This window comes from Aurantimonas sp. (genome assembly GCF_964217435.1).
Taxonomy (GTDB): Bacteria; Pseudomonadota; Alphaproteobacteria; order Rhizobiales; family Rhizobiaceae; genus Aurantimonas; species Aurantimonas coralicida.
On sequence record NZ_CAXPJM010000022.1, the window covers coordinates 114,399 to 220,010 of the forward strand.

Annotated in this window: 99 protein-coding genes, 1 tRNA gene and 1 pseudogene (1 of these 101 cut by a window edge); 40 read left to right on the forward strand and 61 right to left on the reverse strand. The window is 67.4% G+C overall.

Annotated elements, in window-relative coordinates; translation table 11 throughout:
- Nucleotides 1-108, reverse strand: the 5' portion of a protein-coding gene (locus ACEQX1_RS09800; RefSeq protein ID WP_024351596.1) for a Flp family type IVb pilin. It extends 78 nt beyond the left edge of the window; the window shows 108 of its 186 coding nt (coding positions 1-108); its start codon is at nt 106-108; the stop codon falls past the left edge of the window.
- Between the two features lie 240 nt (nt 109-348).
- Between ACEQX1_RS09800 and ACEQX1_RS09805 the strand changes: the two genes are divergently transcribed.
- From ACEQX1_RS09805 to ACEQX1_RS09825, 5 genes are all read left to right on the forward strand, one after another.
- Complete coding sequence (locus tag ACEQX1_RS09805) at nt 349-813, forward strand: pilus assembly protein N-terminal domain-containing protein (RefSeq protein WP_244495462.1); 465 nt, start codon at nt 349-351, stop codon at nt 811-813.
- A gap of 148 nt (nt 814-961) precedes the next feature.
- Nucleotides 962-2,155, forward strand: a complete 1,194-nt coding sequence (locus ACEQX1_RS09810) for a phosphopentomutase (RefSeq protein WP_370194684.1) — start codon at nt 962-964, stop codon at nt 2,153-2,155.
- A 53-nt stretch (nt 2,156-2,208) separates the two neighbouring features.
- The gene (locus ACEQX1_RS09815) at nt 2,209-3,204 is read left to right on the forward strand and encodes an adenosine deaminase (protein ID WP_370194683.1); all 996 of its coding nucleotides are present in this window, start codon (nt 2,209-2,211) and stop codon (nt 3,202-3,204) included.
- 33 nt (nt 3,205-3,237) lie between these two features.
- Nucleotides 3,238-3,867, forward strand: coding sequence for a uracil phosphoribosyltransferase (gene upp / locus ACEQX1_RS09820; protein ID WP_009208086.1), 630 nt, complete (start codon nt 3,238-3,240; stop codon nt 3,865-3,867).
- Nucleotides 3,868-4,003: 136 nt separating this feature from the next.
- Entirely contained in the window at nt 4,004-4,540 is a 537-nt protein-coding gene (locus ACEQX1_RS09825; protein ID WP_370196781.1) for a TIGR02281 family clan AA aspartic protease, read from the forward strand.
- A gap of 16 nt (nt 4,541-4,556) precedes the next feature.
- On the opposite strand, the gene deoA is transcribed toward ACEQX1_RS09825, so the two are convergent.
- From deoA to ACEQX1_RS09865, 8 genes are read right to left on the reverse strand one after another with little or no spacing between them, the layout of a single operon-like run.
- A complete protein-coding gene (gene deoA, locus ACEQX1_RS09830; protein ID WP_370196782.1) occupies nt 4,557-5,876 on the reverse strand; it encodes a thymidine phosphorylase in 1,320 nt (439 codons plus the stop codon).
- On the reverse strand, nt 5,876-6,637 hold the full coding sequence (gene deoC, locus ACEQX1_RS09835; protein WP_370194667.1) for a deoxyribose-phosphate aldolase: 762 nt from the start codon (nt 6,635-6,637) through the stop codon (nt 5,876-5,878). The genes deoA and deoC overlap by 1 nt, the downstream gene beginning before the upstream one ends.
- A complete protein-coding gene (locus ACEQX1_RS09840; protein WP_370196783.1) occupies nt 6,630-7,436 on the reverse strand; it encodes a purine-nucleoside phosphorylase in 807 nt (268 codons plus the stop codon). The genes deoC and ACEQX1_RS09840 overlap by 8 nt, the downstream gene beginning before the upstream one ends.
- Complete coding sequence (locus tag ACEQX1_RS09845) at nt 7,433-7,828, reverse strand: cytidine deaminase (protein WP_323133097.1); 396 nt, start codon at nt 7,826-7,828, stop codon at nt 7,433-7,435. The genes ACEQX1_RS09840 and ACEQX1_RS09845 overlap by 4 nt, the downstream gene beginning before the upstream one ends.
- Before the next feature lie 2 nt (nt 7,829-7,830).
- Nucleotides 7,831-8,799 carry an ABC transporter permease gene (locus ACEQX1_RS09850; RefSeq protein ID WP_024351587.1) on the reverse strand — a complete coding sequence of 323 codons (969 nt, stop codon included), beginning with the start codon at nt 8,797-8,799 and terminating at the stop codon, nt 7,831-7,833.
- Nucleotides 8,799-9,941 (reverse strand): ABC transporter permease, encoded by a 1,143-nt coding sequence (locus tag ACEQX1_RS09855; RefSeq protein ID WP_370196784.1) that lies wholly within the window; start codon nt 9,939-9,941, stop codon nt 8,799-8,801. The genes ACEQX1_RS09850 and ACEQX1_RS09855 overlap by 1 nt, the downstream gene beginning before the upstream one ends.
- Nucleotides 9,942-9,948: 7 nt before the next feature.
- Nucleotides 9,949-10,386, reverse strand: a complete 438-nt coding sequence (locus ACEQX1_RS09860; RefSeq protein ID WP_370194662.1) for a VOC family protein — start codon at nt 10,384-10,386, stop codon at nt 9,949-9,951.
- A complete protein-coding gene (locus ACEQX1_RS09865; protein ID WP_370196785.1) occupies nt 10,383-11,915 on the reverse strand; it encodes an ABC transporter ATP-binding protein in 1,533 nt (510 codons plus the stop codon). Before ACEQX1_RS09865 ends, ACEQX1_RS09860 begins: the two co-directional genes overlap by 4 nt.
- 159 nt (nt 11,916-12,074) lie before the next feature.
- On the opposite strand from ACEQX1_RS09865, the gene ACEQX1_RS09870 reads away from it, so the two are divergent.
- Both ACEQX1_RS09870 and ACEQX1_RS09875 read left to right on the forward strand, forming a co-directional pair.
- Complete coding sequence (locus ACEQX1_RS09870) at nt 12,075-12,527, forward strand: acyl-CoA thioesterase (protein WP_370194659.1); 453 nt, start codon at nt 12,075-12,077, stop codon at nt 12,525-12,527.
- The gene (locus ACEQX1_RS09875) at nt 12,524-12,745 is read left to right on the forward strand and encodes a SlyX family protein (protein ID WP_024351583.1); all 222 of its coding nucleotides are present in this window, start codon (nt 12,524-12,526) and stop codon (nt 12,743-12,745) included. The genes ACEQX1_RS09870 and ACEQX1_RS09875 overlap by 4 nt, the downstream gene beginning before the upstream one ends.
- 19 nt (nt 12,746-12,764) lie before the next feature.
- On the opposite strand, the gene ACEQX1_RS09880 is transcribed toward ACEQX1_RS09875, so the two are convergent.
- The 4 genes from ACEQX1_RS09880 to ACEQX1_RS09895 all read right to left on the reverse strand — a co-directional run bounded on the left by ACEQX1_RS09880 (nt 12,765) and on the right by ACEQX1_RS09895 (nt 16,185).
- Nucleotides 12,765-13,706, reverse strand: coding sequence for a nucleoside hydrolase (locus tag ACEQX1_RS09880; RefSeq protein ID WP_370194658.1), 942 nt, complete (start codon nt 13,704-13,706; stop codon nt 12,765-12,767).
- A 143-nt stretch (nt 13,707-13,849) separates the two neighbouring features.
- Nucleotides 13,850-14,845 carry a BMP family protein gene (locus ACEQX1_RS09885; RefSeq protein WP_370196786.1) on the reverse strand — a complete coding sequence of 332 codons (996 nt, stop codon included), beginning with the start codon at nt 14,843-14,845 and terminating at the stop codon, nt 13,850-13,852.
- 340 nt (nt 14,846-15,185) lie between these two features.
- On the reverse strand, nt 15,186-15,857 hold the full coding sequence (gene msrA / locus ACEQX1_RS09890; protein ID WP_228239964.1) for a peptide-methionine (S)-S-oxide reductase MsrA: 672 nt from the start codon (nt 15,855-15,857) through the stop codon (nt 15,186-15,188).
- A gap of 34 nt (nt 15,858-15,891) precedes the next feature.
- Nucleotides 15,892-16,185 (reverse strand): hypothetical protein, encoded by a 294-nt coding sequence (locus ACEQX1_RS09895; protein ID WP_228239965.1) that lies wholly within the window; start codon nt 16,183-16,185, stop codon nt 15,892-15,894.
- A gap of 349 nt (nt 16,186-16,534) precedes the next feature.
- Here ACEQX1_RS09895 and ACEQX1_RS09900 point away from each other — a divergent pair.
- Nucleotides 16,535-16,624, forward strand: a tRNA-Ser gene (locus ACEQX1_RS09900).
- A gap of 109 nt (nt 16,625-16,733) precedes the next feature.
- Here ACEQX1_RS09900 and ACEQX1_RS09905 read toward each other — a convergent pair.
- The 6 genes from ACEQX1_RS09905 to ACEQX1_RS09930 form a co-directional block, all read right to left on the reverse strand.
- A complete protein-coding gene (locus ACEQX1_RS09905; RefSeq protein ID WP_370194656.1) occupies nt 16,734-17,036 on the reverse strand; it encodes a hypothetical protein in 303 nt (100 codons plus the stop codon).
- A 128-nt stretch (nt 17,037-17,164) separates the two neighbouring features.
- Complete coding sequence (locus tag ACEQX1_RS09910; protein WP_370196787.1) at nt 17,165-17,551, reverse strand: hypothetical protein; 387 nt, start codon at nt 17,549-17,551, stop codon at nt 17,165-17,167.
- 186 nt (nt 17,552-17,737) lie between these two features.
- Nucleotides 17,738-18,748, reverse strand: coding sequence for a sensor histidine kinase (locus ACEQX1_RS09915; protein ID WP_370194655.1), 1,011 nt, complete (start codon nt 18,746-18,748; stop codon nt 17,738-17,740).
- 316 nt (nt 18,749-19,064) lie between these two features.
- Nucleotides 19,065-19,805, reverse strand: coding sequence for a Crp/Fnr family transcriptional regulator (locus ACEQX1_RS09920; RefSeq protein WP_370194654.1), 741 nt, complete (start codon nt 19,803-19,805; stop codon nt 19,065-19,067).
- 209 nt (nt 19,806-20,014) lie between these two features.
- A complete protein-coding gene (locus ACEQX1_RS09925) occupies nt 20,015-20,410 on the reverse strand; it encodes a response regulator (RefSeq protein WP_370194652.1) in 396 nt (131 codons plus the stop codon).
- A complete protein-coding gene (locus ACEQX1_RS09930) occupies nt 20,407-23,919 on the reverse strand; it encodes a chemotaxis protein CheB (RefSeq protein WP_370194650.1) in 3,513 nt (1,170 codons plus the stop codon). The genes ACEQX1_RS09925 and ACEQX1_RS09930 overlap by 4 nt, the downstream gene beginning before the upstream one ends.
- Nucleotides 23,920-24,376: 457 nt before the next feature.
- Between ACEQX1_RS09930 and ACEQX1_RS09935 the strand changes: the two genes are divergently transcribed.
- A complete protein-coding gene (locus ACEQX1_RS09935; RefSeq protein WP_370196788.1) occupies nt 24,377-25,237 on the forward strand; it encodes a DUF6692 family protein in 861 nt (286 codons plus the stop codon).
- Nucleotides 25,238-25,305: 68 nt separating this feature from the next.
- Here the strand turns inward: ACEQX1_RS09935 and ACEQX1_RS09940 are convergent, their stop codons facing one another.
- From ACEQX1_RS09940 to ACEQX1_RS09970, 7 genes are all read right to left on the reverse strand, one after another.
- On the reverse strand, nt 25,306-25,674 hold the full coding sequence (locus ACEQX1_RS09940) for a cytochrome c family protein (protein ID WP_370196789.1): 369 nt from the start codon (nt 25,672-25,674) through the stop codon (nt 25,306-25,308).
- Nucleotides 25,674-26,123, reverse strand: a complete 450-nt coding sequence (locus ACEQX1_RS09945) for a hypothetical protein (protein ID WP_370194647.1) — start codon at nt 26,121-26,123, stop codon at nt 25,674-25,676. Before ACEQX1_RS09945 ends, ACEQX1_RS09940 begins: the two co-directional genes overlap by 1 nt.
- Before the next feature lie 4 nt (nt 26,124-26,127).
- Complete coding sequence (locus tag ACEQX1_RS09950; RefSeq protein WP_370194645.1) at nt 26,128-26,745, reverse strand: heme-copper oxidase subunit III; 618 nt, start codon at nt 26,743-26,745, stop codon at nt 26,128-26,130.
- On the reverse strand, nt 26,738-28,681 hold the full coding sequence (gene ctaD, locus ACEQX1_RS09955) for a cytochrome c oxidase subunit I (RefSeq protein WP_370194644.1): 1,944 nt from the start codon (nt 28,679-28,681) through the stop codon (nt 26,738-26,740). The genes ACEQX1_RS09950 and ctaD overlap by 8 nt, the downstream gene beginning before the upstream one ends.
- 10 nt (nt 28,682-28,691) lie before the next feature.
- Nucleotides 28,692-29,783 (reverse strand): cytochrome c oxidase subunit II, encoded by a 1,092-nt coding sequence (gene coxB, locus ACEQX1_RS09960; protein ID WP_370196790.1) that lies wholly within the window; start codon nt 29,781-29,783, stop codon nt 28,692-28,694.
- A gap of 233 nt (nt 29,784-30,016) precedes the next feature.
- Entirely contained in the window at nt 30,017-30,235 is a 219-nt protein-coding gene (locus ACEQX1_RS09965) for a hypothetical protein (RefSeq protein WP_024351566.1), read from the reverse strand.
- Between the two features lie 7 nt (nt 30,236-30,242).
- A complete protein-coding gene (locus ACEQX1_RS09970; protein WP_024351565.1) occupies nt 30,243-30,494 on the reverse strand; it encodes a hypothetical protein in 252 nt (83 codons plus the stop codon).
- Between the two features lie 297 nt (nt 30,495-30,791).
- On the opposite strand from ACEQX1_RS09970, the gene ACEQX1_RS09975 reads away from it, so the two are divergent.
- The gene (locus tag ACEQX1_RS09975) at nt 30,792-32,291 is read left to right on the forward strand and encodes a phospholipase D-like domain-containing protein (protein ID WP_370196791.1); all 1,500 of its coding nucleotides are present in this window, start codon (nt 30,792-30,794) and stop codon (nt 32,289-32,291) included.
- On the opposite strand, the gene ACEQX1_RS09980 is transcribed toward ACEQX1_RS09975, so the two are convergent.
- The 3 genes and pseudogenes from ACEQX1_RS09980 to ACEQX1_RS09990 all read right to left on the reverse strand — a co-directional run.
- Nucleotides 32,278-33,237 (reverse strand): lysylphosphatidylglycerol synthase domain-containing protein, encoded by a 960-nt coding sequence (locus ACEQX1_RS09980; RefSeq protein ID WP_370194640.1) that lies wholly within the window; start codon nt 33,235-33,237, stop codon nt 32,278-32,280. The two genes, ACEQX1_RS09975 and ACEQX1_RS09980, sit on opposite strands and share 14 nt — an antisense overlap.
- Nucleotides 33,238-33,420: 183 nt before the next feature.
- The gene (locus ACEQX1_RS09985; RefSeq protein WP_370194639.1) at nt 33,421-33,816 is read right to left on the reverse strand and encodes a DUF427 domain-containing protein; all 396 of its coding nucleotides are present in this window, start codon (nt 33,814-33,816) and stop codon (nt 33,421-33,423) included.
- A gap of 544 nt (nt 33,817-34,360) precedes the next feature.
- Nucleotides 34,361-35,086: pseudogene (locus ACEQX1_RS09990) on the reverse strand (alcohol dehydrogenase catalytic domain-containing protein); the annotation flags it as partial.
- Nucleotides 35,087-35,581: 495 nt separating this feature from the next.
- On the opposite strand from ACEQX1_RS09990, the gene ACEQX1_RS09995 reads away from it, so the two are divergent.
- From ACEQX1_RS09995 to ACEQX1_RS10010, 4 genes are all read left to right on the forward strand, one after another.
- A complete protein-coding gene (locus tag ACEQX1_RS09995; protein WP_370194637.1) occupies nt 35,582-35,953 on the forward strand; it encodes a hypothetical protein in 372 nt (123 codons plus the stop codon).
- A gap of 171 nt (nt 35,954-36,124) precedes the next feature.
- Entirely contained in the window at nt 36,125-37,321 is a 1,197-nt protein-coding gene (locus ACEQX1_RS10000; RefSeq protein WP_370196792.1) for an EAL domain-containing protein, read from the forward strand.
- A 104-nt stretch (nt 37,322-37,425) separates the two neighbouring features.
- Nucleotides 37,426-40,191 carry an ATP-binding protein gene (locus ACEQX1_RS10005; RefSeq protein WP_370196793.1) on the forward strand — a complete coding sequence of 922 codons (2,766 nt, stop codon included), beginning with the start codon at nt 37,426-37,428 and terminating at the stop codon, nt 40,189-40,191.
- A gap of 150 nt (nt 40,192-40,341) precedes the next feature.
- Nucleotides 40,342-41,688, forward strand: a complete 1,347-nt coding sequence (locus ACEQX1_RS10010) for a TadE/TadG family type IV pilus assembly protein (protein ID WP_370194632.1) — start codon at nt 40,342-40,344, stop codon at nt 41,686-41,688.
- Nucleotides 41,689-41,714: 26 nt separating this feature from the next.
- Here ACEQX1_RS10010 and ACEQX1_RS10015 read toward each other — a convergent pair whose 3' ends face one another.
- The 5 genes from ACEQX1_RS10015 to ACEQX1_RS10035 all read right to left on the reverse strand — a co-directional run bounded on the left by ACEQX1_RS10015 (nt 41,715) and on the right by ACEQX1_RS10035 (nt 45,846).
- Nucleotides 41,715-42,194 (reverse strand): TspO/MBR family protein, encoded by a 480-nt coding sequence (locus ACEQX1_RS10015; protein WP_370196794.1) that lies wholly within the window; start codon nt 42,192-42,194, stop codon nt 41,715-41,717.
- A gap of 99 nt (nt 42,195-42,293) precedes the next feature.
- Nucleotides 42,294-42,785: a DUF3429 domain-containing protein gene (locus tag ACEQX1_RS10020; RefSeq protein WP_370194629.1), complete on the reverse strand. Its 492-nt coding sequence runs from the start codon at nt 42,783-42,785 to the stop codon at nt 42,294-42,296.
- Nucleotides 42,786-42,890: 105 nt separating this feature from the next.
- Nucleotides 42,891-44,171 (reverse strand): TRAP transporter large permease, encoded by a 1,281-nt coding sequence (locus tag ACEQX1_RS10025; protein ID WP_370194627.1) that lies wholly within the window; start codon nt 44,169-44,171, stop codon nt 42,891-42,893.
- 28 nt (nt 44,172-44,199) lie between these two features.
- The gene (locus tag ACEQX1_RS10030) at nt 44,200-44,781 is read right to left on the reverse strand and encodes a TRAP transporter small permease (protein WP_370194626.1); all 582 of its coding nucleotides are present in this window, start codon (nt 44,779-44,781) and stop codon (nt 44,200-44,202) included.
- Between the two features lie 66 nt (nt 44,782-44,847).
- Nucleotides 44,848-45,846 carry a TRAP transporter substrate-binding protein gene (locus ACEQX1_RS10035; protein WP_230788479.1) on the reverse strand — a complete coding sequence of 333 codons (999 nt, stop codon included), beginning with the start codon at nt 45,844-45,846 and terminating at the stop codon, nt 44,848-44,850.
- Between ACEQX1_RS10035 and ACEQX1_RS10040 the strand changes: the two genes are divergently transcribed.
- The 3 genes from ACEQX1_RS10040 to ACEQX1_RS10050 all read left to right on the forward strand — a co-directional run bounded on the left by ACEQX1_RS10040 (nt 45,782) and on the right by ACEQX1_RS10050 (nt 49,221).
- A complete protein-coding gene (locus ACEQX1_RS10040) occupies nt 45,782-46,900 on the forward strand; it encodes an NAD(P)-dependent oxidoreductase (protein ID WP_370196795.1) in 1,119 nt (372 codons plus the stop codon). The genes ACEQX1_RS10035 and ACEQX1_RS10040 overlap by 65 nt on opposite strands.
- A gap of 91 nt (nt 46,901-46,991) precedes the next feature.
- Nucleotides 46,992-47,909, forward strand: coding sequence for an amidohydrolase (locus ACEQX1_RS10045; protein WP_370194623.1), 918 nt, complete (start codon nt 46,992-46,994; stop codon nt 47,907-47,909).
- A 142-nt stretch (nt 47,910-48,051) separates the two neighbouring features.
- A complete protein-coding gene (locus ACEQX1_RS10050) occupies nt 48,052-49,221 on the forward strand; it encodes a fumarylacetoacetate hydrolase family protein (protein WP_370196796.1) in 1,170 nt (389 codons plus the stop codon).
- Nucleotides 49,222-49,318: 97 nt separating this feature from the next.
- On the opposite strand, the gene ACEQX1_RS10055 is transcribed toward ACEQX1_RS10050, so the two are convergent.
- Nucleotides 49,319-50,029, reverse strand: coding sequence for a GntR family transcriptional regulator (locus ACEQX1_RS10055; RefSeq protein WP_009208061.1), 711 nt, complete (start codon nt 50,027-50,029; stop codon nt 49,319-49,321).
- Nucleotides 50,030-50,450: 421 nt separating this feature from the next.
- Between ACEQX1_RS10055 and ACEQX1_RS10060 the strand changes: the two genes are divergently transcribed.
- Genes ACEQX1_RS10060 through ACEQX1_RS10070 form a run of 3 tightly spaced genes read left to right on the forward strand, consistent with a single transcriptional unit; the run spans nt 50,451 to nt 53,988 of the window.
- Nucleotides 50,451-51,692 (forward strand): CaiB/BaiF CoA transferase family protein, encoded by a 1,242-nt coding sequence (locus tag ACEQX1_RS10060; protein ID WP_370194619.1) that lies wholly within the window; start codon nt 50,451-50,453, stop codon nt 51,690-51,692.
- Nucleotides 51,689-52,477, forward strand: a complete 789-nt coding sequence (locus ACEQX1_RS10065; protein WP_370194617.1) for an enoyl-CoA hydratase — start codon at nt 51,689-51,691, stop codon at nt 52,475-52,477. The genes ACEQX1_RS10060 and ACEQX1_RS10065 overlap by 4 nt, the downstream gene beginning before the upstream one ends.
- Nucleotides 52,478-52,506: 29 nt before the next feature.
- On the forward strand, nt 52,507-53,988 hold the full coding sequence (locus tag ACEQX1_RS10070; RefSeq protein WP_370196797.1) for an FAD-binding oxidoreductase: 1,482 nt from the start codon (nt 52,507-52,509) through the stop codon (nt 53,986-53,988).
- Between the two features lie 30 nt (nt 53,989-54,018).
- Here the strand turns inward: ACEQX1_RS10070 and ACEQX1_RS10075 are convergent, their stop codons facing one another.
- Genes ACEQX1_RS10075 through araD form a run of 3 tightly spaced genes read right to left on the reverse strand, consistent with a single transcriptional unit; the run spans nt 54,019 to nt 57,436 of the window.
- The gene (locus tag ACEQX1_RS10075; protein ID WP_370194614.1) at nt 54,019-54,729 is read right to left on the reverse strand and encodes a ribonuclease activity regulator RraA; all 711 of its coding nucleotides are present in this window, start codon (nt 54,727-54,729) and stop codon (nt 54,019-54,021) included.
- A gap of 55 nt (nt 54,730-54,784) precedes the next feature.
- The gene (locus ACEQX1_RS10080) at nt 54,785-55,684 is read right to left on the reverse strand and encodes a dihydrodipicolinate synthase family protein (protein WP_370194612.1); all 900 of its coding nucleotides are present in this window, start codon (nt 55,682-55,684) and stop codon (nt 54,785-54,787) included.
- A gap of 9 nt (nt 55,685-55,693) precedes the next feature.
- Nucleotides 55,694-57,436 carry an L-arabinonate dehydratase gene (araD, locus tag ACEQX1_RS10085; protein ID WP_370196798.1) on the reverse strand — a complete coding sequence of 581 codons (1,743 nt, stop codon included), beginning with the start codon at nt 57,434-57,436 and terminating at the stop codon, nt 55,694-55,696.
- A gap of 303 nt (nt 57,437-57,739) precedes the next feature.
- Between araD and ACEQX1_RS10090 the strand changes: the two genes are divergently transcribed.
- Nucleotides 57,740-58,717 carry a LacI family DNA-binding transcriptional regulator gene (locus ACEQX1_RS10090; protein WP_370194611.1) on the forward strand — a complete coding sequence of 326 codons (978 nt, stop codon included), beginning with the start codon at nt 57,740-57,742 and terminating at the stop codon, nt 58,715-58,717.
- A 214-nt stretch (nt 58,718-58,931) separates the two neighbouring features.
- The gene (locus ACEQX1_RS10095; protein ID WP_370196799.1) at nt 58,932-60,446 is read left to right on the forward strand and encodes a putative bifunctional diguanylate cyclase/phosphodiesterase; all 1,515 of its coding nucleotides are present in this window, start codon (nt 58,932-58,934) and stop codon (nt 60,444-60,446) included.
- Between the two features lie 58 nt (nt 60,447-60,504).
- On the opposite strand, the gene ACEQX1_RS10100 is transcribed toward ACEQX1_RS10095, so the two are convergent.
- Entirely contained in the window at nt 60,505-60,642 is a 138-nt protein-coding gene (locus tag ACEQX1_RS10100) for a hypothetical protein (protein ID WP_155898572.1), read from the reverse strand.
- A 124-nt stretch (nt 60,643-60,766) separates the two neighbouring features.
- Between ACEQX1_RS10100 and ACEQX1_RS10105 the strand changes: the two genes are divergently transcribed.
- Entirely contained in the window at nt 60,767-61,465 is a 699-nt protein-coding gene (locus ACEQX1_RS10105; RefSeq protein WP_370194609.1) for a haloacid dehalogenase type II, read from the forward strand.
- A gap of 68 nt (nt 61,466-61,533) precedes the next feature.
- On the opposite strand, the gene ACEQX1_RS10110 is transcribed toward ACEQX1_RS10105, so the two are convergent.
- Nucleotides 61,534-62,223, reverse strand: coding sequence for a GntR family transcriptional regulator (locus tag ACEQX1_RS10110; protein WP_370194608.1), 690 nt, complete (start codon nt 62,221-62,223; stop codon nt 61,534-61,536).
- 161 nt (nt 62,224-62,384) lie between these two features.
- Here ACEQX1_RS10110 and ACEQX1_RS10115 point away from each other — a divergent pair, with 161 nt between their 5' ends.
- The 7 genes from ACEQX1_RS10115 (at nt 62,385) to ACEQX1_RS10145 (ending at nt 70,293) form a co-directional block, all read left to right on the forward strand.
- Nucleotides 62,385-63,266 carry a fumarylacetoacetate hydrolase family protein gene (locus tag ACEQX1_RS10115; RefSeq protein ID WP_370194606.1) on the forward strand — a complete coding sequence of 294 codons (882 nt, stop codon included), beginning with the start codon at nt 62,385-62,387 and terminating at the stop codon, nt 63,264-63,266.
- Between the two features lie 25 nt (nt 63,267-63,291).
- Nucleotides 63,292-64,251 (forward strand): TAXI family TRAP transporter solute-binding subunit, encoded by a 960-nt coding sequence (locus tag ACEQX1_RS10120; protein ID WP_370194605.1) that lies wholly within the window; start codon nt 63,292-63,294, stop codon nt 64,249-64,251.
- Between the two features lie 88 nt (nt 64,252-64,339).
- Nucleotides 64,340-66,253, forward strand: coding sequence for a TRAP transporter permease (locus tag ACEQX1_RS10125; RefSeq protein WP_370196800.1), 1,914 nt, complete (start codon nt 64,340-64,342; stop codon nt 66,251-66,253).
- Between the two features lie 146 nt (nt 66,254-66,399).
- The gene (locus ACEQX1_RS10130) at nt 66,400-67,779 is read left to right on the forward strand and encodes a flagellar biosynthesis protein FlgA (RefSeq protein ID WP_370194603.1); all 1,380 of its coding nucleotides are present in this window, start codon (nt 66,400-66,402) and stop codon (nt 67,777-67,779) included.
- A 187-nt stretch (nt 67,780-67,966) separates the two neighbouring features.
- A complete protein-coding gene (locus ACEQX1_RS10135; protein ID WP_370194602.1) occupies nt 67,967-68,728 on the forward strand; it encodes an amino acid ABC transporter substrate-binding protein in 762 nt (253 codons plus the stop codon).
- Nucleotides 68,729-68,857: 129 nt separating this feature from the next.
- Nucleotides 68,858-69,538: an ABC transporter permease subunit gene (locus tag ACEQX1_RS10140; RefSeq protein WP_370194601.1), complete on the forward strand. Its 681-nt coding sequence runs from the start codon at nt 68,858-68,860 to the stop codon at nt 69,536-69,538.
- The gene (locus ACEQX1_RS10145) at nt 69,535-70,293 is read left to right on the forward strand and encodes an amino acid ABC transporter ATP-binding protein (protein ID WP_370196801.1); all 759 of its coding nucleotides are present in this window, start codon (nt 69,535-69,537) and stop codon (nt 70,291-70,293) included. The genes ACEQX1_RS10140 and ACEQX1_RS10145 overlap by 4 nt, the downstream gene beginning before the upstream one ends.
- Before the next feature lie 34 nt (nt 70,294-70,327).
- Here the strand turns inward: ACEQX1_RS10145 and ACEQX1_RS10150 are convergent, their stop codons facing one another.
- The 9 genes from ACEQX1_RS10150 to ACEQX1_RS10190 form a co-directional block, all read right to left on the reverse strand.
- Complete coding sequence (locus ACEQX1_RS10150) at nt 70,328-70,903, reverse strand: trans-aconitate 2-methyltransferase (RefSeq protein ID WP_370194599.1); 576 nt, start codon at nt 70,901-70,903, stop codon at nt 70,328-70,330.
- The gene (locus ACEQX1_RS10155; RefSeq protein WP_370194598.1) at nt 70,887-71,606 is read right to left on the reverse strand and encodes a PIG-L deacetylase family protein; all 720 of its coding nucleotides are present in this window, start codon (nt 71,604-71,606) and stop codon (nt 70,887-70,889) included. Before ACEQX1_RS10155 ends, ACEQX1_RS10150 begins: the two co-directional genes overlap by 17 nt.
- Nucleotides 71,603-72,688: an acyl-CoA dehydrogenase family protein gene (locus tag ACEQX1_RS10160; protein ID WP_370194597.1), complete on the reverse strand. Its 1,086-nt coding sequence runs from the start codon at nt 72,686-72,688 to the stop codon at nt 71,603-71,605. Before ACEQX1_RS10160 ends, ACEQX1_RS10155 begins: the two co-directional genes overlap by 4 nt.
- Nucleotides 72,678-73,808 carry a glycosyltransferase family 2 protein gene (locus ACEQX1_RS10165; RefSeq protein ID WP_370194596.1) on the reverse strand — a complete coding sequence of 377 codons (1,131 nt, stop codon included), beginning with the start codon at nt 73,806-73,808 and terminating at the stop codon, nt 72,678-72,680. The genes ACEQX1_RS10160 and ACEQX1_RS10165 overlap by 11 nt, the downstream gene beginning before the upstream one ends.
- Nucleotides 73,798-75,915, reverse strand: a complete 2,118-nt coding sequence (locus tag ACEQX1_RS10170; protein ID WP_370196802.1) for a catalase — start codon at nt 75,913-75,915, stop codon at nt 73,798-73,800. The genes ACEQX1_RS10165 and ACEQX1_RS10170 overlap by 11 nt, the downstream gene beginning before the upstream one ends.
- Before the next feature lie 152 nt (nt 75,916-76,067).
- Nucleotides 76,068-76,970 (reverse strand): carbohydrate ABC transporter permease, encoded by a 903-nt coding sequence (locus ACEQX1_RS10175; protein WP_024352152.1) that lies wholly within the window; start codon nt 76,968-76,970, stop codon nt 76,068-76,070.
- Nucleotides 76,971-77,001: 31 nt separating this feature from the next.
- Complete coding sequence (locus ACEQX1_RS10180) at nt 77,002-77,934, reverse strand: carbohydrate ABC transporter permease (protein ID WP_187392301.1); 933 nt, start codon at nt 77,932-77,934, stop codon at nt 77,002-77,004.
- 122 nt (nt 77,935-78,056) lie between these two features.
- Nucleotides 78,057-79,373 (reverse strand): ABC transporter substrate-binding protein, encoded by a 1,317-nt coding sequence (locus ACEQX1_RS10185; RefSeq protein ID WP_370194594.1) that lies wholly within the window; start codon nt 79,371-79,373, stop codon nt 78,057-78,059.
- A gap of 134 nt (nt 79,374-79,507) precedes the next feature.
- The gene (locus tag ACEQX1_RS10190; protein WP_024352149.1) at nt 79,508-80,572 is read right to left on the reverse strand and encodes an ABC transporter ATP-binding protein; all 1,065 of its coding nucleotides are present in this window, start codon (nt 80,570-80,572) and stop codon (nt 79,508-79,510) included.
- A gap of 261 nt (nt 80,573-80,833) precedes the next feature.
- On the opposite strand from ACEQX1_RS10190, the gene ACEQX1_RS10195 reads away from it, so the two are divergent.
- The 5 genes from ACEQX1_RS10195 to ACEQX1_RS10215 all read left to right on the forward strand — a co-directional run bounded on the left by ACEQX1_RS10195 (nt 80,834) and on the right by ACEQX1_RS10215 (nt 86,237).
- The gene (locus tag ACEQX1_RS10195) at nt 80,834-81,874 is read left to right on the forward strand and encodes an SMP-30/gluconolactonase/LRE family protein (protein WP_370194593.1); all 1,041 of its coding nucleotides are present in this window, start codon (nt 80,834-80,836) and stop codon (nt 81,872-81,874) included.
- A gap of 356 nt (nt 81,875-82,230) precedes the next feature.
- Entirely contained in the window at nt 82,231-83,004 is a 774-nt protein-coding gene (locus tag ACEQX1_RS10200; RefSeq protein ID WP_024352147.1) for an ABC transporter ATP-binding protein, read from the forward strand.
- A gap of 9 nt (nt 83,005-83,013) precedes the next feature.
- Nucleotides 83,014-83,880, forward strand: coding sequence for an ABC transporter permease (locus ACEQX1_RS10205; protein WP_370194592.1), 867 nt, complete (start codon nt 83,014-83,016; stop codon nt 83,878-83,880).
- Between the two features lie 36 nt (nt 83,881-83,916).
- Nucleotides 83,917-84,876, forward strand: a complete 960-nt coding sequence (locus ACEQX1_RS10210; RefSeq protein WP_370194591.1) for an ABC transporter substrate-binding protein — start codon at nt 83,917-83,919, stop codon at nt 84,874-84,876.
- A 68-nt stretch (nt 84,877-84,944) separates the two neighbouring features.
- Nucleotides 84,945-86,237 carry an amidase gene (locus ACEQX1_RS10215; protein ID WP_370194590.1) on the forward strand — a complete coding sequence of 431 codons (1,293 nt, stop codon included), beginning with the start codon at nt 84,945-84,947 and terminating at the stop codon, nt 86,235-86,237.
- 53 nt (nt 86,238-86,290) lie between these two features.
- Here ACEQX1_RS10215 and ACEQX1_RS10220 read toward each other — a convergent pair whose 3' ends face one another.
- The 5 genes from ACEQX1_RS10220 to ACEQX1_RS10240 form a co-directional block, all read right to left on the reverse strand.
- Complete coding sequence (locus tag ACEQX1_RS10220; RefSeq protein WP_228240022.1) at nt 86,291-87,175, reverse strand: NAD(P)-dependent oxidoreductase; 885 nt, start codon at nt 87,173-87,175, stop codon at nt 86,291-86,293.
- A 25-nt stretch (nt 87,176-87,200) separates the two neighbouring features.
- Nucleotides 87,201-88,295, reverse strand: a complete 1,095-nt coding sequence (locus ACEQX1_RS10225; RefSeq protein ID WP_370194589.1) for an isocitrate/isopropylmalate dehydrogenase family protein — start codon at nt 88,293-88,295, stop codon at nt 87,201-87,203.
- Between the two features lie 46 nt (nt 88,296-88,341).
- Complete coding sequence (locus ACEQX1_RS10230) at nt 88,342-89,613, reverse strand: TRAP transporter large permease (protein WP_024352141.1); 1,272 nt, start codon at nt 89,611-89,613, stop codon at nt 88,342-88,344.
- Complete coding sequence (locus ACEQX1_RS10235; RefSeq protein WP_024352140.1) at nt 89,610-90,128, reverse strand: TRAP transporter small permease; 519 nt, start codon at nt 90,126-90,128, stop codon at nt 89,610-89,612. The genes ACEQX1_RS10230 and ACEQX1_RS10235 overlap by 4 nt, the downstream gene beginning before the upstream one ends.
- A 144-nt stretch (nt 90,129-90,272) precedes the next feature.
- On the reverse strand, nt 90,273-91,250 hold the full coding sequence (locus tag ACEQX1_RS10240) for a TRAP transporter substrate-binding protein (RefSeq protein ID WP_029703759.1): 978 nt from the start codon (nt 91,248-91,250) through the stop codon (nt 90,273-90,275).
- A 182-nt stretch (nt 91,251-91,432) separates the two neighbouring features.
- On the opposite strand from ACEQX1_RS10240, the gene ACEQX1_RS10245 reads away from it, so the two are divergent.
- Both ACEQX1_RS10245 and ACEQX1_RS10250 read left to right on the forward strand, forming a co-directional pair.
- Nucleotides 91,433-92,122: a GntR family transcriptional regulator gene (locus tag ACEQX1_RS10245; RefSeq protein WP_370194588.1), complete on the forward strand. Its 690-nt coding sequence runs from the start codon at nt 91,433-91,435 to the stop codon at nt 92,120-92,122.
- Nucleotides 92,123-92,201: 79 nt separating this feature from the next.
- The gene (locus tag ACEQX1_RS10250) at nt 92,202-93,662 is read left to right on the forward strand and encodes an aldehyde dehydrogenase family protein (protein WP_370196803.1); all 1,461 of its coding nucleotides are present in this window, start codon (nt 92,202-92,204) and stop codon (nt 93,660-93,662) included.
- Between the two features lie 87 nt (nt 93,663-93,749).
- Here the strand turns inward: ACEQX1_RS10250 and ACEQX1_RS10255 are convergent, their stop codons facing one another.
- The 7 genes from ACEQX1_RS10255 to urtA all read right to left on the reverse strand — a co-directional run bounded on the left by ACEQX1_RS10255 (nt 93,750) and on the right by urtA (nt 100,335).
- A complete protein-coding gene (locus ACEQX1_RS10255) occupies nt 93,750-94,091 on the reverse strand; it encodes an FmdB family zinc ribbon protein (RefSeq protein ID WP_370195259.1) in 342 nt (113 codons plus the stop codon).
- Nucleotides 94,092-94,095: 4 nt separating this feature from the next.
- Nucleotides 94,096-95,325: a formamidase gene (gene fmdA, locus ACEQX1_RS10260; protein ID WP_024352136.1), complete on the reverse strand. Its 1,230-nt coding sequence runs from the start codon at nt 95,323-95,325 to the stop codon at nt 94,096-94,098.
- A 42-nt stretch (nt 95,326-95,367) separates the two neighbouring features.
- Nucleotides 95,368-96,057, reverse strand: a complete 690-nt coding sequence (urtE, locus tag ACEQX1_RS10265; RefSeq protein ID WP_024352135.1) for an urea ABC transporter ATP-binding subunit UrtE — start codon at nt 96,055-96,057, stop codon at nt 95,368-95,370.
- Nucleotides 96,058-96,068: 11 nt separating this feature from the next.
- Complete coding sequence (gene urtD, locus ACEQX1_RS10270; protein WP_009208017.1) at nt 96,069-96,815, reverse strand: urea ABC transporter ATP-binding protein UrtD; 747 nt, start codon at nt 96,813-96,815, stop codon at nt 96,069-96,071.
- 11 nt (nt 96,816-96,826) lie between these two features.
- Nucleotides 96,827-97,975 (reverse strand): urea ABC transporter permease subunit UrtC, encoded by a 1,149-nt coding sequence (gene urtC / locus ACEQX1_RS10275; RefSeq protein WP_187392313.1) that lies wholly within the window; start codon nt 97,973-97,975, stop codon nt 96,827-96,829.
- 10 nt (nt 97,976-97,985) lie between these two features.
- Nucleotides 97,986-98,912, reverse strand: coding sequence for an urea ABC transporter permease subunit UrtB (urtB, locus tag ACEQX1_RS10280; protein ID WP_024352132.1), 927 nt, complete (start codon nt 98,910-98,912; stop codon nt 97,986-97,988).
- A 154-nt stretch (nt 98,913-99,066) separates the two neighbouring features.
- Entirely contained in the window at nt 99,067-100,335 is a 1,269-nt protein-coding gene (gene urtA, locus ACEQX1_RS10285; RefSeq protein WP_187392314.1) for an urea ABC transporter substrate-binding protein, read from the reverse strand.
- Between the two features lie 309 nt (nt 100,336-100,644).
- On the opposite strand from urtA, the gene ACEQX1_RS10290 reads away from it, so the two are divergent.
- The 3 genes from ACEQX1_RS10290 to ACEQX1_RS10300 all read left to right on the forward strand — a co-directional run.
- Nucleotides 100,645-104,028 (forward strand): ATP-binding protein, encoded by a 3,384-nt coding sequence (locus ACEQX1_RS10290; protein ID WP_370196804.1) that lies wholly within the window; start codon nt 100,645-100,647, stop codon nt 104,026-104,028.
- A complete protein-coding gene (locus ACEQX1_RS10295) occupies nt 104,025-104,924 on the forward strand; it encodes a response regulator transcription factor (RefSeq protein ID WP_024352129.1) in 900 nt (299 codons plus the stop codon). The genes ACEQX1_RS10290 and ACEQX1_RS10295 overlap by 4 nt, the downstream gene beginning before the upstream one ends.
- Before the next feature lie 182 nt (nt 104,925-105,106).
- Nucleotides 105,107-105,612, forward strand: a 506-nt coding sequence (locus tag ACEQX1_RS10300; protein WP_370196805.1) for a glutaredoxin domain-containing protein, incomplete at its 3' end; no start/stop codon positions are given.

The window sequence follows — 105,612 nt, forward strand, 5'->3', positions numbered from 1 at the left end:
CGGGAAAGCGGCGATCAGGGCGACAGCCATGATGGCGGCGATCAGGCCGTATTCGATGGCGGTCGCGCCGGACTCATCCTTGGCGAAGCGAGCGAAAAGCTTGGACATTGGGAACTCCTTGATATCCAGATACCCGTTTGAAGCAGTATCCCCGTCGACTGCCTTGTCGATCGGATTGAGCCATGTCTAAGGGTGGCCGGTTGCGATCGTCTTAAGCGGCGTGGTTTATTTTCCCTTCGCCTCTTGCGTCGAATTTTCACCTTTGCTTCACGACCGGGCTTAATCCTGCGTTTACCAAGACCGTTCTACCTAGAGTGAGGACTCCAGCAGCAGAACGGGATGAGCCACATGACCAGCACACTGCGCGCCGCACTGGCTGCGATCGCCGTTCTCGCCGCATGCGGGAATGCCGCCGCCTTCGACAGCCGCGACGTCCTGCCGGTCGAGGTGGATCACGCCCGGATCGTCCAGATCGACAACCCGGCGGCCACGGTGATCGTCGGCAACCCGGCGATCGTCGACGTGGAGGTGCTGTCCTCGAACCGCCTGGTCCTCACGGGCCGCAGCTACGGCATCACCAATCTCGTCATCCTCGACGCCAATGGCGACATCGTCATGGACCAGCAGGTCGCGGTGCAGAGCTTCGAGGACAACACGGTGCGGGTCTACCGCCAGGCCAGCCGCGTCACCTATGCCTGCGCCCCCAAATGCGAGCCGACGGTGACCATCGGCGACAATGTCGACAGCTTCGGCGAGGCCGCGCAGCAATATGCCCAGCGCCAGGGCATGGCGATGGATGCCGCCAAGCAGTAATGCCGCGCCTGCTCCTCGCGCCGCGCTATCCCACCTCCCCTGTGAAACCCTCCCGGTCCGCCTATCTGCCTGACCACACGCCGCGTCGGCCCTGGCCGGCCGCCGGCGCCTGACAGGCCGGGACTCCGGTCGCGGCAAGGAGAGAATGTTGGCGCGCGCTGTTCTGATCGTTCTCGATTCCTTCGGGATCGGCCATGCAAGGGATGCCGAAGCCTTCGGCGACGCAGGAGCCGACACGTTCGGCCACATCCTCGAACGCGCCGAAGCAGGCAAGGCCGACCGTGCCGGCCTCAGAGAGGGCCCGCTCTCCCTGCCCAACATGCGCCGCCTCGGCCTCTTCCATGCCGCGGGTCTCGACGGCAACGGATCGCCAGCCGGCATCTGGGGCTCGGCCGGCGAGGTCTCCCACGGCAAGGACACCCCGTCCGGACATTGGGAAATCGCCGGCGTGCCGGTGTCCTTCGACTGGGGCTATTTCCCCCATACCGTGCCGACCTTTCCCGCCTCCCTGATCGCGCAGATCGGCGATGACGCCGACATTGCCGGCATTCTCGGCGATTGCCACGCCTCGGGCACCACGATCATCGCCGAACTCGGCGAGGAGAGCATCGCGTCCGGCAAGCCGATCTTCTACACCTCCTCCGACAGCGTCCTGCAGATCGCCGCCCACGAGACCCATTTCGGCCTGGAGCGGCTTTACGCGCTCTGTGCGGTCGCGCGGCGGCACGTCGATCCGCTCAATATTGGCCGGGTCATCGCCCGGCCCTTCACCGGCGAGACCGCGGCGACCTTCCGGCGGACCGCCAACCGCCGCGACTATTCGGTGCCGCCGCCCGAGCCCACCATCCTCGACCGCGCCGTCGCCGCCGGCCGCCAAGTCATCGCCATCGGCAAGATCGGCGACATCTTCGCCCACCAGGGCATCTCCGAGGTGCGCAAGGGCGACGGCAACATGGCGCTGTTCGACGCCATGCTGGGCGCCGTGGACGATGCGGCCGAGGGGGACATCGTCTTCGCCAATTTCGTCGATTTCGACATGCTCTACGGCCACCGGCGCGATGTCGCCGGCTATGCCGCGGCGCTGGAAGCCTTCGACGCCCGGCTGCCCGAGCTCGAGGCGCGGCTGCGACCGGGCGATCTCGCCATCATCACCGCCGATCACGGCTGCGACCCCACCTTCCGCGGCACCGACCACACCCGCGAGAACGTGCCCGTGCTCGGCTTCGGGCCGGGCATCGCCTCCCGCGCCATCGGTCACCGCGAGACCTTCGCCGATATCGGCGAGAGCGTTGCCGCGCATCTCGGCCTGCCGGAAGGCCGCCACGGAACGAGCTTCCTGTGAAGGCCGACGCCGCCCCGGCCCTCGCCCGCGCAAGGTCCGGCGGCGCCGTCCCCATGGCCGAACTCCATTGCCACATCGAGGGCGCGGCCCGCCCGGCACTGGTGCTGGAACTGGCGGAACGCCACGGCATCGATATCGGCGGCATCGTTCGTGACGGCGCCTATGTCTGGCACGACTTCACCAGCTTCCTCGCAGCCTATGATCGCGCCTCGCTGGTCTTCCGCGATGCGGCCGACTATTGCCGCCTCGCCGAGGACCATCTGACCGGCCTTGCCCGCGCCGGTGCGGTCTACGCCGAATTCTTCATCTCGCCCGACCACGCGGCATCGGCCGGCGTGCCCGGCGAGGCCTATCTGGCCGGACTCGCCGAAGGTATCCGCCGCGCCAAGACCGCGACCGGTATCGAGGCGCGGATGATCGCCATTGGCGTCCGCCATCTGGGCCCTGACCGTGTCGAGGCCGCCGCGCGCTTTGCCGCGACCCATGCGGCGCGCGAACCGCTTCTGACCGGCTTCGGCCTTGCCGGCGACGAGCGGATCGGCACGCCCCGGGACTTCGCCCGTGCCTTCGACATCGCCCGCGACGCCGGGCTCGGCCTGACCGCCCATGCCGGCGAATTCGATGGCGCGGAGAAGGTCCGTGAGACCGTCGAGATCCTTCGAACGAGCCGCATCGGCCATGGCGTGCGCGCGGTCGAGGCGCCGGACGTGGTGCGGATGCTGGCCGACAAGGGCATCGTCCTCGAAGTCTGCCCCCACTCCAACCTCGCCCTCGGCGTCTATCCGGACGCTGCATCGCATCCGCTGCGCCCGCTGGTGGAAGCCGGCTGCCGGGTCACGCTGAACTCCGACGATCCGCCCTTTTTCGCCACCGATCTTGCAGCCGAATACGCCTTTGCCGCCTCTGCCGGCTTCGGGCCGGGCGACCGTCTCGGCTTCACCCGCAACGCCATCGAGGCCGCCTTCGTCGACGAAGCGACCCGGCAGCGTCTCCTCCAGCAACTCGTTGTCTCGGCGATCGCCCTTGGCGCGCCGTCATCGTCCGGTTAAGCAGAAGCCAAATCAGCCAGAAAGCGAGGCCCCATGGACGGCGTCACCGTGATCGACCACCCGCTGGTCCAGCACAAGCTCACCATCATGCGCAACAAGGAGACCTCGACGGCGAGCTTCCGGCGGCTCCTGCGCGAGATCTCCACGCTCCTCTGCTACGAGGTGACGCGCAATCTCGACCTGACGACGATCCGAATCGAGACGCCGATGGAGGCGATGGATTCGCCCGTGCTGGAAGGCAAGAAGCTGGTCTTTGCCTCGATCCTGCGGGCCGGCAACGGCCTTCTGGAGGGCATGCTCGACCTCGTGCCCGCCGCCCGCGTCGCCCATATCGGGCTCTACCGGGACCACGAGACGCTGCAGCCGGTCGAATATTACTTCAAGGCGCCCGAGGATCTGGAAAACCGGCTCGTCATCGTCGTCGACCCGATGCTGGCGACGGCCAATTCGGCCATCGCGGCGATCGAGAAGCTGAAGGAGCGCGGCGCGAAGAACATCCGCTTCCTCTGCCTGCTGGCGGCCCCGGAAGGCATCGAGCGGTTCCGCACGGCCCATCCGGACGTCCCGGTCTTCACCGCCTCGATCGACCGGCACCTCAACGACAAGGGCTACATCGTGCCCGGCCTCGGCGACGCCGGCGACCGGATGTACGGCACCAAATAGCCGCCATGGCAGGCCGGTCTTAACCGATCGGCAACCGCGCCGGGCGATGGCCGCCCGGCATCGCCGGCTCTTCGCCTCCGGTTAACCGGCTGCGCCCACACTGTCCGACCTAAGTCGCAACGGGTCGGACCGCCGGATGCAGAACTTCGTCATCGTCCTTGCCGTGACCTCGCTGGTCGCGCTGGCCGTGCCCTCGGCCTTCGAGCACTACCGCGCCGGCATGCTGTCCGGCCAGGTGGAGACCGTCGAACGCGCCCCCGTGGTCATCGATGCGGCGGTGGAACGCCCCGCCAGCCTGTCCGGCCGCGTCGCGCGCCTTGCCGCCGATGCCAGCGGCCATTTCCGGACCGACACGCGGATGAACGGCCGCTCCGTGCCGGTCCTGGTGGATACCGGCGCAACCTCCGTTTCCATCAACGACACCACCGCCCGCCGCCTCGGCGTCGCCCCGCAGCTCGACGAATATCGCTACACGGTGCAGACGGCCAATGGCGAGACCACCGCCGCCCTCGTCACGGTCGCGCGGATGCAGCTCGGCCCGATCGAACTGCGCGACGTCGACACGCTCGTCACCCGCGACGGCACCCTCCCCGTCGCCCTTCTCGGCATGAGCTTCCTCGGCCGCCTGTCGAAATTCGAGATCGCGAGCGATCAGCTGACGCTGAAGCAGTAGGCTTGACCCGAGGCGCTCAGCCGATGCGGTCGATGACCGCCGGGCGTGAGCCGTCTGGCCCTGCATCGCCGAAGCTGTAGGCCGCCCGCACCATCGCCGCGGCCGCCTCGGCTGCTGCCTCGTCCCGCGCATGGACCATCGCGATCGGATCGCCCTCGCCCAGCACAGTGCCGATCGGTGCGAGCTCCGTCAGGCCGACCGAATGGTCGACCGCATCCTGCGGCCGCGTGCGCCCACCGCCGAGGCCGACGACACAAAGGCCGAGCTGCCGCGCATCGACGGCCGTGACGTTTCCCTGCCCCGTCGCCACAATCGGTCGAATGACGGGGGCCCTGGGAAGATAGGCATCCATCCGCGCGACGAAATCGACAGGTCCGCCGAGCGCGGCCACCATCCGGCCGAAGATCTCCGCTGCGCGACCGTCGGCGAGGGCGGTGCGGGCCTCGGCTTCAGCAGCAACGACATCCGGCGCAAGCCCGGCCAGCACCAGCATCTCCGCCGCCAGCGCCAGCGTCACCTCCTCCAGAGCCGCGTCGCGATGCTCGCCGGTCAGGAAGCGGACGGCGTTGCGCACTTCCACCGCGTTGCCGGCGGCCGAGGCCAGCGCCTGGTCCATGCGGGTGGTCAGCGCCGTGGTCTTCAGCCCCGCCCCGTTGGCCACCTCGACGAGGCTCGTCGCCAGCGCTCTGGCGTCCGCCTCGCTGGCCATGAAGGCGCCGGAGCCGCATTTGACGTCGAGCACCAGGCCTTCGAGCCCGCCCGCCAGCTTCTTCGACAGGATCGAGGCAGTGATCAGCGGGATCGATTCCACCGTCGCCGTGACATCCCGCACGCCGTAGAAGCGCTTGTCCGCCGGGGCGAGTTGGCCGGTCTGGCCGATGATCGCGCAGCCGACCTCGCTCACGGTCCGCCGGAACGTCGCGTTGTCTGGCGTCACCGAATAGCCGGGGATCGATTCCATCTTGTCCAGCGTGCCGCCGGTATGGCCAAGCCCGCGGCCCGAGATCATCGGCACGGCCGCGCCGCAGGCGGCGACGATCGGCGCCAGCATCAGCGAGACATTGTCACCGATGCCGCCGGTCGAATGCTTGTCGATGATTGGGCGGTCGAGGCCGGACCAGTCGAGGACGTCGCCGCTGTCGCGCATCGCCTCGGTCAGCGCGACGGTCTCGTCCCGCGCCATGCCCCGGAAGAAGACGGCCATGGCAAAGGCGGCGACCTGCCCCTCGGTGACGCTGCCGTCGTCGAAGCCGGCGATGAAGGCCTTGATGGCGTCCGGATCGAGGGTCTCACCGTCCCGCTTGGCGCGGATGAACTCCTGCGGCAGGACCGCCATCAGTAGCCGGCCGCCCCGCCGGCCCGCGCCTTGCCGCCGGCCACGGCGAGAAGATCGCCGAGGACGCTGGACGCGCCCAGCCGGAAGCGCTCCGGCGTGGCCCAGCCGGGGCCGCAGATCGCCTCGGCCAGTTCGAGATAGCCGTTCGCGTCCTCGAAGGTCTTGATGCCGCCGGCCGGCTTGAAACCGACGTCGCGGCCGGAATCGGCGATCGCGCCGAGCAGCAGCCGGGCGGAGACGGGCGTCGCATTCTCGGCGACCTTGCCGGTCGAGGTCTTCAGGAAGTCGGCCCCACCGTCGAGCGCCGCCTGGCAGGCCACGCGGATCGCATCCGGGTCGCCGATCTCGCCGGTCTCCAGGATCGTTTTCAGCCGCGCCGTCCGGCACGCCGCCTTCACCTGGCGCACCTGGTTCTCGACGAAATCCGGATCGCCCGGAATCTTGCGATAGGCGATCACCAGGTCGATCTCCTCGGCACCGTCGGCGACCGCCACCCGGGTCTCGGCGAGGGTCGCGTCCAGATCCTCGCCGCCGGCCGGGAAGTTCACCACCGTCGCGATGCGGATGGCCGGCGCCAGCTTTTCGCGGGCGAAGGCGACGAATTGCGGCCAGATGCAGATCGCCGCGACCGGCCCTTCCGGCGTCGCCGCCCGGTCGCAGAGCGCCGCGACATCGGCCTCGGTGCAGTCGTCGTTGAGATTGGTCAGGTCGAGGCAGGCGATCAGTTGCCGTGCGCGGGCCTGCATGTCGGCATCAGTCATCGAAGCCTCCGTTTTCCAGCATGGCGCCGAGAATCCGCGCCAGCCGAGCGCCACCCTTCGGCGCCATGTCCTTGGTCTCCGCATGGGAGAGTTCGGCGCCGGTCATGCCGGCCCCGTAATTGGTGATCACCGAGGCGGCGACGACCCTCAGGCCGAAGAACCGCGCCAGGATGGTCTCCGGCACCGTCGACATGCCGACCGCGTCGGCGCCCAGCGTGCGCGCCATGCGGATCTCGGCGGGCGTTTCGAAGGACGGGCCGGAGAACCACATGTAGACGCCGCCGAACAGCGTCTCGCCGGCGGTCTCGGCGGCGGCGGCCAGACGCTCGCGCAGCTCGCCATCATAGGCCGCCGTCATCCCGACGAAGCGGGCGTCGGAGACTTCGCCGATCAGCGGGTTGAGCCCGGAATAATTGATGTGATCCTCGATCATCATCACCGAGCCCGGCGGCATGTCCTCGCGCACCGAGCCGGCCGAATTGGTCAGGAGCAGCCGCTCGATTCCGAGGTCGGCCATCGCCGCGATCACCGGGCGCATGACGGCCGCATCGCCGGCCTCGTAATAATGGACGCGGCCGGACAGGACGAGAATGTCGCGCCCACCGAGCCGGCCGACGACGATCTCGCCGGCATGGCCCGTCACCGCGCTCACCGGAAAGCCGGGGATCTCGGCGAAGGGGATCCGGACCGCATCCGTGATGGCATCGACCAGCAGCCCCAGTCCCGAGCCCAGCACCATCGCGGCGACCGGGCGGCGGTCGCCCAGCCGGTAGCGCAGATAATCGGCGGCCGCGCTCATGCGAGGCTCTCGGTGTCGAAGGCGCGGGGCAGGAGTTCGCCCATGGTCACGGTCTCGCGAACGCCGCCCTCGGCGTCGCACAGATGCACCTTCGTTGCCGCGTCGGCGAATTCGGCGATGCGCTGGCGGCAGCCGCCGCAGGGCGTGCACAGCGGCAGCTTCTCGGCGACCACGGCCACCTCTGCGATCCGTCCGCCGCCATCCATCACCAGATGGCCGATCGCCGTCGTCTCGGCGCACCAGCCTTCGGGAAAGCTGACGATCTCGACATTGCAGCCGGAAAAGATGCGTCCGTCCGTGGTGCGCAGGGCTGCGCCGACCGGGAATTTCGAATAGGGCGCGTGGGCGCGCCGCATCGCGGACTTCGCCAGCGCGAAGAGATCGTCCGCCATTTTTATCTTTCTTTCACATAGGGAACGCCGCCGGCCTTGGGCGGGGTGGCCTTGCCGACGAAGCCGGCCAGCAGGATCACGGTCAGGATGTAGGGCAGCGCCTGCACGAACTGCACGGAGATCTCGCCGATCAGCGGAATCTCGACGCCCTGAACGCGGATCGAGATGGCGTCGAGGAAGCCGAAGAGCAGGCAGGCCAGCATCACCGGCAGCGGCTTCCAGTTGGCAAAGATCAGCGCCGCCAGAGCGATGTAGCCCTTGCCGGCGGTCATGTCGCGGGTGAAGCCTGCGGCCTGGGCGACCGCGAGATAGGTTCCCGCAAAGCCGGTGAGGATGCCGCAGATGATCACCGCCCGGTAGCGCAGCCAGGTCACCGAGATGCCGGCCGTATCGACTGCTGCCGGGTTCTCGCCGACGGCCCGCAGACGCAGGCCGAACCGGGTGCGGAACATCACCCACCAGGTCAGCGGCACCATCAGGAAGGCGACATAGACGAGGATCGCATGGCCGGAGAGGATGTCGGCATAGATCGGGCCGATCACCGGCACGTCGGCGATGGCGGCCGCCCCCGGCAGCTCGATGGCGCCGAAGCGGCTGTCGCCGGACAGGCTCGGCGTGCGTCCGCCCTGGGCGAACCAGGCCTGGCCGAGGATGATGGTCAGGCCCGCCGCGATGAAGTTGATGGCGACGCCCGAGACGATCTGGTTGCCGCGATAGGTGATCGAGGCAAGGCCGTGGATCAGCGAGAAACCGGTCGCGGCGAGAACGCCGACCAAGAGCCCCAGCAGCGCCGAGCCCCAGACCGCCGCCGCCGAGGCCGAGGCGAAGGCGGCGATCAGCATCTTGCCTTCCAGCGAGATGTCGAAAATGCCGGAGCGTTCGGAATACAGGCCCGCCAGCGCCGCGAAGAGCAGCGGCGTGGACAGCCGGATGGTGGAATCGATGACGTTGATCCAGGCGCCGGCATCCATCAGCGGGACTCCTCGACATCGGCGCCCGCCGGCTCCGCGGTGCGGAACCGCACCCATTGATAGGCCGCACCGACGCCGGGCCGGAACATGTTCTCCATGGCCCCGGCAAACAGGATGACGAGGCCCTGGATGATGACGATCATGTCGCGCGAGATCGCCGGCATGTCGAAGGCGAGTTCCGCCCCGCCCTGGTAGAGCACGCCGAACAGGATCGCGGCGGGGATGATGCCCGCCGGGTGGCCGCGCCCCATCAGCGCGACGGCGATGCCGACGAAGCCGGCGCCGCCGGGGAAGTCGATCAGCAGCCGGTACTGGTCGCCCATCACCGGGTTCAGCGCCATCATGCCGGCGAGCCCGCCCGACACCATCATGGTCACCACGATCAGCCGCGTATGCGACATGCCGGCATAGCGCGCGGCGCGCGGCGAGAAGCCCAGCGTGCGGATCTCGTAGCCGAGCCGCGTGCGCCAGATCAGCACCCAGACGAAGAAGGCGGCGGCAAGCGCCACGAACAGCGAGACGTTGAGCGGGGCGCCGCCGAGATTGAAGCCGAACAGCGCGAACAGCTCCTTCAGCTTCGGCAGCTGCCCGCCAGCCTCGAAAGTGCCGGTGCCCGGCGACATGGTGCCGGCGGGCTTCAGCGCGCCGACGAGGAGATAGACCATCACCGCGGCGGCGATGAAGTTGAACATGATCGTGGTGATGACGATGTGGCTGCCGCGCTTGGCCTGCAGGATTGCCGGGATGAAGGCCCAGGCCGCGCCGAAGGCGCAGGACAGGGCGACGGCCAGCGGCAGGTTCAGCCACCAGGGCAGGATGCCGCCCAGCGTCAGCGCCACCGCGGCGATGCCGAGGCCGCCGATATAGGCCTGCCCCTCCCCACCGATATTGAACAGACCGCCATGGAAGGCGACCGCCACGGCGAGGCCGGTGAAGATGAAGCTGGTGGCGTAATAGAGGGTGAAGCCGATGCCCTCGCCATAGCCGAAGGCACCGCGGATCATCAGCGCCGCCGCCTCGACCGGGCTTTCGCCGACCACGAGGACGACGAGACCGGCGACGGCGAAGGCCACGACGAGATTGATCAGCGGGATCAGACCGTAGTCGATCAGCGGCGGAAGCTTGGCGTAGGGGCGGCTCATGCGGCGGTCACTCGTCGCTCGCGAGAAGGTCGAGATGACCGTCGTCGGACAGCTTGAAGAACGGATTGTGGGCATATTCCCACAGATGCCCGTCGAGATCGCGGAAATTGCCGGAGAACCCGCCCCAGAAGACTTCTGCCGGCGGCTTCACCGGCAGGGCACCGGCCGCAAGTGCCCGCTCATAGGCTTCGGAGACCGCGTCGACGGAGGCGAAATTCACCGCCAGCGCCACCGATCCGGAGCCCACCGGCAATTCGCCCTCGCCGCCATCGGCGATCATCTCGTCGCGGTTCCACAGGCCGAGGACGATCGACGCGCCGACCATGAAGGCCGTCGATTCGACGCTCTGCGGCGCCTTCGTCCAGCCCAGCGCCTCGTAGAAGGCCACGGCCCGGGCGACATCGGCGACGCCAAGCGTGACGAGGGAAATGCGCGCCGCGCTCATTCCGCCGCCTCCTGGCCCTCGATTCCCGCCATCAGCAGGCCGAGCTCGCCTTCGTTGGCATCGGGACTGCGCTCGCCGACGATGCGGCCGGCGAACATGACGAGGATGCGATCCGACAGGGCGCGGATCTCGTCGAGCTCGACCGAAACGAGCAGGATCGCCTTGCCGGCGTCGCGCATCTCGATGATGCGCCGGTGGATGAACTCGATCGCGCCGACATCGACGCCGCGGGTCGGCTGGCCGATCAACAGCACGTCCGGATCGCGCTCCATCTCGCGGGCCAGCACGATCTTCTGCTGGTTGCCGCCAGAAAAGTTCGAGGTCTTCAGCCGGCAGTCCGGCGGACGGATGTCATAGGCCTTGATCTTGGCCTCGGCGTCGCGGCGCATGGCGTCGCGGTCGAGCAGCGGCCCCTTGGCGAAGCGCGGATCGCCCTGGTAGCCGAGAATGGCGTTCTCGTTTTCCTCGAAGGGCAGGACAAGGCCCATATGGTGACGGTCCTCCGGCACATGGGCGCAGCCCATGCGGCGAATCTCGGCCGGATCGACCTCCTGCGACGGGTCGATGTCGCGCCCCAGCATGGCGATGCGGCCGCTTTCGGCCCGGCGGATACCGGCCAGCGCCTCCAGGAGCTCCGACTGACCGTTGCCCGCGACACCGGCGATGCCGACGATCTCGCCGGCCTTCACGTCGAAGGAGACGTCCTCGACCATGACGACGCCGCGCCGGTCGCGCACCGTCAGGCCCGTGACGCTCAACTTCACGTCGCGCGGCGCGGCCGGCGCCTTGTCGACGGTCAGGAGCACGCGGCGCCCGACCATCAGCTCGGCGAGTTCGGCGACATCGGTGTCGGCGGTGCGGCGCGTCGCCACCATCTCGCCCTGCCGCATCACCGAGACATTGTCGGTGATCGCCATGATCTCGCGCAGCTTGTGGGTGATCAGGATGATCGTCTTGCCCTCGTCGCGCAGCTGCCGCAGCACCGCGAAGAGATGGTCCGCCTCGGCCGGGGTCAGGACGCCGGTGGGCTCGTCGAGGATCAGGATGTCGGCGCCGCGATACAGCGCCTTGAGGATCTCGACCCGCTGCTGGCGGCCGACGGGAAGCTCCTCGACGATGGCGTCGGGATCGACGTCGAGCGAATGGTCGCGCTCCAGCCGCTTCAGCTCGGCCCGCACCCTGGCGATGCCGGAAAACAGCAGCGGCGACTGCTCGGCGCCGAGCATGACGTTCTCGACCACGGTGAAGTTCTCGACCAGCATGAAATGCTGGTGGACCATGCCGATGCCGGCCGCGATGGCGGCGTTCGGATCGGAGATGTCCACCGGTTTGCCGCCGACTTTGATGGTGCCGGAATCGGCCTGGTAGAAGCCGTAGATGATCGACATCAGCGTCGACTTGCCGGCGCCGTTCTCGCCGATGATGCCGTGGATCGTGCCACGTTCCACCGCCAGATTGATGCGCTTGTTGGCCCGCACCACGCCGAAGCTCTTGTCGATGTCGATCAGTTCGATCGCCGGATCGGGCATGCAGATTCTCTGGCCTGTCGTCGTTCGCCGGAGCTTAGAGAGCGGGGGCCGTGAATGCCAGTCCATAAGCGGCCCGCACCGCATCGCCGGATCGGGCGTTGCGTTGGCGGCACGCATACGGGATGAGTCGGCAAACGCGGACGACGGACGAGAGCGGCGATGCCGGACGACAGACAACAGGACCGACCGGGGCCGGGACGGCGCGAGGCCTACCGGGCCTTCGTGCCGTTGACGACCCGCTGGTCGGACAACGACATCTACGGCCACATGAACAATGTCGTGCACTACGCCCTGTTCGACAGCGCGGTGAATGGCTGGCTGATCGCCAACGGTCTCCTGGACATCCATCGCGGCGACCGGATCGGGCTCGTGGTGGAGACCGGCTGCCGCTACTTTGCCGAACTCGCCTTCCCCGACCCGGTCACGGCCGGCATAAGGGTGGGCCGGCTGGGCACCTCATCGGTGCGCTACGAGGTCGGGCTGTTTCGCGGCGAGGCCGACACCGCGGCGGCGGAAGGGTTCTTCGTCCATGTCTATGTCGACCGCCACACCCGCCGCCCGGCCCCGCTGGGCGACCGGCTGCGCAACAGGCTTCTGGAGCTGACCATATGAGCGAGACCGACGACGGCAACGAGAAGCGGATCGAGGATCTGGAGATCATGGCGGCCCACCAGGCCCAGATGATCGAGGACCTGTCAGAGGAACTGCAGCGGGCTTCCGCGGCGATCGAACGGATGCAGCGCAGCCTGCGCTCACTGGGCGACCGCTTCGAGGCGCTGGAGGACGTGGCGATGCCGCGCCCGGAAAACACCAAGCCGCCGCACTATTGAGTGGCGGCCCGGCCAGACGTCACGGCAGCCGGGCGATCCGCTCGGTCAGAAGCGCGAAATAGGCATCGGCATCGCCCGAACGCACCCAATGGGCGTTCTGCGGCCGGTCGGTGACGCCCCAATAGTCGCAGACGGTCATGCCGCGGGTCAGAAGGCTGCCGGTCTCGACCTCGACATTGACCGGCCGCGCCGTGAAGATGTCGGGGCGTAAGACGAAGGCGGTCACGCAGGGATCGTGCAGCGGCGCGCCCTCCCAGCCGTATTTCTCCACGTCGAAGCGCTCGGAAAAGTTCAGCATCGCCGCGACCGCAGCGCCCGAGCGATTGCCCAGATCGCCGAAGCCGGCAATCCGGGCACGCGTCGAGCGCATGAAATGGGTCACGTCGAGAGGCAGGACGGTGATCGCGGCGCCGCTGGCGAAGACGATCGCGGCGGCCTCGGGATCGACATAGATGTTGAACTCGGCCGCCGGCGTGATGTTGCCGCCCTCGAAGCAGCCGCCGCCCATCAGAACGATGTCCTTCAGCCGCGCCGCGATATCCGGCGCCTTGGTGAAGGCGACGCCGAGATTGGTCAGCGGCCCGAGCGCCATCAGGCGGATCGTCCCGGCCGGATGGGCGCGGATCGTCTCGATCAGGAAATCGACGCCATGGCCCTCGCGCGCCATGAGCGTCGGCTCCGGCAGGTCCGGCCCGTCGAGGCCGGTCTGGCCATGCACATGCTCGGCGGTGACCAGCGGGCGCAGCATCGGCCGCTCGCAGCCGGCATGGACCGGGATCTCCGGCCGGCCGGCCAGTTCCAGCAGCTTCAGCGCGTTCTTCGTGGTCAGCGACAGCGGAATGTTGCCGGCCACGGTGACGATGCCGAGAATGTCGAGCTCCTCCGGCGAGGCGAGCGCCGTCAGGATCGCGACGGCGTCGTCCTGGCCGGGATCGGTGTCGAAGATCACTTTCTGGGTCATCGTGCCTGTCCTTCGCCGTTGTCCGCGGCCCGCCGATAGCACCGCACGCCGGACGGCGAAAGCGTGCAGGTACCGAGCCCCGTGACGAAAAAGGCGCCCCGCGAACGGGACGCCTTTCGATCACGCCGCGACGAGGCGCGGGATCAGTAGGGGCAGCTGGAATCGGTGCTGTAGTCGTGCACCTCGATCTTGCCGGCGATGATGTCCTGCCGCGCCTGGTCGACGGCGGCCTTCATCTCCTCGGTAATCAGATCGGCATTGTGCTCGTCGAGGGCATAGGCGACGCCGTCATTCTCAAGGCCGAGGGTCACGATACCGGGCTTCCACTCGCCCTTCGCGGCGTCGTCGAAGGTCGTGTAGACCGCCGTGTCGACGCGCTTGACCATCGAGGTCAGGACATGGCCGGGAAACAGCATGTTCTGGTTGGAATCGACGCCGATGCCGTATTTGCCCGCATCGGCCGCCGCCTGCAGCACACCGATGCCGGTGCCGCCAGCCGCGTGGAAGACGACGTCCGCGCCCTGGTCCATCTGCGACTTGGTCAGTTCGCCGCCGCGCACCGGATCGTTCCAGGCCGCGCCGGTCGTGCCGGTCATGTTCTCCAGGACCTTGGCGTCCGCCTTCACCGACTTGACGCCGCCGGCATAGCCGCAGGCGAATTTCGAGATCAGCGGAATATCCATGCCGCCGACGAAGCCGACCGTGCCGGTCTCCGACTTCATCGCCGCCAGGATGCCGACGAGGTAGGAGCCTTCCTCTTCCTTGAAGAGGATCGACTGGACGTTCGGCGCGTCGACGACGGCGTCGATGATGGCGAACTGGGTGTCGGGATATTCCTTGGCCACCGCTTCGAGCGCCGCGGCCTGGCTGAAGCCGACCGAGATGATCGGGTTCGCGCCGTCGCGGGCGAAGCGGCGCAGCGCCTGCTCGCGCTGGGCGTCGTTGGTGATCTCGAATTCGCGATATTCGGTGCCGCTGTCGGCCTTGTACTTCTCGGCGCCGTTATAGGCGGCCTCGTTGAAGGATTTGTCGAATTTGCCGCCGAGGTCGTAGAGCAGAGCCGGGGCGAAATCGGCGGCCGAGGCCGAGGAAGCCGAAAGGAGCGTGGCGGCCAGAAGTCCGGCCAGGAACTGTTTCATGTGATCCGATCCCTGTTGCAATGGGCTGGTGGCGACAGGCCCTGGGACCCGTCTGGCTCGCGGCGCCGGCACAGCCCCGCGTCTGTCCCGAAGACTGGCATGGCCGCCGCCGGAAATCACGCGGAATCAGATCGCTTGGTGTACGCGCCGCCGCCCCGGACGGATCGCCTTCAAAGCGGCAGACGACTTCCCCGGCTGAAACATCCGCAGCGTCATCCTCGGGCTCGACCCGAGGACCCATACCAAAACGCCGGAACCGCCGCTCCGGCGACGGACCGGCCACAGCAATGCGCCAACGGCCGGCGCGCGACCGCACCCCGCCCTTCCCTGCCGTCGGCGCCTATTGCGCCGCTTCCGCCCCGAGGCCGACCGGGCAGGACACTCCGGTCCCGCCGACGCCGCAATAGCCACTCGGATTCTTCGCCAGATATTGCTGGTGATAGCCCTCGGCATAGTAGAATTCGCCGGCCGGGCGAATCTCGGTGGTGATCGTCCCCTTGTGACCGGCCCCCGTCAGCGCCTCCTGATAGGCGGCCTTCGACGCCTCGGCGGCAGCCCGCTGATCCTCCGAGGTCAGGTAGATCCCCGAGCGGTACTGGGTGCCCATGTCGTTGCCCTGGCGCATCCCCTGGGTCGGGTCGTGGCCTTCCCAGAAGGTCTTGAGCAGCGTCTCGTAGCTGATCCTGGCCGGATCGAAGACCACCAGCACCACCTCGTTGTGACCGGTCTGGCCGGTGCAGACTTCCTGGTAGGTCGGGTTCGGCGTCGTGCCGGCGGCATAGCCGGCGGCCGTCACCACCACGCCCGGCAACTGCCAGAACTTGCGCTCGACGCCCCAGAAGCAGCCCATCCCGAAGATCGCCGTCTCCAGCCCGTCGGCGAACGGGCCCTTCAGCGCCTCGCCATTGACGAAATGGGTCTCGGCCGTCTCGATCGGCGCATCGCGGCCCGGCAGCGCATCCTCGGCGCCCGGCAGCTTCATCTTCTTGGAAAACATGTCGAGAATATACATGGTCTGCTCCTAACTGTCGTTTCTGGCGGTCCGGTCAGCGCGGCGAAGGCCGGCGCCGGGACCATGGCTTGCGGCCGAGGACGAGGAAGACGAGGCCGGCAACGCCCGCCGTGATGGCCACGGACCAGCGGCCGATCTCGTGGGTCGCGGTGGCCAGCGTCGCGCTGTCCGCCGCCGGCGGCAGGCTGCTGCCGATCAGGGCCAGCGCCTCGGCGACGGTCAGAAGCCGCGCCGTCTCGGCCGCCAGGCTGCGGGCGATGTCGCCGACGGCGAACACCACGCAGACGCAGAGGAACAGCGTTCCGATCAGGCGCAGCAGCAATCGCATCGTCTCTCCCTCGCGTCTTTCGGGGGCCCGCTTCGCGCTTCCGGCGGCCCGGCCCCGTCATCTCGCCCCATCATGCCGACGGCCTGCGGCGAAGCAGCCGTGGCGGCGAGACTAGCACATTCGAAATGCCCACCGAGGATAGGTGGGGGCACTGCCGCGCCGGCACAATCGCGACCGCCAGAGGACCGCATCACGGTTTGGCGAAATCGGCTCTTGAACCGCGAAGCGTTCTGGCTATAGTCCGCGCCGTTCGAGAGGGCCGCGAACGCACTGATTTGGTGCGCTCCGGCCCGGTCGCCTTTCAGGCGTCACAGACGGCCAGACCGCCCGTTTGTAGCCTCGAACATCTGGTGAGGTGGCCGAGTGGTTGAAGGCGCACGCCTGGAACGCGTGTATACGGGAAACCGTATCGAGGGTTCGAATCCCTCTCTCACCGCCATTATCCGTCCGCCCGAGGCGTTGGCGACAAACCTCTGACAAACTTCGATATTCAGGAAACAGCGGCTTCGCAAAGCGTTCCGCACGATCATCGTGCATCCTGTTCGCGCCTAACGCGCCGGAACCTGGTGGCCGAACGCCTGCGCGGAGCCTCCATCGAATCCGTCGGATCGCGGCGGGTTCCGGACCTTTTCGAACCGGAGCGGAAGGCTGCGGCGGGAGGCTTCCTGGATGATGCCGAGCTCGATGGCGGTTTCGTCGAGCGGGTCCGGCAGGGCGTATCCGGCGAGGATGCTGGCCTTGATCTCGCCGAAGACGAGCGATCCTGCATCGTGTGCGCGTTCCACCGCTTCGCCGATGGCCTCCCTCAACGACATCTGCATCGCCCGCTCCGATTCGATCTCCTCGATCATCCCAGTCTGGCCGGTCCCGGCGAGCCGCTCGCTTAACTGGTATAAGCAGACCTTATTGTTTCGACCCGGTCGCGCGGTTTGAAAGCCTCTCAACGGCAGCGTGCTTCACGCCTTGCCGGCAGCGGCGGTCATTCGTCGGCTTCCCTTGCTTCGGCGACTGCAAGTTCCAGCCCTTCGATGAGAATGAAGACCAGGCTGGACAGCAGCCCCGCGACGAACCAGCTGGTTGCGCCCGACAGCCAGTGGCCGATCAGAGTGGTGACGCCGAGCGCCAGACCCACGGAGACAAAGTTCATCATGCGGCCAAACAGCCGGGTGCTGGTGGATTCATCGTCGGGCTGGTGGCGCAGGAACAGGAGAGCCAGCCATTCGGCGACCATGAAGGCCAGAACGGTCCCGGCAGCGCCGGCGAAGATCCGCACCGCCGAAGCGGGGGCGACGAGGTTCAGCAGCGCAAACGAGCCCGTGATGGTCGTCGAGAAGGCGAACGCCGATGAATTGTCCATCACGCTCAACCGGAGGTTCTTCAGGATCAGGCTCGATCGGCGCATCGCCTCCCCCAGCGGCTTGCAGTCGGCGATCTGCGAAACCGGTGCACCACCCGAGCCACGGCGCCGCGGTCTCCGCCATGGCCGCGGGAACAGGGACGCCCGCCGTTTTCCCGGAAGGTCCCGCGCCGCGTCGGGATCGACGCCGTTCGCCTATGCCTTGCCGAGCGGTATCGAAATCTCACATTCCATCTTGTGGCGATCAAGCCGGATCGTCGTATGGGCGTCGATCTGGTAGCCGAGGGTGCGCTTCAGAAGCTCGAAGCCGAAGCCGTCGCGGATCGTCTCCGGCAGCGGCTCGCGCAGCCCCGTCTCGGCCCATTCAAAGTCGAGCCACCGCGTTCCCTCCCGATCGTCGAGCCGCCATGTGACGCGCACCGACCCGTCGGGCGTCATCAGCGGCCCGTACTTGATGGCGTTCTGGGTGAGTTCGTGGACGGCGAGGGCCAGCGGTTCGGCGATGCGCGCCGGCAAACGGATCGGCGGTCCGTCGATGTGGACATTCTCGCCTTCGCGCAGGGCACCGGCCAGGATTTCCTCGGCGACGATCTCGACCAGCGCGACGTCGCCGGCCGGACTGCGGGCGACATAGGTCTGGATGCGGCCCAGCGCGTCAAGCCGACCCTCCAGATGGCCTGCAAAATCGGTAACGCTGGCGCTCGTTTCGCCGGTGCGCCGTACGATCGACCGGATGTTCGCCAGATTGTTGCGCACGCGGTGCTGCAGTTCCGCCAGAAGCCGGCGCTGCTCGTTCCTCAGATCCTGCAGATCGTCGACATCGGTTGCGGTGACCAGCCAGGCCGGCGCGTCGGCGCTGTCCGGATCGGCATCCGGAAGCGCAGACCCCATGATCTTGAACCACCGGTAGCTGCCGGTTCGCGCCTCGAGGATGCGGATATGGGCGGCGCGGCCCGGCTCGTCCGCAGGCACGCTCGCTGCGAGCCCGGTCTCGCGGTCCTCGGGATGAACTGCCTCGAGCCAGCCGCGCCGGCGGTCTTCCACCGGATCGAGACCGGTGTAGCTGACCCATTGCGGGCTCGCCCAGGACCATCGTCCATCCGCGGCAAAGGCCCACAGGAGCGCCGGAACCGCCTCAACGATCGTCGACTGCCAGGCCTCCCTTGCCTGTCGGGAGCGCGATTGCGAACGATCCGGCACGGCCATCAAGCTGCCCTTTCGCGTGCGGATCCGGCCCCGCTTGCGGCCGTCATGGGGACGAGGAGAGAGCCCGCCCGGGCGACACCCGTCATTCGATCCCTGACGGATCGCGATTCGGGCCATGACCTATCCGGGTCTTCAAATCTGTCTCCCGGCTCCACGAAACTCTCTCCGAAAAATGGCGGCTGGGCGTCAATTGCGTAGAACGCCCTTCGGGCGCTTGCATCAATGCGGCAGCGTTGCCCGATCACTGCGTTTTCCAGACACCAACCGCCTCCGCTCTGGTTCGGTTCAGACGATTGTCGGCATTTTCTGCGCACGGCTAGGTATTTGCCGCCAGATGGCTGCCTTCCTGATCGAGGTGCAGATAGTTCGGATTGAACATGGCGGCCTGCTGCAGACCCGGCAGATCGAGAATGCGCAGGCGGGAATCGTGCAGATGGATGAGGTTGGACCTGCGCAGATCCTGCAGCACGCGGTTGACGCTGACGGGTGTCAGGCCCGTCGCCTCGCCGAGCTCGCTCTGGGTCAGCGGAAACCGGCAGGCGCCATCGGTGACGAGCCCGACGCAATCGAGGCGCGTGTAGAGTTCGCAGATCAGATGGGCGATGCGCTCGCGCGCGTCGCGCTGCCCGACATTCATCGTCCATTCCCGCTGGACCGCCACTGTGACCAGCGTGTCCCACCACAGCGCCTGCATCACGCGGGGGCACCGGGCGATGGCGCGTTCGAAGGCATCGCGCGAGATCTCCAGCACCGTGACCGGGGTCAGCGCCGCGATCGAATGATCCATGTATTTGAGGATGAAGATGTTCAGGTCGCAGATGTCGCCGGGAACGAAGATCGACATGATCTGCCGCTTGCCGTTCTCCAAATCCTTGTAGCGGCAGGCCCATCCGTCGAGGAACAGATTGATGACCTCCGGCTTGTCACCCTCGTTGATGATCGTTTCGCGGGCCCGGTAGATGCGCTGCCGATGCTGTGCGAGCGCCTCGAGAGCGGCCCGGTCGTCCGATGCGAGCCGCGTGAAATGCTCGAGCTTGCGGATCAGCTTGTGGGGCATTTCACTCCATTCCGGGCGATCGCCTGTCGAAGAGGAGCCTTCTCCGGCGTCATGCCCGCATGGGACCGCAGCGATCGACATCGCCCAGCCCGAAAATCTATCACTCCGCTGGATGGTGGCCTCACCTTTTTCTGTAAAGCACTGTTTCCATAGGCATGACCCAAGCGGACCGATCCGCCTGCGGGAGCCGGCCGTTGCGCGCCGAAAGGCTACCGCCCCTGGCCGAACAGGTCGCGCATCAGCCTGGCGGCGTCGGTCGGCTTCTCGTAGAGCGGGACCTTGCTGTAGGATTGCGGAATGGCCCAGCGTTCATAGCCGCTCGAGAAGACATAGGGGACGTTGCGCGCGCCAAGGGCGTCGGCAAGCAGGAAGATCATCTCGCCGCGCAAATTGATGTCGAGGATCGCCGCGCTGACCACCGTCTCGGTTTCCAGGCAACGCATGGCGCCGTTCACATCGGCAAAGGGCCCCAGCACCTCGGCGCCGGACGATCGCAGGCTGCGGCTCATGTCTTCCGCAAGAAAGTACTCGTCCTCGACGAGAAGCACGCGTTTGCCGGAAAGGTCGAGCCGGCGATCACTCTGCCTGTTCGCCACCATGTTCATGGTTCGCTCCTCTCGTTACCGCCTTGCGATATCCGCCTGACCGGTAGGTCGATCGTGCATTCGACGCCATCGTCGGTCAGGCGATAGGTCGTACGCGCATCAAGCTGGAAAGGCAGAGCCTTCTCGATGAGTTCCCGGCCGAAGCCGCCGGCCGACATCGGGCTCTTGCGTTCCAGGCTCATCTCTACGCCGGTTTCGATCCATTCGAGATGCAGGAATTCCACGCCGTTCGCGTCCGTCTGCCGGCGCCACGATACGGCCAGCCGGCCGTTCCCCACCAGCGCACCGTATTTGGTCGCATTCGTGGTCAGTTCATGGATCGCCAGTGCGAAGGTCTGGAGCGTCGAGGAGCGCAGCTCGACATCCGCCGGCCCGTCCAGCACCACCCGATCGCCCAGCGTATCCGGGTCGCCGCCCTGGGCGGCCAGCTCGGCGTGGACGAGTTCCAGGAAGGTCACGCGCTGGCCGCTCTCCAGTCGCGACAACATGCCGTTGACCCGCGACAGGGCGTCGAGACGCGTGTGATATTTCGCCAGGAAGGACTGAGTGGATTCTGCCCCTTCGGCGGTCTTTTCGGCCAGCGAGCGGACCACGCCGAGAAGGTTGCGGGTGCGGTGCTGCAATTCGGCGACGAGAACCCGCTGGCGCTCCTGGAAATCCTTGCTCTCGGTGATGTCGCTGGCGATGCCGAACCACTCGGACAGCGCGCCGGACTGGTCGAAGATCGGGACGGCCCGCGCCAGCGCCCAGGCGCCGGTGCCATCGGCGCGCCGGGTCCGGTATTCGATCTCGAAGGGGGCCTGGCGGGCGACGGCCGCGGTCACCGTCTCCTCGACCTGCTGACGGTCTTCGGGCTGGATGAAGCGCGCGAACCAGTTGTCACCGCCGCTGTCGTCATCGCCAAGGCCCGCCTCGCCGGACAGTTCGCGCATGCGCGACCAGTCCGAGTTCATCCGGTACATCACCTGCGCACTGGCCTGGACGAGCGCCCGCAGCCGGCGTTCCGACTCGGCCAGCCGGCGCTCCATCTCGAGGCGCTCGGTGATGTCGACGAAGGTCATCACCGTGCCGTCGATCCGGTCCTCGATGGTGCGATAGGGGCGCACCCGCATCATGTACCAGCATCCGTTGCGGCTGCAGACCTCGCTTTCCAGCGGCGCCAGATCGCGCAGCACCTTCTTCACCTCCCGCTCGATGCCGTCATGCTCGAGCTGGTGGGTGAAGTCGGTGATCTGCCGGCCGACATCGCTCTCGGCGATGTTGAACAATGCCGCGACCGGCGGCGTGAACATCTTGATGCGCAACTGGGCGTCGAGGAAGAGTGTGCCGATCTCGGTCGCCGTGGTCAGGTTCTGCAGGTCGCTGTGCGCCGAGGAAATGCTCTGCAGCTTGACCTTCAGCTCGGCATTGACCGTCTGCAGTTCCTCGTTGATCGACTGCAGCTCCTCCTTGGAGGTTTCCAGTTCCTCGGAGGTGGACCGGTACTCCTCGTTGATGGATTGCAGTTCCTCGTTCGCCGCCCGCAGGTCCTGGATCGAGGCCTCGTGCTCGTGGCGGCTGGCGACCAGCGCCTCCTGCGCGGCCTTCAGCTCGGCATGGAGGCGGCGCATCTCGCCGGGCTCGGCAAGGGCTTCGGGATCCGGGCCCTCGTCGATCTCGGCGGCCCCCCCGTCATTGAACAGGACCAGCGTCTGCACCGGCGCGGCCGACCCGTGGGTCACGGGGATCACCGACAGGGTGATCCTGCGGATCGCCCCTTCCATGTCCACCGCCACCGGATGGGTCACCGTCGGCAGCTTCTGATCGAACGCCTTGCCGAGCGCCATCTTCAGGTCGAGGCGCAGTTCCGGGCGCACGACCGCCGAGAGCCGGCTGGTGAACGGACCGGACGAGTGCAGGATGAACCGGCCTGCCGTCGGCGACATGTGCAGGATGTTGTAGCCGGCATCGACCAGCACGCTGGGCGGCGCGAAGCGTTCAAGGGCCGAAGCGTGGGTATCGGTCGGCGTCGGCGCCCGTCCGTCGCGCGCGGCCTGCGGCTCGGCGGCCTGCGCATAGCCCGTGGCGCGATGGTCGGCCACCAGTTGCGGCAGTTCCGGCTGCATGCCGGGTGCCTTGGGCAGGCTGCGATAGATCCGCGCGTCCCGCTCGACGGTGGCGAACAGGTCCGGGCTGGAATCCGCGGTCTCGGCCGAGCCGAGGAACAGATAGCGGTTGCCCCGCAGTCCGTAGTGGAAGATCGAGCAGATCTGCTTCTGCAGCGAGCGCTCCAGATAGATCAGCAGGTTGCGGCAGGCGACGAGATCCAGCCGCAGGAAGGGCGGATCGCGCAGCACGCTGTGCGACGCGAACAGGACGCAGTCGCGGACCTCCTGGTTGACGCGGTAATGGGTGCCGTCGTCGTGGAAGTAGCGGGCGAGGCGCTCGTCGCTGACATCGGCACGGATCGAATGGGGGTAGCGGCCCTGCCGGCCCGTCGCCAAAGCGCCCTCGTCGAGATCGCTGGCGAAGATCTGGATCGGCACCTGCACCTTGCGCCGCTCCGCTTCCTCCAGCATCAGGATGGCCAGGCTGTAGGCCTCCTCGCCGGTGGCGCAGCCGGCGACCCAGGCGCGGATGCCCTCTTCCTCCAGATTGTCGAAGATCGGCGCGATGGCGCAGCGCGCGAGCGACGCGAAGGCGTCATTGTCCCGGAAGAACATGGTCACCGAGATCAGGAGGTCGCCGAACAGGTCCTGCGCCTCTTCCGGCGTGCTCTTCAGGTAGTCGGCATATTCGGCAATGCTGGTGATGCGGTTGACCTGCATGCGGCGCAGCACGCGGCGCATGACCGTCGCGCGCTTGTAGCTGGAGAAATCGTGTCCGGTCCGGGCCCGCAGGAAGGTGGTGATGCGCCGCAAATCGTTGGCCGCGCCGCCCTCGTCGAGCGAGCGAACCGCCTCCTTGCTGCGCGCGACCTCGCCGATCCGCTCCACCAGGCGGGCGATGGGGCCGACGAAATCCGCCGCGCCGGTGGCGATGGCGCTGTGCGGCATCGACGGGAAGCCCGCCTCGGCCGGCTCCTGCACGAAGACGACGCCGCCCGCCTCCTTGATCGAGCGAATGCCGATCGCACCGTCCGAGCCCGCCCCGGTCATGACCACCGCCAGACCATCGCCGCGCCCGGCCGCGATGGAGCGGAAGAACATGTCGATCGGCGCGCGATGCCCTCTGGGTTCGGTAAAGGGACGGGCGGCGATCGAATCCCCTTCGATGACCAGTTCGCGATCGGGCGAGATCACATAGACGCAGTCGGGCTTCAGGGCGGGCCCGTCATGGACCTCGTGGACCGGCATCGAGGTGCAGGCCGCCAGGATCTCGCTCAGGGCACTCGGATGGTCGGGTGCGAGATGGACGATGACCACATAGGCCAGTCCGAGATCGTCGGGAATCTGCCGGAAGAAGCTGCGCAGCGCCGAGACGCCACCTGCGGACGCCCCGATGGCGCAGACCGGCGTGAAGCGTTGCATATTGGCGCCTGAACCAGCGCTCCCGTCGGACATGAAGCCTCATCGAATCTGCGTCATTCCCCCTTGGATATACGCCACGGTTGCACATTTGACAGCGCGCGCCCGCCGGGACCGGCGTCGATCATGTGGCTGGCTTACGTTAGCGCGCGGATCGGGTCGCGAACGCAGCGCCTCGCCCGCATGGCGCTGCGGCATGACGGCCTGTTCCTGACCTTGGGTGAGTAGGCGCCTCTCGAAGTCGTGAGGAACCCGTCGCGCCGCGACCCGTTCGGCCAAAAAGCCCGCGGCAGACGAGCGTACCGCATGCCGTCCGGCCGATGCCCTGCAGGCAACAGGCGGGAGAGGCGACGAGCCAACACCGGCGGGACAAGGTGCCGCCCGTTTGCTGGTGAGGTTCGAACGGCGGCCGCATCGTCCCGTTCGTGCCCCGCAGGCCGATCAAGGAGAAGCCAGACCGATGTCCTATGTGCGATTTGGACTGATGATCCTCACCTCGACCGTGGTGATGTTCATCCTGATGTATCTCAACACCTACGCCCTGGAGCACGTGTTCTTTTCGGAGACGCGCACCTACATGGCGATCCTGATGGGCGCCACCATGGCCGTCGTCATGCTGGCCTACATGCTGGGAATGTATGCCAACAAGGCGCTGAACATCGCGATCTTCGCGGGCGCCATCGTCGTCTTCGCGCTCTCCCTGTGGCTCGTGCGCAGCCAGGTCACTGTCTCCGGGCCGAGCTACATGCAGGCGATGATCCCGCACCATTCCATCGCCATCATGACCTCCGAGCGGGCCCAGATCAGCGATCCGCGGGTGCGGAAGATGGCGGACGAGATCATCGAGGCGCAGCGGCGCGAGATCGCCGAGATGCGCTACCTCATCGCCGAGGTGTCGGACGGCAACACGGTGGATTCCATCTATCAGGACCCGCCGGCCGAGGTCGGCACGGTGGAGGACGCCCTCGGCCAGGCCCTGGTCTCGACGCTCGACCCCTCCCCGATGCCGAAGGCCGAGGCAGACGAGATCCTTGCAGCCGGATCGCGCTGCGTCTTCCACCGCAGCCGCGAGACCGATCCCATCTTCTGGGCCGCGCAGGACGGCGCCGACGGAGCCATGAAGCTGAACGGCGTCCTCGTGCCGCTGGAAGCGCAGGACCGGACGGAGACCGGCGTCGTCTACGGGGCGCCGGGCGTGTCCGTTGCCGTCCGTCCCCTGGGGGATGAGGCCGACTGGCGCTCCGATGCCGAACTGGTCTTCACGCTCGATCAGGGCCTGACGATCGGCTATCGCGGTTTCTACGGATGTGACACCGCCTGAACGGGCCGCATCGCCGGCGCCCCCGCTGACCGACCGGTTGCCGCCCGCTCCCTGCGCGGCGGCGCCGGTCACTCCAGCGTATAGAGATAGGCCGTGATGTCGCGGGCCTGCTGCTCCGTCAGTCCCATGTCGGGCATCACGCTGCCCGGTGCGACCGCCTGCGGCTCGCGCAGCCAGTGGATCATGTTGGCCGGCGTGTTGCGCAGCAACCCCGCGAGATAAAGCCGGTTGGCCATGTGGTCGAGCGGCGGGCCGACGAGACCCTCGGCCCCGTCGATGCCGGGGATGATGTGGCAGGCGCCACAACCGGCCTGGCGGATGCGAACCGCGCCGATCGCGACATCGCCGATGGCCTCGGCTCGCGAGTGCGCCGCATCGTCCCCGCAGCCGGCGAGGACGAGCGGGACGAGCATCGCCAGGCCCGCGGCGGCACGCATCACAGACCGCATAGGCTCGTCCAGAACAGCGAGACGGTGTTGAAGGCGATGGCGACGGTGAACAGCGTGCCGATCCCCACGCCCCAGAGGGCGAGGAAGCAGCTTCGCCCCTCCGCCGTGTCCAGGATGTCCCGGTGGCGACCTGAGGATTGCTGCCGGGTCCGGCGGTAGGCGAGAAGCGCCAGCGTGAGCGAAGCCAGGGCAAGGACGAGCGCCGCGAGATTCGCCGCGACGATCATCGCGCCGATTCCGTCGAGATCGACGACCGGACGTTTCGCGCCGTCGCCGCCGATGCAGGCATTGCCGGCCAGGGCGGTGGCTGCGGACAATTGCAGGGTCCAGGCGGCTGGAGCCCCGGCAATGCCGACGATGAGGCGCCAGTTCGCGACGGTGCCCGAGGCCGGCGCCGGATGTCCGATATGAAAGATCGGGCGTGTCGGTTCCGTCATCCGCTCACCTCAGATGGGGCGTGATGTAGAGGCTGAAGAAGACTGCCAGCCAGACGACATCGACGAAGTGCCAGTACAGGGCGCCGATCGCGACAGGCGCCATGCGCTGGCGGTCGAAATAGCCGAGAGCGCTCCACACGGTCAGCACGGCCAGGATGACCAGCCCGACCACGACATGGGCCAGGTGGAACCCCGTCACCGTGAAATACATCGAACCGTAGGAATGGGCGGACAGGGTGAAGGGCTTGTCGAGCCATTCCTTGACCTGCAGGCCGACGAATATCGTGCCCAGCGCAAGGCCGACCAGCAATCCCGCCACCAGCCGGCCGCGCGACCCCGTTTCGGCGCCCTTTTCCGCGAACCAGACAGCGATACTGCTGGCGATCAGGATGACCGTGCTCGGCGCCGACAGCGTGAAGGACGGCAGTTCGGCGGGATACCAGTTCGGGCCTGACTGGGTGGCCAGATAGAAATAGCTGAACAGGAGATAGGAAAAGAGGACGGCCTCGGTCGCAACGAGGGTCACCATGCCCCACCATCCCGAGGCCCGTCGGGCAATGCTGCCGACCGCCAGCGATCCGATCTGCAGGGGCGCCTGGCCTACGGGGACGGCATCACGCATGGCCCGGCTCCCGCTTCTGGCCGAGATCGGCCCGTGGCCAGAGCCAGGCAAGCAGGCCGAAGAGGATCGCCAGCCCTGCGCCGGCTGCAACCCACCACCAGTGCAGGAGAAGCGCGGCGAAGCCCAGGGTCATGGCGAGGGTCACCAGGAACGGCCAGGGATCGTCGCCGGGCACCTTCACGATCAGGTCCGGCTGGGCGTCGATCGGCGTCGTCACCAGCATCTCCTTGCCATCGTCGAGCAGCAGCCCGCGTTCGAGGGAGGAATCGCCGCGGCCTTCGTCGAGCCGGCTTTCCCACAGGGGATGCCGGCTGGCGATGACCGGCAGCACCGCGAAATTGTAGGGCGGCGGCGGCGACGAGACCGCCCATTCCAGCGTCGGCGCGTCCCATGGGTTGGCGCCGGCCGGCGCCCCGCGCCGCAGGCTGGCCATGACATTGATGAGGAGCATGGCGAAGCCGACGGCGAAGATGAAGCTGCCCACCGTGGTGACCATGTTCATCGCGCTCCAGCCGATGTCCTGCGGATAGGTGTAGATCCGGCGCGGCATGCCCAGCAGTCCGGTCCAGTGCATCGGCAGGAAGCCGAGATTGAACCCGATGAAGATGGTCCAGAAGGTCCAGCGCCCAAGGCGCTCGCCCAGCATCCGCCCGCTCATCTTGGGAAACCAGAAATGCAGCCCGCCGAGCACGCCGAACAGATTGATGCCGATCAGCACGTAATGGATGTGCGCCACGACGAAATAGGTGTCGTGCAACTGCAGATCGGCGGGCACCGACGCGGTCATCACGCCCGAGACGCCGCCGATGACGAACATGGCGATGAAGGCGGCGAAGTAGAGAAAGGCCGTCGAGACCACGATCCGGCCGGTCCAGATGGTGGCGATCCAGGCGAAGACCGCGATCGCGCTGGGAATGGTGATGATGAAGGAGGCACCGCTGAAGAACGACATCGACAGGAACGGGATGCCGGTGGTGAACATGTGGTGCACCCAGACGCCGAAGCCCAGCGCCATGGTGCTGATCGTTCCAAGCACCACGAGCGTATAGGCGACCAGGGGACGCCGACAGAACACCGGCAAAACGTCGGACGCCATGCCCATGGCGGGCAGGACGATGATGTAGACCCAGGGATGGGCGAAGATCCAGAACAAATGCTGCCACAGGAGTGGCTCGCCGCCCCCGCCGGTCTCGTAGAAATGCGTCCCGAACTGGCGGTCCATCCAGAGCAGGAAGAAGGCGAGGCTGACGGCCGGCACGGACAGGAGAATGCCCATCGAGATCGTCGTCGTTCCCCAGACCATGATCGGGATGCGGTTGATCGACATGCCGGGCGCCCGGCAGCGCAGGAAGGTGACGACGAAGTTCGCCGCGCCGACCGTCGTGGATATGCCGAGGAAGATCATGCCGAGGGCATAGAAATCCATGTTCGGGCCGGGATTGAAGTCCTTCAGCGAATAGGGCGCGTAGTTGAACCAGCCGTCATTCGGCGCCGCGCCGATCAGGAAGCTGGAATACATGAACAGGCCGGACGCCAGATACACCCAGTAGGAGAAGGCGTTCAGCCGCGGAAACGCTATGTCCCGCGAGCCGAACAAGAGCGGGAACAGATAGTTCGAGAAGCCCGACAGGATCGGCAGGGCATAGAGGAAGATCATCGTGATGCCGTGCATCGAGAACAGCTGGTCGTACTGTTCCGGGGTCACCACGCTCTGCTCGGGCCCGGCGAGCTGAATCCGCATGATCAGTGCCTCAATGCCGCCCGCGATGAGGAAGGCGAAGGCCGTGACGATGTAGCGGATGCCGATTTCCTTGTGATCGACGGTGCCGATCCAGCCCATCAGGCCGGAATCCGTCTCCCAGATCGCCTGGAGCCGGGCTTCCAGTTCCGGGGTCGCGACGCCCGCCTGCGGGATCTTCTGATGCGGCTCTGCCACAGCTCTCCCCTCAGTCCAGCGTCGCGAGATAGGTGCGGATCGCGTGCAGCTCCGGGCCCGAAATCCCCGTATCGGGCATGTGGCTGCCCGGCTTGAGCGCCTGCGGCGCGGCAATCCAGCCCGACAGATGCCCCTTCGTGTTGGGCAGCATTGCCGAGGCGATCGTCGTCCGGCTCATCAGATGGGTGAGGTCCGGCCCGACCTCGCCTGCGGACCGGGTGCCGCGCACCGCATGGCAGGCGCCGCAGCGCAGGCGAAACGCCTGCCGTCCGGCGTCCGCCAGCGAGCCAGGCGATGTCGGCTCCGCGTCCGCGGCCTGTGCATCCCACCAGGCCGTGAAGTCGTCGGGCGCGTCGACGAACATGCGCATCGCCATGTTGGTGTGCTGCTGCCCGCAATATTCGGTGCACTGGCCGCGATAGACGCCGACCCGGTCGCCCTGGATCCAGGTCTCGTTGATCTGTCCGGGAATGGCGTCGGTCTTGCCGGACAGCGCCGGAACCCAGAAGGAATGGATGACGTCGGTCGAGCGCAGCTTGATGCGCACCGGCTCCCCGAGGGGAATATGCAGTTCGTTGGCCGTCTCGAAGCTGCGTGCGGGATCGTCGGGATCGACATAGCGCGCCTCCCACCAGAATTGCTGCGCCGTCACCTCGATCGTGAAGGCCGGCTCACGCCCGGGCGCGGCAATCCGGGCCATGAGGTCCACCGTCCAGGCGGTGAAGCCGATCAGGACGAGCGTCGTCAGAACGAGGCCGGCATGGATCCAGCCGATCCCGCCGGGTGGGCGCGAAACCGCGATGATACGGCCGCCCGCCTGCAGATCCGGGTCGCGGCGACGCAGGATGCCGATGACGACCATGGCACTGATGATGACGACCACCAGCACCGAGACCGCGATCAGCCCCCACAGCAACGGCACGGTCATGTCGCCCTTCGCGCCGAAGGTCTCCAGGTAATACATCGGCGTGTCGGCTGCGCGCGCCGGCAGCGGGGCGGCGACCGCCCCGCTGAATGCGACCGCCATCATGAAGGCCGGCCGGACCCGGAAGGGAAGGCCCGCGTCGCGAAGATCGACCGGGGAATGCGGATCCGTCCTCATGCGGCTCCCGGCAAGGACCCTGGAGGAACCTCTGCGCTGCAGATTTTCGGCGTCGTCCCCATCTGCCAGATCGCTCCCGATTGCTTACGATATCCGGGTGACATGCCGGCATGTAGGCGGCGGGCCTCCAGATCAACCGGCAGCGTCTTCGCCGGACAGAACGCGGGCGCTGCCCTCACATGCGCGAAGCGGACATTGTCGGCGCCGGAATGGTAAGCCGGCAATCGCCGCCATCATCGATCCGGCCAGGATCGACCGGCCCGTCGCCGCCCCTGTTCATAGGCGAAGCCGGCGAGCCAGATGGCATGGTCGGCGGTGCTGGTGCCGGCGAAGCGCGCGTTCGGGCCCTCTTCCCGGCAGGCGCGGCGGCCCTCGGCCCACACGGCCCGTTCGCGTGCCGCCTCGCGCATGCTCGCCACGAGGGCACCGACCGGCTGATCGACTGCACTCATCCGCGGGTCAGAGGGCCACGATCGTGCCGGCCCCGTCGTCCTTCAGACGCTCGACCGCCTCCCGCGATCCCGGTTCCATGGCAACGCCGAGCCGTCCGCCTTCGGCGATGATGAAGCGGGCGAGATCGTCGACCCGCTCCTCGTCGGTGATGCCGTTGGCCGCGGCGATGCGCCTCGCGGTCTGGCGGACGATCATCAGCGAGCCGGTTGCTGCGGCGCGTGCGACGGCTTCCACCGCCTGTTTCTGGGTCTGATCCATCGAATGCCTCCACCTTTCCTTCGTTCTGGCGAAGCCGCGGGAACGTGTCTTTAAAGTATGATAGCGCAGCACCGGCGACCGCCGGTCCCTCGGCTCACAGGGCGCCGCCAGGGGCGCATGGAAATTTCTATTGCCTGACAACGAAGCGCGTTCGGCTGGGCAACTCGCGACTTATGCGCCGCCGCGTGGTCGCCGCCGGTCGGACGGCGCTCCGGAGCAATGCTCATCCCGTTCCCGGCGGAATGTGCACGACTATATCCGTCATTTGATGCTTCCCTCACGAACACGCGAGACGGAATGAGGCAGGACACGACCGAGGCCCCCACCATGTACGGACATGACGAGGCGCAAGCGCCGGCTCCCGGCGGCCTCCTGCAGGCGGGACGGAACTGCCGAAGCGTCTCGCGTGCCGAGACGGCCACCGTGCTCGTCGATGGCGCGCGATATTTCGCGCGTCTGGACGAATGTCTCGAAGAGGCCCGGCGCTCGATCGTCATCGTCGGATGGGACTTCGACGCCAGTGTCCGCCTGCGCCCCGATGCGGATGGCAGCGGCACGACGCTGGGCGACCGCCTGCGCTCGCTAGTCGAGGCGCATGAGACGCTCGAGATCCACATCCTGATCTGGAGCTTCGCTGTCGCGCATGCCCCCAGCCATGGCATGTCGCTGCTCTTCGGCGGCGACTGGCAGGATCATCCGCGGATCCATCTGAAGCTCGACCGCACGAACCGCTTCTACGCGTCCCATCACCAGAAGATCGTCCTCGTCGACGGGGTACTCGCCTTCGTGGGCGGGATCGACCTGACCGTCGGCCGATGGGATACGCAGGAGCATCGCCCAGCCGACGAAAGACGGGTCGAGGCCGACGGATCGAAAGCGCGGCCGGTGCATGATTGCCAGGTCGCCCTGACGGGCCCCGTGGTCGACGACCTCCTGGCCATTGCGGCCGAGCGCTGGCAGCGGGCCACCGGCGAGACGCCGCGATTTGCCGGCCCGGCCACAGGACCGGTCGCCCGGCAACCCGAACGATCCCCCGATTTTAGGCATGTGCCGGCGGGCATCGCGGTCACCGATCCGGGCGGCGGCTGGCGCGGGCCACCGCCCGTGCGCCACGCTGCCTGGCTGACGGTCGACGCGCTGCGCAGCGCAGGGCGGACGATCTATATCGAAAACCAGTATTTCGCCGGCGCGCTTGCCCGCACGATCCTGCCCGAACTGCTCGAAGCCCCGGACGGCCCGGAGATCGTGGTCGTGACCACGCGCAGCATGAACGGCTTCGTCGAGCAGCTCTCGGAAGGCACGAACCGGGACCGTCTCCTGCGCCATCTGAAGCGGTTCGACCGGCACGACAGGCTGCGGGTCTTCCACCCGATGCAGGGCCCGGTCTCCGACCCCGACGAGATCTTCATCCATTCCAAGATCCTCGTCGCCGACGACGGCTTCCTTCGGGTCGGATCGACGAATTTCAACAACCGCTCCGTCGGCGTCGACACCGAATGCGACCTTGGCCTCGTCGCCGACACGACCGAGCATCGGGCCGCGATCCGCACGATCATGGCCCGGCTGGTCGGCGAGCATCTCGGTGCCGACCCGGCGACTGTGCTGGAGACGATTGCGCAGACCGGTTCGCTGATCCGCACGATCGATCAGCTGAACGGCGGCGACCGACGCCTCGTCGGCTTTCCCGCTCTCGCCTCCTCAGGCCCGCGGCGGCCGCAACTCGGCACGCGTCTGCTCGATCCGATCGCCCCCTTCGGCACGGCAGCCTGGTGGCGCGGCCGCTTCAGCTGCTCCTGACCGAGGCGTCCGACGACGTCTTCGAGCGCCAGACGGTTTCGGTGACGGCCAGAACCAGGCCACCGATGGCCAGCGGCACGAGGAAATAGGTGAAGCGGAAGACCAGCACCGCCGTCAGCAGGCCGCGGCCGGACAGGAGCGTCACCACGACGGCTTCGAAGACGCCGAGCCCGCCCGGCACATGGGTCAGCATGACGCCGGCATTGGCCAGGACATAGACCGTGGCCGCCGACAGATACGGCACCTCGGCGATCCCGAGCAGCGCCTGATGGAGGCAGGCCGCGACCAGGGCGAAATTGGTGGCGCCGAGCACCACCTGCCCCAGCGCCAGGCGCAGGCTCGGCATTTCAAGGACAAAGGAGCGGAATCTCAGGGGACGGCGCAGGAAGGCGGCGAGAAGCAGATAGATGACGACACCCAGGGCAGCGACGGCGCCGATGGCAAGGACCATGCCCTGGCCGAGCCCCGTGACCTCCGCCGCGAGCCCGGGGCGCAGAAGGACGGCCAGCGCGCCGAGGGTGGCGAGGCCGACGGTCACCGTGAGCCCGGAAAACAGGATCAGCTTGGCGACGTCACCGGTCGACAGGCCCCAGCGCCGGTAGAAGCGGTAGCGGATGGCGCCGCTGCTCAGGCCGGCAAAGCCGATGGAATGGCCCAGCGACAGGGACACGAAGGAAGCCAGCGCCACCTTGGGATAGGCCAGCCGGTGGCCGACATAGCGGGTGCCGAGAAGATCGAACAGCGTGAGCGTCGCGTAGCTTCCGGCCGCGAACATGCCGGACAGGGCCAGATGGTCGAGGGGAAACGCCCGCAGCGCCTGCATCAGTTCGGCCAGGCTGTAGTCCCGCAACGTCCGCCAGATCAGATAGCCGGCCAGCGCCACGAAGCTGGCGATGCCGATGCGCCAGAGCCAGGTCAGCCATCGACCCTTCGCATCCGCATCCATGTTCGTCTCCGATCGCAAGAAGTCAGTGGCCGGCGAAGCCGGGCGCCGGCCTTGGCCCCGCGCCGCCGCCGAAGGCTGTCAGAAAATCGCCGCCCATCCGGCAGACGGGTGGCGACGCGGCGGCGCGCCCCACGCAGGCACGCACGCCGGCAGCTGAAATGCGGCGGACCGCACGACTCCGCCTTACAGGGTCTCTTCGACCGCGCCGGCGGGCGGGCCTCCCACCTCGATCCGGACCTGGGTGGGATCGAAGGCGATATGGTCGCGCACGGCGCTCAGTTCATCGACCGGGTCCGTATAGGCCCAGGCCGCATCCTGGCCGGCGCGGTTCATCGCCGAGATCGTCCAGAACCGCGCCTGCCCCTTGGCTTCGGGCACGCCGCCGCGGTCGCTGTCGACGAAGAACGCCGTGTGAACGCGATCTTCGGGAATGTAATAGATCGGCTCGGCGCCCTCCTCGCGCACCAGAAGCGCATGGTCGGTGCTGGCGATGATGTCGTCGTGGAAATAGACGGTCACCGGCTTGCGGATGTGGTCGATGGCGTATCGGCCGGTCTGCAGGGTCCGGGCTTCGGACATGACATTCTCCTTTCCTTCACATGTGAACCGCAGCGGACGGCGACGTGCCTCACGCGGCAGGGTTCAGTTCCACTTTCACCCAGCCCTTGTTCTGGGCGTCGAAGGTCTCATAGGCAGCGATGACGTCGGTCATCGGTTCCATCTGGGACAGGATATGTTCGGGCTTCAGCCCGCCGCGCCGCACCAGTTCCACCAGTTCCTGGACGTATTTCTTGTGGTTGGCGTTCCCCATCCGCATGGTGATGTTCTTGTTCATCGCCGTGCCGATCGGAAAGGCGTTGTGGCTCTGGGGATAGACGCCGATGATCGCCAGGGTGCCGGCCTTGGCCAACGCCTCTGTCGCCCATTCGAGGGACAGGGACGGCGCGTCGCCGGCGGCAAAATGCGCCGCATTGGTGTCGGCGCCCGCCTCGGCCAGTCGCTCGACCTGCTCGGCATATTGCGCGGCGCGCTTTTCCAGAACCCGCATCGGCCCCTTGGTGGGCATGAAGGCATCGACCCCGACGACGTCGATCGCCCGGTCCGGACCGATGCCGCCGGTGAGTTCGCGGATCGCCTCGATCGGGTTCTCTTCCTCGAAATTGATCGTCTCGGCGCCCAGTTCGCGCGCCTTGTCCAGCCGGTCCGGCAGGCGGTCGACGGCGATCACCCGCTGGGCGCCCTTGTGCCAGGCCCCCAATATGCTGAACAGGCCAACCGGGCCGCAGCCCATCACCAGCACCGTCTTGCCGCGGCCAGCCTCGATATCGGCGATGTCGGCGCCGAACCAGCCGGTGGAGGCGATGTCGGACAGGCAGATCGCCTGATGGTCGGTGATCTCCGGATGCAGCGGCACGAGATTGACGTTGGCGTGGGGGATGCGGGCATATTCCGCCTGCAGCCCGTCGAAGGGGCCGGTCGGCTGCGGGCCGCCATAGAAGGCCGTCCCAGCGAGGTGACCGTTCGGATTGGCATCGTCGCACTGGGCGGTATAGCCGTCGCGGCAGTAGGAACAGTGGCCGCAGGCGATCGTCGACGGGATCACCACCCGCTGGCCGGGGCGCAGATTGCGGACACTGCTGCCCACCTCCTCGATCACGCCGACACCCTCGTGCCCCATGACGGTGCCCTCGACCATCCCCGGCATCGACCCGCGGATCATGTGCAGGTCGGTGCCGCAGATGGCGCTCGACGTGATCCGCACGATGGCGTCGGTCGGGTTCTTGATGGTCGGATCGGGGACCGTGTCCAGGCGAATGTCGCGGATACCGTGAAAAACGACAGCTCTCATTTTGCTGGATCCTCGTAGCTATGCGTGGTGGCTCGCTTCGATGGAGCAAGCAACAGCGACAGCAGACGCGGCGGACTGTGCCGCTGTATTGAGGGTCAACTCAGACGGCCGGACGTTGATCCGTTGCTGTTTTGGTGGCCGGCTGCCGACCACCGGCCCGCTCGCGTTGCACGGCGTTAGCGTTCCCGGTCGCGTCGTTTGGCGTCGATGTCCTGTGTCTTACAGGAGACGGGATTGTCGGGCGTTCGCAGCGTGTGTCGACACATCACGCACAAACCTTCCCTTTTGTAAGTTAACGCAATGCGACATGCTGGATGGGAGGTAGCCCTGAGCCCGTTCCGGGTCGTCCGCTGCCGGGCCGACATATGATCCGGCCGGTAGAACGGTCGTGCCGGCGCGGCCCTGCGTGCGCGGCTCCAAGACGGCGATGCCGTTCCGGCTCGACCCTGTACGGGCAAAGCAAAGACTCGCGTGACAATCCGAGGGGCTTCGCTCGTGCGACGCGGATTCTCCTACGGCCCGCCGCTCTCCGGATCCGTCGACGACGGCCGGGACCGCGGCCTCGTCGGCATCTTCGCCTGCGCCCGCATCAACGAACAGCTCTACACGATCATTCGCTGGATGCAGGAAACCGGCTTCAGCGATCGCTTCTATGATGTGAAACAGGGCTGGCGGCGCCAGGACAGCATGTTCGGGCTGCGCAACAAGCCGAAGGCATTCGCCTCGGCCCATATCCCCCTGACCGATGGGACCGCGCTGGATCTGCCCTTGCGGGACTTCATCCGTTACAAGGGCTTGTCGCTGTTCTTTGCCCCGAGCCTCGCAAGCCTGAAGATCCTCGCCGGCGGCGATCCCGGACCGGCATAGGCGGCTTGGCCCGCGCGGCCGGCAACGCGTGGGGCTCCCCGCCCCGAGCGCCGGCGCCCAACCATGTCAGCCGAAAATCTGACCTTTCCGTCAGACAATCGCGCATCTGTCCTGCTCTGGTAACCGTTTTTTCGTTCCCCACTGGGATGTTAGCGGTCCCCAGGAGGCTTCATGGCGACTGCGCATCATATTCTCGTCGTTGACGACGACCCCATCTTCCTCGCAGTGGCCGAGAGCGTCGTGCTGTCCCTGGGTGACCATACGGTGACGACGGCCTGCGACGGCGTCGAGGGACTGGCGGCGCTGCGCGCGGCACGCCATCCGATCGACGTCATCGTCCTCGACCTGAACATGCCGAAAATGGACGGTCTCGCCTATCTGCGCAGCCTCGGCGAGCAGGGCTATGGCGGCGCCGTGCTGCTGTCGAGCGGCGAATCCGAGGCCATCCTCGACGCGGCCCGCCGCATGGGCGAGATGCTCGGCGTGCGCATCTGCGGCTCCATGAAGAAGCCGATCCGAACAGCCGATTTCGTCGCGCTCATGGAGGCCTGCGAAGCCTGCCCGCAACAGCAGAAATCCACCAGGAAGCCGGTTAGCACTGCCGCGTCCACCACCGCGCGCGGAACGCTGCTGCCCTATTACCAGCCCCAGGTGGATCTCATCTCGCTGGAAGTGACCGGCCTCGAGGCGCTGATCCGGCTCGACACCGTCGGCGGCGAGATCCTCGGGCCGCAGGCGGTCTTCCATCCCGGCCTCAGCGAGGCCGACCTTCCGCCCCTGACCATCGAGATCGCAACGCGGGTCATGGACGATATCGCCGCATGGCGGGCCAACGGCTTCGCGCGCCGCGTCTCGATCAATCTCGATGCGCGGATCATCGAGGTGCCCCATGTCATGCCGGCGCTGTTCGGCCTAGCGGCCGAGCGCGACCTCGACCCGTCCGGCATCACCTTCGAACTCACCGAAACCGCCCTGCCCAGCTCGATGACCGACATGATCGAGATCCTGACGCGGGCGCGCATGGCAGGCTTCGGCGTCTCGATCGACGATTACGGCACCGGCAGCGCCAATTTCGCGCTGCTGCGCCTGTGTCCGTTCAGCGAGCTGAAGGTCGACCGCTCCATCGTCCAGGCCTGCGTCCACGACCGCATCTCGCGGCGCTTCCTGGAGAACACGGCGACCACGGCAAAGGATCTCGGCATGGCTGTGGTGGCCGAGGGGGTCGAGACGACCGAGGAACTCGCTATCGTCCGCGAGGCCGGCATCCGCATCGTCCAGGGCTATCTCTACAGCAAGCCCCTGCCGGCCGCCGACGCCTTCGTCCTCACCGACTTCGCGCATGCCGCGCGCCGGTTCGGCTCGGCCTGACCCGGTGGCCGGGCCACAAACGGGTTTTGATTCCGCGCCGGCCCGTCCGGCCGTGACGGCGCCGCGGTCACGGTGGCGCAGAACCGTGCGTGCAGGATAGTCGCATGCCCGCATCACGACAGGCCCCCGCCCCGCGGGTCCGACTCTGGCGCTCCCTCGGGTTCCGCCTGTCGCTGGTCGTCGTGCTGGCGGTCATGGTCGGCGTCACCAGCACCGTCGGCTTCTTCGTCTACCAGGACTTTCGTCAGACGGTCACGGCCGAAGAGAACCGCCTGAAGAGCTCGGCCGCCGCTTTCGCCGCCGCTGCCTCCAACGCCATCGCCGAAAACGACCGCCGCGGCACGCTGGAGGTCCTGCGCGGGATCCGTGACCTGGCCCATGTGCGCTACGCCAGCGCAGCCGATTCCGAGGGCCGGACGGTGGCCGAGATCGGAACCTCGGAAGCCCTCGTCAGCACCGATCGCAGTCTCGGCGACGGGACGCTGACGTCGGTGTTCTTCGCCGACACGATCACCGGGGCCGCTCCCGTCCGCAAGGGCGGCATCGTCGTCGGCACGATCGCCATTCATGCCGACATCGCCTGGCTGCGCGGCCTGTATCTCCACAATCTCCTGATCTCGCTCCTGGTCGGCGCCTCCGTCCTGGCGGCGACGGTTCTGGTTGCGTGGATGCGGATCACCCGGATCATCGATCCGCTGCGTGCCCTGGCCGGCGAGTTCGCCGATATCGGCGCGCGTTCGGACCTGTCGAAGCGGCTGCAGGTGACCTCGAACGACGAGGTCGGCGTTCTCTCCGGGGCCTTCAACGACATGTTCGCCCGCATCGACGAACGCGACCGGCTGCTGCAGCGCCACCGCGAGACGCTGGAGGACACGGTCACCCGGCGCACCGCCGAAATGCGCAGCGCCAGGGACGAGGCCGAGCGGGCCAATGCCGCCAAGTCGGAATTCCTCGCCACGGTCAGCCACGAGATCCGCACCCCGATGAACGGCATGCTGGTCATGGCGGAGATGCTGTCGGCGGCGCCGATCCCGAGCCGCTATCTGCGCCATGCCGAGATCATCCTGCGCTCCGGGCGCGGGCTCCTGAACATCCTCAACGACATTCTGGACATGTCCAAGATCGAGGCCGGCCGCCTCGACCTGGAAGAAATCCCGCTGTCGGTGGACACCCTGGTCGAGGACGTCGCCAGCCTGTTCGCCGAAAAGGCCCGCGAGAAATCCCTGTCCATCGCCACGATGATCGACGCCGACGTGCCGGCCGAGGTGATCGGCGATCCGGTCCGCATCTCCCAGGTGCTGACCAACCTCGTCAACAACGCCCTGAAATTCACCGAGACCGGCGGCGTCACCATCGCGGTCGAGTGCCTTGCGCCCAGGGACGCCGGCGGGCCCCCGATGCTGGGCTTCACCATCCGCGACACCGGCATCGGCATCCCCGCCGACAAGCTGGGCAAGCTGTTCGGCCGCTTCACCCAGGCCGACCAGACGATCACCCGCAAGTTCGGCGGCACCGGCCTGGGTCTCGCGATCTCCAAGCAGCTGGTGGAGGCCATGGGCGGCACCGTGCGGGTGACCAGCGAGGAAGGCGTCGGCTCCTGCTTCGGTTTCGAGGTTGCGCTGGAGATTCATCGATCCGCGCCGCGGCCGCAGAGCCTTGCGGGCCGCACGATCCGGCTTCTCGACGCCGACCCGATCACCGCCGAGGCGACCGCCGCCTTGCTCACCCGGCGCGGCGCCACGGTTCTGCGCGGCGACGACACCGGTCCCGCGCCGGCGTTGGTCCTGATGCACGAGGCGCATCTGGCCCGTCTGGCGACCACCTCACCTGCACATCCGCCGATCGTGGTGCTGCGGGCCAGCGACGCCCGCGTCGCGGAGGGCGAGAGCGCCGAGATCGCGGTCGCAGGGACCATGGCGCTGCCGCTGCGCCGCAGCGAGATCGAGCATCTGGCGCAGTCTCTGACGACCGGCGATTTCTCGGCCCTGCGCGACGACACTCCGGCCATGGAGACCGCGGCGAAGCTGCCCGACATGACCGGTCTGCGCGTCCTTGCGGTCGACGACGTCGCGGTCAATCGTGAGGTGCTGAAGGAAGCCCTGGCCACGCTCGGCGTCACCGCGGCGCTGGCCGAGAGCGGCGAAACCGCCGTGGCGATGATCGAGCGGGACGCCTACGATATCATCTTCATGGACTGCTCCATGCCCGGCATGGACGGCTTTACGGCGACGCGCCTCATCCGCGAGGGCGAGCGGCATGCCGGCCGCCAGCCCGCGACCATCGTCGCGCTGACTGCCCACAAGGACCCGGGCGGCGCCGGCGAGTGGCAGAGCGCGGGCATGAACGCCTATCTCACCAAGCCGTTCACGATCCCGCAGATCTCGCGGGTCTTGGGTGATTTTGCCGGCACGCGCCCGGCGAACGACCAGTCCGGATCGGAGCCGGACGGCCCGTCCGCCGACGCCCCGTCGCAGGCCCATGCCAGCGGTCCCCTGCTCGATCCGGCGACGTTGGACATGCTGGCATCGCTGGTGAAGCGCAGCGGCCCGGCGGTTCTGCAGAAGATCGTCGGCCTGTTCGCCGCCAACGCACCGAAGGCGCTCGCCGACCTTCGGGAGGCCGTCGCGGCCGGCAGCGACGAGACGGCCCGGCTGGCCCACGCGCTGAAATCCATGTGCAACAGCGCCGGTGCCGCCCGCGCGGCCGGGCTCTGCGGCGCTGTCGAGGCGGCGGCCCAGGCGGGCGAGCCGATCGCGCCCGGCATGCTCGACGAGATCGCGGCCACGTTGTCCGACAGCCACGCCGCCCTCGCGGCACTCGCGACCGCGCCGGACGCCGATGCAGCCGATGCAGCCGAGCAGTCGGCATGAAGCCGGTCCGGGACATCACCGCCCGGACGACGCCTCGGACACGCGAAAGCTCAAATGCGAAACGCCGGATTCACCTCGTCCTAAAGGCTTGTGAGCTAAGAAGAATTCGTCATCTCACCACAACCGGCACCCTGACAGAGGAGGCATGACATGACGCACCGTCTGAATGCCTTCGCAGCCTCGACCAGTGGCAATGTCGCCGCCATCGTGGCCTTGCTCACGCCGCTCCTGATTTTCATCATGGGCAGCGTCGTCAATCTCTCGACCGCTCAATCCGCCCATTCCCGCCTGCAGAGCGCTGCCGACAGCGCAGCCCTGGCGGCCGCGCGCGAACTCTACATGGCCAACAGCCGGCCGGAGGTGCTGAAGAGCGTCGCCTATTCCTTCGCCATGACCAATCTCGGCAACCAGGCCGAAGGCGTCTCGATCGACGTCAAGATCGGCGGGCGATCGGATGCGACGGCTGCGGAATCCGCCATTTCCACCGAGGTCACGGTCACGCTCAACAAGGATTTCGGCAAGTCGCTGCCCATGCCCGACCTGACCGGCGTGATCGGCGAACTCACGGCCAGCGCCACGGCGCGCATTGCCGGCGGTGGACGCATCTGTGCGATCGCGCTCACCAAGGAGGGCAAGAAGGCCATCGACATTTCGGGCAATGCCCAGGTCCAGGCAGCCGATTGCGCGGTCTATTCCAACTCGATCGATCCCAGCGGCCTGTCGGTCACCAAGGTCGCGAAGCTCTCGAGCGAACTCGCCTGCTCCTCCGGCGGCTATGACGGGATCGAGTCGAACTACGAACCCTTGCCGCTGACCGATTGCCCGGCCGTCAGCGATCCCCTGACCTCGCGCATTCCGCCGGTCCCGACGAAATGCGATCACAAGAACCAGAAGATCTCGAACAACAACCAGATCCTGTGGCCCGGCACTTATTGCGGCAATCTCCAGGTCAGCGGCTCGAAGATCACCCTGCGGCCCGGCACCTACATCTTCTGGGATGCCAAGGTGAAGCTCCACAAGGGCACCGAGATCACCGGCGATGACGTCAGCCTCGTCTTCATCGGCAAGAACTCCAGCCTCGATCTGAAGAACGATTCGTCGATTTCCCTGTCGGCCGCGAAGGACGGGCCGATGGCCGGCATCCTGATCTACGCCGACAGCGAGAAGGACAGCGGCCGCAGCTTCAAGATCGAAAGCGCCAACGCCCGTCGCATGATCGGCACGATCTACCTGCCCAATGACGAGCTCACCATCGGCGGCGACAAGAATGCCGATGGCAAATGCGACATCACCGCCGCCGACGATCCGGCGGATACGGGCTCGCCCGGCTGCAAGTCCAATGTCGGCGAGTTCTCGGACTGGACGGCCCTCGTTGCGGACAAGATTACCATCACCTCGGGCGTGAAACTGGTCCTCAACGCCAATTACGCCGATTCCGACGTGCCGGTCCCGGCCGGCGTCGGCCCGGTCGGCGGCAATATCGCACTCAGCAAGTAAGCGCGCTCGCCACGCGGGAGCCTGTCTCAGGCGTCCGCGAACGCGCCGGGATTGCGACGCCAGACCGAATAATTCAGGCACGCGGCCAGCCCGGCCCAGGCGAGATACGGCACCAGCAGCCAGCCCGCGATTGCATCGATCGGCGCGAACAGCGCAATGTTCACGGCGATCGCGCCGGCCATCGCCACGACGTCGGCAAAGGCGAGACCCGGCCGGTGCAGGCCGAAGAACAGGCCCGACCAGGCGGCGTTGAGGACGAGCTGCAGGCCGTAGACGGCGAAAGGCAGCGCCACCAGCCCGGCGGTCTCATAGACCCGCCAGCCGGCCACCGCGATCATCAGGTAGAGAATTGTCCAGACGATCGGAAAGGCGAGGTTCGGCGGTGTCCAGCCCGGCTTTTCGAGGCGGGCGTACCAAGGCCCTGGCTTGAACACCACGCCGCTGATCGCGACGACCGCGACGATGGCGATGAAGACGAGAAGGCTGGCGATCGCCGCAAGGCTCATGATGATCTCCCGATCGGAATGGATCGTGGCGCCGTCCGCAGGGGCGGACGCTCACCGGATATAGGGTGGCGCGGATCACGAAAATCCGCGACGGATTGTCTAGAGAAACGGGCTCCGCCAGATCCAGATCGCCACCGCGGCGAGCACCGCGATGGGAACGCAGATCTGCAACGGCCGCAGCCGCTCCACGGGCAGCGGCCCGTCGTCGTTCGGTGCTGCGACCCGGTCGAGGATTGCGAGACCGGCAAAGCCGGCGATCTGCAGAAGCGCCGCGATCAGCGGAAACGCCCAGATCGTCGCCACGAGGCTGGCGACGCCGGCGATAAACAGCCCGAGCATGGCGGCGATCTCGGCAATGGCCGCACCGCCCGGTTGGCTGAGGCTCACCCCGCGCCGCACGCCGGCAATGAACAGCAGCACCGATGCGCCCCAGAACAGGGTGAGATTCAGCGCCAGGAAGGACTGGGCCTCGGGCGCGAACCACAGGGCCAGCCCGCCGGCGATCAGCGGCAGCATCGCCCCATAGGCGAACAGCCGGTCGATCGGGGGCGACCCGGCCGGCTCCCCTCTCCTGCGCTCGCGGCTGTCCATGTCGGCCCTTTCCTTTGCGGGGGCCAAACGGCAACGACCCCGCCGGGTTCCGGCGGGGTCGTGGACGCGCGGTGTTCGGATCGCCGCTTGCGAGCGACGTGCCGCCTAGTTGCGGATCATCTTCGGCAGCCAGAGCGAGACTTCCGGGAACACCGTCAGGATGACCAGCGTCAGCACCAGCGGCACATAGAGCGGCATCATCTTGATCAGGATCTGCCGCATCGACACCCGCGTGATGTCGCTGAGCAGGAACAGCGCCAGCCCCATCGGCGGGGTCAGCAGCCCCAGCATCAGGTTGAAAATCGTCACGATGCCCAGATGCACCGGATCGACGCCCGCCATGTGCAGCGGCTGGGCGATGATCGGCACGACCAGCAGCGTCGCCGTGGTCGAATCCAGGAACATGCCGACGATCAGCAGCAGCACGTTGACCACAAGGAGCAGCATCAGCGGGTCCGTGCTGACGGTCAAGAGCCAGCGCGCCGCCATCTGCGGGATCTGCTCGATCGCCAGGATCCAGCCGAAGATCGACGCAGCGGCGACGATGATCAGGATGGCCGAGCTGCTCTTCACCGTCTCATAGGCCGAGCTCAGGAGATGCTCGACGGTGAGCGTGCGATAGACGAGACCGCTGATCAGGAGCACGTAGACCACCGTGACCGCCGCCGCTTCCGTCGGCGTGAAATAGCCGAGCAACATGCCGGCGACGAGCAGCACCGGGGTCATCAGGGCCGGCAGCGCCGGGACGAAATCGGCGCCGAGCTGGCGCAGGGTCGGCCAGCGGTCCGAGCGCGGGAAGTCGTGGCGATAGGCGAGGATCGCCACGGTGATCATCAAGAGGATCACGCACATGATCGCCGGGATGATGCCGGCGAGCAGCAGCTGCACGATCGAGACGCTGGTCACCGAACCGTAGATGATCAGCGGGATCGACGGCGGGAAGATCGGCCCGACCACCGCCGAGGCGCCGGTGAGCGCGCCGGCGAAGCCGCGGTCGAAGCCGCGCTCGGCCATCGCCTTGACCTCGATCTTGCCGAGGCCGCCGACATCGGCGAGCGCCGCGCCGCTCATGCCCGAGAAGATCAGGCTGGAGACGACATTGACCTGGCCCAGCCCGCCTGGCACCCGACCGACCAGCGTGTCGGCGAACTTGAAGATCCGCTCGGTGATGCCGGCCTGGTTCATCAGATTGCCGACGAAGATGAAGATCGGCACCGCCACCAGCGGGAAGGAATCCAGCGCGTAGCTCATCCGCTGGCCGATCAGCTCGATCGGGATGTTGCCGAGAAGGACGTACAGCACCGACGGGATCAGGATGGCCAGCACCACCGGCCAGCCCAGAAGGAAGGACAGCGCGAAGCCGCCCAGGATTGCGAAACTGCTCATCGAATAGGCCTCGTGCGGGCGCGTGGCCCTAGATGTGCACCACGTCTTCGCTCGGCTGTTCCTGCGCGAAGGTCACGTAGAGGGGGTCATGGCGCCAGGCCTTCAGGGTCTGCAGCGCAAATTCGACGGCCGCCAGCGTCAGACCGAGGAAGCCGGACGCGAAGAAGATCCAGTAGGGGATGTTCAGTGTCGGCGTCGCATTGTCGAGATTGCGCAGCGTGGCGATGGCGACCGAGGTCGCGGCCACCGCGAAGGCGATGCCGCCGGTAGCGGGGATCGCCACCCGCAGCATCCGGCGCAGCCGCTCGGGCAGGGCCGACAGCACCTCCTCCATGCGGATCGAGGCGCCGGACGAGACGACATAGGGAAGCGTCACGAACACCACGCAGATCAGCATGAAGCGCGCCAGTTCCTCCGCACCCATGAAGGGTCGCGAGAAGAACTGCCGCAGCACCACCTGCAGCACGGGCAGACCGATCATCACCGCCAGAAGCAGCACCGAAACGGCGCGGAACACCCGCCGGACCGGTTCGAGAACGCGGTCGGCCGTGCCCACCCGGGCATCGGCATGGGTGACGTCGAGATAGTCGTCGGAATTCAGATCGCTCATGGCACAATCCACGGCAGGGAACCCCCACCGGCAGGCGGCAGGGGTTCGCGGGTTGTCGATCGTGGCCTACTGGATGGCGCGGATGCGCTCCATGTACGGACCCCAGCTCGGGAAGTCCTTGGCGACCTGTGCGTCGACGCCGGCGCGGAATGCCTCGATGTCGAGGCCGTCATCGGCGGTGATGAAGGTCATGCCCTTGTCGGTGAGTTCGCCGACGAGGTCCTTCTCGGCCGTCATCGCCTGCTCGAGCGTCTCGTCGGCCAGCGTGTCGAGGGTTTCCAGGATCGCGGTCTGGTCCTTCTCGTCGATCGACTGCCAGACATCCTCGTTGATGAAGACCGGCAGCACGTTCTGCATGTGGCCGGTCAGCATGACGTGGGTCTGCACCTCGTAGAGGCCGTTGGCGTTGATCATGGTGAGCGGGTTTTCCTGACCGACGACCATGCCGGTCATCAGCGCGGTCGGCAGCTCGCTGACCTCGACCGGGGTCGGGATGGCGCCGAAGCCGGAAACCATCGTCGTCCACAGCTGCAGCGGCACGCCGCGGAAGGGCTTGCCCTCCAGGTCGGCCGGCGTCCTGACCGCTTGGTTGGCGGTCATCTGCCGGGCGCCGCGGAACAGCCGGCCGATGATGCGCATGCCGCCCTTCTCGACGAGCTGCGCGTTGAATTCCTGCATGACGTCGGAGGTCTGCGGATCGGTGGCGGCCAGAGCATGGGCGCCGTCGCGATAGACGAAGGGTGCCGAGAACACCGCGATGTCGTCGACGAGCTGCGCCAGCGAGGCGAATTCATGGTGCCCCATGGAGATCGAGCCGCTGCGCACGCCGTCGATCAGTTCCTGCACGCCGCCGAGCTGCGAATTCGGGAAGACGGTGACGGTGACACGCTCCTCCGTCGCCTCCGGAATCCGCTCCTTCGCGCGTTCCGCATACCAATGCTGGATGTCACCTTCCGAGCCCACATGGGCGTAACGCAAGTCCACGGCCTGTGCGCCGGCGGTGGCGCCAGCAAGCGAGAACCCACAGGCAGCAAGCCCCAGAGCGAGTTTCTTGATCAATGACACGTCGTTTCCTCCCGAATTGACGATTGTCCCCCGTCCGTTTGCCAAAGGCTCCTCCAACGGACTAGAGAATTCTGGCATACCAAATTACATTTGCCTAGCCCGGTGCGGAGGACGATCGGGCCGGCAGGTTTTCGCGCCGCGCTGGGAAGGCGGGGCGCACATGGGAGGACGGAACATGACGACGATCGGATTCATCGGCCTGGGCCTGATGGGCAGCGGCTTCACCAAGCGGCTGCGCGAACTGGACTATCGCGTGATCGGCCACGACCGTGAGGCGGAGAAGGTTTCGGCCGCCGCCGCCTGGGGCGTCGAGCCGGCCGGCTCGCTGGCCGCTCTGTGCGCCGAGGCCGACATCATCGCGCTGTGCCTGACCACCAGCGACGCGGTGGCGTCCGTCGTCACCGGCGCGGACGGCCTCGTCGCCTCGCGCAAGCTGTCGGGCCGGACCGTGGTCGACTTCTCGACCACGGAGATGGCAGTGACGCATCAGGTCGCCGCGGCGATCGAGGCAGTCGGCGGCCGGTTCGTCGATGCCCCGGTCTCCGGCGGGCCGGGCGCTGCCGAGACCGGCAATCTGGCGATCATGTTCGGCGGCTCCGAGCCGGCGGCGAAGGCGGTCACGCCGATGCTCGAGCAGCTTGGCCGCGCCACCCATATGGGCGCCATCGGCACCGGCCAGGCGACCAAGCTGGTCAACCAGGTGCTGTGCCTGACCAATTACTGCGTCGCCGCCGAAGCGCTGCGGCTGGCGCAGGCCTACGGTGTCGACGCCGCCAAGATCCCGCATGCACTGGAGCCTGGCCTCGGCAATTCGGCCGTTCTGCAGGCGATCTATCCGCGCATGGTGGAGGAGGATTTCGCGCCGCGCGGCTATGCCCGCCAGATCCTGAAGGATTTCGAGATGCTGCATTCGGCCACCAAGGCCCAGCATCTCGCTCTTCCGATGAGCGCCCAGGCCATGACGATGTTCCGCATGCTGGTCGCGCAGGGCGATGGCGAGCTTGACGGCTCGGCCGTCGTCAAGCTCCTTCCGAAGGTCGGCCGCAAGGCCTGACGCCTCGCGGCGCCGGCGGCGCCTCGGGGGTTCGATCCGGACCTTCGATCGCCGACCGGCCTGCCCTTCGCCAGCCTCACGGGAGACCGCCATGGACGCGCCCCTTCTCGACGACCTCGCCATCGTCGATGCCCACCACCATCTGTGGAAGATCAGCGAGAACTACCTGCCCTGGCTGTGCGATGCGCCGCCGATCCCGTTTCGCTATGGCGACTACGGCGCCATCCGGCGCGATTACATGCCAGACGACTATCGCCGCGACACCGCCGGGCTGACGATCGCCGGCAGCGTCTATATCGAGACCGAATGGGACCCGGGCGACCCGGTCGGCGAGACCGCATGGATCCACGGCGTCGCCGAGGCGAACGGCTTTCCCGATGCCGTGGTTTGCCAGGCCTGGCTCGATGCCGACGACGTCAGCGACGTTCTGGCGCGCCAGAGCGCTTATGCCCGCGTGCGCGGCGTCCGTCACAAGCCGAAGGCTGCCGGCAGTCCGGGCGCGGTGGTGCGCGATGCGCCGGGATCGATGGGCGACATGACCTGGCGGCGCGGCTTTTCGCTGCTGGAACCGCACGGCCTGTCCTTCGACCTGCAGACGCCTTGGTGGCATCTGGAGGAAGCCGCCGATCTGGCGGCGGCCTTCCCGCATACGCAGATCATCCTCAACCACACCGGCCTGCCCTCCGACCGCAGCCGCGAAGGCCTCGACGCCTGGGCGGCGGCGATGAGACGTTTCGCCGAGGCACCGAATGTCGCCGTGAAGATTTCCGGCCTCGGCGTGCCGGGTGCGCCCTGGACCGCCGAGAGCAACCGCGAGATCGTGCTGACGACCATCGAGACCTTCGGCGTTAGGCGCTGCATGTTCGCCAGCAACTTCCCGGTCGACAGCCTTGTCGCCTCCTACCGCACGATCTTCGAGGGATTCTCGCAGATCACCGCGGATTTCTCCCGCGACGAGCGCGCCGCCCTCTTCGCCGACAACGCCCGGCGGCTCTACCGCTTCGCCTGACCACGCGCCCGGCGACGAACCGTGTCGCGAAGGCCTCGCAAAGACCGCCCGAAAGGGTTGCGCAGGCCACGCCCGATGTGATCCCTACCGGCCATCGCCGACGCGCATTCGCACCGGCCCCGCCGCCAACAGGAAGCCCGCCATGACACTGTCCGACTATCTTCCCGCCGACCATGGCGATGCCGTCCTCGTCGGCCGCATCCACGATCCCGAAGTCTCCGGCCCGACCGTCGTCGTCCTGAAGGACGACCGTTTCGTCGATGTCTCGGCCATCGCCGCGACCATGTCCGAGCTTCTCGAGACCAACGATCCGGTTGCCCGCCTCGCCAGCGCGAGCGGCGGCAAGAGCTGGTCGGCCGAAGGGATCCTGTCGGCCTCGCCCTCGGATTCGACCCGCCCGCATCTGCTCGCGCCCTGCGACCTGCAGGCGGTGAAGGCCTGCGGCGTCACCTTCGCGCGCTCCATGGTCGAGCGGGTGATCGAGGAACGCGCCAAGGGCGATTTCGCCCGCGCCAAGGCGATCCGCGAGGAGATCGCCGCGGTCATCGGCGGCGCCTTGTCCGACATCAAGGCCGGTTCGCCCGAGGCGAGCCACGCCAAGGAAGTGCTGCAGAAGGGCGGCTACTGGTCGCAATATCTGGAGGTCGGCATCGGTCCGGATGCCGAGGTCTTCACCAAGGCGCCGGTCCTGTCCTCGGTCGGCCATGCCGCCGAGATCGGCATCCTGCCCTCCTCGGCGTGGAACAACCCGGAGCCGGAAGTGGTGCTGGCCGCCAATTCGCGCGGCGAGGTGGTCGGCGCAACGCTCGGCAACGACGTCAATCTGCGCGACGTGGAAGGCCGCAGCGCGCTGCTCCTCGGCAAGGCCAAGGACAACAACGCCTCCTCGTCCATCGGACCGCTGATCCGGCTGTTCGACGACCGCTTCACCATGGACGACGTGCGTGCCGCCGAGCTCGATTTGACGGTCACCGGCACCGACGGCTACGTCCTGGAAGGACGCAGCTCGATGCGCGAGATCAGCCGCGATCCGCTGGATCTCGTCGCCCAGACCTGCAGCCGCCACCACCAGTATCCGGACGGCTTCATGCTGTTCCTGGGCACGCTCTTCGCCCCGGTCGAGGATCGTGACGTCGCCGGCCAGGGCTTCACCCACAAGCTGGGCGACACGGTCGAGATCGCCAGCCCGCGCCTCGGCCGGCTGGTCAACACGGTCACCCACACCGACAAGGCGCCCGAGTGGACCTTCGGCATCGCGGAGCTGATGCGCAATCTGGCCGCCCGCGGCCTCATCGGCACCCAGCGCGCCTGACGATGCCTGGCGGCCGGTCCGGGGGCGATCCCCGGCCGGCCCGATGTCCGGCTTCGGCCGGCTGGCTCTGACCGGCCTCTGAGTCGTCGCGGCCCGGCTATTTCGCCTTGGCGAAGTCGCCGGCCGCCTGCATCAAGTCAAACGCCTTCAGGACGTGGGTTTCCAGCAGTTTCTCGATCGCCGCCTCGTCGCGCGCTTCCAGCGCGTCGAGGATCGCCTCGTGCTCCTTGATCGCCGCCTCCCAGCGGTTGGTCTTCAGATTGCACTCGTAGCGGATGCGATAGAGCTGGGCGTTGACCACCCTGTGGTGCTCGGCCAGCACCGGGTTCATGGCGCAGCGCACCAGCGCCTGGTGGATCTGCTGGTTGCGGTCGAAATAGCCGATGCGATCACCGCGCAGATAGGACGCCAGCATCTCGTGATGCAGCGCCCGCAGCTCCCGCAATTCCTCCGGCGTGGCATTGCGGCATGCCAGCTTGCCGGCAAAGGCCTCGAGCCCGCCGAGAAATTCCAGGAGATGGCGGACGTCGTTGGCGCCAAGCACCGCCACGGTGGCGCCGCGCCGCGGATGCAGCTTCACCAGCCCTTCCGAGGCCAGGATCTTCAGCGCCTCGCGCAGCGGCGTGCGCGACACCTGCAGGATTTCCGACAGGGCCCGCTCGCGCACCGGCTCGCCCGGCAGAAGCTGGCTTTCCAGGATCATTTCGCGAATGCGATTGGCGACGAGGGCCGGTTTCAGATCCTGCGACGGGGTCGCATCGACCCGGCGGGGAAACGCGGTCACCACCGCGGATTGCGTTTTGGTCATCGTCGCTCTGTTGCCGTTTGTCCGCCTGCGCCGCGTTCCCGCGGCTCGGCCCCATCCGTGAATGCCCGATTGCCGGGGTTGGCCCCGTGCATTGCCACCCAGCATAGCACGGTTCGCGGCGTTCACGTCGCCGCAGGCCGCGTTCCATACCAAAGTGGCAGACCGCATGGCACGCAAAGCGGGTCCGGTTTCGATTTTCCGAGGAGTTCAGGCGTTCTGGTCACACCTTCCGACCCTCTGCCATCACTGCACGAGCGCCATTGCATGCCAATATGAGCCCCCGCATCGAGGATTTGATGCATGGCCTGCCAGCGATTATGCCCGTTGACCTGCCATTGCACGATATTGCATACCAGATGCGGTGGGAGCGGCGGCGCCGGCCTGACGACAGGCACGACCGCACGGCATCAGGGGGGAAAGCATGGACAATCCGGCACCGGACGACCGCGCGGCGACGCAGGAGGCCGCCCGGCCCTTGCCGCTGGCAGGACTGCGGGTTCTCGATCTCAGCCAGGTGATGGCCGGGCCGTTCGGCTGCATGCTGCTCGGCGACATGGGCGCCGACGTTATCAAGGTCGAGCCGCCGGCCGGCGGCGACCAGACCCGCCGCTCCATGGGCTTCCGCATGAAGGGCGAGGACAGCCCCGGCTTCCTGGCGCTGAACCGCAACAAGCGCAGCGTCACCATCAACCTGAAGACCGAGGCCGGCCGCGAGCTCTTCTACGCGCTGGCCGAGACCGCCGACATCGTCGTCGAGAACAGCCGGCCCGGCGTCGCCAAGCGGCTGGGCATCGACTACGAAACCCTGTCCAAGCGCAATCCGCGGCTGGTCTATGCCAGTATTTCCGGCTTCGGCCAGACCGGACCGTGGTCGCAGCGTCCGGGCTTCGACCTGATCGCCCAGGCGATGTCCGGTGTCATCAGCGCGATGGGCATTCCCGGCGGCGAACCGATCAAATCGGGCGTGCCGATCGGCGATCTGGGCGCCGGCCTTCTCGCCGTCTACGGCATCCTGAGCGCCATCATCGGCCGCCAGGCCACCGGCCGCGGGCAGTATGTCGATGCCTCGCTCTTCGAGGCGGCGCTCGGCCTCTCGGTCTGGGAGAGCACCGAATTGTGGGCCACCGGCCGCTCGCCGCAGCCGCTGGGCACGGCCAACCGCATGAGCGCGCCCTATCAGGCCTTCGCCGCCGCCAACGGCCATTTCGTCGTCGGCGCTGCCAACCAGAAGATCTGGCTGACCTTCTGCCAGGTCATCGACCGCATGCACCTGACCGAAGACCCGCGCTTCCGGGACAATCGCGACCGGCTGCAGAACCTGCCGGCGCTGGTCGCCGAGCTGAATGCCGTCTTCAAGACCGAGACCGTCGACCATTGGGTCGACGCCTTCATCGCGGCGGGCGTGCCGGCCGGGCCGATCAACGACTATGCCCAGGTCATGGCAAGCGACCATGTCGCGGCGCGCAACATGGTGATGAAGGTCGAGCATCCGGTGGAAGGCGAGATCAACACCCTCGGCTTCCCGGTCAAGCTGTCCGGCACGCCGCAGGAAGTGCGCTATCCGCCGCCGCTGCTCGGCCAGCACACCCGTGACCTCGTCGATGAACTCGGCCTCTCGGACCGCTACGACGAGCTGGCCGGCGGCGGAGCCTTCTCGCAATGAGCGCCAACGAAGCCGACGGCGCCGTCACGCTGGAGCGGCGCGGCGCGGTCGCCCATGTCACCTTCGACCGCCCGGCCGCTCGCAACGCCATGACGCGTCAGATGTACGGGCAGCTCCACGCCATCTGCGACGAGCTGCAGGCCGATGCCGCGCTGCGGGCCGTGGTCCTGCGCGGCGCCGGAGGCAAGGCCTTCGTCGCCGGCTCGGACGTGCGAATTTTCTCCGGCTTCGAGACCGGCGAGGACGGCATCGCCTATGAGCGCGAGATGGAGGAACACACGCTGGCGCTGGCCCGCATCCCCGTCCCGACCATCGCGGCGATCGACGGCTGGACAGTCGGCGGCGGGCTGAATCTCGCCGCCGTCTGCGACCTACGCATCGCCACCGCCGGATCGCGCTTCGGCGTGCCCATCGCTAGGACCGTCGGCAATTGCCTGTCCATGGCGAACTACGCCCGGCTGGTCGCCGGCTTCGGCGCCGCCCGGGCCAAGCGCATGCTGCTCCTGGGCGAGATCCTCGATGCCGACGAAGCGCGCGCCTGCGGCTTTCTCGCCGAGATCGTCGAGAAGGACGCGCTCGACGCCGCCGTCGCCCGCCTCTGCGACACCATCCTTGCCAACGCGCCGGTGACATTGCGGGTCAGCAAGGCCGCCATTGCGCGCCTTGCCGACGATCCGGGCGCCGACGGCGACGATCTCATCGCGTCATGCTACGGCAGCCGTGACTTCAAGGCCGGGGTCGCCGGCTTCCTCAGCGGCGAGCCGCCGGCCTGGGAAGGCGGCTAGGCATCGGCCGGGACCAGCGAGGACCATTCATGACCGCATCCATCGCCGAGACGCATGCGAAACCCGCCCCGGACGCCATTCTCGCCGGGCTCGTCACCGAATTCGGGCCGAAAACGGTGCTGTCGGACCCGGCCGACATGCAACGCTATTGCCGCGACTGGCACGGCGACGTGGAGGGCAGCGCCCTTGCCGTGCTGCGCCCCGCCGATACCGAGGAGGTGTCGCGGCTGGTGCGTGCCTGTGCGGCGGCCGGGCTAGCCATCGTGCCCCAGGGCGGTAATACCGGTCTTGTGCTCGGCGGCCTGCCGACCGACGCCGCCGGCCATGTCGTCCTGACGCTGGAACGCATGAACCGCATCCGCACCATCGCCGCCGACGATTTCTCTGCCGTGGTCGACGCCGGCTGCATCCTTGCCGCGATCAACGCGACGCTGGCCGAACAGGACCTGCTCTTCCCGCTGTCGCTGGCCGCCGAGGGCTCCTGCCAGATCGGCGGCAACATCGCCACCAATGCCGGCGGCATCAATGTCCTGCGCTACGGCATGACCCGCGAGATGATCCTCGGCCTGGAGGTCGTGCTGCCGGACGGCACCATCTGGAACGGCCTCTCCACCCTGCGCAAGAACAACAGCGGCGTCGACCTGAAGCAGCTCTTCATCGGCGCCGAGGGCTCGCTCGGCATCATCACCGGCGCGGCCCTGCGCCTCGTGCCGAAGCCGACACGCAGCGAGACTGCCTTTCTGGCCCTGCGCTCCCTCGACGACGTCATGGCGCTCTATGCGCTGGCGCGGCGCGAATGCTGCGACCTGCTGTCGGCCTTCGAACTGGTGCCGCCCGAGGGCCTGACCTTCGCGAAGGAGGCGGATGCCGACTTCGTGCCGCCGCAGATCGCCGACGCGCCGGCCTATGCGCTGATCGATGTCGCCGCCACCGGCCCGATCGACCTGCGCGCCATGGTCGAGGCCTTCCTCGAAACCGCCATGGCGCGGGATCTGGTGATCGATGGCGTGCTCGCCGCTTCCGAGCGCCAGGCCGCCGGCCTGTGGCAGATCCGCGAGGGGATGATCGAGGGGCAGGCGCTGCGCGGCCCGCATCTGCGCACCGACCTGTCGGTTTCGCCGTCGCAGGTCGCCGGCTTCATCACGCAATCCATCGAAGAGCTGGGGCGCAGGCTGCCGGACTGCCTGCCCGTCGCCTACGGCCATGTCGGCGACGGCAACATCCACCTCAACGTCATTCCGCCGCGCGGCCTCGAACGCGAGGCGCGCGAGGCCATGCTCTACGAGGCGAAGACCATCCTCAACGCCGTGGTCGACCGCCATGGCGGCGGCATCAGCGCCGAACACGGCATCGGACGCCTGAAGCGCGGGGACTTCGAAGCGCGGCGCTCACCGGTTCACGAGACCCTTTTGCGCGGGTTGAAGCAGTTGCTCGACCCGGCGGATCTGATAAATCCCGGCTGCCAGCTCACCTCGCCGCGCGACGGCGCGGACGTCAGGAGCCTCGGCTAGAGTGGAACAGACGGCTGGGCGGCCGCGCGATCAGCGGCCGTTCTTCGCCCGCCATTCCTTGAAGCGGGCCTGGTGCTCGTCCTTGGTGCAGGGATAGAGGCCGATGATCGTCTCGCCCTCGCGCACCCGTTCGATGACGAAATCCTCGTAGGCCGTCATTTCCACCGCCTCGTCGGCAACCTCGTCGGCGATGTCCGCCGGAATGACAATCACGCAGTCGTCGTCGCCGACGATGACGTCGCCGGGAAACACCGGCGAGTCGCCGCAGCCGATCGGGCCGTTGATCTCGATCGCCTCGTGCAGCGTCAGGTTGGTCGGGCTCGACGGGCGCGTGTGATAGGCCGGCATGTCGAGGCCGCCGATCGTCGCCGCGTCGCGAAAGCCGCCATCGGTCACGATGCCGGCGGCACCGCGCACCATCAGCCGGGTGATCAGGATATCGCCGGCGCTGGCTGCCCGCGGGTCCTTGCGGCTGTCGATGACCATGACATGGCCGGACGGACAGGCCTCGATCGCGGCTCGCTGCGGATGGTCGGACTTGCGGAACTCGGCGAGCTGGTTGCGATCCTCGCGGGCCGGCATGTAGCGCAGGGTGAAGGCCGGGCCGACCATGTTGCGGCCCTTCGGCGCCACCGGATGCACCTCCTGGATCACCTGGTTGCGCAGGCCGCGCTTGTAGAGCGCCGTGGCGAGCGTCGCCACCGAGACGCCCATCAGTTTCTGCCGTGTCGCTTCGTTCATCGCCAGGGTCTCGCTCCAATGCGTCGGTCGGGCGCCGGGAACGGCGCCGGCTGGATCAGATCAGGCCGTTCGCCGTCAGGAAACCTGTCATGCGGGCCTGCTGCGCTTCGGTCAACGGCCAGGCCGAGGGCGGCCGGGTCGGGCCGCAATCGTCGCCCATCGCGGCGAGCGCCGCCTTCACGCCGGTGACATTGGTGCCGTTCAGCTCCTCGGCCCGGATCTCCTCGAAGGCGCGCATGCCGGCGATGAGGTCGCGGGCGGCCGCGTAGTCCGAGGCTTCCAGCGCCGCATGGATCGCCATGGAGCGCTCCGGCCAGACATTGATCAGCCCCGAGGTGAAGCCCCGCGCGCCGACGGCATAGAAGGCCGGCGCCCAGACTTCCGCGAGACCGCCGACCCAGGTGATCGACGGATCGCAGGCGGCGATCGCCTCGGCGAGTTTCATCGGGTTGGGCGTTGCCCATTTCACGCCCTTGACGCCCGGCAGCGCGCAAAGCGCGGCGATGCCCTTGGTGCCGATCGCGTCATTGCGCAGATACAGCATCACCGGCAGCCCGCCGGAGGCGTCGATGATGGCGCGGACATAGTCGACGGTGCCGCGCGGGGCGACGAACGGGTCCGGCGGCTGGTGGATCATCAGCGCGGTCGCGCCGGCATCGGCCGAAGCGCGGGCGAGGCGGCAGGCATCGCGGATGCCGCGCCCGACGCCGGCGAGCAGCGGCGCCCGCCCGTCCACCAGCGCGGCGACCTCTTGCACCATGGTCACCGCCTCGTCGGTGGTCAGGGCATAGAACTCGCCGGTATTGCCGTTGACCACCGGCATGTGGACGCCGGCGGCCAGCGCCCGGTCGAGGATCGGCGCCAGCTTGGACGGCGCGACGTCGCCCGCCGCGTCATAGGGCGTCACCAGAATGCCGGAGATGCCCGCAAGGGCCGTATCGAGATCGTGGCGCATTGCGGCCCTCTAGAAGATGTCGGGTTCGGGAACCGCCGGGCCGAAGCCCCGCTCGAGATAGTCGAAGTCGCAGCCCTTGTCGGCCTGGGTGACGTGGCGCGAGAACATCCAGCCATAGCCGCGGCCATAGCGGGGCTCGGGCGGCGTCCATGCCGCACGACGCGCGTCCAGCTCGGCCTCGTCCACCAGCATGTCGAGCCGCCGGTTCGGCAGGTCGAGCCGCACGATGTCGCCGGTATTCAGGAGCGCCAGCGCGCCGCCGACGAAGGATTCCGGCGCCACATGCAGGACGCAGGCGCCGTAGGAGGTACCCGACATGCGCGCGTCGGAAATCCGCAGCATGTCGCGATGGCCCTGCTTGATCAGCGCCTTGGGGATCGGCAGCATGCCCCATTCCGGCATGCCCGGCCCGCCCTGCGGTCCGGCATTGCGCAGCACCAGCACATGGTCGGGCGTCACGTCGAGGTTTTCGTCGTCGATCGCCTTCTTCATCTCCGGATAGGAATCGAAGACCAGCGCCGGCCCCTCATGCACATGGAAGCGCGGATCGCAGGCCGCCGGCTTGATCACCGCCCCGTCCGGGCAGAGATTGCCGCGCAGCAGCGCCAGCGAGCCCTCGTGATAGACCGGGTTGGAGAGCGGCCGGATGACGTCGTCATTATAGACGACCGCCCCTTCCAGGCATGCGCCCAGCGTCTGCCCGCTCACGGTGAGGCAGGAGGTATCGAGCCGTTCCTCGAGCTGCTTCATCAGCGCGCGCAGGCCGCCCGCATAGAAGAAATCCTCCATCAGATAGTCCTTGCCCGAGGGGCGGACATTGGCGATCAGCGGCGTCGTGCGGCCCAGTTCGTCGAGATCGTTCAGCGTCAGCTCCACCCCGGCGCGGCGCGCCATGGCGATGATGTGGACGACCGCATTGGTCGAGCAGCCGGTGGCCATGGCGACGATGGCGGCATTGCGCACCGCCGCCTCGGTCACGATCCGGTCCGGCGTCAGATCCTCCCAGACCATGTCGACGATCCGCCGGCCGCAAGCCGACGCCATGCGCTGGTGGCCGGAATCGGCCGCCGGGATCGACGAGGCGCCCGGCAGGGTCAGCCCCATCGCGTCCGCAATGGCCGTCATGGTCGAGGCGGTGCCCATGGTCATGCAGGTGCCGACCGAACGGGCGATGCCGCCCTGGATGCCCAGCCATTCCTCGTCGGTGATGTTGCCGGCCCGCCGCTCATCCCAGTATTTCCAGGCATCCGAGCCCGAGCCGAGGATCTTGCCGGCATAATGGCCGCGCAGCATCGGCCCCGCCGGCAGGTAGATCATCGGCACGCCGGCGGTCAGCGCCCCCATGACGAGACCCGGCGTGGTCTTGTCGCAGCCGCCCATCAGCACCACCCCGTCGAGCGGGTGCGAGCGGATCATTTCCTCCGTCTCCATCGCCAGCATGTTGCGGTAGAGCATGGAGGTCGGCTTGGTGAAGCTCTCGTCCACCGACAGCGACGGCAGCTCGACGGCGAAGCCGCCGGCCTGGGCGACGCCGCGCTTCACGTCCTGCGCGCGCTCGCGAAAATGGCCGTGGCAGGAATTGAGCTCCGACCAGGTGTTGAGGACACCGATGATCGGCTTGTCGCGAAAATCCTCTTCCGCATAGCCGAGCTGCATCATCCGCGAGCGATGGCCGAAGCTGCGTAGATCGTCGGGCGCGAACCAGCGCGCGCTGCGCAGCGTGTCCGACGTCTTCCGGCGGGTTTCGGCCATGGTTTCCTCGTCCTCGGCAGCATATTTCGGCGGCATGTATGCGCTTACATAACCGGACTGTCAACGAAGCGGACGGCGCAGCAGTGCGACAGATCCCGAGATGGAAAAGCGAGCCGAATGCGTATACATGGTGGCACTGAAGCACGGTGGATGCGGGCGCAAAGGCCCCGTCCACGGCGAGCCAGCCGGCCGCGCGAAGCTGACAGGCGACCCGTGTCGGGACGAGAGGTGGAGACGAGGCGATTGACGGACGATCAGGCTCCACCGCCGAAAGGCGCGCCTCCCGCAGGCGGTCCGGTCACCATGGCGACGATCGGACGGCTCGCCGGCGTCTCGCAGGTCACCGTCTCCCGAGCCCTCAGCGATCCGTCCAAGGTCTCGCCGGCCACGCTGGAGAAGATCCGCGAGGCCATCGCGGTGACCGGCTTCGTTCCCAACGCCCTGGCCGGCGCCCTCGCGTCGCGGCGCAGCCGGCTGATCACCGCCCTGGTGCCGTCGATCACCAACATCGTCTACGCCGCGATGATCAAGGCCTTCAGCGAGCGGATCCGCGCCCATGGCTACCAGATCCTGCTGTCGGAGACCGGGCTCGATCCGGCCGACGAGGAAGTGCTGATCGAGACGCATCTGTCGCGCCGGCCGGACGCCATGCTCCTGACCGGCATCCACCACACGCCGCGGGCCCGCAGAATGCTGCTGGGCGCCGGCATTCCGGTGGTCGAGGTCTGGGACATCACCGATTCCCCCATTGATCTGTGCGTCGGCTTCTCCCATGCCGAAGCCGGGCGCGCGGCGGCTGACTATGCCATCTCGGCCGGCTACGTCCGGGCCGGCACGGTGTCGGCCGATGACGAGCGGGCGGCACGTCGCAAGGCGGCCTTCGTCGCGCGCTTCGCTCCCACCGCGGAGACGCCGATCGAGACGGTCGATTTCGACGGCCCGGCCAGCCTGGAACGCGGCCGGCAAGGCCTCGCCGAACTCATCGACGCCCGTGGTTTCGCCGGCGGGGTGGTCTTCTGCAGCTCCGATCTCCTGGCCCATGGCGTGCTGATCGAAGCCAAAGCGCGCGGGCTCGCCGTTCCGGCGGACATCGCCGTGATCGGCTTCGGTGACCAGGATTTTGCCGCCCATGTCGAGCCGGCGCTGACCACCGTGCGCGTCGACCGCCCGGCCTTCGGGCGCGCCGCGGCGGAAGCGATCCTCGCCCGTTTCGACGGCACCGGCCCGCAGGCACCCGTCACCGATCTCGGATTCCGGATCGTGGCGCGCACATCCGCCTAGCCGCAAGAACCACCGGTCGCGCGGCGGCCGCCGGCAGAAGCCGCGCGACGGACGTCCGGCAGACAGGGCGGGCCGATAAGGAACGATTCACCGAACGTGAACTGTCATGAGGTCATCACAAACTGTTTACCCGGTCTTATGAGTTCGTCCTGCACAAAGTCGCAAATGCAACTGTCAGGGTAATGAATTGTCCGGTTTTCGCGACCCTCGCGCCATGATGCGGATCAGCCATTATTCGATGGTGGGTTGGCTTCTTGCCATCATCGGCCTGTCCGTTCTGGGGCTCACCGGCGCCGGCAGCGAGGATCTCTGGCATACAAGGATTCTCGCAGCGACGACTGCGGTCGCCGTCATCGCTCTGTTCTGGGCATGCCGGCAGCATCGCCTTGAGACCGAGCTGGTTCGCCAGAAGGACGCCACGGACCGCCAGAATGCGCTGATCCACGAGCGCGACGGCGTCACCAGGACATTGACCCGCCGGGTTTTCATCAGCCGCTGCGGAGCGCAGCTCAAGATCGCCCCCGCATCCGGCGGCTACGCGCTGCTCCTCGTCGACATGGATTATCTCAAGCAGATCAACGACGCCTACGGACACGACATGGGCGATGCCGCCCTGCGCCATCTGGCGACGGTCGCCCGACGCGTCTTCCCCGGCAGCCTGATCGGCCGGGTCGGCGGCGACGAATTCGCGCTTTTGACCGAATGCGCCTCGCCCGAGGCGGCGACCCGGCTGGCCGAGAGCTTCCTGATCGCGCTCGACCACACCGCCTATCACGCCGGCCGGCCGCTGAACCTGTCGGCCTCGATCGGCATCGCCTTTGGTCCGGGCGACACCGCCCTGTTCGACGAGTTGATGCAATATGCCGATCTCGCGCTCTACCAGAGCAAGCGGAACGGCCGTGCCCAGGCGACCCTGTTCGAAAACGAGATGCTCCGGGACCAGAAGCACACCCGCTATATCGAGCGCGAGCTGCGCGCCGCGATCCTCCTGAACGAGCTGGAACTCGCCTATCAGCCGATCGTCACCGCCGAGGGCAAGCTGCATGGCTGCGAGGCGCTGGTGCGCTGGCGCCACCCGTCGCGTGGTATCATTCCGCCGGTGGACTTCATCCCCATTGCCGAACAATCGCTGCTCATCGACCTGCTCGGCGAATGGGTGTTCCGCCGCGCCTGCCGGGACGGGGTGGAGGCCAGCTCCCTCTCTATCGGCGTCAATTTCTCCGCCAGCCAGCTCAAGCGCGACGACGTCGTGACGATGGTCGAACGCGTGCTGGCCGAAACCGGCATGCCGGCAAGGCGCATCGTCATCGAGATCACCGAATCCGTCGCCATGAACGCCAATGACAGCGTCATTCGGCGTCTCGCCGCGCTGCGCGCCCTCGGCCTGCGCATTTCGCTCGACGATTTCGGCACCGGCTACAGCGGCTTTTCGTACCTCCGCGCCTTCCCGATCGATTCGATCAAGATCGACCGCAGCTTCGTGGTCAAGCTGGGGGACAGCGAGGCCGACAATGTCCTCATCACCGCCCTTGCCAGCGTCGCCAACGCCATGGGGCTCGCCATCGTCGCGGAAGGCGTGGAGACCGCCGAACAGATGCTGCTGGCCAGCACCGCCGGCTGCAAGCTCTTGCAGGGCTATTACTTCGCCCGGCCCCAGCCATGGTCCGACATCCAGGCGATGCTGGCCCGCGGCGGCCCCGTCAGGATCCGCGCGACCGAGGCGGCCTGACCAGGCGATCCCGCGTCGGACGCCCGATCAGGTCGGCCGCAGCTGCGTGCCGGCGTCGTCAGCTGCGCAGATATTTGACGAGGGCGAAGACCCCCAGCACCAGGACGGCGAGCACCAGCACCGCGCCGATCCCCATGCCGCCCATCATCCAGCCCATCGGGCCGGAATCCATCATCATTTCATTGTCCTGCATCATGATCGCAATCCTTGTGTCCGGTTGTGACGCAGATCAGGTGCCGGGCTGGATGTTGCAAGGGAGCGCCCATCTAGAAGGGATGCCGATCCGGTGAGGATCGGCGCCGACCAGGGAGCGTTTCGCCATGACCAGCCGGGTTCCGCCGATCATCGTCTTCGACGTCAACGAGACGCTGCTCGACATCACCACGCTGGAGCCGCTGTTCGAACGGGTCTTCGGCGATGCGGCGGTGATGCGCGAATGGTTCGCCCAGCTCGTTCTCTATTCGCAGACGCTGACCCTGTCGGGCCGCTACACGCCCTTCGGCGAGATCGCCGCGGGCGTTATCCGCATGGTCGGGGAGACCCGGAATGTCGCCGTCGGCGATGACGACGTCGCCGAACTGCGCCGGCGGATCGGCAGCATGCCGGCCCATCCCGACGTCGCCCCGGCGCTGACGAAACTGCGCGACGCCGGCTTTCGCCTCGTCACCCTGACCAATTCGCCGCCGTCGGCCGCGCCGACCCCGCTGGACAAGGCCGGCATCGCAGCGTTCTTCGAGGCGTCCCACAGCGTCGACAGCGTCGGCCGGTTCAAGCCGGCGCCGGAGACCTATCGCCTCGTTGCCGAGGCGCACGGCGTTGCCACCGGCGATCTCTGCCTCGTCGCCTGCCATGTCTGGGATACGATCGGCGCGCAGGCCGCGGGCTGTCACGGCGCGCTCGTCACCCGGCCCGGCAACGCCGTGCTGCACGCGCCCGAAACACCAAGGCCCGACATCGTCGCCGCCGATCTCGGCGGGATCGCGGACGCCATCATCCAGCGCTTCGCGCCGAAGGGCTGAGGTCTAAGGGGCCAAGGTCGCGCGCTGGCTGTCGCCGCAAGCCCGCACCGTCCTGCCCCGCGGCTGGATCAGGCCCGCGCGCCGAGCACCTGCACCAGGAACCGCGTCGTGCGCTCGAAATGCGCCGCCACCAGCTCGCTCGCACGGTCGGCGTTGCGCTCCAGAACCGCCGCGGCGATCTGCCGGTGTTCCTCGGCCAGATCGCGCTCGTGGCGCTTCAGATCGACCGAGGCCCGGCGGTAACGCTCGCACTGGTCGTGCAGGAGGCTGCGCACATGCAGCAGCCATTTCGACCCGCAGGCCGACACCGTGGCGTAGTGGAAGTCCCGGTTGGCGGTCTCCCATTCCGACAGGGTCTCGTGGTCGTCGGACATGATCCGGTCGTCCAGCTTGCCGAGCCGGTAGGCCGCGGCGACGACGCCCGATTCCCACATCGCGTCGCCCTTCTCGATCGCCATGCGCAGCATCTGCAGCTCGATGGCGGTCCGGGCGGTATTGAGGTCCTCGAATTCGTCGGCATCGAGCGGCGCGACCGCGAAGCCGCGATTGCCGGTGGCAATCACGAGCCCGTCGGCTGCCAGCCGCTGCAGCGCCTCGCGCAGCGGCGTCGGCCCGACTTCGTAGATCCGGCTCAGCCGCTCGATCCGCAGCCGCTCCGTCGGCGCCCGCACACCGGCGATGATGTCGGTTCGCAGCTGCCGGTAGGCCGCGTCGGTCAGCGTCATGCCGGTGTCGGGTTTCAGGGGGCGCGTCGACACGTCCAGATCCATGAGTGTGGCAGCCTTTCCTTCGCTGGCGCCCCGCATGCCGGCTCTGCGCCGACTTGGCAATCCACGGGGCTCCCGGCACAACGCCGCTTGACCCGTCACTTTCCATATGTTTGCATGTTTTATCGATAAAACAAGGAAGCATCGCGGAAATGAAGCTGCTGACATTCGAACGGGACGGTGTTCCGGGCGCCGGCCTGCTGGATGGGAACGAGATCGTGGTCTGCGAGACCGGCGCGGCGGCCCGCCTTGCGGTGCGGCGCATTGCCGAGGGCGACACGGAGCTGCTGGATGCGTGGAAGACCAAGGCGGCCAATGGCGCCGAGCGCCTCTCGCAGTCCGACGTGACCATTCTCGCGCCGCTGCCCGAGACGCGCCGCGACATCTTCTGCGTCGGCAAGAACTACCGCGAGCATGCCTCCGAGTTTCACAACAGCGGCTTCGATTCCGGCGGCAAGCAGGCCATCCCGGTCGCGCCCGTCATCTTCACCAAGTCGCTGTCGGCGATCATCGGACCCGGCGCGATCATCGAGGCCGGCCTCGATCGCACGCGCACCGTCGATTACGAGGGCGAGCTCGGCGTGGTCATCGGCAAGCGCGCCTTCGGCGTCAGCAAGGCCGACGCCATGGACTACGTCTTCGGCTATGTCGTCATCAACGACGTCACCTCGCGCGAGCTGCAGCGTCACCATAGCCAGTGGGTGATCGGCAAGGGCATCGACACCTTCGCGCCGATGGGCCCGGTGCTGGTCACCGCCGACGAGGTGCCGGACGTCACCAAGCTCACCGTGACCACCACCGTCAATGGCGAGACCCGCCAGAAGGCCAGCGTCGCCGATCTGATCTTCGACATTCCGACGCTGATCGAGACGATGACGGCCACCATGACGCTGCTGCCGGGCGACATCATCGCCACCGGCACGCCCGCCGGCGTCGGCATCGGCTTCGACCCGCCGCGCTACCTCGCCGACGGCGACCGCGTGGCGGTCACCATCGACGGGCTCGGGACCTTGGAGAATCCCGTCCGCCAGTAACGACAACAATGGGGAGGAAGACAGGATGACACTCAGGACAATCGCCTGCACGCTCGCGGCAGGGCTCGCCGCCGCATCGCTCGCAACCGGCGCCGTGGCGCAGGACAAGACCAGCATCGCCTGGGGCGGCTCCAATCCGGGCGGCGTCATGTACTACATGGTCGGCGTCGCCGGCACCGAGCTCGGTAAGGACCTGCCGGACGTCAACATCACCCAGGTGACCACCGGCGGCTCCACCGAGAACGCCAAGCGGCTGATCAAGGGCGAGCTCGACATGGGCATCGTCTATGGCAGCCACGTCTTCATGGCGCAGGAGCCGACCGGCCCGTTCAAGGACGGGGAGAAGGGCGACATGTTGCGCGGCGTCGCCATGGCCTATGAGGGCCCGACCTATTTCGTCACCCTCGCCGACAGCGGCCTCTCGTCGATCGCCGATCTCGCCGGCAAGAAGGTGGCGCTCGGACCGCCGGGATCGGGCACGGTCTTCAACTGCTCCAACATCCTGACGGCGCTCGGCATCCTCGACCAGGTCGAGCCGCAGATGATGACCTTCGCCGATGCCGGCCGGGCGCTGGGCAACGGCCAGATCGACGCCTTCTGCCAGTCCTCATCGCCGGCCGCGGCCGTCACCGAGCTGGCCGAGACGCGCGACGTGGTGGTGCTGCCCTATGAGGAGGACCAGCTCGCCAAGATCAGCGAGACCTATCCCTTCTACCATACGGGCACGATGCCGGAGACCACCTACAAGGGCGTTCCGGCCACCGACATGCCCTACACCACCGTCTACTGGGTCGCCCATGAGAGCGTGCCGGAGGACGTGGTCAAGCGGATGGTGGCCTCGGCCTACGACCGGCAGGACGCGCTGGCCAACGGCCACAAGGCCTGGGCACAGATGAAGCCCGACGTCGAGAACTTCGAGGCGCTCGGCGCCCCGATGCATCCCGGCGCCGCCGCCTATTACGCCGAAAGCGGCGCGGCGAAGTAGCCACCCGCCGCAATCAACGCATTGCTGACGCCCCCGTCTTCCGGCCGACCGGAAGGCGGGGGCCTTTCAACCACGAAAAGACGAGACGATGGTGGACGCATCCTGGCTGTTGCGCGTCGATGGCGCACGCCGGTCCCTGACCGGTTTCTACGCCCTCGCCTTCAATCTGGTGGCGCTGGGCTTCACCGGCTTCTACCTCTACACCTCCGGCTTCGGCCTCGTCTCGACCCAGACCAATCGCGGCATCTATCTGATGCTGACCTCGGTGCTGGTGTTCCTGCTCTATCCGGCACGCGCCGGCTCGCCGTCCCACCGCCCGAGCATCGTCGACCTCGTTCTCGTCGCCGCCACCGTCGCCAGCGTCTGGTACTGGATCGACCAGTATGTCAGCTACGCGATGTTCCGCGTGTCCTCGCCCAACACCGCCGACCTGGTGATGGGCGCCATCGCCATCGGCGTGATGCTGGAGACCAGCCGCCGGGCCCTCGGCCCGATCATCTCGATCATCGCCATCGTCTTTCTCGGCCAGCTCTATTTCGGCGAATATCTGCCCGGTCGCCTGGCCAATCCCGGCATGTCGGTCGAGCGCATCCTGGAATTCACCTATTCCACCCAGGAAGCGCTGTTCGGCGTCGTCACCGCGACCTTCGCCACCTTCGTCTTCCCCTTCATGATCTTCGGCGCCTTTCTCGAGCGCTCGGGCGCCGGCGCCTTCTTCATGGATCTCGGCACGGCGCTGGCCGGCCGCTGGCGCGGTGGCCCGGCCAAGATCGCGGTTATGACCTCGGCGCTGTTCGGCTCCATCTCCGGCTCCTCCGTCGCCAATGTCGTCACCACCGGCGCTTTCACCATTCCGCTGATGAAGCGCACCGGCTTCCGCAACCATGATGCCGGCGCCATCGAGGCGATCTCCTCCACCGGCGGCCAGTTCATGCCCCCGGTCATGGGCGCCGGCGTCTTCATTCTCGCGACGCTGACCGAGACCAGCTACCTGACCATCGCCCTGATGAACGTCATCCCGGCCGTGGTGTTCTTCGTCTTCCTCCTGTCCATGGTCGACCTGGAAGCCGTCCGCCTCGACCTGAAGGGCCTGCCGGCGGACGAAATCCCCAGCCTGCGCTCGGTGCTGGCCAAGGGCTGGCAGTTCTTCGTGCCGCTGGTCGCGGTGATCGGCCTCTTGTTTTCCGGATATTCCGCCGATTTCTGCGCCTTCTGGGGCACCGTCTCGGCCGCCGCCCTGTCCTGGATGCGCCGCGACACCCGCATGGGACCGACCGCCATCGCCCAGGCCATGGTCGGCGGCGCCCGCAGCAACGCGGCGGCGGGCGCGGCCATCGGCACGCTTGGCATTATCATCGGCGGCATCGTCCTGGCCGGCCTCGGGCTGAAATTCTCCGCCGTCCTGATCGACTTTTCCGGCGGCAATCTGTTCGTCGCGCTCTGCCTCGTGACCGTCGTCTCGATCATCATCGGCATGGGCTCGAGCACCACCGGCTCCTACATCATCCTGTCGGTGGTCGCCGCGCCCGCCTTGATCAACCTCGGCGTCCCCGTGGTGGCCGCGCATCTGGCGGTGTTCTACGCCGCGTGCCTCTCCAACATCACGCCGCCGGTCTGCGTCGCTGCCTTCGCCGGCGCCGCGATCGCCGACGCGCCGCCGATGAAGACCGGCTTCTCGGCCCTCAAATTCGGCGCCACGCTGGTGCTGATGCCGTTCAGCTTCGTCTATGTGCCGCAGCTGCTTCTCGAAGGAACGCCGCTCGACATCGCATACACGACGGCGCTCTACGCCCTCGGCTGCGTGCTCTTCGCCATCGCGCTGCAGGGCACCGAGCCGGTCGGCGGCGTGGTCACGCCGCTGCGCCGTGGGCTCTTCCTCGTTGCCGGCGGCCTCCTGATGTTCCCGACCAACCTGTGGATCGACATGGCCGGCCTTGCGCTGCTCGTCGTCGCCGCAGCCCCGACGGCCATCGCGCGCCGCAACCGGATCGCGGCCGGCTGACGGCGGCGCGGCGCCGGCCTCGCCGGGCGTCATTCAGCGCCTGGCATGCCAGCTTGCGACCGGCCGGGTTTCGCGGCCGGACCCTTCCGCCCCGCGACAATCTGGCCTAGACCGGCCACGGGGGAATTCATTTCGGGAGGGGATCCATGAACCTGCATGCAGTTTTCGCGCGGAGCGAGGAGCGCGAAATCCGGGCCGGGCTGGTCGGTGCCGGCGAGTTCGGCGCGACCTTCGTGGCGCAGTCGCGGCATATTCCCGGGCTCGTCGTCCCGGCGATCTGCGACCGCGACATCGACCGTGCGCGCCGCTCGCTGCTGGCGGCAGGCGTCGCGGCGGAGGCCATCGCGCTGTGCGACACGCGCGCCGCCGCACTCGCCGCCATCGAAGCCGGCCGGACGGCGGTCGTCGACGATGCCCTGCTTCTGGCCGCCCTGCCGCTCGACGTGGTGGTCGAGGCGACCGGCCATCCCGAAGGCGCCGCCGCAACGGCCGCCGCCGCCATCGACAATGGCCGCCACAGCGTCATCGCCACCAAGGAAGCCGAGATCGTCGTCGGCCCGATCCTCGCCCGGCGCGCGGCCTCGGCCGGCGTGGTCCACACGCCGGTGGATGGCGACCAGCCCAGCCTGCTGATCGGCCTGATCGGCTGGGCGCGGCTTCTCGGCCTCAAGATCGTCGCCGCCGGCAAGGCCAGCGAATCCGACTTCGTCTGGAACCCGGCCGACGACACCGTCACCGCCTGGGGACGATCGGTGGCGGCGCCGCATTATCGCGATCTCTTCGCGACCGGCGATCCGACCGCCGCGATCCCGCCCCGCGAACTGGCGGAATTTGCCCGCACCACCGTGCCCGATCTCTGCGAGATGGGCATCGTCGCCAATCACACCGATCTCGATCCGGACGTGCCGGAACTGCATGCGCCCATCGCCCGCACGGTGGAACTGCCGCATCTCATGCGGCCCCGCGCCGCCGGTGGCCTTCTCGGCCGCTCCGGCGTCGTGGACATGTTCAACTGTCTGCGCCGGCCCGACGAGCTCAGCTTTGCCGGCGGCGTCTTCGTCATCGTCGAGGCGCCCGATGCCGCGACCGGACGGCTGCTCGCCGGCAAGGGCATTCCGGCGAGCCCGGACGGCCGCCATCTCCTGATCCACAACCCGGTGCATCTTCTCGGCGTCGAGGCGCCGATGTCGGTGTTGTCGGCAGCCCGGCTCGGCAGCTCGACCGGCGGCACCGAGGTGAGGCCCCGCTACGACCTCGTCGCCCGCGCCCGGCGCGATCTCGCCGCGGGCGAGACGCTGGCCATCGGTGCGCGCCACCAGATCGAGCCGCTGGATCACCTGCTGATGCCGGCCCGGCCGCTCGGATCAGGCGCGCCCGCGCCCTATTATCTGATGGACGGGCGCACCCTTCGCGCCCCGGTCGCGGCCGGCGAGATCGTCACCTGCGACGCCGTCGCCTTCGATACGGAAAGCACGCTGCACCGGCTGCGCAGCGAGCAGGACGACGTCTTCTTCGCCGAAGGCTGACATCGCAAGGGCGGGCGACCGCGACCGGTCGTCCGCTCCCATGCTCCACGCGCCCCGAATGGCGCAGATGGGAAGAACCAACTCCGATCCGGCGTCCCCGCGCCAATCCATTCCTTGATGGAAGCCCCGCGAATACCGAGTTTCCGGTCAATGCGCGACAGGCGCCTCCCAATCCAGGAATGACCCCATGAAGCTCACGCTCGCAACGCTCACCGCCGCCCTTCTTCTCGGCACCGCCGCCCACGCCGGCAGCCTTGAGGACATCAAGTCCGCCGGCACATTGCGGATCGGCACCGAGGGCACCTATGCCCCCTTCACCTATCACGATGCCTCCGGCGCCCTCGTTGGCTTCGATGTCGAGATCGGCCGCGAGATCGCCGAGCGGCTCGGCGTCGAGGTCGAGTTCGTCGAGGGCAAGTGGGACGGCCTGATCGCCGGCCTCGCCTCCGACCGCTACGACGCGGTGATCAACCAGGTCGGCATCACCGAGGAGCGGCAGGCCCGCTTCGACTTCTCCAAGCCCTACATCATCTCCAAGGCGGTCCTGATCGTTAAGGACGACAATGAGGACATTGCCAGCTTCGCCGATCTCGACGGCAAGCGGGCGGCCCAGTCGCTGACCTCCAATTACGGCCGCATCGCCGAGGAAGCCGGCGCCAGCCTGGTCGGAACGGAAGGCTTCGACCAGTCCATCCAGCTCGTCCTCACCGGCCGCGCCGACGCGACGATCAACGACAACCTCTCCTATCTCGACTTCAAGAAGCAGAAGCCCGACGCGCCGGTGAAGATCGTTGCCTCGGAAGCCGAGGCCGCCGCTTCCGGCGTGGTCGTCCAGAAGGGCAATCCCGAGCTCGTCGCCGAGATCGACAAGGCGCTCGACGCGATCCGCGCCGACGGCACCTACGAGACCATCTCGCAGAAATATTTCGGCGCCGACGTCTCGCGCTGATCTTCGACGGCGGCGGCTGGATGCCCGCCGCTGCCGCTGCCCTACATCGTCGCCGAAGGGTGAGGTTCCGGCCGAGCACCGGAACCGGGTTACCCGCGCCCGCTTGCTGCGACAGGATCGGACCGTCCCTTGCCCCCCACCCTGCAATTGATGCTCGACTCGCTCTGGCCGCTGGTCCGGGCGGGTCTCGTCTTCACCGTGCCGCTGGCGATCCTCTCCTTCGCCTTCGGCCTGTCGCTCGGCTTCATGACCGCCGTCGTGCGGCTGTTCGGGCCGAAGCCGCTGGCCGCCATCGCCCGCTTCTATGTCTGGTTCATCCGCGGCACGCCGCTGCTCGTCCAGCTCTTCGTCATCTTCTACGGCCTGCCCAGCGTCGGCATCCTGATCGACGCCTTTCCGGCGGCGCTGATCGGCTTCACCCTCAGCGTCGGCGCCTATACGTCGGAGATCATCCGCGCGGCCCTGTCCTCCATCAGCAAGGGCCAGTGGGAAGCCGCCTACGCGATCGGCATGACCCGGAACCAGGCGATGAAGCGCACCATCGTGCCCCAGGCGATGCGTGTCGCCGTGCCGCCGCTGTCGAATTCCTTCATTTCGCTGGTCAAGGACACCTCGCTGGCCGCGGCGATCACCGTGCCGGAGCTGTTCCAGCAGGCCCAGCGCATCGTCGCCACGACCTACGAGCCGTTGATCCTCTATGTCGAGGCGGCGCTGCTTTACCTCGTCCTGTCCTCGGTCCTCTCCGCCCTGCAGAGCCGGCTGGAGGCGCGCTTCGGGCGTCAGGGCGGCTATCTGGAGTCCGGCGCATGATCCGCCTGTCCGGCATCCGAAAGAGTTTCGGCGAGAACACCGTCCTCGACGGCGTCGATCTGAACATCGCCGAGGGCCGCGTCACCGCCCTGATCGGCCCGTCCGGCAGCGGCAAGAGCACGCTGCTGCGCACCGCCAACCTTCTGGAAATGCCAGAAGCCGGCACGCTGGAGATCGGCGATGCGAGGGTTGCCTTCGCGCCGGGCCAGCGCCCGTCGCAGTCCGAGGTCCTGGCGCTGCGCCGCAGGACCGGCATGGTGTTCCAGAACTTCCAGCTGTTTCCGCATCGCTCGGTCGCAGACAATGTGACCGAAGGGCTCACCACCGTCTGGAAATGGCCGGCCGCCAAGGCGCGAAGCCATGCGATGACGCTTCTGGACAAGGTCGGCATGGCCCACAAGGCCGATGCCTGGCCGGCGACCCTGTCGGGTGGCCAGCAGCAGCGCGTGGCCATCGCGCGAGCCATCGCCGCCTCGCCGACGCTGCTTCTGTGCGACGAGCCGACCTCGGCGCTCGATCCGGAACTCGCCATCGAGGTCGTCGAGGTGCTGCGGACCCTCGCCGAGGAGGGCATGACCATGCTGATGGCGACCCACGATCTGCGGCTGGCCGCCCAGATCGCCGATCACGTCGCCTTTCTCGACGGCGGCCAGATCGTCGAGGAAGGACCGCCGGAGACGATCTTCCGCACGCCCACCGATCCGAGGACGACCCGCTTCGTCGGCACGCTGCTGGGCGCCGCCGGCGGACACTGACCGCCCGCCGCACACGCTCCCCGCCGGACCCGCCTCAGCGGTCGAAGGCGACGGCGACGAAGCGGCCGGTCCGGGCGCGGTAGCCGACGCCAAAGCCCGCCGCGAAGGCGCGCTCGACGGCCACGGCGACCAGCGCCGGCGGCGTCGCCGCATCGTCGAAATCGAGGAAATGGTGGAGGAACACGATCCGCCCGCCGGGCGCGACAGCGGCCCGCAAGCGGGCGAGCATCACCTGCAGATCGTTCGGCGCGAGATAATAGAGCAGTTCCGACACGACGATCAGGTCGAACGGCCCACGAAGCATCCCGCCCGGCAGCACGGCCTCGGCGAAACGGATGCGCGGCGTCGCCCGGTTGCGTTCCCGCGCGATGGCCAGCGCCGTCGGCGAACCGTCCAGCGCGACGAGCCGCAGGCATTTGCGACCGAGCACCGCGCTGTTCTCGCCATTGGCGCAGGCCAGTTCCAGCCCGCGGCCATAGATCCGCGTGCCCACCGCCTCCATCAGGATGCGGCGCTTGAATCGCTCGAAGGGCGAGGCGGCATAGCCCCAGGGATCGGGATCGGCGGCGAACATCGCCTCGAACCCGTCCAGATCAATCGGCTTCGCCATCCTGCCAGTAACTTTCGATCGGGCCCGTCAGCCGGGCAATGGTGGCCGCGTCGAGCATGAACCCGTCCGGGTCGTCGTCGATCAGCGCCGTGGTCTGGGACAGATGCGCGGCCACTGCCGCCCGCTTGGTCTCGACGACATCGGCGATGTCGAAGGAGACCCGATGCATTTCCCCGGGGCGCGGATGATCCTCCGGCGCGCCGAGTTCGTCGAGCCAGATCGCATATTCCATCCGCGCCGGTGCCTGGCCCGCCTGTTCCAGCGCTTGGGTGACCAGATGCCAGGCGGCGCGATGGTCCGAATGCGGATCGCGCCGCCAGGGCAGCAGCACCAGATCGGGCGCGGCGTCGGCGAGGATCTCGACGACCCGGGCGCGGGCCGCATCCCAGCCGGGCGAGCCTTCCGGCGGCAGATCGGCGTCGGGCAGGCCGAGAAAGCTGCGCGGCATGGTGCCGAGGCCGAGAATGGCGAGCGCGTCCTCGGCCTCGCGGTGACGCTTGGCAGCCAGTGCTGCCCGCGGCCATGTCGCCGAATTGCGATGCGACGCCCCGCCATCGGTGACGAACAGCGTATGGAACTTCCGGCCGTCCCTGGCGAGGATGGCGGCCAGCCCGCCGCATCCAAGCGACTCGTCGTCGGCATGGGGCGCGACGATGAGGATGCTGCGGGCGGTCAGCGTGCGCGGGTCGCGCGCCTCGCTCATGCGCCCTCTCCCGGCAGCCAGTCGCCGGCGGCGATCGCGTCGCCCAGGTTGCGCAGGGCTCCATCCGGATTGGGCTGGCGCAGATAGGTGCGCAGGTCGCGGACGAGGCGCTCCAGCGGATGCGGCCGGTTGAAGCCGGCGGCGCCCACGGCCCGCTCCGCCTCTTCCAGCACCGCCAGTGCCGCGGCTTCCACCGCCGAACGCACGGCATTGGCCGTCGCCACGAGGCGCCTCGCATTTGCAGTATCGTCCGGGTCGGCAGCGGCCGCGCTCCAGGCCTCTGCGCCGCGCGCCAGCCAGCCATGGGCGGCATCGACATGCAGGCCCATGCGGGCGAGCCGCTGTGCCTGATAGGGATCGCCGGCCCGGTCGGTGCGCAGCAGATGGTCACGCGCCACATCGAAGACGGCGTGCAGGCCGCCGGTCTGCACTGCGGCAAAGCGGATCGCCCCGCCGCTGAACCAGGGCTCGCGCGTATAGTCGCCCGGCTGGCCCAGACGATGTGCGTCCTCGATCCTCAGTCCGGTGAAATCGACGACATGGCTGCCGGAGCCGCGCATGCCCATCGGGTCCCACCACGACCGGTCGACCGGCGCATCGGCCAGCGGCATCAGCAGCATCTTCCGGCCTTCCTCGTCCGGCACCGTCACGATCGCGCGGGTCAGCCCGTCGACCCCGGAGGCAAAGTTCTTGGCGCCGACAAGAACGCCGTCATTCTCGGTCAGCGGCTTGCCCGGCGCATCGGTGTTCCAGACACCCAGCCATGCGCCCTCGGTCGCCGCATTGCGGACCGCTGCATTCTGGACCTCGCTGCCATAAGCCCGGATCAGCAAGAGCGCGTTGACGTGCCCCTCATATATGCGGCCGACGCCGAGATCGCCGCGCCCCACCTCGGCCAGGAGATGCAGGAGATCGCCGATGGCAGCGGGTTCCAGCGGCGGATCGGCGGCCAGTGACGAGCCCGACAGCAGCGCGAAACCCGCATGGGGGAACTCGGCCTCCGTCTCGTAGCTGCGCGGCAGCGCCACCAATGCGCGTCGCAGCGACGCCGCCTCGTCCTGTGGCCGGAGCTTATGCAGCATGTTCCCTCGCCTCATCCTCGCCGATCAACGCTCTCAATTCCGCAATCGCATCCAGCACCGGAACCGTGCCGGGAGCATCGGGCTCGTCCGGCGCATGGCGCTCGACGAGCAGGTGCGGCGGCAGGACCCGGCCGTCGTCATCATGGAGCTCTGCGGGCTTCAGCCCGAGCCGCGTGGCGATGGCCGCGAGCCCGTCCGGTTCGACATGGGCCGCGTCGCGCAGCAAGCTGCGGCGGATCGCCCGCGCCAGAACGCGCTGCGGGGCCTCCACCAGATGCGGTCGCCCGGCTTCCGCCTCGGCCACCCATTGCGCCAGCGTATCGGCCATGCCGCCGGCCGCCCGGCCATGGGTGCGCGCCGACACTTCGACCCGCACCGCCGGGTCATGCCTTAGCCTGAAGCCGGCCTGCCGGACACGGGCGACAAAGGCGAGATCCTCGCGGAAGGACGCGGCCGGCAGGCCGGCGACCGCCTCGTAGACGCTGGCCCGCACCGCAAGGCTCGCCCCGGTATGGTCGCGATGCCGCGGCCAGGGATCGTGAGCCAGCGGATCGACATGGCAGGCAAGCCGGTCGCACAATTCCGCATAGAGAAGGTAATTCCTGGCGCGCGCCGCAAAGGCCGGCCCAAGCAGGGCCTCTTCGCGCCGGTCGCCGATGATCAGTCCGCCGACCAGATCGGCACCGCGTTCGATCGCCGCGAGATTGGCCGCGATCCAGTCGGGTGCCGGCACCGCGTCGGCATCGGTGGTCAGCAGGATCGTGCGGCCGGTATCCGGCGACAGGGTGCAGGCGAGATCCATGCCCAGCCGGCGCGCCGCACCGACATGGGCGAAGGGCGCCGGAAACAGGCACTCGACCAAATGCAGCCGCAGCATGGTGCCGGCCGCCGCCGCCTCCGCTGCCGCGCGCGACCGGTCGTCGGTGTTGTTGAGGACGATGACGACGTCGAGCTGCCGGCCGGTGCCGGCAAGCCAGGACTGTTCCGCAAGCGCGCGGAGAAGCGCCGGCAGGCGCTCCTCCTCGTTGCGGGCGGGAACCGCCACGATCGGCCGATAATCGAGGCCGCCTGACGGGGCGCGCAGGGCGCCCCGTCGAATGGTCGAACCGTCAGACCGCATTGACGTTCGGTTCGCGCTGCCAGTGGCGCAGCTTGCGGCACTGGACGATGAAGCCCTTCGCGTCCTCGGCACTGGCGAGTTTCACGCAGCCCTCGTCGAGATCACCGGCGACGCCGGCTTTCTCGAACAGCGGCATCGCCTCGGCCGAATAGGCGATGAACTTGCAATGGGCGAAGGCATCGGTGACGAAGTCGCGGGCCGTCGCCTCCTTGGTCAGGGTGGATGCGCCGTCCTTCGACGCGAGCACGGCCACCGCATCGTAGAGCAGCGACGGACCGCCATCGACCTTCTGCTTGGCCTCGATCCAGCTGCCGTCGCTGGCCTCGACGCCGCCGACCATCGGGGCGACGATTTCCATCATCGCGCCTTCCGCCTCGATGGCGGATTTCAGGCCGGACAGCAGCGCAGCATCGACACCGTCGGTCACGAGCACGCCGACCTTGCGGCCCTTGAAGCTCTCAGGACCGTTGAGGATGATCGACAGCTTCGGCGAGGTCTTCAGATCCATGCGCGTCGGCATGGCGGCCTCGGCCGGGGCCGGCATCTCCTTCAGCCGCAGGCTCTTGGCGACCGTCTTGGCCAGATCCTCGTCGACATTGAGGAGATGCGAGACGATGCGCGCGCGGATCGCCACCGTCTCGACCTTGGACAGCTCGAAAGCGAAGGCGTCAGCGATGTGCTGCTGCTCGGTCTGGGTCTGCGACAGGTAGAACTGCCGTGCCTGGCTGTAATGGTCGGCGAAGGTCTCCGAACCGATGCGACGCTTCTGGCCGGCTTCCTCGGCCGGGAAGCTCTGATACATGCCCCGCGGTGCCTCGCGCGGGCCGCCGGCCGCACCGCCCCAGGAGTTCGGCTCGTAATTGGCGCGACCCTTCGGGTTGCGCATCGACATGTGGCCGTCCTGCTGGAAGTGCCGGACCTCGGTGCGCGGCGCATTCACCGGAATATGGGTGAAGTTCGGGCCGCCCAGGCGCTTCAGCTGGGTGTCCAGATAGGAGAAGTTGCGGCCCTGCAGCAGCGGGTCGTTGGTGAAGTCGATGCCCGGCACGATGTTGCCGGTCTGGAACGCCACCTGCTCGGTCTCTTGGAAGAAATTGTCGACGACGCGGTTCAGCGTCATCTTGCCGACGACGCGGATCGGCACTTCCTCCTCGGGGATGATCTTGGTGGCGTCGAGGATGTCGAAGTCGAAGCGGTCGGCGAACTCGTCGTCGAAGATCTGCAGGCCGAGCTCCCACTCCGGATAGTCGCCCATCTGGATCGCGTCCCACAGGTCGCGGCGATGGAAGTCCGGATCGGCGCCGTTCAACTTCAGCGCCTCGTTCCACACCACCGACTGCAGGCCCTGCTTGGGCTTCCAGTGGAACTTGACGTAAGTCGACTTGCCTTCGGCATTGATCATCCGGAAGGTGTGGACGCCGAAGCCTTCCATGAAGCGGAAGGAGCGCGGGATCGTGCGGTCGGACATGATCCACATCGCCATGTGCATGGCTTCCGGGGTCAGCGACATGAAGTCCCAGAAATTGTCATGCGCGGTCTGGGCCTGCGGGAAGCCGCGATCCGGCTCCTGCTTGGCCGCATGGATCAGGTCGGGGAACTTGATGGCGTCCTGGATGAAGAATACCGGGATGTTGTTGCCGACGAGGTCCCAGTTGCCTTCCTTGGTGTAGAAGCGGCAGGCGAAGCCGCGCACGTCGCGGGCAAGGTCGGCCGAGCCCTTGTTGCCGGCCACGGTCGAGAAGCGGACGAACATCTCGGTCTGCTCGCCGGCCCGCTGGAACATGTCCGCCCGGGTGATGTCGGACAGGGATTCATAGGTCTCGAAGACGCCATGGACGCCGAAGCCGCGCGCATGGACGACGCGCTCGGGAATGCGCTCGTGGTCGAAATGGAAGATCTTCTCGCGGAACGCCTGGTCCTCGATCAGCGTCGGGCCCCGCGGACCGACCTTCAGGGTGTTCTGGTCGTCGCCGATCGGGGCGCCGCCCTGGGTCGTCATCTGGGGAACGTCGCCGCCGGCGACCTGGTGCAGCTCGCCGCCCTCGCCGCGATAGTCCTGCGTCGTACCGGCGTTCAGCGGCTTATCCGCGTTCGATTGCTGAGTCATGTCTGCTCCGGGTGAAGGGATGTTCACTCGGATAAGACTCGTAGCCCCCTAAAGGATGCGCGCGGATGTCGGAAAATTTGGCAGCCGCGACCACACCGGCGCGCGCATCGGTGCGCCGGCGGCCCCTGATCGGCCGTCCCGGATCGCCGCCGCTACTCCTTCACAGCCCCGGTCATCGACGAGACGTAGTAATCGACGAAGAACGAGTAAAGGATCACCACCGGCAGCGAGCCCAGCAGCGCGCCGGACATCAGCGCTCCCCATTCGTAGATGTCGCCGCGCACGAGTTCGGTCAGGACGCCGACCGGCACCGTCTTGTTCTCCGAGGAGGAGATGAAGGTGAGCGCGTAGATGAACTCGTTCCAGGACAGGGTGAAGGCGAAGATGCCGGCCGAGATCAGCCCCGGCACGGCCAGCGGCAGCACCACCTTGGTCAGGATCTGCCAGCGCGTCGCCCCGTCGACCAGCGCCGATTCCTCCAGCTCGAAGGGGATGGTGCGGAAATAGCCCATCAGCAGCCAGGTGCAGAACGGGATCAGGAAGGTCGGATAGGTCAGGATCAGGGCGAACATGGAATCGAAGATGCCGACCTGGAAGACGATGAAGGCCAGCGGAATGAACAGGATCGACGGCGGCACCAGATAGGCGAGGAAGATCATTAGGCCGGTCACCCGCGCCCCGGTGAAGCGGATCCGCTCGATCGCATAGGCGGCGAAGACCGAGGCGGCCAGCGCCAGGAAGGTCGAGCAGACGGCGACCACCATCGTGTTCCACAGCCAGCCCGGATAGGAGGTCTCGAACAGGAGATACTTGATGTGCTCGAGCGTCGGCCCGACCACCCAGAACGGGCTGTAGGTCTGGTAATCCGTGAGCTGGTTGTCCGGCTTCACCGCCGTGATCACCATCCAGTAGAACGGGAACAGCAGGACGAAGACGAAGACGAACAGCGGCAGGTAAAGCGTCAGGATCCGCCGCGGCAGCGTGTCGAACTGGCTGAGGCCGGAGGCTTCGGCCCGGTCATTCGCCGCCTTGGCGGCCGCCGATTGCTTGCTCATCGGATCGTTCCTCCCCGCATCTGAACGCGCCTCATTCGCCGCCTCCCTGCTGCCATCTGCGCCGCTGCAGGCCGAAGAAGGAGAACAGGATCGCGGCCAAGAGGAACGGGATCATCGCCACCGCGATGGCCGCGCCCTCGCCGAGTTGGCCGCCGGGGATCGCCCGCTGGAAGGACAGGGTCGCCATCAGATGGGTGGCGTTAACCGGGCCGCCGCGGGTCAGGACGTAGATCAGCTGGAAATCGGTGAAGGTGAACAGCACCGAGAAGGTCATCACCACGGCGATGATCGGCGTCAGCAGCGGCAGGGTGATCTTGGTGAAGCGCTGCCACGAGGTCGCGCCGTCCAGTGCCGCCGCCTCGTTCAGCGATTGCGGGATGGTCTGCAGGCCGGCGAGCAGCGAGATCGCCACGAAGGGAATGCCGCGCCACACATTGGCGGCGATCACCGAGGCCCGCGCATTGGTCGGATCGCCGAGGAAGTTAATCGGCGCGTCGATCCATCCCCATTTCATCAGGACGAAGGAGATGATCGAGAACTGGCTGTCGAAGATCCACCAGAAGGCCAGCGCCGACAGGACGGTCGGCACGACCCAGGGCAGAAGGATGATGGCGCGGAAGAAGTTCTTGAACGGCAGATGCTCGTTGAGGATCAGCGCCAGCCACAGGCCGAGCCCGAATTTCAGCACCGAGGCGACCGTCGTGTAGAGCATGGTGTTGTAGACCGACAGCCAGAACACCGGATCGTCGAAGAGCCAGGCATAGTTTTCCAGGCCGATGAAGATGCCGGTCCGGCCGATGGTCGTGTCGGTGAAGCTCAGCCAGATGCCGAGGCCGAGCGGATAGGTCAGGAAGCACAAGAGAAACGCCGCCGCCGGCAGCATGAACAACAGGCCGAGCCCGCCGCGGCTCTGCACGAACCGGCGGAATGCCGAGGGCCTGGCGGTCGCCTCTATGCTGGACATCGTCGATCGTCTCCGTTGCCGAAAGGGCACGCGGCCGAAGCCGCTGCCAACAGGCGCCCGGGCAGCAACGCCCGCGCGCCCGCGTGTCGTGGCACCGGCCCTTCAGGCCGGTGCCGGCATCCTCAGCGGTAGTAGCGGGCGATGCGCCGCTCGGCGTTGGCGATGGCCTCGTCCGCGGTGCGCTGGCCGGTCACCGCCTCGGCGAACATGTCGACGAGCACGTAATCGGCCATGACGGCGGCCGACGAGGGTCCGAGCGGCCCGGCAAAGCCGTTCGGCCGCAGGCTGGCCGAGGCCTTGGAATAGGGCTCGTGGATCGGGTTCGAGGTCCACACCGGATTGTCGGCATAGGCCTTGAGCGACTGGCAGCAATAGGCGCTGGCGCCCTCGATCCAGGCGTTCATCTGCTCCGGCTGGAACATGAACTCGATATAGGCCTTGGCCGCTTCCGGGTACTTTGTGTGCTGGAAGATGTTGAGCGTCGAGGTCTGGTGCAGCTCCGCCGGCTGGCCGACCGGCCCGACCGGCATGGTGGTGGTGCGGATGTCCTCGGCGATCTCGGTCATCTCCGGGTCCTTGGTGGCCGCATAATAGAGCGACACGCCGTTTGCCGTCAGCGAGATCTGGCCGGCCAGGAAGGCGCGGTTGTTGTTGATGTCGAGCCAGCTCTCGGTGCCGGGGATGAAGGTGGCATAGAGCGCCTTGGCGTATTCGATCGCCGCCCGCGTCTCGGGGCTGTCGATCGCCGGCTTGCCGGCCTCGTCGACGGTCTTGCCGCCATGGCTCCACAACAGCCAGTGAGCGTAGTTGTTGCCGTCGCCGACCGCCTTGCCGTGCGGGAAGCCAGCCGGCGTGCCGTTGGCCTGCATCGCCTTGCACAGTTCCAGGAAGCCCGCCGTGTCGGACGGGAATTCCTCGAAGCCCGCCGCCTTCATGTGGCTGTCGCGATAGCAGATGGCGTTGCCGATGGCGCAGAGCGGCACGGCGATGAACTTGTCGCCCTGCTTGGCATAGCCTTCCAGGCCCTCGTACCAGCCGCCATGCTGCTCGCCGAGCGAGGTCGCAAGGTCGGTCACGTCGACGAGCTTGTCGGGATACTGGAACGGGTCATCGAACCAGCTCATCACCATGTCGGGGCCCGAGCCGACATTGGCGGCCACGGCGGCCTTCGGGCGCACGTCCTCCCAGCTTTCCTGGTCGATCTGCACCTCGACGCCGGTCGCCTCGGTGAAGGCCTTGGTGTTGGCGTTCCAGGCTTCCTCCTCGCCGGCGACGAAGGGCACCCAGCGCAGAAGCCGCAGCGAGGCGCCTTCTTCCGGCTTGAATTTCGCCGCGGCTGCCTGGGCCAGCGCGCCGCGCATGCCGAACGGCCCGATGAAGGCCGCGCTGGCGGCAAGGCCGGCCGTGCCGGCCAGAAGCGTCCTGCGATTGATGGTCATCGTGATCTCCTCCACTTGCGCGGGAGCGTGCGATTCTGTGCCCCGAAGTGACGGCGCTCCCGCTGCCGTCACGGCCGTCCTCCCTTGCCGGCCGGGTCCTCCAACCCGACCGGCCGCCCGAAGCCTTGCCGGCTTCAGGCCGAAACGCGCGCGCCCGTCGCCGCGTCGAACAGATGCACCGCCTCCGCGTCGATCGAGACCGGCAGTTCGTCGCCCGGCCCCGCCGAAATCCGCTCGCGGAACACGCACATCACGTCGCTGTCGCCCAGCTTGGCGATGACGTGGGTCTCCGAGCCCGTCGGCTCGACAACCTCGACCCGCAGCGGAATGTCGCCGCCGAGGCGGAAGGATTCCGGCCTGACGCCATAGATCGTCTCGCGGCCCGGCTCGGCCTTGCCCGGCCGCGCGATCGGCAGCCGGTGCCCGTGGCCGGTGACAAAGGTCGCGCGGTCGTTCGGGTCGACGGCGCCGGTCATCATGTTCATGGCGGGCGAGCCGATGAAGCCGGCCACGAAGAGATTGTCCGGCCGGTCGTAGAGCTCCAGCGGGCTGCCCACCTGCTCGACGATGCCGTCATGCATGACGACGATCTTGTCGGCCATGGTCATCGCCTCGATCTGGTCGTGGGTGACGTAGACAGTGGTCGTCTGCAGCCGCTGGTGCAGGTTCTTCATCTCCGAGCGCATCGAGACGCGCAGCTTGGCGTCGAGATTGGACAGCGGCTCGTCGAACAGGAAGACCTGCGGCTCGCGCACGATCGCCCGGCCCATGGCGACACGCTGGCGCTGGCCGCCCGACAGCTGCCGCGGATAGCGATCGAGCAGATTGGTCAGGCCGAGGATCTCGGCCGCCGGCCGAACCCGCTCCGCGATCTCCGCCTTGGAGGCTTTCTTCAGCATCAACGAGAAGCCCATGTTCTCGGCAACCGTGATGTGCGGATAGAGCGCGTAGTTCTGGAAGACCATCGCGATGTCGCGATCCTTGGGCGGCAGCGCGTTGACCACCCGGTCGCCGATCAGGATCTCGCCGGAGGTGATGTGCTCGAGACCGGCCAGCATCCGCAACAGGGTCGACTTGCCGCAACCGGACGGACCGACCAGCACGACGAACTGGCCTTCCTCGATATCAATGGATACGCCGTGCAGCACTTCGACCGGGCCAAACGCCTTGCGCACGTCCCGAAATGTCACAGATGCCATTGAAGCCCCACCCTCGCAGCAATTTCAGGCGGTATACTGTATTCGCAGGCTCCCCTGCGCAATGGCTGGCGGGCGCCCGACGCCGAAATCTTGTGCTGCACCGCAAGGTAACCGCGACCGTTACAGCGCGATTGCGGGCTTTTCGTATACGTTACGCTGGCCCGGCATGCCGCTTCGCGTTACGCTTCGGCGCCGGCCGTTCCCCGCAACAGCAACACGGTCGTCCGGAGGGTCGGCATGCCGGTCGACGGGGAGGAACCCATGACCATTCATCGACGCGCATTGCTCACCGGCGGCGCGGCGCTCGGCGCCGCTCTCGCCATGCCGCATGTCGTGCTGGCGCAGTCGCTCGCGCCGCAGCCCTCGCGCTATCCCGACGACGCCTGGGAGGTGCTCGACCCCCGCTTCTCGCAATACATGATCGGCAACACGCCGCTGCAGCGCCAGTGGAGCGGCGCCCTGTGGGCCGAGGGGCCGGCCTGGAACGGCGTCGGCCGCTACGCCGTCTTCAGCGACATTCCCAACAATCGCCAGATGCGCTGGGACGAGGTCACCGGCGCGGTGACGCCGCTGCGCAACCACTCCAATCATTCCAACGGCAACACCTTCGATTTCGAGGGCCGGCAGATCAGCTGCGAACACTCGACCGCCCGCGTCGTGCGCTACGGCCATCAGGGCCCGGCAGAGGTGCTGGCCGAGACCTTCGAGGGCAAGCAGCTCAACGCTCCCAATGATGCGGTGGTCCACCCGGACGACGGCGGCATCATCTTCACCGATCCGGGCTATGGCAGCCACTGGTACTATGAAGGCACCGTGCGCGAGCTCGAATTGCCGACCAGCATCTACCATATCGACGCCGCGAGCGGCGCGCTGACCCGGCTGAGCGACGAGATCTTCAAGCCGAACGGCCTGTGCTTCTCGCCGGACTATCGCACGCTCTACGTTGCCGATTCTGCCGCAACGCACCATCCGGAGCCGGCCCGGATCATCGCCTGGAATGTGGAGGACAATGGCCGCCGGCTGACCGGCCGGCGCGAGTTTGCGACGCTCGAAAGCGGCTTCCACGACGGCCTGCGCGCCGATGTCGACGGCAATGTCTGGGCGGCGACGGGCTTTGCCGGCGAGGGCCAGGACGGCGTGCATGTCTACGCCCCGGACGGCACCAAGATCGGTCAGATCAAGACCCCGGAGGGCTGCGCCAACCTCACCTTCGTCGGCGAGCACCGGAACCGGCTGCTGATGACGGCGAGCCAGTCGATCTATTCGATCTTCACCGCCGCCCAGGGCGCCCATATCGCCTGATCGGCGACAGAGACGCGGCGGCAGCGCGATCCTTCGCTGCCGCCCGTCCGGCCGGGCACTCATGATGCCGACGCCATACTGCCTTATAATGATGCAATCATAAGTCGTGTATATATTTTAGCCATGAAGCGCGTGTTCTGGGCGCGCTTCGGCTGCATCCCTGCGGCGCACAGCGGTCGCAAACCGGGGAAATCCGCCCTGCAGAAAGCGCAGGGCAGCCATGCAGGTGGCCGCGACTCAGTGATTCCAGCGACTTGAACGAACCCGCGCGTCGGGCACCACCGCCGCGACTGCCCCACCGCCCCATCTGGCACACTCCATGCTGCGTCTGTCGCAATGCAGCATGAGGAGCCGATATGGGCGACAGACAGACGCAACTGGAAATCCGCGGCCTCGCCAAGACCTTCGCCACACGCAGTGGCACGGTCCCGGTCGTCCGCGACCTGACCTTCGACATCTACGAGCGGGACTTCGTCTCGATCATCGGCCCGTCGGGCTGCGGCAAGACGACGATCTTCAACATGATCGCCGGGCTGCTCGAGGCCGATGGCGGCGTCATGCGTTACCGCGGCCAGCCGGTGGACGGCCTGCGCGGCCGCATCGGCTACATGATGCAGAAGGACCTTCTCTTTCCCTGGCGCACCGTCCTGCAGAACGCCCTGCTGGGCCTGGAAATGCGCAATGTTGACCGCCAGGAAGCGCGCGAGAAGGCCCTCGACTACCTCAACACCTTCGGTCTCAGCGGCTTCGAGAACGCCTATCCGAGCACTTTGTCGGGCGGCCAGCGCCAGCGCGTCGCGCTGATCCGCACCCTGGTCATGGACCCGGACATCCTGCTCCTCGACGAGCCCTTTTCGGCGCTGGATTACCAGACCCGCCTGCATCTGGAGGGCGTCCTCGTCGATGCCGTCGAGAAGTCCGGCAAGACGGTCATCCTGATCACCCACGACGTCGACGAGGCGGTCGCCCTGTCCAAGCGCGTCGTCGTCCTGTCCGGGCGTCCGTCCAAGGTGAAGGCCATCCACGAGATCGACATCGCCAGCCACTCCCCCGTGGAATCCCGCAGCGATCCGCACTTCGCCCAGTACTTCCACCTGCTCTGCAACGAGCTCGACATCCAGACGCACTGAGGGCACCGAATGAGCATCACCACCACACGCAATCCTGCCGCGACCGGGGCCATGCCCCGTCGCCGCATCGACTGGCAGATCGCCAGTGACGGACTGGGCGGCGGCATCGCCCGGTCTGGACTGCAGATCCTCGCCGTGCTGAGCTTCTTCGCCTTGTGGGAACTGGGCGTGCGCTACGGCGGCGTCTCCGGCTTCCTGTTCGGCCAGCCGTCCGGGATCTTCGTCAATTTCGCCCGCTTCATCATGGACGGCTCGATCTTCGTCGATGCCGGCTACACCACGCTGGAAGCTGTCGTCGGCTTCATCCTCGGCACCACCATCGGCACGTCGCTCGGCCTGTCGCTGTGGTATTCGGTCGGCGTGGCCAGGCTCGTCGAGCCCTTCGTCATCGCGCTCAACAGCGTGCCGAAGATCGCCCTCGCACCGCTGATCATCCTGTGGTTCGGGACCGGCTACACCTCGAAGATCGCGCTGGTCGTCGCAATGACCGCCATCGTGGCGCTGATCACCGCCTACCAGGCGGCCCGCGATTCCGACAAGGATCTGCAGCGCCTGCTCACCTCCATGGGCGCCGACAAGCACCGCATCTTCTTCAAGGCGGTGGTGCCGTCCTCGCTGCCGGCGGTGATCGCCACCTTCCGCATCAATATCGGCTTCGCCCTCGTCGGCGCCGTCGTCGGGGAGTTCATCTCCTCCCAGCACGGGCTCGGCCACCTCGTCTTCACGGCGTCGAATCTCTACGACCTCAACACCGTCTGGGTCGGGCTGTTCTCGCTGATGCTCTTGGGCTTCGCCCTCTACCACATCGTCAATTTCATCGAGCGGCGCGTGCTGCCGTGGAAGCAGGACCAGTCCACGCGACAGGTCGCAGCCTGAGGCTTGCGCCTCCCATCACCAGCAGGGGTACCAACAATGAAGAAGTTTCTCGCCGTCGCGGCCACCGCCGCCCTCACCGCCTTCGCCAGCCCGGCGCTGGCCCAGGACAAGACCGAGGTGACGATCTCCCAGGCCTTCCAGTCGCTGCTCTACCTGCCGCTCTACGTCGCCATGGACAAGGGCATGTTCGAGGCCGAGGGCCTGACCGTTATCAAGGAAAGCGCCGGCTCCGGCCCGACGGCGCTCAACTCGGTCATCTCCGGCAGCGCCGACTTCTCGCTGCACGGTCCCGAATGGACCGCCATCGCCTTCGAGAAGGGCGCCCCGGTCAAGACCATCGCCAATGTCGTCAACGGCGCCGCCGTCTGGATCCTCGCGGACGAGGATTTCGACTACAAGGGTCCCGAGAGCTTCGCCGACCAGACCGTGGTCGCCGGCATGATGCCGACCACCTCGACCTCGCTGTTCCTCAAGATGCTCGGCGAGAACGACGTCTCCGAGGACAGCGTGACCCTCACCCAGGTGCAGATCGGCGCCGAGCCGGCGCCCTTCATCGGCGGCCAGGCGCCGCTGGCGGTGATGTATGAGCCCGGCGTCGACCAGGCCGTCGCCGAGGGCAAGAAGGTCATCGTCTCCTTCCCGAAGGAATACGGCCCCTACGCCTTCTCCACCATCATGACCCGCACCGACGTCGATACCGACAAGGCCCAGAGCTTCGTCAACGGCCTCGAAAAGGCGCTGGCGATGATCCAGGCCTCGCCCGAAGATGCGGTCGCGGTCGCCCAGAAGGAGTTCCCGAACCTCGACGCCAAGGTGGTCGAGGCCGCCGTCAAGCGGATGATCACCGACGGCGTCTACGCTCCCAGCGTCGACATTACCGACGAGGCGATGACCACCAGCCTCGGCGTCCAGATCGCCCTCGGCAATCTCGATTCCCAGCCGGACTTCGCCAATTTCATCGACCGGCAGTTCATCGACAAGGCGATCGTCGACTGAGCGAGCGCATCATCGATGCCGCGGGGCGCCCAGCGTCCCGCGGCGACGCATTCGAGGGGGATCTGACCATGGCAAACATCACCGCCACCGCGGCCGGCATCGGCACTGCGGGCGACACGACGCTCGGCCCCGTCGGGGTCGCCTATGAAATGGCCGTCAGCAGCAACCCGGCCCTGCGCGCCTTCGCCCATCTGCCGGAGACCGCGCCGGCCGCCGGCACCAGCGGCCCGCTTGCCGGCCTCGCCGTCGGCGTCAAGGACATCATCGACACCGCCGACATGCCCACCGGCTATGGTTCGCGCATCGACCCGGCGCATGTACCGGCCACCGACGCCTGGATCGTCGCGCGCATCCGCGAGCTGGGCGGCACGGTCCTCGGCAAGACGGTCACGACGGAGTTCGCCTGGCGCAGCCCCGGCGCGACGGTCAATCCGCACAATTCGCGCCACACGCCCGGCGGTTCGTCGAGCGGCTCGGCCGCCGCCGTCGCCGCCGGCATCGTGCCTCTGGCGCTCGGCACCCAGACCATCGGCTCGGTGATCCGCCCCGCCGCCTATTGCGGCGTCGTCGGCTACAAGCCGAGCTATGGTTCGATCCCGCGCACCGGCGTCCATCCGCTGTCCTGGTCGCTCGACCATGTCGGCCTGTTCGCCCGCGACGTCGCCACCATCGCCAAGGCCTATGGGCTGTTCGCCGCCGCCGACCCGTCCGATCCGCATGGCGACCTGCCGGCCGGCAGCGCGCCGGAGCCGGGCAGCGCGACTGTCGCCGCCGAACGACCCCGGATCGCCGTCATCGAGCCACCGGCCTGGGACTGCGTCGATCCGCATCAGCGCGCCCTGCGCGACCGGGCGGCCGCAGCGCTGACGGCGGCGGGCGCGACGCTCGAGCCGTTGGCGCTGGACGCGCTCTACGCCCAGACTCTCGACGACATCATGACCGTTCTGCGGGTCGAGGGCCGGCATATCTACGAGGAGCGCGTCGAGCGCTTCCCCGATCGCACCAGCGACCATCTGAAGGCGCTGGTCGCCGACGGCGCCGGCATTTCCGCCAAGGCCTACGTGGCCGCGCTGGAGAACCAGAAGCATCTGCGCCGCGCGATGGCCGAGCACTTTGCCGGCTACGATGCGATCCTCACCGTGCCGGCGACGGGCGAAGCGCCGGAGGGGCTCGACAACACCGGCGATCCCGCGCTCTGCGCGCCCTGGACCTTCATCGGCGCCCCGGCGATCAGCCTGCCCGCGGGCTTCGGGCCGAACGGCCTGCCGCTCGGCATCCAGCTCGTCGCGCCTTGGAGCCGGGACCGGCAACTCCTCAGCGTCGCCGCTTTCGCCGAAGCGACCCTGGCGACGATGGGCTGATCAAGGCTGCGGACGGCCGCCTCCGCTTTGAGGCGGCCGTCCGGCTCAGACGATCAAGCGTCCTTCTTGCGGAACGTCGTGCAGGCGGTCGGCATCATCTCGTCGCCATGGCCGGTCTCGACCAGCCAGTCCAGCGCGCCGCGCACGCCTTCAGCGACCTTGCGGGACGTCCCCGTCTCCTCGACGAGCTGGCTGTAATAGGTCAGGTCCTTGCGCGCGTTCGCATTGGAAAAGCGCATCGGGGTGACGTCCCCGTCGAGGATGTAGGGGGCGGTGCGGTCGAGACCGGCGCCATAGCCGCCGCCGCGCCGCAGGCAGTCCACCAGCACCTCCGGCGCGATGTCGTTCTCCGCGGCGCAGGCCGCCGCCTCGGCGATCAGCGTGACGCTGCCCAGCGAGACGAAATTGTGCAGGAGCTTCAGCGTCTGGCCGCGGCCGATGCCGCCCGCGTGGAAGCGGTTTTCCGAGAACGCCTCGAACAGCGGCGTCAGCGCCTCGACCGTCGCCGCATCACCGCCGATCAACAGGTTCAGGCGGCCTTCTTCGGCCTCCTTCGGCGTGCGGGTCATGGCCGCGTCGACGAAGTCGCAGCCGACCGCCTTCACCGCTTCGGCGGCCTTCATGGTGGCGCTGGGAATGCCGGTCGAGCAGTCGACGACGATGGTGCCCGGCCGCAGCGCGGCGGTGACGCTGTCCGGCCCGAGCAGCAGCGCCTCGATCTGCGGGCTGCCGGTGACGCACAGGATCAGGACGTCGCACGCCGCCGCCAGCGCCGAGGCGTCATCGAAGCGCCTTGCCCCATCCGCGTCGAGATCGTCGCTCGGCTGGTTGCCGGGATGGTCGAGATAGGCGAGCGGCCAACCCTTCTTCTGGATGTTGCGGGCGATGCCGTGGCCCATCATCCCGACGCCGATCACGCCGACCGTCTGCTTCGTCATGCTGTTGTCCTCTTGTGAGAAAGGGTCAGGCCATCGCCCGCAGGATGGCGTCGGTCATCTCGCTGCAGCGCGCACGTCCGCCGAGATCGGTGGGCACGAAGTCGCCCGCCTCCAGCGTCCGGTCGACCGCCGCCTCGACGCGGCCCGCCGCCGTGGCGAGCGCGGCGTCGTCGTGCTTGTCCGCCAGCCAGCGCAGCATCATCGCGCCCGACAGGATGGCCGCCACCGGGCTTGCCAGGTCCTGCCCGGCAATGTCCGGCGCCGAACCGTGGGCGCCCTGGAACAGGCCGTGGCTGTCGCCGATCTCGCCCGAGGGCGAGATGCCCATGCCGCCGACGGTGGCGGCGCCGAGATCGGAGATGATGTCGCCGAACATGTTCTCGGCGACGATTACGTCGTAGAAATCCGGTCGCTTCAGGAGATGCACGGTGATCGCATCGGCATAGGCGTAGTCGATCTCGACATCGGGATAGTCGCCATGCACTTCGTCGCAGACACTGCGGAAGAAAGCGTAGCTGCGCAGGATGTTGGCCTTGTCGCAGACCGTGACGCGGCGCTTGCCGTCGCGCAGCGCGCCCTTGCGCTGGCGGGCCAGCTCGAAGGCGAAGCGGGCGACGCGCTCGGTGCCCTTGCGGGTGATGACGAGGCTGTCGGAGGCCATCTCGCCGCGCAGCACGACGCCGGCGCCGCGGCTGGCGTAAAGCCCCTCGGTGTTCTCGCGCACGATGACATAGTCGATGCCGCCGCCCTCATAGGCGCGCAGCGGCGAGGCAACGCCCTTCAGGAGCTTGATCGGCCGCACATTGGCGTAGAGATCGAGCGCGAAGCGCAGCTTCAGATGCAGTTCGTTGCCGACCTCGGTGCCGTCCGGATACACGACGCCCGGCAAGCCGGCGGCACCGTGGAGGATCGCATGATGCGTCCGGCAGGCCTCGGCGGTCTCGGCGGGCAGCACCTCGCCGGTCGCCACATGCGAGCCGGCGCCGCCTTCCAGCATGACGAAGTCGAGGACGCCCGTGCCGCAGGCCTCCGTCAGCACCCGCATGGCGCCCTGCGTCACCTCGGGGCCGATCCCGTCGCCCTCGATGGTCGCGATGCGGTACGGCGTCACTGCACTCATGCGGAAGTCCCTGGTCTGGCTGGAAGGATTGCGCCGGTCGGCCGGCTTACAGATGCGCTGCCGGCCACAGCGAGATCGCCGGCACGAAGGTGATCAGGAGAAGCGCGCCGAACACCACGAGCACCGGCACGATGAGCGAGCGGAACATGCTCTGCACCGGGATCCGCGCCACGGCGGCGGCGGCGAAGAGGTTCACGCCGAGCGGCGGCGTCACCATGCCGAGCGCCAGATTGACGATGACGATGATGCCGAAATGGACCGGATCGACGCCGAAGCCGATGGCGATGGGCGTCAGGATCGGCGCCAGGACGAGGATCGCCGCCGAGGTCTCCACGAACATGCCGACCAGGAGCAGCAGCACGTTGACGAAGAGCAGGAAGCCCACCGCCCCGCCGAAGGTCGCTTCCGCCCAGCTGCCGATGACATTGGGCAGGCCCGACAGGCTGACGAGGAAGGAGAACAGTCCCGCGGTGGCGATGATCAGCATGATCGCCCCGGTCGCCACGGCCGATGCCCGGAAGATCCGCGGCAGGTCGGAGAAACTCATCTCCCGGTAGACGAACAGGCCGACGACCAGCGCATAGACTGCCGAGACGGCTGCCGCCTCGGTCGGCGTGAAGATGCCGCCATAGATGCCGCCGAGAATGATCACCGGCAGCATCAGCGCCCAGAAGGCGTCGATCGTGCTCTTGACGATGGGCAGCGCGTCGTCGCCGTCCTCCTTGCCGATGCCCTTCAGCCGGCACCAGACCTGGGTCATCACGATGAGCGCGCCGGCGATGAGCACGCCCGGCCCGATGCCGGCGATGAACAGCTTGGTCACCGAGGTCTCGGTGGAGACGCCGAAGATGATCATCGGCACCGAGGGCGGAATGATCACGCCGAGTTCGGCGGAGGTCGCCTGGATCGTCGCGGCCATGGGCAGCGGATATTTGTGCCGCGCCATGGCCGGCACGAGGATCGCGCCGATGGCGAAGGTCGTGGCGACGGACGAGCCGGAGATCGCGGCGAAGATCATGCAGGTGACGACGCAGGTCGAGGCCAGCCCGCCCTGCACGCCGCCCACCAGCGACTTGGCAAAATCCACCAGCCGGCGCGAGACGCCGCCATGGGTCATCAGATTGCCGGCCAGGATGAAGAACGGCACCGCCAGCAGCGGGAAGCTGTCGATGGAGGTGAAGATCTTCTGCGGCACCACCAGCAGCGGCAGCGGCGAGAAGAAGGCGACCCCGACGATCGCGGCGAGACCGATCGCGACGGCGACCGGGATCGACAGCGAGAAGAAGACCAGAAGGGCGGCGACGAGGGCGGCGTTCATTCGAAGGACTCCCGGTCGCGCTGGACGTCGTGCTCGGCCCGCGACGGCTCGATCGGACGCAGGAATTCAAGGATCGCGCCCGGGATCGCCAGCACCGCGCCGACCGGGATCGCGGCATAGAGCCAGGAGATCGGGATGTTGAGCATCGCCACCTGCTGGGTCGAGACGCGGATCGTCATCAGGACGCCGAACCAGGTCAGCACGCCGAGAAAGGCGAGGATGCCGAGGAGGACAATGAAGGAGACGCTGCGCTGCATCCGGTCGGGCAGGACGCTGCGCACGAATTCCAAGGGGATCATCGCGCTCAGCCGGAAGCCGGCGCCGGCGACGAGAAACACCATCCAGATCACCACGCCGCGGGCCAGCACCTCCGACCACGCCGCGGCATCGCCGAGAACGAAGCGCGTCACCACCTGCCAGAACACCAGCGCCGTCGCCAGCGCCAGCAGGAGGGCGGAGAGATTATGGGTGAGAACGGTCAGCTTCTCGGCGGCGGTCAGGACGGCCTTGCGCATGGACGGCACCTTCGAGAGCTGGAGGGCGAGGTGCGCGGCCTCCATCGAAGCCGCGCGCGGGCGGTGGCCGCGAACCGAAGCCGGGCGGCGCTGGGCCGGGCACCGCGAGGCCGGACGGTCCGGCCCCGCAATTTGTCGAGTGGCTTACTTCTGGGCGTCGCGAATCCGCTGGATCATGGCCTCGCCATATTCCTTGCCGTAGCGGTCATAGGTCGGCTGGACGGCATCCTGGAACGCCTTCTTGTCGACATCCTCGATCACTTCCATGCCGTTCTCGCGCATGGTGGCGACGCCGTTCTTTTCGGTCTCGGCAACGACCGCGCGGGTCGCCTCGACGCCGGCCTTGGCGGCTTCGCGGATCCAGCCCTGCTCTTCCTCGGAGAGCTGGTCCCAGTGAATCTTCGACATGGTGATGACCGCCGGCGAATAGACGTGGCCGGTCAGCGTCACGTATTTCTGCATGTCCCACATATTGTTGGAGACGATGATCGGGATCGGGTTCTCCTGACCGTCGATCGTGCCCTGCTGCAGCGAGGTCAGCACCTCGGTCCAGCTCATCGGGGTCGGCGATGCGCCGAGTTCCTTGAAGGCGTCGATATGGACCTGGTTTTCCATGGTCCGCAGCTTCAGGCCCGCCACGTCCGCGGGCGTCTGCACCGGCTTCACCGAATTGGTGATGTGGCGGAAGCCGTTCTCCGACCAGGCAAGGCCGATCATGCCCTTGTCCTCGAACTTGGCCAGGAGCTCGTCGCCGATCTCGCCGTCGAGAATCTCGTGGGCGCTGGCGTAGTCGTTGAACAGGAACGGGAAGTCGAGCGCGTAGATTTCCGGCACGAAGCTGCCGACCGGACCGGTCGAGGTCATCGCCAGCTCGATCGTGCCGATCTGCTCGCCTTCCAGGAGTTCGCGCTCGCCGCCCAGCGAACCGCCGGCCTTGACGTTGATGGTGATCTCGCCTTCGGAGAGCTCGTTCATCTTCTCGGCAAAGGCCTTGGCGCCCTGGCCGTAGTGACCGTCCGGCGGCGTCACGATGGCGAAGTTCATTTCCTTGGCCGAAAGCGACGTCGCGGTCAGGGCGCTGGTCGCCAGAAGGGCGCCGGCGAGAATGCCTCTCAGGGTCATGCGTATTCCTCCCATTCGGTTCGGACCGTCTTGGTTGAAATTGCCCGCATCCTCCTGCGTCGGCAACCTCAAATCCGATGATGTTTACACCAGATATCCGATACGATATCCGTATGAGACTGAATGGCATTGGTCAAGGACGGGCTGTGGCCGACCGCAACACCGCCTTTCGCGGAGATCGCATGGGGGACTGGACCGCATCCGCGGACGACCTGATCGTGCAGGGTCCGTCGCTCGGCGACGCGGTCTATGAGCGGCTGGTCGACGACCTGATCGCCCTGAAGATCCCGCCCGGCGAACGTCTTTCCGTCGACAAGCTGGCCCGCCGCTTCGGCGTTTCCCAGACTCCGACCCGCGCCGCGCTGATCCGGCTCGAGGCCGAGGGTCTCGTCGTCAAGAAGCATCTGACCGGCTACTCGGTCGCGCCGCTGCCCTCCGTCGCCCGGCTGGAGAGCATCTTCGAGATGCGCGCCCTGGTCGAGCCGCGCAGCGCCGCGCGCGCCGCCGAACATGCCACGCCCGGCCAGCTTGCCGTGCTGAAGGAGATCGCCGCCGAGATGCAGGCGCTGTCGCGCGAGGACATCGACGCCCATTGCGCCCGGCTGGTGGTTCTAGACAGCCGCTTCCACACCGCCATCGCCGAGGCCTGCGGCAACGACCTTATCGCCGAGACCCTGGGCCGGCTGTTCACCCAGATGCACATCTTCCGGCTGCGCTATCACGCCAATGTCGGCCACGCCGTCATCGAGGAGCATGTCGGGATCCTCGAGGCGATCATCGACCACGACCCGCCGAGGGCCGAAGCCGCCATGCTCGCCCATCTCGAAGCCGCCCGCGAGCGGCTCGAACCGCACGTCCGACACGCCGTCTGAACGACACCGGCCGCCGGCGGATCGTCCCGGCGTGCCCACCGCGCCGCCTGCGCGGACATTTTCCTGGGAGGAACATCACATGACAATCCAGTCCGGTCTCTGGTTCGATCCGACGAAGCTCCTGATCGGCGGCGAATGGCGCCCCGGCGCCGGCGGCCGGACCATCGCCGTCGAGAACCCCTCGACCGGCGAGAACATCGGCCAGATCGCCGAGGGGACGGCCGCCGATGTCGAGGCCGCGGTCGCGGCGGCGGAAGCGGCGCTCGACGGCGAATGGGGCGCGATGACCGCGACCGAGCGCGGCCGCATCCTGGTGCGCCTGTCCCGCCTCGTCACCGAGCGCGCCGAGACGCTGGCCCATCTGGAGTCGCGCGATGTCGGCAAGCCGCTCGGCCAGGCCCGCAACGACGCCGTGGCGCTCGCCCGCTATTTCGAGTTCTACGGCGGCGCCGCCGACAAGATCACCGGCGAGACCATCCCCTATCAGCAAGGCACGACGGTCCTGACCCTGCGCGAGCCGCACGGCGTGACCGCCCACATCATTCCCTGGAACTACCCCATGCAGATCATGGGCCGCTCGGTCGGCGCGGCGCTCGCCATGGGCAATGCCTGCGTCCTGAAGCCGGCCGAGGACGCGTCGCTCAGCGCGCTGGCCGTCGCGGCCCTGGCCGAGGAAGCGGGCCTGCCCGCCGGCGTCCTCAACATCGTCACCGGCTATGGCCACGAGGTCGGCGCGGCGCTGTCGGCGCATCCGCGCGTCCACCACGTCTCCTTCACCGGCTCGGTCGGCACCGGCCGGCGCATCCAGGCCGCCGCCAGCGAGAACGTCATTCCGGTAACTCTGGAGCTCGGGGGCAAGTCGCCGCACATCGTCTTCGACGATTGCGATCTCGACGCGGCCCTGCCGACCCTCGTCGGCGCCTGCGTCCAGGCCGCCGGCCAGACCTGCTCGGCCGCCGCGCGCGTGCTCGTGCAGCGCGGCATCTATGACGAGGTGAAGCGCCGCATGGCCGACGTCTATGCCGGGCTCGTCGTCGGCCCCGCATCCGCCGACCACGATCTCGGGCCGCTGGTCTCGGGCAAGCAGAAGGCGATCGTCGCGGGCTATATCGCGCAGGGCAAGGCCGAGCTCACGGTCGCCGGCGAGGGCACGATCCACGCCGATGCCCCGGCGGCCGGCCATTACGTGGCGCCGATCCTCTTCGCCGACGTCGACCCCGAGCACAGGCTCGCCCAGGAAGAGATCTTCGGCCCGGTGCAGGTGCTGATCCCGTTCGAGGACGAGGCCGACGCCATCCGCATCGCCAATGGCACCGATTACGGCCTCGTTGCAGGTGTGTGGACCGAAAACGGCGCCCGCCAGATGCGGCTCGCCCGCAAGCTGCATGTCGGGCAGGTCTTCATCAACAATTACGGCGCCGGCGGCGGCGTCGAACTGCCCTTCGGCGGTGTCGGCAAGTCCGGCCACGGCCGCGAAAAGGGCTTCGAGGCCCTCTACGGCTTCTCCCGCCTGAAGACCATCTCGATCAAGCACGGCTAGGCCAAGAGAAGGACGGTATCGCAGGGCGCATGACGCGCCCCGCGATACCGCTTCCCCCCTCGAACCTGTCCCCTGACCCGTCTGCCGTCAGTGGCTGATCATCCACGGCCGCTTGGCGGGAAAGGTCTTGGCGCCGGTCGGCATGGTCAGCGTCGCACCGGCTTTCGCCCGGCCACCGGGGGCCGCGCAGCAGGAGCAGCCGTCGCCGTGCTTCTTGCCGCCCGAGCGCGGCGCGTTCGCGCTGCGTTCGTTGGTGGCGAAGGCCGTGCGGCGGCCGGCATCCATGGTCGACAGCCGCGGCGCCGAGAGGATCACCCGGCGGGCGCTGTCGCCGCAGGACGGACAATCGCAGGGCTCACCAGCCTGCGCCATGGGGCGCAGGCTGGTGAAGGTACCGCAATCGGCACAATCGTAGTCGTAGAAGGGCATCGCCTTACAGGTCCTGCGCGATGGGCATGTCGATTGAGCCGTCGAGGAACTTCGTCGGCCCGTCATTGCCCGGCATGATGTCGAACTCGAAGATGTCCGTCGGCAGCCAGAGCGTGGCGCAGGCATTCGGCACGTCGACGACGCCCGAGATGTGGCCCTGGACCGGCGCGGTGCCGAGGATCGAATAGGCCTGGGCACCGGAATAGCCGAACTTCTTCAGATATTCGATGGCGTTGAGACAGGCCTGGCGATAGGCGATGTGGACGTCGAGATAATGCTGCTTGCCGGCCTCGTCGACGGAGATGCCCTCGAAGATGAGGTAGTCGTCGTATTTCGGCGTGATCGGCGAGGGCCGGAAGATCGGGTTCTTGACCCCGTATTTCTTCATGCCGCCCTTGATCAGGCTGACCTTGATGTGCAGCCAGCCGGCCATCTCGATGGCGCCGCAGAAAGTGATCTCGCCGTCGCCTTGGCTGAAATGGAGATCGCCCATGGAGAGCCCGGCCCCGTCGACATAGACCGGGAAATAGACCTTCGAGCCGCGCGACAGATCCTTGATGTCACAATTGCCGCCATGCTCGCGCGGCGGCACGGTGCGCGCGCCCTCCGCCGCCGCCTTCGCCTTCGCCTCGCCCGTCAGCTTGCCCATATGGGCCGACTGGGTGTTCGGCAAAGCCGCCAGGGTCGGCACCCGGTCCGGATCGGTGTCGAACAGCGCCTTCTCGCGGGTGTTCCAGTCGTCCAGCATCGCCCGGTCCGGCAGGCAGCCGATCAGGCCCGGATGGATGAGGCCGGCATAGCGCACGCCCGGCACGTGGCGCGACTTGGTGAACATGCCCTCGAAATCCCAGATCGACTTCTGGGCCAGCGGGTAGTGCTCGGTCAGGAAGCCGCCGCCATTCTGCTTGGAGAAGAAGCCGTTGAAGCCCCACAGGCTCTCCTCGAAGGCACCGATGTCGAGGATGTCGACGACGAGGAGATCGCCGGGCTCGGCGCCCTTCACCCCGATCGGGCCGGACAGGTAGTGCACCTGCTCGAGCTCGACATCGCGCACGTCGGAGGCGTCGTCGTCATTCTTGATCTGGCCGCCGGTCCAGTCATGGGTCTCGACCTTGAAGTCGTCGCCCGGATTGACCCAGCAGGCCATCGGGATGTCGGGATGCCAGCGATTGTGGACCATCTCGTTGTCATGCGGCGACTGGGTCAAATCGACCTTGATCAGGGTGTCGGTCATGCCGTTGCGCTCCTTCGTTTCGGCTTCGGGAATGGTTGCCGGTCAGACCGACAGATATTTCGCGATGCGCGCCTCGTCGGCGCCGTCCACCGGCTCGTCATGGACAAGGTCGCCGTTCTCCAGCACCAGCACCCGGTCGGCGATGTCGAGGGCGAAGGACAGGACCTGTTCGGAGACGACGATGGACAGACCCTTCTCGTCGCGGATGCGCTTCAGCGTGCGGCCCATTTCGCGGATGATCGAGGGCTGGATGCCTTCGGTCGGCTCGTCGAGGAGCAGGACCTTGGGCCGCGAAGCCAGCGCGCGGGCGATCGCCAGCTGCTGCTGCTGGCCGCCGGACAGATTGCCGCCGCGCCGCCCCTTCATTTCCAGCAGCACCGGAAACAGCTCGTAGATGTCCTCCGGCACCTGGCTTTCGCCGGTCACCGTCAGGCCGGTCTCGATGTTCTCGCGCACCGTCATGGTGGAAAAGATCATACGCCCTTGCGGAACGTAGCCAAGACCGCCCTTCACCCGCTGGTGGCTCTTCGCGCCCGACATGTCGGCGCCATCCACCATCACGGCGCCGGAGGACTGGGGCACGATCCCCATCAGCGACTTCATCAGCGTCGTCTTGCCCATGCCGTTGCGGCCCATGACGGCGACGATCTCGCCGGGCGCCACGTCGAAGGTCAGGCCGTGCAGCACCTCGCTCGAGCCATAGGCGACATGCAGGTCGGAAATGTTCAGCATCGGCGTGTTCCTCAATGCCCGAGATAGACTTCGACGACCTTGGGATCGGCCTTCACATGGGCCATGTCGCCCTCGGAGATGACCTTGCCCTGGTGCAGCACGGTGACCCGTGTCGCGATGTCCTCGGCGAACTTCATGTCGTGCTCGATGACGATCACCGAGCGGCCCTTGATGATGCGGTTGAGGAGTTCGGCGGTCTTGACCCGCTCCGACACGCTCATCCCGGCGACGGGCTCGTCGAGCATCAGAAGCTCGGGGTCCTGGATCAGCAGCATGCCGATCTCCAGCCACTGCTTCTGGCCGTGGCTAAGGAACTCGGCGCGATCGTCCAGATGGTCGGCGAGGAAGATCATCTCGGCGATCTCCTCCACACGGTCCCGCACCTCCGCGTCGCGCTTGAACGCCAGCGCCCCGAACACCGTGCGTCCCCGCGGGAAGGAGATCTCCAGATTCTCGAAGACCGTCAGGTCGTCGTAGATCGACGGGTTCTGGAATTTCCGCCCGACGCCGGCATGGACGATCTGGTGCTCCTTCATCTTCGTCAGCTCCTGGCCGCGAAAGCGGATCGAGCCGGAGGACGCCTTGGTGCGCCCGCAGATCAGGTCGAGGGCCGTCGTCTTGCCGGCGCCGTTCGGGCCGATGATGACGCGGATCTCGTCGGGATCGACGTAGAAGGAGAGATCGTCCACCGCCTTGAAGCCATCGAAGGAGACGGTGAGACCTTCCACGGCCAGGAGAAACTCTTTGGGTGTCGTCATGGCGCGGGTCCTTATTCGGCGGCGGCGGGAGCGACGGCGGCGTCGGGCGCCCTGCGGTCGGCGAGCGGCGCGGGCGAGCGGCGCAGGAACCGGTCGATCAGCGGCCGCACATGGCTGGTGAAGATGCCGGCCAGGCCGTTCGGGAAGGCCATGACGACGACGATGAACAGGGCGCCCATGGCAAAGAGCCACAGCTCCGGGAAGCTCTCGGAGAAGGAGGTCTTGGCCCAGTTGACCAGAAGCGTGCCGTAGACCGCGCCGATCAGCGACAGGCGACCGCCGACGGCGCAGAAGATCACCATCTCGATCGACGGCACGATGCCGACGAAGGTCGGCGACATGAAGCCCACCTGCAGGGTGAACATCGCACCGCCGACACCGGCAAGCGCCGCGGCAAAGCAGAACACGAAGGTCTTGAAGGCGGCGACGTCGTAGCCGGAGAAGCGGACCCGATCCTCCTTGTCGCGCAGCGCGACGAGGATGCGGCCGAGCTTGGAATTGCGCACGAGCATCGACAGGCCGATGGCGCCGAGCAGCAGGAGCGCGTTGACGAAGTAAAGGATCGTCTTGGCGTCGTCGGTGCGGATGTCCCAGCCAAGCAGGGTGCGCAGGTCGGTGATGCCGTTGACGCCGCCCGTATAGCCCTGCTGGCCGATGATCAGGATGGTCAGGATCGCGGCGATGGCCTGGGTGATGATGGCGAAATAGACGCCGCCGACCCGCCGGGTGAACATCGCGAAGCCGATGACGAAGGCGAGGATCGCCGGCACCAGCACCACCGCCAGAAGGGTGAAGCCGAAGGAGTGGAACGGCTCCCAGAAGAAGGGCAGCTCGGTCAGCTGGTTCCAGTCCATGAAGTCCGGAATACCCGGGGTCGACTGGATCGCCGTCGCCTCCGGCGTCGAGGCCTCCAGCTTCAGGAACATGGCCATGCAGTAGCCGCCGAGGCCGAAGAAGATGCCCTGCCCGAGGCTGAGAATGCCGGCCGAGCCCCAGCAGAGGACGAGGCCCACGGCGACGAAGGCGTAGGTCAGGTACTTGCCGACGAGGTTGAGGCGGAAGGCGTCGGTCATCGCCGGGATCACGACGATCAGGAGCGCTGCGAGGAGGAGGAAGCCGATCGCCTCGTATCGGCCGTTGGAAGACAGGAACTTCGTCATGGTTTGATCCTCACCGGCGGACTTTGAGGGTGAACAGGCCCTGCGGTCGCAGCATCAGGATGCCGACGACGGTCAGGAGGGTCAGCACCTTGGCCATCGACCCGGACAGGAAGAATTCCATGGTCGACTGGGCCTGGGAGATGGTGAAGGCCGAGGCGATGGTGCCCAGAAGGCTTGCCGCGCCGCCGAAGACGACGACCAGGAAGGTGTCGACGATGTAGAGCTGGCCGGCGCTCGGCCCGGTCGAGCCGATCATGGTGAAGGCGCTGCCAGCGACGCCGGCGATGCCGCAGCCCAGCCCGAAGGTCATCCGGTCGACCTTTTCGGTGTCGATGCCGACGGCGCCCGCCATGGTGCGGTTCTGGACGACGGCGCGGGTCTGGGCGCCGAGCCGCGAGCGGAACATGACGAGATAGACGCCGAGCGTGATGAGCAGCGTGATCGCCATGACGATGAGCCCGTTGATCGGGATCTCGATGATGTCGGTCAGAGGCAGCGAGCCCATCATCCAGCTCGGCAGGGTGACGCCCACCTCGCGCGCGCCGAAGATGGTGCGGTAGGTCTGCTGCAGGATCAGCGACAGGCCCCAGGTGGCCAGCAGCGTGTCGAGCGGGCGCTTGTAGAGAAAGCGGATCAGGCTCATCTCGACCGCGACGCCGAGGGCCCCGGAGGCGAAGAACGCCAGCACCACCGCCACGAAGAAGGAGATCGGCACCAGGGCCGGCAGGAAGGCTTCGAAGAAGCCCGCGACCAGATAGGTCACGTAGGCGCCCAGGATCATGAACTCGCCATGGGCCATGTTGATGACGCCCATCTGGCCGAAGATGATCGCGAGGCCGAGGGCCATGAGCACCAGGACCGAGAACAGCACCAGCCCGGCAAAGCCCTGCATGGCGAAGATCGATCCGAGTTCGCTCCAGGAATAGTCGGCAAACATCCGGGGCTCCTTGTTGGGCGGAAGGGGCTCGGCGCACGGGGTCGCGGGAAGCGGAGCGTGGCGCGGGCGGGAAGACGGCTGGGTCGGGCAAGGGCCGGCGGTTCGGCCGATCGGCGGACCGTCCGCAAGGGACGGCCCGCCGGAGCGTTGCGGCTTACTGGTAGCCTTCCGGGAACGGATCGGGCTCCATCAGCTCCTCGGTCTCGTAGACCACCTCGTACTGGCCGTCGGCCTGGGCGTGGCCGATGCGCGTCTTGGACCAGAGGTGATGGTTCTCGTGGATACGCACATAGCCTTCCGGCGCGGTGGTCAGCTCGATGCCCGGGGACGCCTCGCGCACCGCGTCGATGTCGAAGCTGCCGGCCTTCTCGACCGCGGCCTTCCACAGCCAGGGGCCGAGATAGGCGGCCTGGGTCACGTCGCCGATGACGATGTCCTCGCCCCACATGTTCTTGAAGTCCGCGACGAACTTCTGGTTGTTCTCGTTCGGCAGGCTCTCGAAATACTTCATCGCGGCATAGGCGCCCTCGATGTTCTCGCCGCCGATGCCGCGGATCTCGTCCTCGGTCACCGAGATCGTCAGGAGGACCGGGGCCTCCTTGGTCATGTCGATGCCGGCGGCCTTGAGCTGCTTGTAGAAGGCGACGTTGGAGCCGCCGACGACGATGGCGTAGATAACGTCCGGCTTCTTCAGCTTGATCTTGTTGATGACCGAGTTGAACTGGGTGTGGCCGAGCGGATAATAGTCCTCGCCAACGACCTCCAGGCCGAGCTTCTCGATGTGCTTGCGCGCGATCTTGTTGGAGGTGCGCGGCCAGATATAGTCCGAGCCGAGCAGGTAGAAGCTCTTGGCGTCCTTGTTCTTCACCACCCAGTCGATGCCCGACAGGATCTGCTGGGTCGCTTCCTGACCCGTGTAGATCACATTGGGCGACTCCTCGAGGCCCTCGTAGAAGGTCGGATAGTAGAGCATGCCGTTATACTGCTCGAAGACGGGCAGAACCGCCTTGCGCGATGCCGAGGTCCAGCAGCCGAACACCGCCGCGACCTTGTCCTCGACGAGCAGCTTCTTGGCCTTCTCGGCGAAGGTCGGCCAGTCGGAGGCACCGTCTTCCTGGGTGTATTCGATCTTGCGGCCGAGGACGCCGCCCATGGCGTTGATCTGCTCGATGGCGAGCTTCTCGGCCTGGACGGAGCCGGTCTCCGAGATCGCCATGGTGCCGGTGACCGAATGCAGGATGCCCACCTTCACGGTGTCCTCGGTGACCGCGAGGCCGGTGGTGTTCACCTCCTCGGTCGGCGGCGTCTGGGCGAAGGCGGCGCCCGCGCCGGTCACAGCAAGCGTCAACGCCGCCGCGGTCCCCAGCAGAAGCTGGCGTCGCAGCCTGGAGCGCAGGCCGTCACCTCTGGTCGCGTCTGTCATCTGAAACCCCGTCTTTGGATGAATGAGCCCGGCGGTCCGGACTGACCACTCGGTTGACAGGGCGATCATCGCGACGAATGCTGCAGAGCAACAATACGCAGATTGACGTATTCCGGTGCTGACCGTCAGGCCCCATCATCCCGCCATGCGGACGGGCCTTTACGACAGGACGGGCGGCAGATTCCTGCGTGCGGAAACGGGGACCGCGGGCTGGCGGTCGCTGTCATCCATCGACCACGCCACACGGCGCGGCGACAATGTGAGGACGCGAATGCAGGACGGCTGTCTGTGCCTCTCCCGGGACGCGGCGTGAACGACCCGCGCAGCGCGCCCCAGCGCATCCTCCGGGTGCGCCGCAGCTACAACCAGTTCGTCGCCGACGAGACGCTGGAAGACTACGCCCTCCGCTTCACCGCCAAGAGCGCCCGGCGCTTCACGCCGATGCAGATTGCCATGACGGCGCTGGGCGGCATCTCGTTCCTGGCGCTGGAAGCCATCGGCGGCACGGTGACGCTGAGCTACGGCGTCGCCAACGCCCTGCCCGCCATCGCCTGCGTCGCCATCCTGATCTTCCTGGCCGGCCTGCCGATCTCGTTCTACGCGGCCAAATACGGCGTCGACATCGACCTCCTGACCCGCGGTGCCGGCTTCGGCTATCTCGGCTCGACGGTGACCTCGCTGATCTATGCGAGCTTCACCTTCATCTTCCTCGCCATAGAGGCGGCGATCATGGCGATGGCGCTGAAGATGACCATCGGCCTGCCGCTATGGGCCGGCTACATCGTCTGCGCGGTCGCCGTGATCCCCATCGTGACCCACGGCATCGCCCTGATCAGCCGCTTCCAGACAATCACCCAGCCGATCTGGGTGCTGCTGAACGTCGCTCCCTTCGTCGCCCTCGCGCTGGCCGGCGGCCTGCCCGACGCCGAATGGGCGGCCTATACCGGCACCCGCGGCGACGGCAGCTTCGACATCCTGTTGTTCGGCGGCGCGACGGCGATCCTCTTCGCCCTGACCGCGCAGCTCGGCGAACAGGTCGACTTCCTGCGCTTCATGCCGCGGCGCCGGGCCGGCCGGAGCGCCGCATGGTGGACCGCGCTGATCGCCGGCGGCCCCGGCTGGATCATCGTCGGCACGCTGAAGATCCTCGCCGGCTCGATGCTGGCGGTCTTCGTGGTCGGACAGGGCCTGTCGATCGCCGAGGCCCATCATCCCACGGTGATGTATCTGACCGCCTATGAGGCGATCATCCCGGACGCGACCGCGGCGCTGTGGATCACCGGCCTGTTCGTCGTCATCGCCCAGATGAAGATCAACGTCACCAACGCCTATGCCGGCTCGATCGCCTGGTCGAACTTCTTCTCCCGCCTCACCCACAGCCATCCGGGCCGCGTCGTCTGGGTGATCTTCAACGTCGCCATCGCCGTGCTGTTGATGGAGATGGGCATCCTGCAGGCGCTGGAGGAAATCCTGGCGCTCTACGCGATCCTCGCCGTCGCCTGGGTCGCGCCCCTCGTCGCCGATCTCGTCGTCAACAAGCCGCTCGGCCTGTCGCCGGCCCATATCGAGTTCAAGCGGGCGCATCTCTACGACATCAACCCGGTCGGCTTCGGCGCCATGGGCACCGGCATCATCCTCGGCGCCCTTGCCCATGTGGGCCTGTTCGGCGAGCTCCTGGCCGCCCTGTCGGTGTTCGTCACGCTGATCGCCGCCTTCGTCGCGGCTCCGGCCATCGCCTATGCCACCGACGGTCGCTATTATCTGGCCCGCAGGGCGCGCGACGACTGGGCCGGTCTGCCGACGCTGGCCTGCTGCATCTGCGAGCACGAATTCGAGCGCGAGGACATGGCCTCCTGTCCGGCCTATGCGGGACCGATCTGCTCGCTCTGCTGCACGCTCGACGCGCGCTGCAACGACCTCTGCAAGACCGGCAGCCGGGCCCGCGAACAGATCGTCGACGGGCTGGCGCGCAACGTCTCCACCCGCCTTGCCGCCTTCGCCGATTCCGCCCGCGGCCATTATCTGGCGATCTTCCTGACCCTGATCGGCTTCAGCGCCGCCGCCCTGTCGCTGATCTACCTGCAGGCGACCCTGACCCGCTCGGCCGATCCGTCCACCGCGGCCATGGTGCTGGCGCAGGTCTTCGTCATCCTGATCATCTTCATCGGCATCGCCTCCTGGGTCTTCGTCCTCGCCCATGAAAGCCGCCGCGTCGCGCTCGAGGAAACACGGCACCAGACCGGGCTTCTGACCCGCGAGATCGAGGCGCATCGCATCACCGATGCCGAGCTGCAGCGGGCCAAGGAAAAGGCCGAGGCCGCGAGCCTCGCCAAGACGCGCTTCGTCGTCGGCATGAGCCACGAATTGCGCACGCCGCTCAATTCGTTGCTCGGCTTCGCCCAGATCCTCGACAAGGATACGGCCATCCCCGAGAAGCGCCGCGAGGGCGTCAAGGTGATCCGCCGCAGCGGTGAGCATCTGGCCGGGCTGATCGACGGCCTGCTGGACATTTCCCGCATCGAGGCCGGCAAGCTGGAGATCTACCGCGACGAATTCGCCCTCGGCCCGCTCCTGTCGCAGATCGTCGAGATGTTCCGCCTGCAGGCCGGCAATGCCGGCATCGGCTTCGTCTACAGGGTCGAGGGGGCCCTGCCGGACATCGTGCGCGGCGACGCCAAGCGCACCCGGCAGATCCTGATCAATCTCCTGTCGAACGCCATCAAGTTCACTCGCGAGGGCCAGGTGACCCTGACGGTGCGCTATCGCAGCCAGATCGCCGAATTCGCCATTTCCGACACCGGACCGGGGATCGCCGAGGAGCATGTCGAGCGCGTCTTCGAGCCCTTCGAGCGCATCGAGGACGGCGCCGCGCGGCCGGTGCCCGGCATGGGGCTCGGCCTCACCATCACCAAGCTGCTCGCCGAGATCCTGGGCGGCGACGTCCGCCTGGCCTCGACGCTCGGGGTCGGCAGCACCTTCACGGTCCGCCTGATGCTGGCGACCGTCGTCGCCCCCGTCGGGGTCGTGGCCCAGCGCCGGGAGGTCACCGGCTATCGCGGCGAACGCCGGACCGTGCTGGTCGTCGACGACGAGCCGGTGCACCGGCAGCTGGTCGAGGAAATCCTGACACCGATCGGTTTCACCGTCCTCACAGCGGACGGCGGCGAGACCGGCCTGCGCATGGCCCGGCTCGCCGAGCCCGACCTCGTCATTCTCGATGTCAGCATGCCCGGCCAGAGCGGCTGGGAGGTTGCCGAGCGCATTGCCGCGGACGGGATCGCGAGCCGGATCGTCATGCTGTCGGCCGACGCCCGGCCCCAGTCGATCACCGGACCGATCGCCGACTGGGTGTCCAAGCCGCTGGTGATCGACACCCTGCTCGACACCATCGCCCGCACGCTGGGTCTCGAATGGCTGCATGACGACGAACCGGCAGGCGATGCGCCGGTCGCACCGCCCCCGGTGTCCGGCGAAAGCGATAGCCGCGACGACCTCGGCGCCCTTGCAGAGATCGACCGCAGCGACCTCCAGGCGCTGGTGGAGATCGGCCATGTGCGGGGGATCAACGCCAAGCTGGACGAGATCGCCCGCCGCGACCCGGGCGCCGCGGCCGGCCTCGCGCAGCTCCGCCTCGCCGTCGAGCGGATGGATTTCGATGCCGTCGAAACGCTTCTTGCGGGAGGCGGGCGATGAACGCGGAGCGCGGCGGCCACCGCACCACCGTCCTCGTGGTCGACGATTCGCCCGACACGATCAGCCTGTTGCGCACGGCGCTGGAGGACGAGGGGATGACCGTGCTCGTGGCCGCCAGCGGGTCGCGGGCGTTGGCCATTGCCCGCCGGGCGATCCCCGACATCATCCTGATGGATGCCGTCATGCCCGGCACCGACGGGTTCGAGACCACCCGCCAGATCAAGGCCGACAGCCGTCTCGCCGACATTCCGGTGATCTTCATGACCGGGCTCAGCGAGACCGAGCACGTGCTCGAGGCCTTCGAGGCCGGCGGGGTCGACTACGTCACCAAGCCTGTCGTCATCGAGCAGGTCTTCGCCCGTATGCGCGTTCACCAGGCGAATGCCCGCAAGACCCGCTCGGCCCGGCTCGCCCTCGACAGCGCCGGGCGCCATCTCTTCGCCATCGACGCGTCGGGCGAGGTTCTCTGGACGACGCCTTGGGCCCGCCGCCACATTCTGGAAGCCGCCGAGGGGCCGATCCCCGCAAGCGTCCTGAAGACCATCCTCGCCAGCCTGCGCGAGGGCCGCGCGACCGCAACGGAGATCGGCACCGGGCTGAGCTTCGCCTTCCTCGGCGAGGCGGGGGACGGCGAATTCCTGCTGCGGGTCTCGCAGGTCGCCAGCGACGCGACCCTGATCGCGTCCCTCAATGCAAAACTGCCGATCTCGCCGCGCGAGGCCGAGGTGCTGCTGTGGCTGTCACGCGGCAAGTCCAACCAGGACATCGCTGACATCCTTAAATTGAGCGTTCGGACGGTGAACAAGCATCTGGAGACGGTTTTCCGCAAGCTCGGCGTCGAGAACCGCTCGGCCGCCACCGCGATCGCCATGGAGCAGATCCGCGAATTCGTCTGATCGCCACCGGCACGAGCGCGGCAGGCTCCGCAGGCACCCCATTCCTTCACCCGTTCCCAGGCGAGATTCCGGCAGGTCCTGCATCCGGCGCGGTCCGTGCGGGAACTTCTGCGCTCGCAACTCCTTGGCCAAGAGGCAACGGCAAGGTGGCGCGCGGGACGCCGCAGGAAGGACGATGGAGCATGAGCAACGCCGCAGCGAATGACAGCAACCCGACGGCCGTCCTCTACCGGATGGTCATGGACGAGCATGTCTGCCCCTATGGACTGAAGTCGAAGGACCTTCTCGAGCGCGAAGGTTTCGCGGTCGACGACAACTGGCTGACCACCCGCGAGGAGACCGACGCCTTCAAGGCGAAGCATGGCGTCGAGACAACGCCGCAGGCCTTCATCGGCGGCGAGCGCGTCGGCGGCTACACGGACCTGCGCGAACATTTCGGCAAGTCGGTCCAGTCGGAGGACGAGACCACCTACCAGCCGGTGATCGCCATCTTCTCGGTCGCCTTCCTGATGGCGTTGGCGGTCTCCTTCGCTGCATACGAGACGATCTTCACCGTGCGGGCGATCGAGTGGTTCTTCGCCATCTCCATGTGCCTGCTCGGCATCCAGAAGCTGCAGGACGTCGAGAGCTTCTCGACCATGTTCCTGAACTACGACCTCCTGGCCAAGCGATGGGTGCGCTACGGCAA

Excerpts from the sequence above, each read along its gene's own strand:
- ACEQX1_RS09805 (WP_244495462.1), top strand. The coding sequence starts at position 349 with ATGACCAGCACACTGCGCGCCGCACTGGCTGCGATCGCCGTTCTCGCC.
- ACEQX1_RS09815 (WP_370194683.1), top strand. The coding sequence starts at position 2,209 with ATGGCCGAACTCCATTGCCACATCGAGGGCGCGGCCCGCCCGGCACTG.
- upp (WP_009208086.1), top strand. The coding sequence starts at position 3,238 with ATGGACGGCGTCACCGTGATCGACCACCCGCTGGTCCAGCACAAGCTC.
- ACEQX1_RS09825 (WP_370196781.1), top strand. The coding sequence starts at position 4,004 with ATGCAGAACTTCGTCATCGTCCTTGCCGTGACCTCGCTGGTCGCGCTG.
- deoA (WP_370196782.1), bottom strand. The coding sequence starts at position 5,876 with ATGGCGGTCCTGCCGCAGGAGTTCATCCGCGCCAAGCGGGACGGTGAG.
- deoC (WP_370194667.1), bottom strand. The coding sequence starts at position 6,637 with ATGACTGATGCCGACATGCAGGCCCGCGCACGGCAACTGATCGCCTGC.
- ACEQX1_RS09840 (WP_370196783.1), bottom strand. The coding sequence starts at position 7,436 with ATGAGCGCGGCCGCCGATTATCTGCGCTACCGGCTGGGCGACCGCCGC.
- ACEQX1_RS09845 (WP_323133097.1), bottom strand. The coding sequence starts at position 7,828 with ATGGCGGACGATCTCTTCGCGCTGGCGAAGTCCGCGATGCGGCGCGCC.
- ACEQX1_RS09850 (WP_024351587.1), bottom strand. The coding sequence starts at position 8,799 with ATGGATGCCGGCGCCTGGATCAACGTCATCGATTCCACCATCCGGCTG.
- ACEQX1_RS09855 (WP_370196784.1), bottom strand. The coding sequence starts at position 9,941 with ATGAGCCGCCCCTACGCCAAGCTTCCGCCGCTGATCGACTACGGTCTG.
- ACEQX1_RS09860 (WP_370194662.1), bottom strand. The coding sequence starts at position 10,386 with ATGAGCGCGGCGCGCATTTCCCTCGTCACGCTTGGCGTCGCCGATGTC.
- ACEQX1_RS09865 (WP_370196785.1), bottom strand. The coding sequence starts at position 11,915 with ATGCCCGATCCGGCGATCGAACTGATCGACATCGACAAGAGCTTCGGC.
- ACEQX1_RS09870 (WP_370194659.1), top strand. The coding sequence starts at position 12,075 with ATGCCGGACGACAGACAACAGGACCGACCGGGGCCGGGACGGCGCGAG.
- ACEQX1_RS09875 (WP_024351583.1), top strand. The coding sequence starts at position 12,524 with ATGAGCGAGACCGACGACGGCAACGAGAAGCGGATCGAGGATCTGGAG.
- ACEQX1_RS09880 (WP_370194658.1), bottom strand. The coding sequence starts at position 13,706 with ATGACCCAGAAAGTGATCTTCGACACCGATCCCGGCCAGGACGACGCC.
- ACEQX1_RS09885 (WP_370196786.1), bottom strand. The coding sequence starts at position 14,845 with ATGAAACAGTTCCTGGCCGGACTTCTGGCCGCCACGCTCCTTTCGGCT.
- msrA (WP_228239964.1), bottom strand. The coding sequence starts at position 15,857 with ATGTATATTCTCGACATGTTTTCCAAGAAGATGAAGCTGCCGGGCGCC.
- ACEQX1_RS09895 (WP_228239965.1), bottom strand. The coding sequence starts at position 16,185 with ATGCGATTGCTGCTGCGCCTGATCGGAACGCTGTTCCTCTGCGTCTGC.
- ACEQX1_RS09905 (WP_370194656.1), bottom strand. The coding sequence starts at position 17,036 with ATGATCGAGGAGATCGAATCGGAGCGGGCGATGCAGATGTCGTTGAGG.
- ACEQX1_RS09915 (WP_370194655.1), bottom strand. The coding sequence starts at position 18,748 with ATGGCCGTGCCGGATCGTTCGCAATCGCGCTCCCGACAGGCAAGGGAG.
- ACEQX1_RS09920 (WP_370194654.1), bottom strand. The coding sequence starts at position 19,805 with ATGCCCCACAAGCTGATCCGCAAGCTCGAGCATTTCACGCGGCTCGCA.
- ACEQX1_RS09925 (WP_370194652.1), bottom strand. The coding sequence starts at position 20,410 with ATGAACATGGTGGCGAACAGGCAGAGTGATCGCCGGCTCGACCTTTCC.
- ACEQX1_RS09930 (WP_370194650.1), bottom strand. The coding sequence starts at position 23,919 with ATGCAACGCTTCACGCCGGTCTGCGCCATCGGGGCGTCCGCAGGTGGC.
- ACEQX1_RS09935 (WP_370196788.1), top strand. The coding sequence starts at position 24,377 with ATGTCCTATGTGCGATTTGGACTGATGATCCTCACCTCGACCGTGGTG.
- ACEQX1_RS09940 (WP_370196789.1), bottom strand. The coding sequence starts at position 25,674 with ATGCGTGCCGCCGCGGGCCTGGCGATGCTCGTCCCGCTCGTCCTCGCC.
- ACEQX1_RS09945 (WP_370194647.1), bottom strand. The coding sequence starts at position 26,123 with ATGACGGAACCGACACGCCCGATCTTTCATATCGGACATCCGGCGCCG.
- ACEQX1_RS09950 (WP_370194645.1), bottom strand. The coding sequence starts at position 26,745 with ATGCGTGATGCCGTCCCCGTAGGCCAGGCGCCCCTGCAGATCGGATCG.
- coxB (WP_370196790.1), bottom strand. The coding sequence starts at position 29,783 with ATGAGGACGGATCCGCATTCCCCGGTCGATCTTCGCGACGCGGGCCTT.
- ACEQX1_RS09965 (WP_024351566.1), bottom strand. The coding sequence starts at position 30,235 with ATGAGTGCAGTCGATCAGCCGGTCGGTGCCCTCGTGGCGAGCATGCGC.
- ACEQX1_RS09970 (WP_024351565.1), bottom strand. The coding sequence starts at position 30,494 with ATGGATCAGACCCAGAAACAGGCGGTGGAAGCCGTCGCACGCGCCGCA.
- ACEQX1_RS09975 (WP_370196791.1), top strand. The coding sequence starts at position 30,792 with ATGAGGCAGGACACGACCGAGGCCCCCACCATGTACGGACATGACGAG.
- ACEQX1_RS09980 (WP_370194640.1), bottom strand. The coding sequence starts at position 33,237 with ATGGATGCGGATGCGAAGGGTCGATGGCTGACCTGGCTCTGGCGCATC.
- ACEQX1_RS09985 (WP_370194639.1), bottom strand. The coding sequence starts at position 33,816 with ATGTCCGAAGCCCGGACCCTGCAGACCGGCCGATACGCCATCGACCAC.
- ACEQX1_RS10000 (WP_370196792.1), top strand. The coding sequence starts at position 36,125 with ATGGCGACTGCGCATCATATTCTCGTCGTTGACGACGACCCCATCTTC.
- ACEQX1_RS10005 (WP_370196793.1), top strand. The coding sequence starts at position 37,426 with ATGCCCGCATCACGACAGGCCCCCGCCCCGCGGGTCCGACTCTGGCGC.
- ACEQX1_RS10010 (WP_370194632.1), top strand. The coding sequence starts at position 40,342 with ATGACGCACCGTCTGAATGCCTTCGCAGCCTCGACCAGTGGCAATGTC.
- ACEQX1_RS10015 (WP_370196794.1), bottom strand. The coding sequence starts at position 42,194 with ATGAGCCTTGCGGCGATCGCCAGCCTTCTCGTCTTCATCGCCATCGTC.
- ACEQX1_RS10020 (WP_370194629.1), bottom strand. The coding sequence starts at position 42,785 with ATGGACAGCCGCGAGCGCAGGAGAGGGGAGCCGGCCGGGTCGCCCCCG.
- ACEQX1_RS10025 (WP_370194627.1), bottom strand. The coding sequence starts at position 44,171 with ATGAGCAGTTTCGCAATCCTGGGCGGCTTCGCGCTGTCCTTCCTTCTG.
- ACEQX1_RS10030 (WP_370194626.1), bottom strand. The coding sequence starts at position 44,781 with ATGAGCGATCTGAATTCCGACGACTATCTCGACGTCACCCATGCCGAT.
- ACEQX1_RS10045 (WP_370194623.1), top strand. The coding sequence starts at position 46,992 with ATGGACGCGCCCCTTCTCGACGACCTCGCCATCGTCGATGCCCACCAC.
- ACEQX1_RS10050 (WP_370196796.1), top strand. The coding sequence starts at position 48,052 with ATGACACTGTCCGACTATCTTCCCGCCGACCATGGCGATGCCGTCCTC.
- ACEQX1_RS10055 (WP_009208061.1), bottom strand. The coding sequence starts at position 50,029 with ATGACCAAAACGCAATCCGCGGTGGTGACCGCGTTTCCCCGCCGGGTC.
- ACEQX1_RS10060 (WP_370194619.1), top strand. The coding sequence starts at position 50,451 with ATGGACAATCCGGCACCGGACGACCGCGCGGCGACGCAGGAGGCCGCC.
- ACEQX1_RS10065 (WP_370194617.1), top strand. The coding sequence starts at position 51,689 with ATGAGCGCCAACGAAGCCGACGGCGCCGTCACGCTGGAGCGGCGCGGC.
- ACEQX1_RS10070 (WP_370196797.1), top strand. The coding sequence starts at position 52,507 with ATGACCGCATCCATCGCCGAGACGCATGCGAAACCCGCCCCGGACGCC.
- ACEQX1_RS10075 (WP_370194614.1), bottom strand. The coding sequence starts at position 54,729 with ATGAACGAAGCGACACGGCAGAAACTGATGGGCGTCTCGGTGGCGACG.
- ACEQX1_RS10080 (WP_370194612.1), bottom strand. The coding sequence starts at position 55,684 with ATGCGCCACGATCTCGATACGGCCCTTGCGGGCATCTCCGGCATTCTG.
- araD (WP_370196798.1), bottom strand. The coding sequence starts at position 57,436 with ATGGCCGAAACCCGCCGGAAGACGTCGGACACGCTGCGCAGCGCGCGC.
- ACEQX1_RS10090 (WP_370194611.1), top strand. The coding sequence starts at position 57,740 with ATGGCGACGATCGGACGGCTCGCCGGCGTCTCGCAGGTCACCGTCTCC.
- ACEQX1_RS10095 (WP_370196799.1), top strand. The coding sequence starts at position 58,932 with ATGATGCGGATCAGCCATTATTCGATGGTGGGTTGGCTTCTTGCCATC.
- ACEQX1_RS10100 (WP_155898572.1), bottom strand. The coding sequence starts at position 60,642 with ATGATGCAGGACAATGAAATGATGATGGATTCCGGCCCGATGGGCTGG.
- ACEQX1_RS10105 (WP_370194609.1), top strand. The coding sequence starts at position 60,767 with ATGACCAGCCGGGTTCCGCCGATCATCGTCTTCGACGTCAACGAGACG.
- ACEQX1_RS10115 (WP_370194606.1), top strand. The coding sequence starts at position 62,385 with ATGAAGCTGCTGACATTCGAACGGGACGGTGTTCCGGGCGCCGGCCTG.
- ACEQX1_RS10120 (WP_370194605.1), top strand. The coding sequence starts at position 63,292 with ATGACACTCAGGACAATCGCCTGCACGCTCGCGGCAGGGCTCGCCGCC.
- ACEQX1_RS10125 (WP_370196800.1), top strand. The coding sequence starts at position 64,340 with ATGGTGGACGCATCCTGGCTGTTGCGCGTCGATGGCGCACGCCGGTCC.
- ACEQX1_RS10130 (WP_370194603.1), top strand. The coding sequence starts at position 66,400 with ATGAACCTGCATGCAGTTTTCGCGCGGAGCGAGGAGCGCGAAATCCGG.
- ACEQX1_RS10135 (WP_370194602.1), top strand. The coding sequence starts at position 67,967 with ATGAAGCTCACGCTCGCAACGCTCACCGCCGCCCTTCTTCTCGGCACC.
- ACEQX1_RS10145 (WP_370196801.1), top strand. The coding sequence starts at position 69,535 with ATGATCCGCCTGTCCGGCATCCGAAAGAGTTTCGGCGAGAACACCGTC.
- ACEQX1_RS10150 (WP_370194599.1), bottom strand. The coding sequence starts at position 70,903 with ATGGCGAAGCCGATTGATCTGGACGGGTTCGAGGCGATGTTCGCCGCC.
- ACEQX1_RS10155 (WP_370194598.1), bottom strand. The coding sequence starts at position 71,606 with ATGAGCGAGGCGCGCGACCCGCGCACGCTGACCGCCCGCAGCATCCTC.
- ACEQX1_RS10160 (WP_370194597.1), bottom strand. The coding sequence starts at position 72,688 with ATGCTGCATAAGCTCCGGCCACAGGACGAGGCGGCGTCGCTGCGACGC.
- ACEQX1_RS10165 (WP_370194596.1), bottom strand. The coding sequence starts at position 73,808 with ATGCGGTCTGACGGTTCGACCATTCGACGGGGCGCCCTGCGCGCCCCG.
- ACEQX1_RS10170 (WP_370196802.1), bottom strand. The coding sequence starts at position 75,915 with ATGACTCAGCAATCGAACGCGGATAAGCCGCTGAACGCCGGTACGACG.
- ACEQX1_RS10175 (WP_024352152.1), bottom strand. The coding sequence starts at position 76,970 with ATGAGCAAGCAATCGGCGGCCGCCAAGGCGGCGAATGACCGGGCCGAA.
- ACEQX1_RS10180 (WP_187392301.1), bottom strand. The coding sequence starts at position 77,934 with ATGTCCAGCATAGAGGCGACCGCCAGGCCCTCGGCATTCCGCCGGTTC.
- ACEQX1_RS10185 (WP_370194594.1), bottom strand. The coding sequence starts at position 79,373 with ATGACCATCAATCGCAGGACGCTTCTGGCCGGCACGGCCGGCCTTGCC.
- ACEQX1_RS10190 (WP_024352149.1), bottom strand. The coding sequence starts at position 80,572 with ATGGCATCTGTGACATTTCGGGACGTGCGCAAGGCGTTTGGCCCGGTC.
- ACEQX1_RS10195 (WP_370194593.1), top strand. The coding sequence starts at position 80,834 with ATGACCATTCATCGACGCGCATTGCTCACCGGCGGCGCGGCGCTCGGC.
- ACEQX1_RS10200 (WP_024352147.1), top strand. The coding sequence starts at position 82,231 with ATGGGCGACAGACAGACGCAACTGGAAATCCGCGGCCTCGCCAAGACC.
- ACEQX1_RS10205 (WP_370194592.1), top strand. The coding sequence starts at position 83,014 with ATGAGCATCACCACCACACGCAATCCTGCCGCGACCGGGGCCATGCCC.
- ACEQX1_RS10210 (WP_370194591.1), top strand. The coding sequence starts at position 83,917 with ATGAAGAAGTTTCTCGCCGTCGCGGCCACCGCCGCCCTCACCGCCTTC.
- ACEQX1_RS10215 (WP_370194590.1), top strand. The coding sequence starts at position 84,945 with ATGGCAAACATCACCGCCACCGCGGCCGGCATCGGCACTGCGGGCGAC.
- ACEQX1_RS10220 (WP_228240022.1), bottom strand. The coding sequence starts at position 87,175 with ATGACGAAGCAGACGGTCGGCGTGATCGGCGTCGGGATGATGGGCCAC.
- ACEQX1_RS10225 (WP_370194589.1), bottom strand. The coding sequence starts at position 88,295 with ATGAGTGCAGTGACGCCGTACCGCATCGCGACCATCGAGGGCGACGGG.
- ACEQX1_RS10230 (WP_024352141.1), bottom strand. The coding sequence starts at position 89,613 with ATGAACGCCGCCCTCGTCGCCGCCCTTCTGGTCTTCTTCTCGCTGTCG.
- ACEQX1_RS10235 (WP_024352140.1), bottom strand. The coding sequence starts at position 90,128 with ATGCGCAAGGCCGTCCTGACCGCCGCCGAGAAGCTGACCGTTCTCACC.
- ACEQX1_RS10240 (WP_029703759.1), bottom strand. The coding sequence starts at position 91,250 with ATGACCCTGAGAGGCATTCTCGCCGGCGCCCTTCTGGCGACCAGCGCC.
- ACEQX1_RS10245 (WP_370194588.1), top strand. The coding sequence starts at position 91,433 with ATGGGGGACTGGACCGCATCCGCGGACGACCTGATCGTGCAGGGTCCG.
- ACEQX1_RS10250 (WP_370196803.1), top strand. The coding sequence starts at position 92,202 with ATGACAATCCAGTCCGGTCTCTGGTTCGATCCGACGAAGCTCCTGATC.
- ACEQX1_RS10255 (WP_370195259.1), bottom strand. The coding sequence starts at position 94,091 with ATGCCCTTCTACGACTACGATTGTGCCGATTGCGGTACCTTCACCAGC.
- fmdA (WP_024352136.1), bottom strand. The coding sequence starts at position 95,325 with ATGACCGACACCCTGATCAAGGTCGATTTGACCCAGTCGCCGCATGAC.
- urtE (WP_024352135.1), bottom strand. The coding sequence starts at position 96,057 with ATGCTGAACATTTCCGACCTGCATGTCGCCTATGGCTCGAGCGAGGTG.
- urtD (WP_009208017.1), bottom strand. The coding sequence starts at position 96,815 with ATGACGACACCCAAAGAGTTTCTCCTGGCCGTGGAAGGTCTCACCGTC.
- urtC (WP_187392313.1), bottom strand. The coding sequence starts at position 97,975 with ATGACGAAGTTCCTGTCTTCCAACGGCCGATACGAGGCGATCGGCTTC.
- urtB (WP_024352132.1), bottom strand. The coding sequence starts at position 98,912 with ATGTTTGCCGACTATTCCTGGAGCGAACTCGGATCGATCTTCGCCATG.
- urtA (WP_187392314.1), bottom strand. The coding sequence starts at position 100,335 with ATGACAGACGCGACCAGAGGTGACGGCCTGCGCTCCAGGCTGCGACGC.
- ACEQX1_RS10295 (WP_024352129.1), top strand. The coding sequence starts at position 104,025 with ATGAACGCGGAGCGCGGCGGCCACCGCACCACCGTCCTCGTGGTCGAC.